Source organism: Bythopirellula superficialaquae (genome assembly GCF_059632245.1).
On sequence record NZ_CP197426.1, the window covers coordinates 115,343 to 230,163 of the forward strand.

Here is a 114,821-nt window from a genome sequence, read left to right on the forward strand (position 1 = left end):
GAATGCCTTGAGCGTGCTGTCAGCTCATCGGTTGGTTATTACGACCGAGGCTCTCGATCAAATCAAGCAGCGTGCCAGTGCCGCCGGAACCAAAGCCAGTGCCGCCGAGGCCTGATGAAATTGCTTGAGCCGCCGCGGTGGTTCAGCTAGTTAAGAGTACAAAGCCATGCCACGACATATTCCTCAAACATCAAGCATTATCCTTGAGCCGCACCAGGTGATTTTGAAGCCATTGGTGACGGAAAAGGGTATGCACCGTTCGACTCGCAACAATGCGTACGCCTTCGAAATTAATCGATTGGCTACCAAGTCCGACGTGAAGCGAGCGGTCGAAGAATTGTTTAGCGTGAAAGTGTTAAGCGTGCATACGCAGAATCGCAAGGGCAAACCTCGCCGCACGAAGATGCAGCTTGGTTATACCCAGGATTGGAAGAAAGCCGTTGTGACGCTCGATGCCGAGCATCGTATTGAATTGTTTTAAGAAAGGTGCGAGCTGTAAGTCGCTGGCCGTTTAGGCTCGTAACTCGAACCGCAAAACTCGCAACTAACTATGGGTATACGCAAATACAATCCGACCAGTGCCGGCCGTCGCGGCGCATCTGTGAGTGACTTTAAGGATCTCACGCCAGGTGCCAAGCCCGAGAAAAGCCTGTTGCGCCCGAAGCCGAAGAAGGGTGGACGCAATTTCCAGGGAAAGATTACTGCTCGGCACCGTGGTGGCGGACATAAGCAGCGTTATCGTTTGATCGACTTCCGTCGCAATAAGGATGGGGTGGCCGCACAAGTGGATTCGATTCAATATGATCCGAATCGCTCGGCCCGCATTGCTTTGTTGCACTACATCGATGGCGAAAAGCGCTACATCATCGCTCCGGATGGTTTGAAGCAGGGCGACAAGGTGATGAGTGGTGCTGAGGCGCCGGCCAAGGTGGGTAATTGCTTGCCGCTGGCCAAGATGCCGCTCGGGACCGAGATTCACAACGTCGAGTTGCGTGAGGGTCGTGGCGGCGTGCTTTGCCGCAGTGCCGGAACGCATGCCACTTTGATGGCTCGTGAAGCAGATTGGGCCCAGATATCGCTGCCCAGTGGCGAAATCCGTCGTATTCCATCGGCATGCCGAGCGACTGTTGGCACAACCAGCAATGGTGACCACAGTGCAGTCGTATTGGGTAAAGCTGGCCGCAAACGTTGGATGGGTCGTCGTCCTCACGTTCGTGGTACCGCGATGAACCCAATCGACCATCCGCATGGTGGTGGTGAAGGTCGTACCAAGGGTGGTCGTCACCCCGTAAGTCCGACTGGCAAGAGTGCCAAGGGCGGGGCGACCCGTAACCGCCGTAAGGCATCGAACAAGTCGATCATTCGTCGCCGCAAGAGCCGACGTTATGGTCAGTTGAAGTTACCGAAAACCTGAAAAGGCTGAGAATTGAATCACTATGGGACGTTCACTTAAAAAAGGGCCGTTTGTTGATCCCAAGCTGTATGCGAAGGTCGATAAGCAGAATGATTCGGGCCGCAAAGAACCCATTACAACTTGGGCTCGCGCATGCACGATCATTCCCGAATTTGTGGGCCATACGTTCTTGGTTTACAACGGCAAGCAGCACTTGAAAGTGTTTGTCACTGAAGACATGGTCGGTCACAAGTTAGGCGAGTTTTCGCCGACTCGCAGTTTCCGTGGCCACGGTGGTAAGGGTAAGAAGTAGATGAGCCGTTAGCGATTAGCCGCTGCCGAGTCGCAGCAATCTGGCTAAAAGCTAAAAGCTAAGAGCTGAAAGCTTAACAATGGCATACACCGCAACACATATGCACGCCCGTATCAGTGCCAGCAAGGTTCGTCCCTTGGCGACGTTGATTCGTGGAAAAAAAGTTGACGACGCACTCGCCATTCTGCGGTATCAACCGCAGCGTGGGGCGCGGATGTTGGAGAAGGTTCTCAAAAGCGCGTTAGGTAACGCCGAGGACTTGCGGGCACCGAATCTCGGTGGCTTGCGAGTGATCGATGCCCGCGTTGATGGAGGGCCGATGTTCAAACGAGTTCGCCCGCGTGCTCGTGGCATGGCTCACATCATTAAGAAGCGGTTTTCGCACATTAAGGTATCCATCGAATAGGAAGCTGTCAGCCGTTGGCTGATCACTGCAACAGAAGCTGAGAGCTTAAAACATGGGTCAAAAAGTCAATCCAATTGGTTTTCGCACGGGTATCATGCTGGGCTGGAAAAGCCGCTGGTATGCGTCGAAAAAAGAGTATTCGGAATTGCTGGTCGAGGATTTCAAGATCCGCAAGTACGTTCACTCGAAATATAAGTTTGCTGGTATCCCCAAGGTCGAGATTGAGCGGACCCGCGACGAAGTCAAAGTGATTTTGTTTGCCGCTCGACCCGGTGTGATCATCGGCCGCAAGGGTGAGTCGGTCGAGGCTTTGCAGGACGAATTGCAAAAGCTGGTCGGTCGCCGAATCAACATCAAGATCGAAGAAGTGTCGCGTCCTGAGTTGCAAGCCCAGCTTGTGGCCGAGGATATCGCTGAGCAGTTGAGTAAGCGTGCCAGCTTCCGCCGGACGATGAAGCGTTCGATCGAGCAAACAATGGAGGCGGGTGCCAAAGGCATTAAGGTGCAATTGGCTGGCCGTTTAGGTGGTGCCGAAATGGCCCGCCGTGAAAAGCAGATAGCCGGCTCGATTCCGCTCAGCACATTGCGGGCAAAGATCGATTACGGTTTTGTGGAAGCCATGACGGCCCAAGGCCACATTGGCGTTCAGGTTTGGATCAATCAAGGTATGTACGAGGACGAGACCGATGGCGTTGATGCCCAAGAGGGTCAAGCACCGAAAAAGCCAAAGAGGTCGTATAAGAGGTAACGCCACTCGCGGTAACCGAGTCGTCTTTGGCGAGTTCGGTCTGCAGGCTATGGAGCCTGGGTGGATTAGTGCTCAAACGATCGAAGCTGGTCGTATTGCCGCGCAGCAGTATGTGCGTGGTGAGGGACGGCTTTATATTCGCGTGTTTCCCCACAAGTCGATTACTTCGATCCCGCTCGAAACTCGCATGGGTAAAGGCAAGGGCGAGCCTGAGTTTTGGGCAGCAGTCGTGAAGCCAGGCACAATTTTGTACGAAGTTGCCGGTGTGAGCGAAGCTGCGGCACGCATTTGCCTGGCGCGCCTAGCGCACAAGATGCCTATCCGCGTCCGCATGGTAAAGAGAACTTAAGATAGTCATTAGGCTGTTAACCGATTAGCTGTTGGCGAGATTGCCGGCAGTGTGAGCTAACAACTAGTAGTTGAGAGTAATAGCTGAGAGCTTTAACAATGACCAAAGCCAAAGAACTACGCGACATGAGTGATGAACAATTGGGTCTCACGCTCAAAGAGTCGATGGATAGCTTGTTCCGCTTCCGCGTGCAAGCTCAGACCGATCGCTTGGATGCCCCCAGCGAATTGCGTAAGCAACGTCGGTTGATCGCCCGCATTAAGACTATTCAAACCGAAAAAGCAGCCAGTAAGTGATTTATTAGCCCCGTCGGTTGCGGCGGGTGAATGAAACCGAGAACACACATGCCTAAGAGACAGTTAATCGGCATCGTCACCAGCGACAAGATGAATAAGAGCCGCCGCGTGGAAATTGGCCGTTTGGTCAAGCACCCCAAGTACGGCAAATTCATCCATCGCCGGACCGTGTGCCACGTGCATGACGAGAATAATGAATCGAACATCGGTGACACGGTCGAGATCATCGAATGTCCGCCAAAGTCAAAGCTCAAGCGTTGGGACTTGGTGCGAATCGTTGCCAAGAATCAGCAAGTGGACATCGCCGCGATGCGTGCCGCCGCTAAGTTGCAACAGGCCGCAGCTGCTGAAGGTTCTGACGCTTAATTGATTTATCCAATACAGATTTGAATTACGTAAGAAGTCGTTGAGGCTGAAGCCATGATCCAGATGCAAACCCGCCTTGCCGTTGCCGACAACACGGGCGCCAAGGAAGTGATGTGCGTCAAAGTGTTGGGGGGAAGCCGTCGGCGGTTTGCCCAGTTGGGCGACGTGATTATTTGCAGCGTGAAGAGCGTGATCCCCGGCAGCGACGTCAAGAAAAAGGCTGTCGTGCGTGGGGTGATCGTGCGAGCCAAATATCCGACTCGCCGTAGCGACGGTAGCTATGTGCGATTCGACGCGAACGCCGTGGTATTGATCGACAAAGACAATAACCCCCGTGGAACTCGTATTTTCGGTGCCGTCGCCCGTGAGCTGCGTGAGCGCAAGTTCATGAAGATTGTTAGCCTGGCTAGTGAGGTGGTGTAACGATGTTGATTCGCACTGGAGATACCGTTGAAGTGATTAGCGGCTCTGACAAGGGGACGCAAAACCGCGTAATTCAAATCGATCGCGAGGCCGGCAAGGCTTTGGTCGAAGGTGTGAACCGTGTTTACAAGCACGTCCGCCGCAGTCAAAAACATCCCCAAGGTGGTCGGCTCAGCAAAGAGATGCCGATTCAGCTTTCCAACGTGATGTATGTCTGTGGTTCGTGCAACGCCAAGACCCGCTTGGGTGCTCGCTTTAGCAAAGAGGGTGCAAAGGAACGGTTCTGCAAGAAGTGTGGTGCCGCCGCGGGCGAGATCGCGCCGCCTCACAAGTCGCATAAGAGCAAGTCGTAAACTAATAAATCAAATCGGCGATCCTCAGGATCACGGCTATGGCAACTGATAAGAAAAAAACTGAAACTGAAAGCTCCGCAACGGCTCCCCGTTTGCAGGAGCGATATACAAAAGAGATTTTGCCGAACTTGGCCAAGAGCCTGGGCCGGACCAATCCCCATTCCTTGCCCAAGTTGCAAAAGATTGTAGTGAGCATGGGCGTGGGGAGTGCGATCTCCGACAAGAAGCACATGGAAGACGCCGTCTCGGCGATGACCGACATCACCGGCCAAAAGCCGTTGGTGTGCAAGGCACGCAAGTCGGTGGCGACTTTCCGTCTTCGCGAGGGTCAAGCGATTGGCTGCAAAGTGACTTTGCGTGGCCGGCGGATGTATGAGTTTTTGGACCGCTTGGTTTCGATTGCTCTACCGCGCGTGCGTGACTTCCGGGGCCTGAACCCAAACGCATTCGATGGGCGAGGTAATTACAGCTTGGGTCTCAACGAGCAGCTCGTGTTTCCTGAGTTGAATCCCGACAAATACACCCGTCCGCAAGGCATGAACATCGCGATGTGTTGTTCAACTGATTCGGACGACGAATCCCGCGAATTGCTCGTCGGTTTTGGCGTGCCGTTCCGCAACGAAAATTCAGACAAGTAAGCATTCCCGTAAGAGAATTATCGAAAGGATACCAACCCCGTGGCGAGCAAATCGAAAATCGCGAAGGCTGAACGCAAGCCGAAATTTTCGACGCGGAGCGAGTCGCGCTGCAAGCTTTGCGGCCGGCCCCGTGCCGTTTATCGCAAGTTTGGCATCTGCCGAATTTGTTTTCGCAAGTTGGCGGATCGTGGATTGATTCCAGGCGTCAAGAAGGCCAGTTGGTAATAAGCAATATTCAGACGGTAAGTTTTCCGTCGTAAGCAAATATTTTTGAGACACCCTGTTGAGGGATTAGAAGACTATGATGACCGACCCGATTGCCGACATGCTCACACGCATTCGCAATGCCGTCCGCATTGAACGGCCTGTCGTCGAGATGCCTCACTCCAAGGTCAAGCGCGGCGTAGCCGAAGTGCTGAAGCGTGAAGGTTACATTTGGGACTGGCGCGAAGAGGAGGCCAAGGATACTCCTGGCACGCAGTTGCTGATCGACCTGAAATATGGTCCGAACGGTGAGCGCGTGATCCGCCACATCAAACGCGTAAGCAAACCAGGGCGTCGTGTTTACAGTGGCGCCAAGGAGTTGCGTCCGATCCTCAATGGTTTGGGTATTTCCATCATCAGCACGAGCCGGGGTGTGGTCAGCGACCGCGAAGCCCGCCAGAAAAATCTGGGTGGCGAAGTGTTGTGCGAGTTGTGGTAATCGAACGGATTACTGAAAGCTGAGAACTGAAAGATGTCGCGAATCGGAAAAAAACCTGTGACCGTCCCCTCCGGCGTGAAAGTCGCCGTTTCTTCGCGGGAAATCTCCGTGGAAGGAAAGCTTGGTAAGCTGGTCTGGTCGCATCGCCCTGAAGTGCAAGTGGAAGTGGTCGATGACGGTAAGACCGTCAACGTATCGAGTCCTGGCGAAACCCGCGAGGAGCGTGCTTTGCACGGCTTAACTCGGGCGCTCATTCAGAACATGGTTGTGGGCGTGGCGACGGGTTACGAAAAGAAGCTTGAAATCCACGGCGTGGGTTACTTGGCTGCAATTCAGAATGGCGTGTTGCAACTCCGGGTTGGATTTGCTAACGAAATTCAAAAGAAAATTCCCGCGGGATTGGATGTTACGTGTCCCGATCAGACGCACGTCGTCATTAAGGGAATCGATAAGCAAAAGGTCGGCCAGTTTGCCGCCGAAGTGCGTGCCGTACGGAAGCCGGAGCCCTACAAGGGCAAGGGCATTCGCTATGATGGCGAGCAAGTCCGTCGTAAGGCTGGTAAGACCGCGAAGTAAGCATTGAAGTAAAGCGAGTAGAAGAGACATGGACCATCATAAAGCAATCGGCAAACAACGGCAGCGTCGTGCGTTTCGTGTGCGGAAGCGCACTCGGGGCACTGCCGAGCGTCCGCGGTTGTGCGTCACGCGCACATTGCGGAACATCTCTGCCCAGGTGATTGACGACATTGCGGGCGTGACGCTCGCCAGTGCGTCGACTGCGGATAAGGGATTGGCCAAGAGCATTAAATACGGTGGCAATGTTGCCGCCGCGGAAATGATTGGCAAGGCGATTGCCGAGAAGGCCGCCGCCAAGGGCGTGACCGAAGTTTGTTTCGATCGTGGTGCTTGCAAGTATCACGGTCGCGTGGCGGCACTTGCAAATGCTGCTCGTGAAGGTGGTTTGCAGTTCTAGATGATTTCACCGCGGGAAGTTATCCCGTGGTTCCCGTGCAATTGTTGGAGATAACCAAGCGTGGCTAATCCACCTCGTGGCAAGCAGAGAAAAGAACAAGACGATTCCCCTCGCCAAGGCGAGTTGATGGAGAAGGTCGTTAAGATCAAGCGGTGTTCCGCAGTGGTCAAAGGCGGTCGTCGCTTCAGCTTTGCCGCGATGGTCGTTGTCGGCGATGGCAAGGGAAAGGTTGGTTGGGGCTACGGTAAGGCCAATGAAGTTCCTCCCAGCGTGGAAAAGGCTGTGAAGGAAGGGATGCGGAGCATGAAGGCCGTCGCCCGCTTCGAGTCAACGATTCCCCACATCGTGAAAGGTCACTACGGCGCAGCAGAAGTGATTCTTGTGCCGGCTTCCCCTGGTACGGGCGTTATCGCTGGTGCCGCCGTGCGTGCCGTTTGCGAAGCCGCCGGTATTCACGACATCCTCACCAAATGCTATGGCTCGACCAATCCCGTGACGTTGGTCAAAGCCACCATGGCCGCACTCGAACAATTGCGGCCCAAGTATGAAATTGAACGTCTACGCGGAGTGACCCTGTAATGATTCTTAACGACGTCCATCGCGGCATTCAAAAGAACAAGAAGCGCAAGCGTCTTGGTCGTGGTCCTGGATCGGGCCACGGCAAGACATCTGGCCGTGGTTATAACGGTCAAGGTTCGCGTAGCGGCGTGTCGAAGTTGTCGATCTTCGTCGGCGGCATGACTCCGCTCGTGCGGCGGATTCCCAAGCGAGGTTTCCATAACCAATTTGCTTCGGAAGTGGTCGTTGTGAACGTTGGCCAACTCGACAAGGCATTCAATGCCGGTGAAGAAGTAACTCTTGAAGCGCTGGCGGCAAAGAATTTGGCCAAAGGTCGTTTCGACGAGCTTAAGATTTTGGGCAACGGCGAGCTCACCAAGAAGCTTAAGATCAACGCTCATCAATTCAGCAAGTCAGCGGTCGAAAAGATCGAAAAAGCAGGATGCGAGATGGTTGTACTGCCCGGTAAAACTCCCGTTGCAGTGAAACAGCGTGCTAAAAGGCAAGCCAAGAAGGGCTAGAATTGCAGCTTGAGAAATCATTCTGCAGTTCCATTTCCATAGGATCGAGCCATGTGGGAAAAAATTCGGGTCGTTTGGCAAATCCCTGAGCTGCGACAGAAAATTCTGCTCACGCTTGGTTTGTTGGCGATCTACCGACTCGGCTTTCAGATCCCGCTTCCGATCGTCGATCCTCAAAAAGTGCAAGCCGCGGCCACAAGTGGCCAAACCGGTGGCATGACCGACGTTCTGCAACAAGTGGCCGTGTTCAGCGCGAGCCAGTTAACCCAAGTCACAATCTTTGGCCTGGGCATCATGCCGTACATTTCGGCGTCGATCATCTTCCAACTCTTGGGTAGCGTTTATCCTCCGCTGGAAGCCTTGCAAAAAGAAGGCGAGGCGGGGCGAAAGAAGATCAATGAATATACACGCTATGCAACGGTGCTTATCTGCATCATTCAAAGCTGGGTCTACGTCAACGCGTATATTGTTCCGCAAGGGTTGGTCGATGTCGCGTTTTTGGATCCCGACACGGAGTCATTGGCTTTCAGTTGGAAAGTCGTAGCCGTCTTGACCATGACCGCGGGTACCGTGTTTCTGATGTGGATCGGCGAGCAGATCGACGAGTTCGGCATCGGCAACGGTATCAGCTTATTGATCATGGCGGGCATCTTGGCCGCCATGCCGAATGCTGGTATCGAGTTATTGCGGTTATCGTCTTTTGAATTGGGTGGCGGCCCCGGCGGCAAGTTGGGAGTGGAACAACTCTTAATGCTAGCGGCAATGTTTGTTGCCGTGGTGGTGGGTGTGGTCTACATCACGCTTGGCCAGCGCCGGATTCCCATGCAAAGTGCGAAACATGTGCGTGGTCGCCGGGTCTATGGCGGCACTCGCCAGTATTTGCCACTCAAGGTGAATCAGTCGGGCGTGATGCCGATTATTTTCGCCAGCAGCTTGTTGATGCTCCCCGCGTTGATTTTCACTCAACTCAATAACATTGCCTGGAAGAACGGTAGTTTTTGGGACAATTTCTTCTCCTGGGCTGCGGATGCGTTCTCTCGAGATTCCTTTGCCTATGTGCTGCTGTACGTTGGCTTGATTTACTTCTTCTGCTATTTCTGGACCGCGATCACCTTCAATCCGAAAGATGTTTCGGAAAATCTGAAAAACTACGGGTCATTCATCCCAGGATATCGACCGGGTAAACGTACCGCCGACTACCTCGAAAAAGTCATGTACCGCATCACCTACGTGGGCGCTGGATTTTTAGCTTTGGTTGCGGTTATTCCCACGGTGATTTCGAACTGGATGGGTGTACCTTATGGGGTAGCCAGTTTCTATGGTGGAACAGGTCTGTTGATTGCTGTGAGCGTTGCCTTTGATTTGGTGCAAAAGATCGACAGTCATTTGGTGATGAGAAACTACTCGGGCTTGCTGGAAAAATCATAGGGAGTGCCGGCGAGACTGATCTACTACAACCCTTGGGCAGGCGAGCGGGGTAGGGAACAAGGTTGTCATGCGGATCGTTTTCATGGGGCCTCCGGGCGCGGGCAAAGGTACGCAGTCGCTGCGCTTAGCGGAACAACTTCAAATCCCCAAACTCTCCACCGGCGACATGCTGCGTGCGGTTGTGGCTCAGAAAACCGAAGTCGGTTTGCGAGCCGACGAATATATGGTTCAAGGCCATCTTGTTCCCGACGAGTTGGTCGAACGCATTGTTTTCGAGCGGCTCAGTGAACCAGACTGCGAAAACGGCAGCATCATCGATGGCTTCCCGCGGACGGTCCCCCAGGCGGTCGCCTTGGATGAATGGCTGGGCGAGCATCAAGAGCCGCTTGGCGTGGTTATCCAGATCTTCGTGCCGCTGGATGAATTGCTCCGTCGGCTGGCTGGCCGCGGCCGCGAGGATGACCATCGTGCGATCGTGGCAGAGCGGCTCAAGCAGTTCGACGAGCTCACCCGCCCGTTGCTGGAATATTATCGCGAGCGGGGCATCCTGCATAAAATTGATGGCGTTGGGAAAACAGACGAAGTGTTCGATAGAATTATGGCGGCGGTTGAAGCGGCCGGAACAGCGGCAAGTAGAAAGAGAGCGTGAATTTTCCAAGCGTAGCGAAGGGCTCGTCTGAAAAGTTTGCCATCCACCACAGATGATTCAGTTAAAATCACCACGCGAAATAGGACTGATGCGTCAGGCGGGATTAGCCGTCTGGCGGGCGCATCAGATCGTGGGTGAGATGATCCGACCCGGCGCGACCACCGCCGAGATCGACCGTGCGGTTGAGCAGCATTTCGATAGTTTGGGCGCGGTGCCGCTCTTTAAAAACTATCCGAATTCGGCCAAGAAAAAGCGGCCTTTTCCAGCCGTCACGTGCATGTCGATCAACGAGGCGGTGGTGCATGGAATCCCCAGTAACAAACCGCTCGAAGAGGGTGATATTGTCAGCGTCGACACGGGGTGTCGGTTGAATGGCTGGTGCGGTGACGCGGCCTACACCTACAAAGTGGGTCGGGTGAGCCCCGAGGTGCAAAAGCTGCTAGACGTTACCGAGCAAACCCTTGAGCTGGCGATTGAACTCCTGAACGTCAAGAATTATTGGAGCCAGATTGCCGAGCAGATGGCCCAGTTCGTGTCGGACAATGGCTTTTCCTCGGTTGAGAATTTCGTGGGTCACGGAATTGGCCGGGAAATGCACGAGGATCCGCAGGTACCGAACTACGCCAGCCGGAGTTTGCGTGGCAGTGCCGATTTTCGGATCGAGCCGGGCCTAGTGATCGCCGTCGAGCCGATGGTGAATATGGGCACTAAGCGGGTCAAGATGCTCTCAGATGACTGGACGCAAGTGACTGCCGATGGCAAATTCAGCGCGCATTTCGAGCATACGATTGCCATCACGGCCGATGGCCCGACGCTGCTAACGATTGCCCCTACGCCTGCTGAGATGGGGGAAATTGCGGTTTAGGGGAGCGTGTCGGTTGAGAAAATTTCGATCTCGGCGAAAAGTCCGCGAAAAATCGCGATTTTGCCCGCCGGGAAGGCCTTGAATGCTAGGGCCGAAAAGGTCTATATTCATATGTTTCGCGAGTATCCATTGCTCGCAAGCTAGGGAGCTTAGAGATGAAAGTTCGAGCCAGCGTGAAAGCCATGTGCGATAAGTGCAAGGTCGTGCGCCGCCGCGGCGTAGTATACGTCGTGTGTTCCAATCCTCGCCATAAGCAGCGTCAGGGTTAATGCGAAAGGACGGCGTTACAAAATGCCGTCTTCGAATCTCGCATCGTTTTTGAATGAATAACCGGCAATCGTGCTGAACGATTGCGATTTTTTTTGGAGTGAGTGACAGATGCCGCGTTTGTTAGGTGTCGATATTCCGACCGATCGTCCGACCGTGATCTCGTTGACCTATCTCTATGGAGTGGGGCCGAAGATCGCACGCGAGTTGTGCAATAAGGCAGGCATCGATCCTCACGGACGTGCTCGCGATCTGGGTGAAGACGAAGTCGCTCGTCTCGCGGCACTACTCGACAAGGATTACGTCGTTGAAGGTCAGCTGCGCCGCCAGGTGAGCCAGAATATTTCTCGCTTGCGTGATATCGCCTGTTACCGCGGTATTCGCCACCGTCGTGGTCTTCCCGTGCGTGGTCAACGCACCAAGACGAACGCTCGTACGCGTAAGGGTCCGAAGAAGACCGTCGCCGGCAAGAAGGGCGTTAAAGACCTGCGATAGTCGTCAGCTTTTCGTCAAAACAATACCCCGTTCAAATAATCAAGATTTGGAGTACGGCTTACAGTGGCCAAGCAAGTTAAACCAACCAAGGTGAAGAAGAAAACCGTGCGTCGCAACGTGACCGTTGTGATCGCGCACATCAAGTCGACCTTCAATAACACCACCGTGACGATCACCGACACGAAGGGTGATACGTTGTGTTGGGCCAGCGCGGGCACGAGTGGTTTCAAGGGAAGCCGCAAGAGCACTCCGTTTGCCGGTCAGAGTGCCGCTCAGCAGGCCGCGGAAAAGGCCAAGAAGTTTGGCGTCAAGGACGTCGAAGTGAAAGTCAAAGGTCCGGGCAGCGGTCGTGAAAGTGCGATCACCGCGCTTGAGGCTGCCGGACTAAAAGTGAAATCGATTGAGGATGTGACCCCGCTGCCGCATAACGGTTGCCGTCCTCGCAAGAAGCGCCGTGTCTAAGGGCGTTATCGCAAGTTTATTCACAGAACATTTGTAAAGATTGATTTATGGCTAGATATACCGGACCTGTTTGCCGTTTGTGTCGTCGCGACGGCCTGAAGTTATTTTTGAAGGGCGTTCGCTGCGATAGCTCCAAGTGTGCGATCGACCGCCGCCCCGTGCCGCCGGGCCAGCAGCAAGCCAAGCGTGGCAAGCTGACCGATTACGGCCTGCACTTGCGCGAGAAGCAAAAGGTCAAGCATTACTACGGTGTCTTGGAACGTCAGTTCCGCCGCTATTTTGAAAAAGCGGAGCACAGCAAAGGCAACACGGGCGATGCCCTGATGGGTTTGCTTGAGCGTCGCCTGGATAACGTCGTGCATCGGATGGGCTTTGGTGCCAGCCGTGCTGCCGCTCGCCAGTTGGTCAATCATGGTCACGTGACCGTCAATGGCCGTCGCTGCGATATTTCCAGCTACATGGTGAATGTGGGCGACGTCATTCGCGTGAAGAATCGGGCTAAGAGTCTTGATTTGGTACGCGGCGTGTTGGCCGACCATACCAGCGATGTACCAGATTTTCTTTCGGTTTCCGGTGGAGATATCCCCGAAGGAATCGTGAGCCGTCTGCCGGTGGCCGAAGACACTTCGTTGCCGGTGCAAACACAGTTGATCGTCGAGCTTTGTTCTCGTTAATGCTGGCTGAATTTTGAGCCGCAGGCGATTTTGAATCAAAAGAACAGATCCGCTACTTGAAGGGTGGAGGTATCCGATGCATATCCGTTGGCGTGGGCTTGAATTGCCGAGCAAAGTGATTTGTGAGGCCGAAACTTTATCTGCTACTTACGGTAAGTTCATCGCCGAGCCGTTCGAGCGCGGTTTTGGTTCGACCATTGGTAACGGCTTGCGTCGCGTGTTGCTTTCGAGCTTGGAAGGCAGCGCGGTCACGCAGATCAAAGTTCACAATGCCCAGCACGAATTCACCACGATTCCAGGTGTATTGGAAGACGTGACCGATATCGTTCTTAATATCAAGTCGCTTGTTGTGAAGAACTACAGCGACTCGACAAAGGTTTTGCGTGTCGAGCGGAACACCCCTGGTGTTGTTACCGCCGCCGATATCGAAACCGATGAATCCGTGGAAGTTATCAATAAAGATTTGGTGATCGCCAATCTGACCGACAACGTGCCGTTCGTCGTCGAAATGGTTGTCGAGAATGGCCGAGGTTATGTGCCGTCCACCGAGCATAGCGCGAATAGCCAAGAAATCGGTATCATTCCCATCGATGCGATTTTTAGCCCCGTCACCCGGGTGCGTTACGCAATTGAAGAAACTCGCGTTGGTCAAAAGACCAACTACGATAAGTTGGTGCTCGAAGTGCAAACCGATGGCTCGGTGAATCCGGAAATGGCAATGGTCGAAGCTGCCAAGATTCTGCGTAAGCATCTTACTCCGTTTGTGCAATACACCGAGTTGGGCCCACAAGTTCATGCTCCTTCACGCAGTGGCATCCCGCTGACGATGGACTCTGCTTTGGAATCCAAGCTCAACATGAGTATTTCCGAATTGAATCTTTCGGTGCGAGCTAGCAACTGTTTGGAAGCCGAGCACATTATGTTCGTGCGTGATCTCGTATCGAAGACCGAAGACCAACTGCTCGAAGTGCGAAACTTTGGCGAAACCACGTTGGCTGAAGTTCGTCAAAAGCTGCGTGACTTGAACTTGCATTTGGGTATGCGTATTCCAACTTCCGCAGCGGCTCACTAAAAAAACTGAAATTAACCACTAACACCTACCCGTGTTAGCATTTTCCTGATTGGCGACTGAACATGAGACATCGCAATAAAGGCCGCAAGCTCGGCCGCAATCCGAAACACCAACGAGCCTTGCTGCGTAACTTGGCCAGCGCGCTGATCCTTACCGAGCGCGATGCCGAATTCGATGAAAACAAGCCCAAGGTGAAGGGTCGTATCATCACGACAATCGCCAAGGCAAAGGAAGTTCGCCCCTTGGTCGAGAAGTGCGTTACGATTGCCCGCCGTTCGCTGTCGGCTCAGGAAGCTGCCCGTGAACATGGCACGTCGGCCGAACGTGGCAGCCAGGAATGGAAGAAGTGGCGTGAAAGCGATCAATGGACCGCGTGGGCCCAAGCGGTGGCACCGGCCGTGGCTGCTCGCCGTCGTTGTATTCAGCTTCTCGGTGATAAGCAAGCGGTCAGCATCTTGTTTGCTGAAATTGCTCCTCGGTTTGCAGAGCGTCCCGGTGGTTATACACGCATCGTGCGTTTGGCCCAACCACGTCTTGGCGATGCCGGCGTGCAGGCGATTCTGGAATTTGTCGGCGTTCGTGACCGCGTAGTCCAACGCAGCCAGAAGCCAGCGTTCGAAGATGCCGAGCCCGCAACTGCCGCAAAGTCCGAACCAGCTGCTGAGACAAGCGTAGCTCCCGCCGCGGAGTGATTTGAGATTTCCTCCTGTTCGATTGTGGAGCGGCTATGGAGAGCCCGCGTCACGCTTTCGATTTCACGCATTCCATGCGTCGGCTCTGCGCGGATATTGCCGCGCGATCGCCTGAGTTCAGTTATGTCGATGTAAGTCGCGTCGCGTTCAATATCAGCCAAACGCGCCGCGACGTTTCCCACGGCATGTATGCATCGCTGACTCCGCTCCGATTTGCTCACGGTGCCGAGCAAAAGGTCGTCCGCGGTGTGAGCTGGACGGTTGAACCCTTAAAAGACGAGCTCGGCCGGGATTATCTGTATCTCCTGAGCTTCTACTTGCCGCGATTTCAAAACACGTCGCTGGAAGAAAAGCTTATCACGGTCTTTCACGAACTGTGGCACATCGCGCCGGAGTTTAATGGAGATCTCCGCCGTCATGCGGGGCGTTGTTACGCTCATGGCCCTTCCCGGGAAAGCTATGATGTCCAGATGAAGCGTCTGGCGCAATCCTGGTTAGCCCTCGATCCGCCAAGCCATTTGTACGAGTTCTTATCGCTATCATTTTCGGAACTCGTTGCCGAATATGGTTCGATTCGTGGCCAACGTTGGCGGGCACCGCGGCTTGTGCGGCAGTAGCGTCCGCTAGCACTGCCAGTTTCAATTGACGAATCATGGGCAGATTCGTACAGTCGCCGCCTCTTTCGTCTGTTTTGCTCGACCAATCGCGTGGGGAACTACCCCTCGGCACGGTAACGCTATGTCTGGCCAGAAACCCTATCAACGCTGGTTCACGCACTGTGTGCTGCTCGGTTTGATGAGTTGCCTGGCGCTGTTCACAGGATGCGGTGCCGTGCTCACCACGGCGGCTGTCAGTACGCCCCAATCGATTCTCAAAGCCGTGCGTACAGGGTCCGATCGGGTGACGCTCGAAATCTTTCAGGTTCGCGTGCCAGCCGATGATAAGCAATTGAACAAGGAGCTCTGGCAAGCGGCCGATGAGCAGCGGCTTGATCTCGATGTACGTAATAGGTTGGTAAGCAACGGCTTTCGCGCCGGGGTAATTGCCGGGACATTGCCCGATGCCTTGGCCAAATCGCTGAATCTGCAAAGCGAAATGCCCGAGGAAACGAAAGAACGCGTGATCGACGAACATTCGGCGACGCCCAAAGTGACCCGCCGTGTTTTGCAACTCAAACGGGGTGAGCCCGCCACGATTCAAACTTCCGAAGTCCAACCCTTGCTTAATGTCTTGCTTAACACCGAAAGTGGCTTGCAAGGCAAGAGCTACCAAGAAGTGCAGGGGGTCTATTCGCTGCGCGCCCAGACTCTGCCGGCTCAGCGTGTGAAAGTCGAGCTTGTGCCCGAGCTTCAGCACGGCGAGATGCGCAATCGCTACGCTGGCAGTGACCAGGGGATTCTGGTGGTCACACCGTCGCGTGAACGGAAAGTCTTCGACCAGATGAAAATGAGCGTGCCACTTGCCGCCGGTGAATTGCTGATCGTGTCCGGAATTCCTGACGCGCCGGCCAGTTTGGGGAGTGCCTTCCACGCCGAAGAGCGGGCTGGCGTAGCCGAGCAAAAATTGGTGCTCATCCGCCTGTTGCAAGTCCCCGACAGCGAAATTCTGGCCGACGTTTCTGCGGCCGCCAAATGAGTTGGCAGGCAGAGGACAGGCCCTGCGTGGCCCCCTCCGCGAGCCGTCTTGAACTTGGTATAATCCGGGTTCGTTTATAGACCAGCCAGACACGTAAGTGAGTTTTAGACCAAGGAGTTTCCTATGCCACTGGTACCCATGCGATTGTTGTTGGATCACGCCGCCGAAAATGACTACGGCTTGGCCGCGTTCAATGTGAACAACATGGAGCAAATCCAAGCGATTATGGAAGCCGCCAAGGAGACGAACTCTCCCGTGATCGTGCAAGCGAGCCGTGGCGCCCGCTCTTACTCGCAGGACAATTACCTGCGTCACCTCATGCTTGCCGCTGCTGAGTTGTATCCCGAGATTCCTATCGTCATGCACCAGGACCACGGCAATAGTCCCGAAACCTGCAAGAGCGCGATCGAGAATGGCTTTACCAGCGTGATGATGGACGGTTCGCTCGAAGCCGACGGCAAAACCCCCGCGAGCTACGACTACAACGTGAAGGTCACCAAGGACGTCGTAAAATCGGCTCATGCTCAGGGCGTGTCGGTCGAAGGCGAACTCGGCTGCCTGGGTTCGTTGGTTTCCGGCGAAGGCGAGCAGGAAGATGGCCACGGAGCTACCGGCGCGTTGTCGCACGATCAATTGCTGACCGATCCCGACGAGGCCGAACGCTTTGTCTCGGAAACCGGCGTCGACGCCTTGGCGGTTGCGATTGGCACGAGCCACGGAGCTTACAAATTCACCGCCAAGCCAACCGGCGAAGTGCTGGCCATGGACCGCATCGAAGAGATTCACCGCCGCTTGCCGAATTGCCACTTGGTGATGCACGGTTCGAGCAGCGTGCCGCAAGACTTGCAGGACATCATCAACAAGTTCGGCGGCCAGCTCAAGCAAACCTGGGGCGTGCCGGTCGAGGAAATCCAACGTGGCATCAAGCACGGCGTGCGCAAGATCAACGTCGATACCGACAATCGGTTGGCCATCACCGGTGCGATTCGCAAGGTGTTCATGGAAACCCCCGAGAAATTCGATCCTCGCGACTATCTCAAGCCTGCCCGCGACGCGATGAAAAAGGTCTGCATCGACCGCATGGTCGCGTTTGGTCAGGCTGGCCAAGCTTCGAAGATCAAACCAGTTTCGATCGGTAAGTTCGCCAGCTACTACGCCGCGGTGTAGTCGATAGACGTCGATCAGCGTAATCATAATGCCGGGGGCGTAACCACCCCCGGCATTTTTTATGTTCAGGAGCCAGCCATGATTCGCCGGGAGCTTCGATTTGCCGATGGCCAACCCCAGTGGCTGCTGATTTCGCAAGTAGAACACGCCCGGCTGAGCGGCGAGTTGGCATGCCGCTGCATCGATCGGTTTGGTCCGTCCAGCGCGGAGTCGTCTTCCGTACGACGGGAACTCCTCGACGCGATCACGCATCACGACGACGGTTGGCTTGAATGGGAACACGATCCGCGGCTCGATGCTGAGCATGGCTGGCCGTTATCGTTTTTGGAACTTCCCACCGAGGAAGCATTTTCGATTTGGGATCGGTCGATTCAAGTGGCAAAGTCCCTCGGCGATCTGGCGGCTTGGGTTGTGGCGGGTCATTTCAGTGCGCTACTTTGTACGGTCGGTCAGCATGCCAATGAACCGATCGCCCGCGATTGGCTGCACCGCTTGGCGGTCCAGCGAAGCGAGTGGTTCGCCCGTTGGCATGCCCGCGACGAAGCGCTGCACACGGCCGAACTCGCTGGCGAAGCGCTCAAGTGGCTGCAACTGTTCGACGTCCTGAGCTTGTGGCCCTGTTCGCAGTATCCGGTTCCAGGGGAACAAACACGCCGTTATCCGCAGCCGTTTTCCTTCGCGGAAAATTGGACGCTCATCCACGAGATCCGCCCGGCGAGCGAGCAACCGCCCGGTGGCCCTTGCCGGATTGTTTTCGATCCTTGGCCGTTTCGTGAAACGGAATTTCTCATCCATGCGGAGGCCGACTTGGTGCCGGTGCGTCGCTACACAAGTCCGCGAGAACTCCGCGCCAGCCGTGCCCCGTTCGTGGCGGAGTGGACGCTGACTTCGCGGACAGTTTGACCACTATATGTTGTGGTCGCTTCAGTTTGCCTACTACCTATAGTGGTTTCGTCCAAGCAAACGCGCGTTTTTTTAATTTGAGTCCGAATTTGGTGCTGGGGGCGTCTGCACTGGAAGTTGTGGCCCGGTGATTTTCGCGACTCGCACCGAGCGCGCAGCAAGAAACGGCCAAACGACAAAGTCGTCGTCGGCTCGAAGGGTTTCTGATTCAACATGACCTGCTGCATGTTTCTAGAGCGTGGGCGCCCACGTTTCAAAGAACGTGTTCTTCGCGCACAAATCCGCGAGATCACCCGGGGTTTGAACCGTCGCTGACGTTTCGTTACCTGACGGCGCCTCTCGAGACCGTTTCCCAGCTTGCAGCAAGTGCCAGCCGAGATTCGTTTGACAAATCAAACGCGCCGGATAACGTACCCGCGACTCCTAGGGTTTTTCTTAGGATTCTTCGCTTGGAACAAGAGTGAACATAGCAGATTGCGCGGCCAAATTCGACAAAAATCGGGGAGGAGATTTTCACGCAGAGGCGCGGAGGACGCGGGGGATTTTTCGCCGGAGTGGAAGATTTTTGAACCACAGAGGTCATGGAGGGAAGGCAACCACGAATCAAACGAATAGCACGAATAAGGAAGAGATGTCGGAGGAGGGGGAGTAAGAATTTATGAGCCCAAACGCGCTAGCGTGGGGTTCTTATCCCCCTCCCGCTGTACTCAGTGGGAGGGCTTGATCATAATCTCCCTCCCTCCGGGAGGGGCTAGGGGAGGGTTTCTTCTCTCCCGTGGCTGACGTCTTCTTCGTAACGGTGGCTTCCAGCCGCTGAGCTTCCTTTGTGCCTCGCCTCTGTCCTTTGTTCCCTCGCCCCCTTGTCATCAAATAACGCGGCTCAGGGAGAGGGCTAGGGTGAGGGTTTCTTCTCTCCTGTGGCTGGCCTCTGAGAGGCCGGGTTTTCCGTCATTCCCGTGTGCGCAGCACAAACGGTGATCGACGCCCATCACGTCTTGTTGCAAGTGGCACTGATCCGCCGCAGCGGATTCTGCGTTGTCTTTACGAATTCGGCGCATCTTCAGGACGAAGTGTCAGTGCTATGTAGCTTTTTGATTTGAGTACTTGGCTAGCAATTGAAGAATAAATTATGATGCCAACGCACAGGTGCGTGCTTATCAAACAAGTAAAGTCGCCAGGACCTGTTATTCAAGGGCAATTTAATGGCTTTTCTGAAGTGGGTAAAAAACTGTTTTGATAACGTTGTTGATCCGGAAAATGACATTGAAGTTAAAGAGTTGACTCACTTGCTCGACCAAGGAATCAACCAGCGAAAGCGAGCCTTTGTGCTGTCTGAGGTGCTGGGAGACCGTCCTTGTAAAGAGAAGCACTTGAGTCAGGCAAAAATCAACGTCTATCAAAAGTTGCTAACGAAGGCTTGGGCTGATGGTCGTGTACAAAAATCGGAACGAGATATTTTAGCCTGGGTGGCCAATTGCCTTGAGATTCCTGATTCGACTTTGCGAGCAGTGAATTTGGAAAACGCCCGGCCACGGTTTGCAAAAGCGTTAGCAAGGTTCATGGACGATGGAGAAATCTCGAATGAGGAGGCTGATTATCTCGAAGAAGTTGCCAAAGCAGGAGGGATGCCGCTCAATCAGTTCGTGCAGGAATTTTTCCGCACCGAAGGCGAGCAGTTTTTACGTGGGATCTTTGCAGCTTCGGTGGCAGACAATCAGCCTGTGCATGATGCTTTAGATAAGATGGTCATGTCGGCCACAAAGCTTGGCTTGACACGAGAAGTTGTCCTCAAAGCAATTCAATCTCAGGCAGTGCGATATGTTGAACATGCTCTAGCTGATGCCAAAGAAGATGACGTTTTGACGGCTGAAGAAGAGGATTCGCTCAGGCAGCTTGTCAAACTTTTTGATCTTCCCTCTGATGTGGAAGCCTATATTTTGACGGAGTTGCAACAATTACGGTTACTTACCAACATTAGAACTGGGAAGTTGCCGACGCGCAATGCGCCAACCGGGGTCAACATTAAAGCTGGAGAATTGGTGCATTATCATGGACAAGCTTTATGGAGATGTTTGCGTTTACTAAAAAGCGGTCCCAAGACAGATACACATGATGGTTTCCTGACAGTCACTGATTCTCGCATACTATTCAATTCTCCTACAAAATCTGAAACTTATGGTTATGCAAAAATTATCAGTCACGATATTTCACGTGGAGTAATTTCCGTTCAGCTTAAGAATGCGCCAATTCAACAGTTTGTTTGCCTTGAAGGGGGCCGGGTCCCGGCAGCGATTTTCGAGGGGGCGTTGCGTATGGCAAATCAAACGCTGGTGAATCAGGATGAAAATCGTCGTTCACGACACATTCCACGAGAGGTGCGGCAACGAGTTTGGCAGCGATATAGCGGTCGTTGTGCTGAATGCGGTGCGAGTGACTATTTGGAATTCGATCACATCGTGCCTGTGGCCAAGGGTGGTAGCAATTCCGACGCGAACGTGCAGCTCTTGTGTCGGCGGTGCAATCTCAAGAAGTCGGACACAATTTGAGTTGACGTTTAACGAACTCCCTCTCTCGCCAAGAAGCTCGCTACCTCACAGTTAATGTCGGTTCGTCCTTGGTCTCAAACGTAGGTCTGAACGCGCTGCCCGGCGTAGTCGGAGTGACCGCGCCTCGCCACTGCCGGAAGTGCGGTCGGAGCGAAAGACCATTGCGAATTGGTACGGTCGGCAAGGTGTAGCGGCTGATGCGTCCGCCGGCAGATGAGCCGCCCCGCCGATGCATTTTTGTGAAAACGCCCCCTGCTGGGGCAGAACTGCTTTTTGAATTGATTGCTGAGGGTGCTAGTCGCCGCTAAACTGTTGCCGGGACAGAACCGTGAATCGAAGGGTCCACGGCGGAGGCGTAATATACGGCCGAGCGCCGTATAAGTCCGTTTTTCGAGCACTATGCGGCGCTACCCCTTAGAATTCTTGTTAGACGGCGGCACACTCCCTAAAAATGTCATGCCAAAAATACTTCGAACCAAGGAAGCTCGAACAATGGCGCGGACGATCCATATACGAGTTCTTGGGTGTGAGATTCTTCAAAAGATATCTCCTGCCTACTGAGTTGTTGCTCTTCCGTCTGCGCGGAACGAGGGCGATTCAGGGAGGTCGAGGGGTCCTAAAGGCAGAACTGAAGCGGCTCGAGTGGGAAACAAGGAGGAACGAAACAATTCATGTGCTGGCCTTGCTTCTTATCGGTTGCATTTTGGTATTTAGATTTCCACGATTGTCCGTAGAACAGTTTCTTATGATCTTCGCCATCAACCTGTATGTAAATGTCTATCCCATTTTTTTGCAGCGATACAATCGCTTTCGAATAGTGAGGTTATTGGGAGAGGCAAGGCTATGAAAGGCCTAGTCACAACGTCGCCTAACCATGGCGCTGCAGCGCACCGCCGGGCAGGTGGACGGTTCAGGTAATTTGGCCGCGACTGTTGCAGCCGACCGGGCGTTTCCGGCGGCGGTCGCTGTGTTTGATCGTTATCTTCCCCAGGAGGGCTTGTCATGCGTTCTTGGAATTACTTAGCGCTACAAGATACCGATGCAGTCTTGGAAACGATTTGGTACGCGCTCAACGCGAATGTTTTTTCCGAGAAGCCCGCACCCTAACCCTCTCCCGGAGGGAGAGGGGACTGGAAGAATCCGCGGCTAGCCGACCGTCGCTGCGCGACGGTGTTGCGCGGCTCATTGGGACGAAGGATTAGTAGACGGAAAAATTTAACAAATGCCTATGCACCCCAGTCCTCGTTTGTTGCCTGGCAATGCTTTTTGGCTAGGCGAATATTTGAGCTTCCCGAGTTCTTTCGCCATAATGACTCGCTATTAAACAGCTAACGTCGGTTCGTCATTACGCACTCTCTCGGGACGCACCGGCGACCCGCAGTTTGCTAGTGAATTGCAGTTCCTGTTGGCAGATTCATTGGAATTCGGTTCAATGAATTAGTGTCTAACGGCTGGGCTTCGTTATCTGTCGAGGCAATTGCGATGTATGCGACAAATCATTGGATGGGCCAACTTCGGCGTATGACTGCACTGGCCATCGTCGCAATCATGCTTTTGCCGACGGCCAGGCTCGCCGCGGAAGAGCAGGCCACGCCGGTAAGCCAGCTGATCTCGCCCGATCGCCGACACATCGCCTATGGCCAGACCGCTGTCGGCCCGAAAGGCGAGCAGAAGGTGCGAATTATTGTGGGCGATGCTGAGGGCTCTCATCGGCGTGCGTTGCCGCTCGGAGCCGAAGCCGTCGACGAAGTGCAGTGGTACGGCAACGACCACGTCGCGTACGTTACGAAACACGGCGAAGATGGCTTTGAGCTGATCGACTTGGAGGGCAAGCCGGCCGGTGAGCTGCGGATGCCGCCGGGCTGCGACTCGTACTTTCATCAATGCCTGTCGCCCGATGGCAAGACCATCTCATTTTGCGGCAACTATGCCGAGATCGATCGAAAGTTCGAAAGTGATGAGGAACGCCGGCGGTACTTCAAGGCTCATCCTGACATCAATCAAGTACACGGGCTGTTTCTAGTGGACTTGGCGACGCAGTCGGTGAGGCATGTTGTCGATGGGACAGTCGCAAACTTACCGTCCTGGTCGCCCGATTCTGAGTACCTAGCCTGCGGCATCGGCCACTATGTGAAGGACTATACGCTGGTCATTGTCGAACGGGAGACCGGCAAGATGCATCGGCCCGTGGTAAAGGGTACGGCTGCCGATTGGTCGCCGGACTGCAATCGCTTAGCGATCGTCACCGACATCGTGCAAGGCGGCAGCTGGCTGGACGGCACACCGATGGACGGCGCCATCGGCGTACTGGACGTGGGGAAGTTTATTAAAAGCGGCGAGACACAGATCACACGCGTCACGGACCCACCGGCCAATGTGTCGACAAAAGAGCCCTATTCATGGTCAATGAGCGGGTCGTATGGCGCCGTGTGGTCGCCGGACGGAAAATGGCTCGCCTACAGTCATTGCACGTCGTCGCGAAACGAAGAAAAGGAAAAAGGTAGTCGCGACGATGTGTGGATCGTGCATCCTGACGGCAGCGGCTTACGAAAGGTGCTCAACCACGGGGCGGCGGAATTGGCCTGGGCGGACGAGCGCACGCTCCTGTGGGTGAATCAAGGGCAGTTTGGAAGAATCGACATCGAGCTGGATGGTGAGGCGTCGATCGGGCCGACGCCCGAAGCGCCCGACAACCAGTTTATCGTCTCGGGCCTCGTCACTGACGGCGAGGGGCGTCCAATGGAAGGCGTTGAAGTTCGCGCGGCTACCGGCATTGGCACGTTGCGAACAAGTACGCCGGTGAAAACTGACGCCGCGGGGCGCTATGAGCTTCACTTCGGTCCTGGGATGTTAAGCCTTGATGGTGGACCGAATCTTCAAGCAGCGACGATTTACGCCAGTAAACCTGGATTCTATGAACGTGACTTGTGTCAAAACGGAAATCTCGGCATGGCGAATTATCGGCCGAAGGATTTCGACGAGGGTGGTTGGCACTTCGAGGCCATCGTTTATCGTGGTCAGCCGTACAAGTTAGACTTCGTTATGTTGCGCGCGGCACAGGTTATCGTTGAGCTGATTAAACCGAACGGCCAGCCATTGGCTGATTATAAGCTCGAACTGTGCGGCGCAGAGCTTTATCCATCAAGCAACATACTGGAGTCGAAAAAGACAAATGGCGAAGGCAAAGCTGAATTTGACGATGTGCCGCTGAAAACGTTTTCGTTTTCACTCGGACGGCGGGATGAACTTCGGACGGAGCCGATCGAGTTCCGTCAGCCCGGCGAAGTCCGCTGGCGGCTAACGTACGACGATATCGAGGGCACGCTGACCGCGAAAAGCTACTAGTCTGCTCTCTTTTGCGGTTTGGTTGCGCCCTTGCCGCAGGCCGAGTGGCTGAACATGAGTTTATATGCCAACCGACCAGCTTGCATAAGGTGGGCGTGCCATGCGTTTTTGGAACTATGTAGTGCTTCAAGATACCGATGCAGTCTTGGAAGCGATTTGGTACGCACTCAAGGCGAATGTTTTTTTCATGACGCCCTCACCGTAGCCCTCTCCCGGAGGGAGAGGGGACTGGAAGAATCCGCGGGGCTCAGTTGGTTGTCGCCTGCTACGGCGTTACCTTGTCTTGTGGGGCGTTGCGGGGAAATTACAATTGGCTTCTGCCGATCGGCTGGCTAGGCGATTCCGGCGTGATCTCGATTTCATGTCTCTGTAACTCTGGAGTTTGCGACATCATGACCAACACAATTCAAGGTCGTTTCGTCGGCATCGGTGTGCGCAGCACGCGAGGTGATCGACGGATAACACTTTTTGTTGCAAGCGACACCTATCCACCGCGGCGGGCGTCTCGGTAACTGGTGCAGCGTGAGTTCTCGAGTAGATTGTGGGGTTATCGAGAGTCCTCCCAACCTCGAACTACGCGCCCGCTGGAGGCCCGTCATCATGCTTGCTGAAAGATGCTGGGCTGACTGATCAACTTCCTGTCTAATAACAAGTTAGCAAGCTCTGGCTGCGGCCATAACCAATATCAAATCTGTGAGAAGCTCATGAAACACAACTTCAACAAATACGTTCTCGCGGTAGCCCTGCCTTGCCTCTTATGGGCAACAGGCAGCTACGCTCAGGACTCGCAGCAAATGAAGATGACCACACCCATCGCACCGGGCGTTGCCGTACCGGACAAAATTGAGAGTTCCATTGGCACGCTTAATCTAAGCTATGGCTACCCTTCGGCCGATACCGTCGAGAAGATTTATGACAACCTCGACCGTTCCCGCGCCTTGCAGGCCTACCTCATGGCCATCCCGATCGTGAATCAGGCCGGCATGCGTGATTCGATCCGCCAGTTCGGCCCGGACAACCAGACCGACGTGATCTGGGAAAACCTCGTTGATCCGCGCACAGTCGAACTCACGGCCAACGACAACACGATCTACAACTTCATGTGGATCGACACCAAGAAAGGCCCGCTGGTCATCGAAGCGCCCCCGGAAGTGCTTGGATTAGTGAACGACTTCTGGTATCGCTGGGTCGGCGATGTCGGTATCACCGGAGAAGACCGTGGCAAAGGGGGCAAGTATTTGGTCCTGCCGCCCGGCTACAAGGGCGAGGTACCCGCGGGATATTTTGTCCTGCGGCCGAACACCTACGGCAATTGGTTCGTGTTTCGCGCCTTCGTCGTTAATGGCTCGACCAAGCCTAGCGTTGAATCGGTCAAGAAGCACCTCAAGATTTATCAGCTCTCCGACGCCGACAATCCCCCGGCAATGAAGTTCGTCAACGCCTCTGGCGTGCCGGCCAACTTCGTCGCACCGGGTGACTATTCGTTCTGGAACATGCTCAACCAAGTGATTCAGGAAGAGCCGCCGCAGGGCTCCGATCCCACCACACTCGGGCTGTTCGCTTCGATCGGCATTGTGAAAGGACAGCCGTTCGCACCCGACGAGCGCATGAAAGAGATCCTTACCGATGCCGCGAATATCGGAGCCGTCACCGCCCGAACCATCGCCTTCAAAATCCGCTCACCGGAAGCCTACTTTTACCCGAATAGCCCGTGGCGTCTGCCCTTCTTTGGGGGTTACAAGTTCGAGAGCGCGCCTGGCGTGACGAACATGGACGGCTACATCTTCTATTACTACTTCGCCACCGGCGTCACCCCGGCGATGGAGATGAAGATGGTCGGCAAAGGCTCGCAATATCCGTGGTCTGTGCAAGACTCGAACGGCGACCCCTTCGACGGCGAGAAGACTTATAAGATGCACCTTCCGCCGAACGTGCCGGTGAAAGACTTCTGGTCCGTGATCGTTTACGACAATCAGACGCGCTCCATGATCCAGACCGACCAGAAAGCGCCAAGCGTAAGCAGCCAGAATAAGAACCTGAAGAAAAGCGCCGACGGCTCGGTGGACGTGTTCTTCGGCCCGAAAGCTCCGGAAGGCTATGAGAACAACTGGGTGCAGACCCTGCCCGGCAAAGGCTGGTTCATGATCCTGCGCCTCTACGGCCCGCTCGAACCTTGGTTCGACAAGACCTGGAAGCCGGGTGAGATTGAGTTGATGAAATAGGAGCCGCCTGCTAACAACCGGTTGCAGCGGATGGGGTTCAGGCGCCGCAGCTAAACTGGGCGTTAGGCAAAATACCATCTGGAGCCCATCCGAAGAAGTGCTTCAATAACCTCTCAGTAGCAATCTCGATTCAATCTTTCTTTAACTCTGGAGTTTGCGACATCATGACCAACATCATTCAACGTGGTTTCGTCGGCATCGTCTGTGGTGCGTTGTTGACTTGCACTCTTACGGCGGTCGCTGTCGCGGCGGACGACTTCACGGTCAAGTCGGCAACCGATGACTCGACGTTTCAGCTTTCCAAGCATCGTGGCAAAGTCGTCGTGCTGCATTTTTTGTTGAAGACGGAATGCCCGTTTTGCCTGAGATATACGCACGACTACTCTGTTTTGGCCGAGCAGAATCCTGAGGTCGTGCATGTGTTTCTCAAACCGGACAGCGAATCGGAGATCAAGTCGTGGGCCGAGAAACTCGACAAGAACGACCTAAAAAATCTGCCCCAGGTTTACCGCGATCCTGATGCCAAGCTGGCTGAGGAGTTCAAGATTCCCAACGGCTATAAGTTTCACGGTCAGACCGTGCATTACCCCGCGCTCGTCGCGTTGGATGGGAAGGGCAAGGAACTCTTTCGTTACGTCGGCAAGAGCAACTCCGATCGAATGAAAGTTGAGGATTTCACGGCGAAGCTCAATGAGTCGACTGGGAAGCCGTCCAAGTAAGCGACCTGTATTGCGTTGCCTAACAAGGCGGGCATCGCTATGGGAAGGAATTTCTGCGCTGGCGGGCCCGACCTTGAGAGCCTTCACTCACGATCATTGCACTGTCGTCTGGGCAGCCTTGAGCTTGGCTTCAAGATCGGCAATCCGGCCTTGCAATTGCTCAATGACTGGAGCGACCTGCTTCTGCGAGAACCGTTTGTGGATGTGCTGCGGGCAATTGACATCCCATGCTTCGATCTCGAACAGCATCGCCCGCTCAACCTTCCCCGGATAGGAGGGATCGCGAAGTTGATCGATTAGCGATTGATCTCCTTCGACAACGCGCAGTGATCCCCAGAGCTTAATGCGTCGGCTGAGAGCGTAGTCCATCAGAAAGATAAACGCTTTCGGGTTTTCGGAAATGTTTCCGAGCGTAATGTACTGACGATTGCCACCGAAGTCGGCAAAGCCCAGGGTTTTGTCATTGACGACCTTGAGAAATCCCGGTGGGCCGCCACGGTACTGGATGTAGGGCTGGCCTGCGGCGTTGGCTGTTCCCAAATAGAACATGTCAAGTTCGGAGAGGAACGCTGCGAGTCCCGGAGTGACCGTTGTCTGCCAACTTCCCCCGTCCTCCATGCGAGCGTATCCGGAGCGAGAGCCTTTCTCGGACTGAATCGACTTCACTGTCGGCGTGAAAGCAACATCGCTGGAATATTGACGCATGGCACGAATCCTGTGTTCTTCGCGTTAGGGAGAAAAACTCCGCCGTGACTTCGCTGGTGGCAAGTTGTTGTTATCGGACGGCTGGAATCCCTGCGTCCTCCGGAGGTCGCGGACCGGATAGAGGCCAATGGAATTTTCGTTCTGAATCTTGGATGGGAACCTCATTGATACTCGCTTCCCGACGACCCATGAGACCTTCTTCATCAAACTCCCAGAGTTCGTTGCCGTAAGCCCGAAACCACTGCCCGGAGGCGTTGTGATATTCGTACTGAAAACGAACGGCAATCCGATTGTCGGTGAAGCTCCACAGCGCCTTGATGAGGCGATAGTCGAGTTCTCGTTCCCACTTGCCTGTCAGGAATGCTCGAATCTGGTCCCGGCCTTGAAGGAACTGATCCCGATTTCGCCACTCCGAGTTTTCGGTGTAAGCGAGGGAGACTCGCTGCGGATCACGGCTGTTCCACGCATCTTCAGCGGCCCGGACTTTAGCGGTCGCAGTTTCTAATGTGAATGGTGGTCGAAGATTTGTCATTGTGTGATTCCTCTATCCGTCTGATCCAAAAAACTCTGTTTTTTGGATCAGACAAAGAGTTACTGGGATTACTTTTTCACGTTCTTGTCAAGGAAGTTTCGCATCAGAGTGGCAATTGCCGCTCCCTCTTCTTCCAGGGCGAAGTGGCCGGTATCGAGCAGGTGGAATTCCAGGTTCTCTAGGTCACGCTTGTAGGGGTGTGCCCCGGCGGCCGGGAAGATCGCGTCGTTCTGACCCCAGACGATCAGAGTCGGCGGCTGGTATTTGCGAAGGTATTGCTGCCATTGTGGATACAGCGGCGGGTTGCTTCCATAGCTGTAGAACAGAGCCAGCTGAACCTCCTGATTTCCTGGACGATCCAGGAGCGGCTGCACATGGCCCCAGGTGTCGGGACTAATCGTTTCGACGTTGCGAACCCCGTTGGTGTATTGCCATTTGGTGGCATCAAGTGTCAGCAGTGACCGCAGGTCATTGCCCTGTGCGTCGGTGCGATCTTTCCAATAGGCCTTGATGGGCTTCCAGAAGTCGTTGTCGAGTCCTTCATCGTAAGCGTTGCCGTTTTGTACGATCAGCGTTTCCACACGCTCCGGATGTTTCGCGGCCAGACGAAATCCGACGGGAGCACCGTAGTCCATGAGATAGATCGAATACTTCGTCAGGCCGACCTTCTCTGTAAACTTGTCGATGACGTTCGCCAGATTGTCGAACGTATAGTCGAATTCACTGACAGACGGCGCCGAACTGTTGCCGTAGCCGGGATAGTCCGGGGCAACGACATGGTACTTGTCGGCCAAAGCCGGGATCAGATTACGAAACATGTGCGAGGACGTCGGAAACCCATGCAATAACAGGAGAGTTGGTGCGTCTTTCGGCCCAGCTTCCCGGTAAAAGACGTCGACTCCATCGATTTTTACCGTGCGATGCAGAACCTGCGCGGCTGGGGCAGCGGACTCAGCCGCGCCGGCTGTTGGATTGGGCAAAACGAGCATGATGAGCGCCAAGGCAGTGACGGTTTTTTTCAACGTAACCATGGTTCTGTTTTCCTTATGACAATGTGACAATTTAGGTTGAGCACGACTGAAAATGAGTAGCGACTGCATCAACGAGTTTCATCGCAACCGGGGATCGAAGCACACACTTCGTGATGGTCGACGATCGGTTCGGCTTTGGGGAAATCGATGTCAGTTTCAGCCACATGATTGAAATAGTTGGTGAAGATGTTCAATGCGACATTGGCGACAACTTCGGCAATGTCCCCGTCGTTCAATCCGGCAGCACGAACTTCGGCGATGTCAGAGTCGCTGACCTGTCCGCGTTCTTCAACGATTTTGCGAGCGAACCGAATGACAGCATCACTCTTTGGATCAACGGCGGTTCCGCGCCGGCTGTCGAGGATCTGATCCTGGGTCAAGCCAACCATCTTGCCGATCGTTGAATGTGCCGCGAGGCAATAATCACAATGGTTGGCCTGCCCGACAGCCAAGGCGATCTGCTCGCGGTTCTTTGCTGACAGGCTGCCCTTGCTCAGCGCACCGCTTAGGCCCAGATATCCTTCCAGCACAGCAGGGGAGTTAACCATCGCCCGAGTCATGTTGGGGACGAGACCGAGTTTCCCGTTGACGGCATCAAGTAGTTCTTTGGCTTTTCCAGCAGCGGCTTCAGGGGCGAGTTGATGAATGCGAGACATTGCTACGACCTTTCTTAGAGTTCTTAGAGTTATGGCAGTTACCGGACGAAGGATTCGTTGGCGACGACTGAGTGAATACACGTCCCGTGCCATTTAGTTGGAGGATATGTAAGTCACATTCAGGAAATGACTTAGGTAATAAGAGCACCCATCAAATCGTCAACGAAATTTCGTTGTGTCACGATATTTCGTTGACATACAACGAGATTTCGCCATGCTTGAATCATGACGATCTCCTCCCCATCCACCGGGCTCATTGGCGACCCCAAGCAACTTTTGCTGGACCTGGCCGGGCATCATCACGTGTCCGAATTGCTGCCACTGGCCGTGCAACGACTTGCCGAAGGACCTGCGATCGCGCTCGTTCGCATTTGGCTCGCGCAACCGCCGCTGCCGGGTGACTGCACGAACTGCCGTTTGGCCGCCGAGTGCCCGAACCAGGATTGTTGTCTGCATCTGGTGGCCAGTGCTGGTCAGTCAGTCGACAGTACTCACGTAGCATGGGATAGACTGGACGGAGATTTTCGACGCTTTCCCATCGGGATCAGAAAAGTTGGACAGATTGCCAAAACAGGGCAATCGCTGGAAGTCACTGATGTGGTAAGCGATCAGTCCTGGGTCGCTGATCCGGCATGGATTCGTGATGAACGGATTGTCTCGTTTGCCGGCCACCCGCTGGTTCACCGCGGTGACATACTCGGAGTACTGGGGTTGTTCGCCCGGGAAGCGCCAAGTGAATCCTGCTTCGAATGGCTGCGAATGATTGCCGATCACCTTGCTGCTGCGATTGCCAATGCCCGCGCGCGGGACGAGATTGAATCGCTCAAAAAGCGACTTGAGCAAGAGAACGAGTACCTTCGCGAAGAAGTTCAGCAGTCAGCGGCTTTTGGCGATCTGATCGGTCAGGCTCCTGCGTTACAGGCTGTTACTCGACAAATCGAATTGGTCGCACCGACAAACTCCGCCGTGTTAATTCTCGGTGAAAGTGGTACAGGCAAGGAAGTTGTCGCTCGTGAGATTCACCGTCACAGTCACCGCGCAGATCGCCCGCTGATCAAGGTCAACTGCGCTGCAGTTCCGCGTGAACTCTACGAAAGTGAGTTCTTTGGTCACGTCAAAGGTGCCTTCACCGGCGCACTACGTGATCGCGCCGGGCGATTCGAACTCGCGGATGGTGGTACTTTATTCCTCGACGAAATCGGCGAAATCCCGCTGGATCTGCAAGCCAAGCTGCTGCGGGTCCTACAGGAAGGAGAGATCGAACGGATTGGTGAAGAGCGAACTCGACGAATTGACGTGCGGGTGATTGTGGCAACGAATCGAAATCTTCGTGCCGAAGCCGAAGCAGGTCGGTTTCGACAGGATTTGTACTACCGACTGAGCGTATTCCCGATGGAACTTCCTCCTCTGCGGAAGCGAATCGAAGATATCCCGTTGCTCGCCGAGCACTTTCTGAGCCGTTTGTCGAGACAACTGGGACGACCACGGCTTCGGCTGACGTTGGCCAACGTGCAGGAGCTGCAAGGCTACGACTGGCCGGGCAACGTCCGCGAACTGCAACATGCTCTGGAACGAGCATGCATCGTTTCTGCCGACGGCCGCCTGCGATTCGATTTTCCGGAGGTCACTTCTAAGCAACGAGCAAAGCCACTGGAGTCAAACTCCATCAAAACCATCCTAACCGACACGGAAGTGCGCGCCTTCGAGGCCAAGAACATCAAAGCCGCCCTGGCCGAATGCAACGGCAAAGTCTACGGCTCGAATGGCGCAGCAGCATTACTTGGCATGAAACCCACTACACTCAATTCTCGAATCAAGGCTCTTGGGATCAAAGACTGACCTTGGGGTTCGACAGTTCCAGCCCTCACGCTAGCCCTCTCCCGGAGGGAGAGGGGACAGGAAGAATGCGGCGATTGCCGATTCGACTTCGCTCATTTAGACTTCTCGCTGTCGATACTTCGGCCTTAGGCCCCCTCCGCTGAGATCCCGCCGTGCATAATCTTGAAGCCAGCCAGCTGACGGTGATGCTGTTGTCGCTAGGGTTGTTGATCGGCATGGCGCGGCTGTTGGGTGAGTTGGCCCGTGTGCTGCATCAGCCCGCGGTGTTGGGGGAGTTGCTGGCCGGGGTGATTCTGGGACCCACGGTGTTTGGGCAGATTTCGCCCGAATGGCAAGCGATTCTCTTTCCCTCGGATGGCCCCAATTCGATTGTGTTGCACGGGATCAGCACGCTGGCCATCGTGCTGTTCTTGTTGGTCGCTGGCTTGGAAGTCGATCTGTCGACGGTGTGGGAACAAGGCCGGTCGGCGATCAAGGTGGGTGTGCTGGGGACGCTCGTGCCGTTTGCCCTGGGCTTGATCGGGGCGTGGGTGATTCCCGACATGCTAGGACGACCCCCCGGCGGCGACCCGCTGATCTTTGCGCTGTTCCTGGCCACGGCGATGTCGATTTCGGCGCTGCCGGTGATTGCCAAGACGCTGATGGACTTGAATCTGTACCGGACCGATTTGGGGATGGTTGTCGTCAGCGCGGCGATCTTCAACGACCTGATTGGCTTCACGCTCTTTGCGATCATCCTGGGGATGATTGGCGCGCACGGCACGGGTCTCACGATTTTTAGCACGATTATGCTCACGCTCTTGTTTGCGGGGTTGGTGCTGACCGTGGGGCGATGGTTCATACATTGGACTTTGCCGGTGCTGCAGGCTTACACCCATTGGCCCGCAGGGGTGTTGGGATTCATTGTGACGCTGGGGTTGTTCGGCGCGGCGTTCACGGAGTTCATCGGCATCCATGCGATCTTCGGTTCGTTCATCGTCGGCGTGGCCGTGGGGGCGTCGGATCATTTGCATGAACGCACGCGGGTGATGCTCGAAGAGTTCGTGTCGTTCATTTTCGCGCCCGTGTTTTTTGCCAGCATCGGTTTGCGAGTGAATTTCGTCACGCGGTTTGATCTCTCGCTGGTGGTCTTGCTGCTGGTGTTGGCGTGCGTAGGTAAACTCGCTGGCGCGGTGGTTGGCGCGCGGTGGGGAGGAATGCCTTCGCGACAGGCTTGGGCCGTGGGCTTCGCGATGAATGCTCGTGGAGCGATGGAGATCGTGTTGGGCTTGCTGGCCCTCGAAGCGGGGGTGATTCGTCAACGATTGTTCGTGGCACTGGTGGTGATGGCGATTGTCACCAGCGCGATGAGCGGACCCTTGATGCGGTGGGTCTTGCGTCAGAAGCAACCGCATAAGTTGCAGCGAGTGCTGTCGCCCAAGCTATTTCAGCAAGACATGCGGGCGACTTCGAGCCGGGAAGCGATTCACGAATTGGCTGGCTTAGCCCATCAGTATTACGATCTCGACTTGGAAACCGTGGAAGATTTGGCCTGGCAGCGGGAAGAGATCGCGGCCACGGGCATCGGCAACGGCGTGGCAATTCCGCACGCGAGAATTTCGGGATTGAAAGAAGCCATTGTGGCGGTGGGAATCTCTGAGCCCGGGATCAATTTCGATGCTCCCGACGGTCAACTGGCGCACGTGATCTTTTTGCTGCTCACGCCGCGCGATGATCCGAGCGTGCAATTGGGATTGTCGGCGAACATTGCCAAGATGTTTCGCAATCCCGAGTCGTTGCAATATGTGCTGTTGAGCAAGAACTTCACGGAACTGTTGGCGAAGTTCAAAGTCTTGGATTCGCGCTAAGCGGTCGCTGTCATCGGAGGTGGATCCACGAGCGCGATAATCTTATGGCCGGCGCGGGGCGGTGTTTCGACGTCCGTGGTCGCGACAACGAGACGGTGTTTCTCCTCGATGCGAAACATCACGAGCGCGGTGTCGCCGTAGCGATTGCGAAAGTCGTCGAAAGTGAAATCGGCGCTGAGCGTGGTGACTTTCACTTGCTGACCCGCTTCGATTCGTTCTTCAAGTTGGTCGAAGGTCGTGGGTTTATCAAACAGGATGCGGCCCCGACGATAGGTGGCGGCTCGTTCACTCCGCACGGAGGAAGAATCGTGCTTGGCAAGCTGATAGACTTCTGAGCGGTCAAAGCGTTCCGCCAAGCTGATGGCGGCCAGCGTGTTCACTTCGTCGTTGGGAGTCATCGCCAGCAGTCGGCCAATCCCCGAGAGATCGATCGTCTCGCGGACGAATTCGCTGCCGATGCTCGCCAGGTTCACCGGCAGTCCGGCGAGGCGCGCGCTGGAAATGTTGCGCGGATTGGTATCGACCAGCATCACGTTGTAACCTTCTTTGCGAATGGCGGAGGCGATTTCGCGGACCGCTTGCGAGGCCCCCGCGAAGAGAATGCCTTGGGGATCTTGGCGGGCGAGGCCGAGCTTTCGCGCAAGCGGTGCGAGGCTCATGCCATAGACCGTGACCGTGCCGACAATCACTAGAAATGTCGTGAGGACAAAACGATTCGATTCCATGGCCAGGGGATCATTCTCGCCGAGTACGTTGACGATTTCCAAGGCAAACAACGAACTGACCGCAGCGGCCACGATGCCGCGGGGATGAATCCAGGCGAGGCAAATCCGCTCGTTCCAGTTCAGCGGGCTGCCGACGGTTGAGAAGAAGACCGCAACGGGTCGAACAACGAGAATCAACAAAGCCACAAAGGCCAAACTCCGCCAACCGAGGGTCGCCATCGCCTGGGCATCGAATTTCAATCGAGCGGCAAGCACAATGAAGAGCGTCGAAATCAACAGTGTGCGCAAGTTTTCTTTGAACTCAATGATATGGCGAATGGGGACGGTGCGTTGATTCGCGAGAATGATCCCCAGCAACGTGATCGTGACGAGCCCCGATTCGCTGTTGAGTTGATTGGAAAGCGCGAACACAAACACGACGAGCGCTAGCACCACCGGATTTTGCAGCGAGTCGGGAATCCAATAGCGACGCAGCATTTGCAACAAGACAAACGCGCTGATGGCGCTGAGCAGGATCGCGGTGAGGAGGGTCAAGCTGAGTCGGTAGGCCGATTCGCTGACGATATCGCCGCCGCTGTGATGCAAGATGATTTCGAAGACCAAGGCCGCAAGTACGGCACCGATGGGATCGTTGACGATTCCTTCCCACTTAATGAGCGAACCGATGCGTTTCTCAGGCTGCACATGATTCAAGAGCGGCATGATGACCGTGGGGCCACTTACGGTGAGCAACGCGCCGAGCAGGATCGACATTTGGGTCGAGAAGCCGGCGACGTAATGGGCGAAGCAGGCAGTCAAGAGCCAAGTGATCACCAAGCCGACGCTGACCAAGCGGAAGACAACGCCGCGGACCCCTTTGATTTCGCGGAAATCGAGATTCAGTCCACCTTCGAAGAGGATGATGCCCACGGAGAGTGACACGACCGCGAAAAAAAGTTGCTGATGGGGGCCCGGCTCTTGCGGTGAAATTCGGCCCAGCACGAAACCCGACACGAGCAGCAATACGATGCTCGGCAAGCGCAGTCGCCAGGAAAGCCATTGGACGGCAATTCCTAAGGCCAAGATGCCGGCGAGATAGAGCGGATAGTTCATGACGGATTTTTGTTGGCAAAAGTCGCGGGTGGAAGCCACATTCTGCAAGAATAAGCCGAACGATGCGATAGCAGACGGAATTTCAGCATTGGTGGAATTTCGCGAAACTGTGGGGCAGTCGCGGAGTTGAATTCATTGAGGCAGAACATTTTCCGCCGCCGGCTTCTCAATATTTCAATGGCGGCGGGAATCAACAAATGAGGAGAACATTCCATGAAACGGGTTTTATTTTTATTGGCGCTTGGTTTGCCAATGTTGCTCACCGCCAGAGCATGGGCACAAGACGAAGAAAAACCACCCAAGCGCGACGGCGAAATGCGCGCGAAAATGATTGAAGAATTTGACGCCGATGGCGACGGGGAATTGAATGACGAAGAGCGTCAAACGGCGCGTGAAACGATGCGCGAACGTCGTGGTGGTCGTGGCCGTGGAGAGGGACAAGGCCGTGGACCGGGACGTGGGGAAGGACAGGGTGGTGGACGAGGCCGCGGAGAGGGACAGGGGCGTGGCGAAGGTCGGCCCGCACCTCCGGATCCGAATGAATTGTTTGATCGGTTTGATGCAGATCAAGACGGACAACTCAGCCGCGATGAGTTTATGAAATTGACCGAAGAAACTCGTGGGCCGCGTGGACCACGCCCGCCGCGGGAAGGTCGGCCTGATCGCCCGCCGCGTCCCGATGGGGACGATCGTCCGGGACCACCACCGGGAGAACGCGAATTTAGCCGTCGTCCACCGCTGCAAAATCAGATTGATGGACCTCCGGGGCCACCGCGCGGTGGTGAGGCGGGTGCACCGAGAGGACCACGTGGACCAGAAGGGCGAGGACCGCGCGGGCCGGAAGGTCGTGGACCTCGTGGTCCTGAAGGTGCGGGCGGCCCGGGAGGCTGGGGTGGTCCTGATCCAAATCGAATCTTTGATCGCTTTGATGAGAATGGCGACGATCAACTCAGTCGCGAAGAGTTTCAAGCTCTGACCGAGCGGATGCGTGAAATGCGCGATCGCTTTGGCGGTGGAGGACCGGGGCCACGTGGGCCTGGAATCGAGGGTCGACCAGGACGTGGCCGGCCTGATCGCGGTGGACCGCCGCGGCCGCAGCGACCTGCTGGGGAATCGGAAGATGAGAAACCGGCCGACGAAAACACAACGTGATTTTGCGTTGCCCGTAAACATGAATGAACAACGCCCTTGGGTTGCAACCCAAGGGCGTTAGCGTTTAAGGCTAGGAACAATATTGTCGAATGGCTTCGACAAAGGCATCGCCGAAGTCGCGCTGTTTTTGCTGACCGACGCCGCGGACTTCAAGAAAGTCGGCCGTGTTGGTGGGTTTGATGCGGGCCATGTCGCGGAGTGCTGCATCGCCGAAAACGAGATAGGGCGGCACACCCCGTTCGGTGGCGATGGCCGTTCTCAGCGTGCGTAGTTCTTCGAAGAGTTCGCGATCGACGCCTTCCCAATCGGCGTCAGAGGACTCGCGCGAAGATCGAGATGAAGCCGCGCGTTTCGTCGATTTGGTGAGTTGCGGCGTGGCATTCCCGCGGAGCAATTCTCGGCCCATCGCTGTAATGCCCAGGGTGTTGTATTCGCCTTCTTTGGCGAGAAATTCTTGGCTCACAAGTTGGTCGATCCAGGTGCGCACGGCCGAGACGCTCGTCTCTTTGAGCAAGCCATAGGTGCTGAGCGAATTGTGCCCGAGCTGAAGAATGCGTTCTTCTTGTGAGCCAACGAGGACTTTGGCGGTGTAATCCATGCCGAAGCGTCCTTGTAAGCGGGCCACGCAGGAGACAATTTTCTGGGCGATGATGAGTGGTTCGTCCACGAGTTCGAGACCACCGAGACAGACGTCGCAGGCGCCGCAGTTTTGTCGGTCCAAGGTTTGGCCGAAGTGCCCGACAAGTGCTTGATGACGACAGCCCACGCCATTGCAGAATTGTGTCATCGCTTGGAGAGCGGCGAGTGCTCCGTCGTTGGGTCCTGATTCGCTGTTCTCGATAATCATCCGCCAGACTTGATAATCGCGACCGCTATGAATGAGCAGACAATCGGCGTGCAAGCCATCGCGGCCCGCGCGACCGCTTTCTTGCACGTAGTGTTCCAGCGACTTGGGCATGCCGGCGTGAATGACGTAACGCACATTAGATTTGTCGATCCCCATGCCGAAGGCGACCGTGGCCACGATGATGTCGACGCGTTCCTGGAGAAACGCTTCTTGATTGCGCTGACGTGCTAGATCGGCCAGGCCGGCGTGGTAGGGAGCTGTGCGATAGCCGCGTTTTTTGAGATCAGCCGCCATTTGGTCGACTTCTTTACGGCTGATGCAGTAAACAATCCCCGCTTCGCCGGGATGCTTGTCGATGAGCTCACAAATTTGCTCCAACTTTTTGGAGGCGCGCTTCACCTGGTAAATCAAATTCGGACGGTCGAAAGAACCGACCAGAATTCGCGGGTCACGCAAACCCAATTGCGTAACGATATCTTGGCGAACGCCTTCGGCCGCGGTGGCTGTGTAGGCGTGAACTCCGACTCCGGGAAAGGCCTGCTTGAGAATCGCCAGCCCGCGATACTCGGGCCGGAAATCGTGACCCCATTGGCTGATGCAATGGGCTTCGTCGATGGCGATCAGTTCGAGGGGGACGCTTTGGAAGAATTCGAGTGAATGCGAACCAAGCAATCGTTCGGGGGCGATGTAGACAATTTTCAATTCGCCCGAGCGAATTTGCTCGGCGACCTTGCGACGTTCGGCGGGGGTGAGCGTGCTGTTTAGCGTTGCCGCGGGAATCCCGCAGGTTCGCAAGGCGTCGACTTGATCTTTCATGAGCGAGATCAGGGGCGAGACCACGAGGGTCAGTCCCTCGCGACAGACGGCCGGTACTTGAAAGCAGAGCGACTTGCCACCACCGGTGGGGAGCACCACCAACGAATCGTGATTGCCCATGACCGCTTCCATGGCCTCGGCTTGCAGCGGGCGAAAGGAGTCGTAGCCCCAATAGCGCTGCATGGTGGCCAGGAGTTGGGGGGTGAAGGTCATAAGAAGCTAGCAGGCAAGTGGCGAACAGCAGTTAATTTTACAGTCAATCGTTAGGATTGCCGAACTAGGTTGCCCCCATCGGCAGGCGAAATCATAATAGTATTTATAAGAGGTTACGCATAAGAGCGCAGGAATACCATGGAACTCACAGCCGTCTTCATGTCCGTGCCCGAGGGGTTTATCGCGTTCGTCGAGGAACTCCCGGGTGCGAATACGCAGGGTGCCACTCTTGAGGAAGCACGAGCGAATTTGCAGGAAGCCGTTTCGCTGGTACTCGAAGCCAATCGTGAGTTGGCCGAGCAAGATTTGGGCGATCAAAAGGTGACTAAGGAACCTTTTGTGTTGGCCGCGCCATGAAGCGAGTGGATTTGATTCGGCATCTCGAAGCCCACGATTGCCGTCTCCTACGGGAAGGTGGCAATCACAGCGTTTATGTGAATTCGCTGAGTAAGCGGACGTCGGCGGTTCCCCGCCATCGGGAAATCAACGACTATCTGGCACGCAAGATCTGCCGTGATCTGGAGATCCCGGAGCCATAGTCGGGACGGTTTTGTGGATTTTGCGGGCAATGGCACGGCATCGGGACGATGCCGGCTAACGGCGGGAAAAGTTTGCTGGGGTGAGGGGCGGCATTTATACTGGAAATAGGCGGCCGTGGACGGGCGGCGTCTGATTTCGATCCCTTAGCGAACAGAGATTCCATGCGCGGCGTTCCTACTTTGTTTCTTTCGTGGCGAGCTGGGTTTTGCCTACGGCGAGCTTTGGCTTGTGCCCTTGTATGTCTTGCCGTTAGCGAAGTTCGCGCTCAAGCGGCCGACGTGGCGAACACGGGGCCTCAATTCGCGCCGGGCGTGCTGACCACGATCCCTCCACAGCTCGATCCCGCCGACACGGTGAGCAAACATGATGTCGTGGAACTGCGTGCTCAGTTGGATTTGGAACGCACTCCGAAATTGCTGTCTGATACGCGCACTCTGTTTGAGATGGCCAAAGACACTGAGTTCCGTCGCGACGTTTGGTGCTTGGAGTTTTCGTTCAAGCCGCTGCGGATGATGGAAGTTGATATCCCACAACCTTCGGGCAAGATGCAACGCAAACTTGTGTGGTACATGGTCTACCGCGTGCGCAACACCGGCGCGGGCTTGGTTCCCAAGCAGAAAGACGACGACACGTTCACCACGGTTGAGCAATCGTTGGGCCCGCAACGTTTTGTTCCGCAGTTCATGCTGACTAGTTTGGATCGTGATCAACAGGGGAATCCCATTCGCAAGTCGTATATGGATCGCATCATGCCGACGGCGGTGGAAGCGATCAAGCGCCGCGAACTTCCCAAGGGTGAGTTGCTTAATAATGTGCAAATTAGCAATCAACTCTTGAACCCCGAGAAGGGGCGTGGCGTGGGTGGTTTGTGGGGCGTGGCGACTTGGGAAGATGTTGATCCTGCGATGGACTTCTTTGCCATTTATGTGAGCGGGCTCACCAATGCCTACCACTGGGAAGACCCAGCGGACTTTCCGAAGGGGGCTGCCCCTGGCACGGGCCGTACGTTTACCCGCAAGGTTTTGCAGCTGAATTTCTGGCGTCCTGGCGATTCCTACAAGGAAAATGAGACGGAAATTCGCTATGGTTCGGCCCCGGGCATGGCGGGGGTTTACGGGGTCCGCGAAGGCATTGCCTATCAGTGGGTTTACCGCTAAAATCGACAGGCTCTGAGTGACCCAAAAGCGAGGCGTGGTGCTTCGGATTTTCGGTTGCCGCAACCTGCAATTCTCTCTACTGCCATGGCACATAAAAAAGGACAAGGCTCCAGCCGCAACGGTCGTGATTCGAACGGCCAGCGTCGGGGTGTGAAGCGTTTCGGCGGCGAAAAAGTGATCGCCGGCAATATTCTCGTGCGTCAGCTGGGCAACAAGTTCCATCCCGGCAAGGGTGTCGGCCAGGGTAAAGATTTTACTCTGTTCGCCCTGATCGACGGCGAAGTGAAGTTCGACCGCGAAGGTCGTCGGATCAATGTGTTGCCCTTGGCAAGCTGAACGCTGCGATTGAGTTTTAGATACAGCAAGGGATGCGCCCCCGTGGTGCATCCCTTTTTTATTGAGGCGATGGGACAATTGGACCAGAGGACAATAGGACGAAGGAATTTAGTACAACGGAGTTGTTCGCACATCTCGAGGGTATTCAGCGATGGCGAGGAATTACAAGAATATTGTTGCATGGCAACGCAGTCACGAATTTGTTCTGGTTGTGTATAGCCTCACGGCCAAATTCCCGGACATAGAGCGATACGGGTTAACGAGCCAATTGCGGAGGGCAGCTGCTAGTGTCCCCGCTAATATTGCTGAAGGAGCAGTCAGAGATTCTCAGGCCGATTATCTAAGGTTTCTCACGATTGCGCTCGGATCGTTGAGCGAGGTCGACTACTTTCTGTTCCTATCCAAGGATCTAGGCTATATCTCGGAACAAAGATACTTAGAATTACAAGAACAAATCACACGAACTTTTGCCGCAATACATGGGCTTATCAAGGCTGTTCGAAACGATAAACAGCGAACCTAATAGAGTCCCTCAGTCCTATCGTCCCTTAGACCTGTAGTCCTATCTCCTATGTTTGTCGATCGTGTCACTGTTGATGTTGAAGCCGGTAAAGGGGGTGACGGGTGCGTCAGCTTCCGGCGTGAGAAATATGTTCCGCGGGGCGGACCGGATGGGGGTGATGGTGGACGCGGCGGCAGCATCATCGTGGTGGCCGAGCCGGGGGTTGATAGTTTGCAAATGCTCGTGCACCGCAAACATTGGCGGGCTCGATCGGGCACGCCGGGCATGGGGAGCAATTGCCACGGCGCGAATTCTGAGGACATGATCATCCGCGTGCCGCCGGGGACGGTGGTTATTGATGCCCAGCATGATTTTGTGCTCAAGGATTTGGCCGAAGCGGGGGATCAGGTGATCGCCGCGCGTGGTGGAGCAGGGGGCAAAGGAAATACACGCTTCAAGACGGCGACCAACCAAGTGCCGCGCGAGCACACTCGCGGGGGCGAAGGGGAAGTTCGCCGGATTACGTTTGAGTTGAAAGTGATTGCGGACGTGGGACTGCTAGGCAAGCCGAACGCCGGGAAAAGCACCCTGTTGAGCCGGGTTTCGCGAGCGAAGCCGGAGATTGCCGACTATCCATTCACGACCAAGATTCCGAATCTGGGGATCGTGCAGGTCGATGCCGATCATTCGTTCGCGATGGCCGACATTCCCGGCCTCATCGAAGGGGCCAGTGAAGGGGCCGGTTTGGGCTATGAATTCCTGCGGCACGTGGAACGTACGCGGGTGTTGATTCATTTGGTCGAGCCCTCGCCGATGGATGGCAGCGACCCCATTGAGAACTACCACACGATCCGCGCGGAGCTCGAGCAGTACGACATCGATCTCGCCTCGCGACCAGAGTTAATCACTGTCAGCAAAGCGGAACTCCCCGGTGCGGCGGAAGTGCGTGATCAGCTGGCCGCGGAGATTGGTAAGCCCGTGTTGTTATTTTCCGCCGTCACGGGGCAGGGGCTCAATGAAGTCGTGCGGAGTGCTTACACATTGCTCACAAAAGAGCGGCAAGCAAAATGAGCGCGGCAATTCAGCCAGGTTTGTTGGCCATCGACATCGGCACAAGCCGCGTGAAGCTTGGTTGGTTTCCCGACACCGCGGCTTGTGAATCTGAGAAGCCCAGCCAATTGCCAATCGCCGCCCCGCGATTGCCAGAACCGATGGAAACCTTTGATTGCGCGCATCGCGATCAATCGAAGTTGCAGTTTGCCGAAGAGTTGGCTTCGTGGCTGGGGCAGTTTGTGGATCACAAACCTCAAGCCGTTGTCGCGTCGGTGAGCCCGGAAGTGACAACAACGGTTGCCAACACCCTGAAGCTCAGCGGTTTTGCTGCGCCACGGATCCTCAAAACATCGGAATTGCCGATTCAGCTGGCGGTGAACGAGCCGGAGAAGTTGGGCATCGATCGGGCGCTCGCTGCCGTGGCGGTGAATCGCCTGCGTTCCGCGAACACTCCGGCGATTGTGATTAGTCTGGGGACAGCCTGCACGGTGAATCTGATTTCGGCGGAAGGTGTGTTTGAAGGGGGGGCCATTCTGCCGGGGCTGACGATGGCGGCCAGTGCGTTGCACACGGGGACAGCATCGTTGCCGCTCATTTCGCCGGAGAGTTGGCAGCTTCCACAGCACGCGATCGGCAAGAATACGAACGAAGCGATGTCGGCGGGGATTTATTGGGGGCTCATCGGTGCCCTTGAGAAATTGATTCGCGAGCAGAGTCAATCCGTCGGCAGCCAGCCAGAACTTTTTCTAAATGGTGGCGACGCACCGCACGTTGTTGATGCACTCAAGACAAGCGGACTCACAGTGCGATTGATCCCGCATTTGGTTCTCGCGGGAATCGCCATTTCGTGCGAGGCCAAGCCGTGAGCGCGGTTTTTAGCGTGCTCACGCCGACGGGCCGTGGCGCGGTGGCGGTCGTGGCGGTCGCTGGCTCTCGGGCTGCTGATGCCGTTGCCTATTACTTCCGTGCGAATAACGGGCGCAGTCTGGCTGAACAGAGAATCGCGTCTATTGTTTACGGACGTTGGAGTTCTGATGGCGAAGACCTCGTTGTTTGTCGTCACGCCGCAGAACTCCTGGAGATTCATTGCCACGGAGGATCACAATCGGTGGCGGCGATTTCTGCTGATCTCACAGCGCAAGGTTGTGAACAGATCCCTTGGCAAGATTGGCTCGCACGGCAAGACGATGATGCCTTCAAAGTCGAAGCACAAATTGCCTTGGCGCAAGCCGCTTCCCCGCGGACTGCGTTAATTTTGCTGGAGCAATATCATGGTGCGTTGAGGTTGGAACTCGAAACGATTCACGATTTGCTCGTGAAGGGCGCTTCGACAGCGGAACAACGAATCGCTGCCTTGTTGGCAACCGCGGAATTGGGAAGGCATCTCACGCGCCCCTGGCAGGTGGTGATTGCTGGTCGGCCGAATGTGGGGAAGAGCAGCCTCATCAATGCGCTGGTGGGTTATCGCCGGGCGATTGTGTTTGACCAGCCGGGAACCACGCGCGACGTGGTGACGGCTGCCACGGTGATCGAGGGTTGGCCCGTCGTGCTGAGCGACACCGCAGGTCTGCATGAAGCTAGCGATGCAATCGAAACCGCGGGGATTGAACTCGCCAAGCAGCGGCTCAAGGATGCTGATCTTGTGGTCTGGGTGATTGATGCTTCTGACTGCTCAGCATCAACTTATGAAGAATTGATTGCCCAGGAAGTAAACAGTCTTGGCTTGCAACTTCCTGAGAAGCAGCTCTTAGTAGTCAACAAGATTGATCGCATCAGCGGCCCGAATCTTCCTGGCGACTTGATCGCAACAAGTGCCACGACCGGCGCAGGAATCGATACGTTATTGGCCGCGATCGCGACTGCATTAGTGCCAGAAGTTCCCGCTTCAGCAGCGGCCGTATTGTTTAACGAACGGCAGCAGCAGGGCGTACATTCTGCACTTGAGTTTTGCCAGACAGGAGCAGCCGCGCGGGCGGCGGAGGTTCTGGATGAGTTGCTCTAAATAGGCCCTTCGGTGCCTGGATGGCATTAACTCCACGGCAGCGGGACGCTGCCGGCTAACGCTAGCATGGCTTTCTCCTCGCGTAATTTTTTCTTATTCGCAACATTTGTTGCAGGCCAGACATTCGTCAAGGTCGATAACAAAAATGATGGTTGCGTAGAAGGCGCCGCCAGGAGGCTTTTCACAAATCTTTGGCAGGACGGTTATGCAAACCGTAAGCAGGGAAGAAACCTACCGACGAATGAGGAGTCGGAGGGATCGACGCTGAGGAGGGGCGTTCATGCAAGGGGGGAATTCGAAACACACAATCGTCAGCGGAGCTACGCGTATCGCGGAAGTTGCGCTGTCGGCACTGTTGATGGCGAGCTCCAGCTACGCCGATCTGGACTTCCCCGCGTCAGGGGAAGCTGAGCAGCCCGCCGTCGTCGCGGTCGCGCAAAAGCCCAAGGGCGAGCGCTCGATTCTCGTCGCCAAGGGAACGATCAGCGAAGAGCCCGCGAAAGCGCCTGTCAAACCGCGCACACGCCGTCGACTCGAGCCGATTTCGAAAATCTCGGAATACGAGCCCGAACTGGCTGAACCCACCATGGCTCCTGCTCAACCGCCACGCATGGAAAGTGCGCCCGTCGCGATTGAAGTTGCAGCACCACCCGTCGTGGAAGAACCGATTGCTGAAGTCGAGGCCGAACCGGTCGTCGAGCCCGTGATTGAAGCGACCGAGCAACCGAACGAGCCACTTGTGGCTGAGCATTCGACTTTGGAAGCGGTTACGTTTCACGGGATTACGCCGGGAATCTCGACGCGCAGCGAAGTGCTTTCCGATTGGACAGCACCAACCAATGGCGACACGAATGCCAAAATTCTCAGCTTTCAATTCGAAGGCTTGAAATCGGTCGACGTGAACTTTGCCGGTGAGCGCGTGAAATCCATCACGATTACGCTCGACAAACCGACGCCGATCAGCGAAATGATCACCAGCATGCAACTCGAAGGTATTCGCCCCGTGATTGTGAGCGATGCCGCGAAAACACATTTCAATCAAGCCTATCCCGAACGGGGCGTGATTCTTACGCTCTCTGATTCCGCCGGGATGGTGATGGCCAGCGACGGCGAATCCACCGACGTCCAAGAACAAGTGAGCGGCGTGCTGCTCGAATCGATTAGCTCGCGGTTGTTCTTGCTACGAGCCAAAGAGAGTGCCAAGAGTAATCTCACACAGACAATTGCTGACCTCGAACAAGTGGTGACGCTTGAACGGAAATCGGCCGAGGCCAAATACTTGCTCTCGTGCCATAATTTGGCCGTGGGTAAGGCCGTGACCGCCGAGCGTTATGCCGCCGAGGCCGTTGAAATCGCGCCGAATGATCACGAATATCGCTTGCAGTGGGCCAAATGTCTTGGCCAGTTGGCTCGCTACGATCGGGCCGTTGCCGAAGCACGCAAAGTTCTCGAACTGCCAGGCGTTGAGCCGCTCCAACGCGCCGAAGCCCTGGAAGAAATGGGCCAACTCGCGTCGCTCGGTTCGTCGGAAGTTGCCGAGCGATCGATTCAACTTCATAGCAAAGCGATTGAGATTGCTGATGGCCTGGCCAACAGCGAAGACGTGGCCATGCGACATGCAGCTCAGTGTGTGTTGATTGATGCTCACTTGGCGATTGCCACGCAAATTGCCCAAGGCAATTTCCAAGATAAGAACCAAGCCGTGCCACAATGGATCGAACGGGCGTCGGCTTTGGCCGAAGCGTTGATCGACGAAGACGCGAGCTTCTTGCCACGTCGCTTGCAGGTGGCCGTGAGTGCCTTGGCTGCGGCGACGAATCTCGCCAAACCGATCAATCCCAAACTGTGGGTTGAAGAAGCGGAAGAAACGGTCAAAGTCTTGCTCGAAGAAACGCCCGACGTGCTTACTTGCAGCCAGTACGACTGGGAATTGGGTTTGGCTTATCTGCACGCCGCGGATATTGAACATCTGCGAAGTGATGCTGAATCGGCCAAGAAGTTCGGCAAGCTTGCCGAGGAAAAACTCAGCGAACTCTCGCGTCAACGCGATGAACTGCCCGACACGGGTTACACCATGGGCCGCCTCTACTTCCAAATCGGTGCGGTCTTTGCCGTACACGAAGAAGATCACAGCACGGCTTGCAAGTGGTACGACCAGGCTGTCGATCTGTTGCTGAATCCCGTTCCCGTGACGACTTTGGCCGTGCCACAACAGCATGGCGATGCGTTGGTGAGCATGGGCGTGTCGTACTGGCGGACCAATGACCGCGAGCGCGCCGTGGAACTCACGCTCGCTGGCGTGGAGTTGATCGAAGAAGCGGTGGACGCGGGGCTGTTGGGTTCGACATCATTGTCGGTGCCTTATGAAAACCTGTCGGCTATGTACCAAGCCCTGGGCAAAACCGAACCAGCGGCCCGCTATCAAGTGCTGGCTCGCAAAGTGAACGGCAGCCTGAGCGATTCGACGCAGTAGCATTCTTGTCGTGATGCGCTTACGATTGAGCGGATTGGACCCGCGAAACCGCAAGCGAGAGACAATGTGAGCGCATTTGATCCAGCCAGTTATGGTCGAGAATTTGCTGCGTTGATTCCCGCGGAGCGGTTGATGCCGCTTGATGTAGGTGTTCCTCTTGAGGGATCGCGTCAAGCGTTGAGCGCTCTCACGGTCGATCAAGCATTCTCGGGAATCAACATCGCGGACATGGACATGGCCCGCTGCGCGTTGGCGGGAATCTGGCTGCTGCACGACTTTCTCGATGAGTCGCACACCATCAGTCAGGGCATTAATACTCCCTCGGGCAGCTATTGGCATGGAATCATGCATCGCCGCGAAGGGGATTTCTCGAACGCCAAATATTGGTTCGACCGCGTGGGAGATCACCCCGTCTACGCGAAGCTGACCAGCCTCGATGGTTCCGGCTGGGACCCGCATCAATTCGTCGACCAGTGTCAGCGAGCGCTGCGTAGCAACGATGCCCAGCAAATTGCGGCACTCCGCCAATTGCAGCAGCGCGAATGGCTGGCGCTGTTCGATTTCTGTTATCGCGCAGCCCAAGGCGAGCGGGAGGCGTAAGCCTCGCGCAATCTCAATCAATCTCGCGCAGTGAAGCCCTCGCGCCAGTATTTAACAAACGGCGATATGCGAGAAAAATGCATTGGTATGTGAGAATTTGCAGGGGACTTACGTCCCCCGCTCGCCTTTGGTGGGCCTTGAATCTGCCCTGCAAAACCTGATACTAAAGGGCTGAGAAACTTCGCAAATTTGCACACATTCATACACAGGAAGGGTTCGATCATGTCGCGCGCTGGAGCAGTTACTTTTAAGGGTAATCCGATGACGTTGGCCGGTAAGGCCGTCGAGGTGGGTAAGCCCGCCCCCGATTTCACCGTCCACTATTTTGAGGGTGGCTTGAAGAAGCTTTGCCTCGCCGATCTGAAGGGCAAGCCGACGATCTTGAGCGTTGTGCCTTCGCTCGACACGCCCGTCTGTGCGATGCAAACCAAGAAGTTCAACGAGCAGTTGTCGTCCCTTGGCGACAAAGTGAATGCCATCACGATTAGCCTCGACTTGCCGTTCGCGATGAATCGCTTCTGCGGTGCTGAAGAAATCAAGAACATGAAAGTCGGCAGCGACTATCAAGATCGCAACTTTGGCAACAACTGGGGAACGCTCATCGAAGAACTCAAAATTTTGAGCCGGGCGATCTTCGTGCTCGACAAGGACTGCAACGTGGCCTACGCCGAATACGTTCCTGAAGTCGCGAGCGAACCGAACTATGAGGAAGCGATGGCTGCCCTAAAAGGCCAGCTGTAAACAATCAACACACGAGCCGTCGCCACGACCGGCGGCGGCTCGTGATTTCTGATGATGCACAATCAACTTGTAAGAGAAAGCAAGAACAATGGGCAGGTTTCTGGCAATTGTCGTAGCGCTTGTGGCACTTGCGCTGGTGATCAATACCATGCAAAAGGATAAGCCGGTCGGTGAGAACGACCAACCGAAGCTTATTGCACCTGAGAAGCCAGACACACCCGCCGAGGAACCTAAGGAAGTCGCCGCCGCGGGTGAGAAGGCCGTCGCAGTCGAATTAGCAGCAGTTGATCCGGCGGTTATTGAAGCGGCTCCCTCGGCCACCACGGAAGCTAAACCAGCTGCGACAGAATCGGCACCTGCGCCATCGACCGAAGAAGCGTCGCCATCTCCCAAAGCTCAAGCCGAGAAGGCCGCTAAGGATGAAGCGGTTGAAAAAGCCAACGAAGCGATCGAAGAAGTTGAAGCTGATCGCGAGATCGACGACAAATTCAAAGGCATTGCCACCCCCAACAAGGAAAAGACCGAGCAGTTCATGCTCGGGGGCAATGAGTTGCTCATGGGCATTCCCGGCGAAGGGGATCTCACCGATGAGCAGATCGAAAAATGGCTGCAAGACCCGGTGAATCGTGCGGTGCTGTTGCCGGAATTGCCTTTGGGTCTTGCGGCTGGGGCGGGACAGATTCAAGGCGTGGAAGAGAATCCACTCACCCGTGCCAAGATCGAACTCGGTCGACAGTTGTATTTCGATACACGGCTGTCGGGCGATAACACGATTAGTTGTGCCACCTGCCACGATCCGGCCTTCGGTTATGCCAAGGACACGCAGTTCGGCGTGGGCATGAAATCGCAAATGGGGAATCGCAACTCCCCCACGGCCTACAACCGAATTTTGAGCGGGCCACAATTTTGGGATGGCCGAGCGACGTCGCTTGAAGACCAGGCGATCGGTCCGATTGCCAATCCCATCGAGATGGGCAACACGCACGAAGTGGCCGTGAAAGTGATTGCCAAAATCCCCGGCTATCAAAAACAGTTTGATGCGATTTTTGAAGACGGCTTGAGCATCGAAAACATCGGCAAAGCGATTGCGAGTTTTGAACGCACGCTGGTGACCGGCCCCGCGCCTTGGGATTACTACCAGCAGCTGGCCACGTTTGAAAAAGCCTATGAAGCTGACCTCGAAGATTTGGAATTGCTCAAGGAAGAGGACGAAGAGTTCTACAACGAATACATGGAGTTGAAGAAAGTCAGTGAAGCCCATCCGATCAGCGAGTCGGCGATTCGCGGCGGGGAGTTGTTCTTTAGCGACAGGGCGGCTTGCACGACCTGCCACGTGGGGGCCAACTTCACCGACGAGTTGTATCACAATCTGGGTGTCGGCATGGATGCGGAAAAGCCCGACCTCGGTCGCTTCGAGCAAACGGGCGAAGAGAAGGACAAAGGGGCGTTCAAAACTCCGACTGTGCGCAATATCTCTCTGACCGGGCCGTACATGCACGACGGCACGCAGAAGACTTTGGAAGAGGTCGTCGAATGGTATGCCAAGGGTGGGCATCCCAACCCGTACTTGAGCGACAAGATCAAGAAGCTGGATCTCACGGATCAAGATAAAGCCGATCTCGTGGCCTTTATGAAAGAGGGGCTGCAAGGCTCACTGCCGGAACCGGAGCAAGGGCGGTTGCCGAAGTAGGTGCGCAAATTGTGCTCTAGCCGGAGGCACACTTGCCTCCGAGAAAACCCCGGAGGCAGGTGTGCCTCCGGCTAGTTACGTTTACTCTTTCACGACATGCGATTCGATCACTTTCGCGTCGACGATTGTCGACGAGCCGCGCACGGTGTCGTCGCCGGGAAGCTTGCCGCTACCGGCTGGCCAGAAGGCGGTGGTTTGCACGCGCACGTTCTTGCTGAACCAGTTGCGAATGCCAAACATCGCCAAGTGGCGGATCGGCGGAATCAGCAGAGCAATCCCCAGGACGTCGGAGATCACGCCGGGCAGCAGTAGCAGGATTCCCGCCACGAGGATCAGTGCGCCATCGCCGATGGTGCGGGTGGGGACGACACCTTGTCGCAGTTCGTTCTGCACGCGCAAGATAGCGTGCAAACCCTGCCACTTGGCAATCCAAGCACCGATAATCCCCGCGCCGAGCACGAGCAGTATCGTCGGCAGAATCCCAAACGTGGATCCCAGTTTCACGAGAATCCACAGCTCAAGGACAATGAGTCCAAGGAATGTCAAAGGAATGGCTAAAAGTGGCATGACGTAATCGTATGCGGATTCGGGCGCAAGTTGTAGTGGTCATAAACGAGTCACCGGTAATCGTAAAATGCTCTTGACCGCTTTATTGTGAACATATGTATACTCAGTTGTTGTTTTTGAACGCTAATTCCCACTAATCAACGCTAATGAATTTTATTAGTGAAGATTAGCGTCGATTAGTGTTCTCTAATTCTTCTGAACGCGCGCGTTGGGTGACATGGCGGATCGAAATTTTCCGATGCCGAGGGGCAGGGGTGCGGGTTCGCAGCCGGCTAATCCCTATCTGCACGTGCTTGAGGAGATCGATCTGGAGCACGTGGCCGACGACGAGGACTATCTCGCAGGGCTCGAACGGCCGCGGACGACTTATTTGGTCGACGCGTCGCAATCGATTGTCAGCGAGAACGACAGCCCCGACGTGGGCTTTCGCTACAGCGTCAATCCTTATCGAGGCTGCTCGCACGGTTGCAGCTACTGCTATGCCAGGCCGTCGCACGAATATCTGGGGATGAGCGCCGGAATCGATTTTGAAACCAAAGTGCTGGTGAAGCTGCGCGCCGCAGAGTTGTTTCGCGATTGGCTTGTGCGGCCGAAATGGCAGCCCGAGCCGATTGCTTTTTCCGGCGTGACCGATTGCTATCAACCCGCGGAAAAGGAGTTTCGCCTCACGCGCGCGTGTTTGGAAGTGGCCCTCGAAGCTCGGCAGCCGATGACGCTGATTACAAAGAACGCGCTGGTGACGCGCGATCTCGACCTGCTACGCGAAATGGCGGCGATGAACTTGGTGCGGGTCGCGCTGAGTGTTACGAGCTTGCGACAAGAACTGACTCGTATTATGGAGCCACGCACGAGCGCGCCGCAGGCACGGATCGCAGCAATCAAAACGCTTAACGATGCTGGTGTGCCGACGTTTTTGATGACGGCACCGATCATTCCCGGGCTGAACGACAGCGAGATCCCAGCCATCTTGCAGGCTGGCAGTGAAGCGGGGGCCGAAGGAGCGTCTTATGTCTTGCTGCGCTTGCCGACGACCGTGCGTGAAGTTTTTTTTGAATGGCTCGAACGGCAACTCCCCGACGAGGCCGAGAAAGTGAAAGGAAGGGTTCGCTCGACGCGCGAAGGACGCGACAACAGCGCAGAGTTCGGCAAACGGATGCGCGGCACGGGATTAATCGCTGATCAGATCGCGCAGACGTTCAAAGTGTTTGCCGCGAAGTATGGATTGGATAACAGCAAGCTCACACCACTGGATTGTTCGCAGTTTCGACCACCGAAAAGTGCGAGCGGGCAGTTGTCGTTGTTTTGAATCGTACATAGAACGCAGATGAACACGGATTGGACTGATTATCGCGGGAAGAGTTTTACAGGAGATAGCGGAGGAAGCAGAGATAAGAAGGGAATTCGAACACTTATGGCCGCTAATCTTCGCTAATTAGAATTAATTCGTATTGATTGGTGTTTGTAAGTCTTCTGAATTCATATTCTCTGCTCGCTCTGCTTTCTCCTGTAATAAATCCGCGAGTATCCGCCTAATCAGCGTTCATCCGCGTTCTATTCTTCTGTAGCAAAGACATTCGCAGCCAGGGCGGAGGTGAGTAGTTCGGTTACAAAGGCTGCGATTTCCGGTTCTTGCGAGCCGCGGGGGCCTGCGATGTTGAGTCGTTCGATGTGATGCTCGGCGATAAACTCGGCGATTTGTTCACCTGCATCACTTATGGAAGCGATGGTCTCGCGGGCAATATGCAAGTAATGTTTGCCTTGCTGGCGCGCGGCGGCCAATGTCAGAGCGGTGCCGCCGGTGGGGGTGGCTTGCATTGTGATAACTAGCGTGGCATCGCTGTCGCGGACGTTCCAGCGGGTTCGCTGATCGTATTTGAACGACGGAGTTTCCGTGAGTTGATAGCGATCATCCAAGGGCCCATCTTCGGCGAGTCGGCCACGAGGGCACCAGCCACCGTGCGGAATGCCAAAGCGAAGGGCGAAATCGAGAGCGGCGCGGTCCGCGCCCGTCTGTCCGCCTGACACAATCGTGAAGTCGCGTGGCAAATCCATTGCTATTTACGCAAATTGTCGGGCACGCCGCTGGGGAAGTATTTTTCGATAGCCCGTTCGATAAACTCGACGCGGTTGGCGGGCTTGGGATGCGTGCTGAAAAACTCGGGTGGGGCTTGTCCGCCGCCGGCTTCTTCGAGGACCTTCATCACGCCGATCATCGCGCGGGGATCGTAACCGGCTTGATAGCAAAGCCGCACGCCCCAGTCGTCGGATTCGAGTTCCGCTTCGCGACCGTACTTCATGCTGAGCGTGGCGGAGATCATCTGGGCGGCTTGAGCCGATTCTTGAGTCCCACCGAGTACGCCAATCGCACCGGCGAGCCCTTGAAACATTCCTTGCCGGGCCATTTGTTTGTTGCCATGGCGGGAGAGGACATGGCCGATTTCGTGGCCCAACACACCGGCGAGTTGCCCTTCGGTTTCGAGGGCGGCATACAGGGCTTCGGTGATGAAGACTTGCCCGCCGGGCAGGGCGAACGCGTTCACCGTTTTGGGATCGGAGAGCAGCGTGAACTGAAACGCTTCTTCATAAGGGTTGCGACGATTCGCACCCGGATTCTCGCGATTGAATTTTGCGAGCTCCTTATCGAGCGCTTCCAAGAGTCGCCAGCCGACCGTTTGCACTTGTTGCTGTGCGGCGATGTTCCGGGATGGTCCGCCGTGCATGCCGATCATTTCCGGCTTGGCCTGCAAACCAAGTTGGATCTCTTCGGCTTCGTCGGTGAGGGCGACCCGCTCGGGTTCACCCGTGACTTCGTTGATATCCTTGGACTTGGCGTAATAGCTCAAGAAGGCGAAGGCCGCGATCGCGAGCGCGATCAGGAGCCGCGCTTTCAGCGCGCTCCCCGCACCCGAGCCGCCGAACATTTGTCGGCGCTGGCCAGAATTGCCGCGGGATTGAGGAAAGGGAAAGCGGAGGGTCGACGTACGTGCCATATCGCCGTTCCAGGATCGAGTGGTTAACGAGCGTCCACTATAGCAGGAAACGGGGAAAAGAAAAGTTGGGGCGTGTGCGCGGGGCCGCTAAGCCGCAAGCGGCTATTGGTCGGTGCAATGGGAGAGGGCGACGACGGCTAGCGCTGTGGCTAGTAGCGGATCGTCTTCTTTCATGAGGGGGCTCTCGGCATTCGCGAAGCTGCCGTCGGGGTGCTCGAGGGCGGCGACCTTTTTGGCGAGGGCCCGCTTCTCTGCGGTGGGGAAGTCGAGTGCAGCGTACACTTCGGCACGGACGGCGAAGTGATAGTACTTGAGGGCATCGCCCCAAGGTTCGGGATATTCGGTCGGAATCCCTTGGGGGTAGTCAAGATTGGTGTGTTGTTTAAGCCACTGCACCGCGGTAGTCACACGCTCGTCGTCCTTGGGAACTCCCGCCGCTAAGAGCGCGAGGATTCCATCACACGTGGCCGTGGCATAGCTCCGCCAGTAGTTGCCATCTTTATCGAGACGGCCTTTGTTCGCTTGTAACACGACGGGGGAGAAATAGAATCCGCCGTCGAAGGGAATTTTTTGCGGTCGTTCGACGTCTTCGGGGACAGGTTGCACATTGTGTGTGTCAGGTCGCTTTTGTACGACGGCGAGGAAACGCTGTGTTTTTGCACGAACATCACCGCCGTTGTTGGTAAAATGAACACCAAGTGCGAAGGCAGCGTCGATCGCCCTTCGTGTATGTGCCAAATCCATGTGTCCTGGGTCGCCGGGCTGCTGAGCCTTATCGAACCCCCAGCCACCATAGGCAGGCATTTCTGTGGTGAAGCCGCTTTTCTCGTCGAACTGAGAGGAGATCAGAAAACGGTTCAACCTAATCAAAATTTTTGATGCCTTTAGACGATGCTCCGCACTCGCTTCCTGATCAAGCTTGCGAAGACGATCAATGGCCAAGATGGCGTAGGCCGTACTGTAAACGGGGTACTCCAAAATATCGGGATCAGCCTTGCCGATCGCCCCATCGTCATCGAGTTGCGAGACAATGAACGCGATCGCTTTTTTGGTTTTTTCGATTTCTGTGGGTGTGAGCGAATCGGTACTGGCTAGCAAAGTGTGCAGCACAAACGGCGTGAGCGCTTGGCCAGAACGCATGACGGCATACTGTTCGCTTCGCCAGGAACCGTCGTCATGCTGTTGGCTCCAGAGATATTCTTTGGCCTTGGCGAGTGCTTCGGCGGGAGTTCGTTGCTCGGCGGCATAGGACGGCACTCCGCAAAGGATCAGCACTAGAATGAAAATGATGCGATACATGTGGTGATGATTTCGAGTGAGATAACGCCCAGGGATTGCAATCCCTGGGCGTTGGTTAATGCTATTATTTACTTCGCGGTGGCCAGTTGCTCGGCATTCGTGCGTTTGGCCATCGCGTTGAGAAACTCGGCATCGTTTTCGGCGGTTAGGCACTGCACCGCGGCCGCCGTGCAAAACACGGGGCTCGTGATGCAATGATGGCCGCTCCAGCTGCCATCGCCATTTTGCACTTTTTCGAGCCGCTCGGCCATCTTGCCGTTCCAATCGTTGAACTTCTTGCCGCCGGCGATCACGAGCGTTTCACTGGTCATCATGTAGCTGAGATATTCTTCGCCGCCGTTGTTGCCGAAGCCAGCCAGTAATTTTTCGTCGTCGAGGCGAGCAATCTGGGCCAAGTTTTGCTGAGCGGCAGCAGCCAACTTGCGAGCGGCTTTGTCGCCCACGCCGGCGATCTTGAGCGAATCTTCGCTCATCGCAGCCGTCGCTGGCAGTCGGCCTTCTTCTTTGGCAAGTTCAAAACGATCTTCCGCTTCCTTGGCGTCAGCGGCGTTTGCGCGGAACGAACCATTGAACGAATACAATTCCACTCCTGCAGCTGAGGTTGCACTTACACGACCTGAAGCTTGATCGAAGTTCCCTTTTTGATAGTCGCGGGCTTTGTCGAGAATCGCCTTATCAACTTTATTGCCGTTGGCAGCGGCGATTTCCAAAGCGGAGCAGGACAACGAGGATTGCAACACCGGTGCCCAGCCACCCCCTTGGCTCCAACTGCCATCGGCTTGCTGCGAGAGTTGCAACTTAACAAGGCACTTATCAATCGCGGCGTTCACCCGTTTGTGCAAAACTTCGTCCTCTTTCACGAGTGGCAAAATGCGCGACAGATATTGCGACGTCATAGCTGTATCGACGTAGCGGCCCAACTTGGCTTGTGGCTGAGTCCCTTCGATGTTGGTGATCAGCGGGCCTTCGGTCGGCGCTTGCTCGACGGTGGTGAGCAGATATTCCAAACCTTTCTTGATTTGCGATTGGTATTCACCAGCAAAGGGCGTGTGGCCGGCACGCATGAGTGAAAGCAGAGTGAAGGCTGTCGTGGCGGGATCGGTCTGTACGGCCTGGGGATCACGAACGCCTTGTTGCGCGTGCGATCCGCCACCCCAACCACCGTCCGTGTGCTGCGCGGCGATCAACCAAGTGATTCCCTTTTTCACGAATTCGGGGAATGCTCCGGGTGCGATAGGTTGTGGGGCCGGTTCTGGCTTTTTAACAACGGTGAATTGTTCGAGAACTTGCCGTGTTGCAGCTTGTTCAGGATTGGCGGAAATCGGCTCCGCTGTGAGGAGTTTGGAGAGACTCACAGTCGCTAGCAGTGTGAGCGCAAGGCAAGACAATCGGCGCGAAGTCATGGTTTGACTCCTTGTGAGGGGGCATGGGAGGGATAAGGGCCGCGGTAAATCGGCCTGCCAGAGCCTTCGACGCCAGGGGCGGGGAAAGAGTTCCCAAGAATTTATTGCGAGCGCCGACGGCGTCCTTTGGGGGCGAACATCGCTTGCACGGCGATGACCCCTTCGATCAAACGGTCGACATCTTCGGGGCGGTTGTAAAGGTAGAAGCTCGCCCGGGTGCTGGCGGAAATTCCTAGCGAGTTATGCAAGGGCTGGGTGCAATGATGCCCCGCGCGCACGGCCACGCCGAAGCGGTCGTTGAGCACTTGCGCGAATTCATGGGCATGAACCCGCTCGAAGGCAAAGCTGATCAGTCCCGCTCGGAATTCCGGCGGTGGGCCCAGGATGTGTAGGCCTTCGATTTGATTGAGCTGCTCGTAAGCGTATTGCGTGAGCACGTCCTCGTGGCGATGAATCGCGTCGAGACCGATGTTCTCCAGGTATTCAATCGCCGCCGACATCGCAATCGCTGGAGCGATTGGGGGAGTGCCCGCTTCAAACTTGGCGGGCAGCTCGGCGGGAGTAAAGCTATCGAGCCGCACTTCGTTGATCATGCTGCCCCCCCCGAGGAACGGCGGCATTGCGTCCAGCAGTTTTTCCTTGCCGTACAAAATGCCCACCCCTGACGGGCCAAGCATTTTGTGTCCGCTGAAGGCCAGGAAATCGACGTCGAGCTTGGTCACATCGGTGTGTAGATGCGGCACGCTTTGCGCGGCGTCGACCAACACCAATGCACCCACGGCATGAGCGGCGGTCACGATTTCGGCAATCGGATTGATCGTGCCCAGTGTATTGGAGACGCTCGCCACGGCCACGAGCTTGGTTCGCTCGCTGAGCAGTTTTTTGAACTCCTCCATGTTGAGTCGACCATCGAGGGTGAGCGGCACGTGTCGCATCACCGCGCCCGTCTTGGCAGCGACTTGCTGCCACGGAACGAGATTGGAATGATGCTCCATCACCGTGCTAATAATCTCATCGCCGGGCTTTAAGTTGGCTTCGCCCCAACTTCGTGCCACGAGATTGATCGATCCCGTGGTGCCTTGCGTGAAAATGATTTCACGGGCGTTGGTGGCTCCGATAAATGCCGCGACTTTCTCGCGGGCTTGTTCGTATTGTTCGGTGCTGCGTTCGCTGAGTGTGTGAATCCCGCGATGAACGTTGGCATAGTCGTGCTCATAGATGCGCGTGATCGCGTCAATCACTTGCCGGGGGCGCTGAGTACTGGCAGCGTTGTCGAGAAACACGAGCGGGTGGCCGTCGAGCACGTCGCTGGTGAGGATCGGAAAGTCTTCGCGCAAGGAAGCCGGCAGCAAAGCCGCTTCGTCGAGTGTGGCGAGATTGCTCATGATTGGCCCGAACTTTCCACCGGCGAATGCACGGCCGATTGCAGAACCTTCCACGAAAGCAAGCAGCACTTCTGGCGGTTGGGCGTGAGCCGTGGGCCGTAGAGTTCCAGCATGTCCTCAGCGGAAAAGTCTTTGATCTCGTCGACCGTTTTGCCTTGCAGCATTTCGAGCAGCATCGAAGCCGAAGCCTGGCTGATCACGCAGCCTTCGCCATTGAAATACGCGTCGACGATCTTACCTGCATCATCGAGTTCGAGCTCGATCCGCACGACATCGCCGCATAACGGGTTCTTGTCCTGGTGGGCATGGGTGGCCGTCGGGAGCGTTCCCCGATGAAAGGGGTCTTCGTAGTGATCGAGGATGTGATCCTGGTAAAGTTCTTCTTCGGAGGGCATGGGGAAATGTCAGATATATGATGTGAGATGGCAGATGTCAGAGACACATTATACGCAATTTGCGTTCGTTTTTCTTACATTTGGATGATCACATCCAGCATTTCACATTGACCCAACTACCATGGCTTATCCCGCAGGATTTCGCGGGCGGCGTTGCGGCCGCAGGCTCCCATGACGCCGCCGCCGGGATGGCTCGCCGCACCGCATAAATAGAGCCCCGGTACGGGCGTGCGGTGATCGGCCCAGCCTGCCACGGGGCGGAAGCAATAAAGCTGATGCAGCGGCATGGCCCCCTGCATGATGTTGCCCCCGGTGATGCCGAAGGTCCGCTCCAAATCGAGCGGACTCAAAAATTGGCGATGCTCGATGGCATTGGGGATATTAGGGGCATATTGAGCCAGCACTTCGACGCAGCGATCCGCGAACGATTCCTTGATTTCGTCCCAATTTCCCGAAGCCAGTTTGTACGGCGCGTACTGCACGAAGATCGACAGGATATGTTTGCCCGGCGGGGCGATCGTAGAGTCGACACTTGTGGCCATCGTGCATTCGAGAATGGGATTCTCGCTCGGTTTGCCATACTTGGCGTCGTCGTAGGCACGTTCCAAATAATCGAGCGACGGACCAATGTGCATCGTGCCGTGATGATGCGGGCCAACTCCCTCGCCGGGGACGCACGTGAATTTCGGTGGCTCGCTAAGTGCAAGATTCAACTTCGCCGACGCTGACGAGTAATCGATGCGTGCAACCGCTTCGCGAAACTCAGCGGGCAAGACTTCAGGGGAAAGAAGTCGTTCAAAAGTGAGATGGGCGTCAACGCTCGAAGCCACGACCCGCGCTTCCAATTGCGAACCGTCTTCAAGCCCCACACCACTTGTGCCATGCTTGTCGGTGTGAATCGCATGTACGGGCGCTTCGCGGCGTATTTCCACGCCGAGATCGACACACGCTTTTTCCAGAGCATCCGACAAACCCCCCATGCCTCCTTGCACGTAGCCCCACACGCCGCGCGAGCCGCCAGCTTCGCCCATCACGTGATGCAGCAGTACATAGGCACTGCCGGGCGAACTGATAGAAGCGAACGCGCCGATGATGGCATCAGTTGCCAACGTCGCGCGCAGCACGTCGGATTCAAACCAACGTTCTAAGATTGGCCGTGCAGCGCCGGTGAGTAGTTCCACGGCTTCGGGCAAATCCGCCCCGAGGGCTTTTGTGGCGCTCAGCAAATTAAGAATCTTCTTGCCATCGCGGAGCTTTTTCCCCATGCCGATCTTCCGCCAGTCTGATGGCAAGGGGAGGGGGTCGGGGGCGGCTTCGCTCAGCACGGGTTCTAACGTTGCAGCCACCCGTTCCAGTAAGGCTTCGTAGCGTGGATAGGCCGCGGCATCGCGCATGCTGAACTTGCCGATTTCGCGCTGATTGAGCGCGGGGTCGGGGCCCATCAACAAGCTGCGGCCATCGGGCAGGGGCGTGAATGATGATGGACTGCGCGGCAAGATCCGCAGGCCATATTCCTTGAGCGCGAGTTCCTGAATGATCTGCGTTTGAAACAGGCTGATCACATACGCGGCGGTCGAAACTTTGTAGCCGGGCCAGATCTCTTCGGTTGTGGCACACCCACCCAAGACGTGGCGGCGTTCTAAAACGCACACTTTGCGGCCAGCTTTGGCCAAGTAAGCCGCCGCGACCAAGCCATTATGTCCTCCGCCGATGATGACTACGTCGTATTTGCCGTGGTTGGCCATCGTGTTTCACTTCCTTGCCGATGTCGTTGGGCTCGAAACACGAAATTGTAGCTGAATCCGACGAATTTGCCACTTCTCTATAGGCCACTGATGAACGCGGATTTAACAGATGAGCACTGATTTTCAAGGAGGCGGCCGAGCAAGCAGGAATGGGTGAGGCCAATTCTAAATTTTTGCATTGATCGCTTTGCATTTAACATTTTCTTCTTCCCGCGAGAATCCGCCCAATCCGTGTTCGTCGGCGGCCTATTCTTCGATCTGATTAAGCTTTACCACATTTGCCTAATCTCACACGCCGAGCATCTTGGCCGTGGCGAGCCACATGAGTTCTCCTTGGGCGAAATCGATTTCGCCGTGCATGCGAACCGCGGCGATCGAGCCTTTGGCGAAACGCAAATTCGCACGGCGATCACCCACCAACGTTGCCGTGAGCCACGACACATCGGGCACGTGTCCCACCCAACAGACCGACTTCGCGTCGCAGGAGCGGGTCCACTCGGCAAGACTTTCAAAATCGCTGCCCGGCTCGAGTGCGGTTTGATCGACGATCTCGGGTTTAAGGGGTGTGTTGGCGGCAATGAGTTGAGCCGTCTGTCGGCAACGGACGAAAGGACTCGTCGCGATGATTTCGGGTGCAAAGTCCCGCTCGGCCAAGAGCGCGATCATTTTTTGATAGCGCTCGACCCCCTCGGGTTCGAGTTCGCGCTGCGAGTCATCCGGCCAACGCGGATCGCCATAGTCATAAGCCCAAGCATGCCGGGCGATGTAAATCATCTTGGTGCTCATGTGTGATTCTCCCGTCGTCAAACGTCATTCCCGCGCAGGCGGGAATCCATGTCTTCGTCTTGTCCTGGATCCCCGACTGCGCGGGGATGACATCGTGCCATCACCGCCACCGCCACAAGCAATCGTCTTCGATTTTCAACTTGCGTTGCAACGGCTCAATCGCTGCCTTGTATCGCTTCGCATCCAGCGGATAACCGGCCGTCGGGCGCAGCTCAGGAATTCGCGAACACCAAAAGTGATTGAACGCCCGCATGGCCAGCTCGCGATGATACTTGGCAGTCATCGACGCGAGCGCGACGGGGAGTTCCGTTTCTCCTTTGACGCGAAAACAAATTTCGACGCGGTTGTCGGTTGGTCCCCAAGCATAACGACTCGCGGGGCCACTTTCGGCCAGCGTGTCGATCCACTGTTCGGGAAAGTGATGCTGCAAAAGGGCCGCGTAGCGATTCCGTCCGCCATGCTTATCGCAAACGATTCGCGTGAGCCTCCCGCGTAAGTGGGGGGAGTTATCCGAGATCGAATCCATGACTTCGCGCACCAGGCCGATGGAAATATGCGAGAGTGCGGCGCCTTTGGTACCGAAGCGATTCGTGAGTTCATTGAACTCGCGGGGATACACGAGCCGCACGCGTAGATCGACGAGCTTTGTGGCCGCTAAGCCGCAAGCGGTATTGAAGCGCTGTGTGAGCTTTTCCACTTCATCATGCGTGGTATCTACCGGTAGATCGCAATCGTACTCGGCATAACACGCCAGCGCCGGCGCATGGCGCGCCATCAAACAACTCCATTTAGCCGGCAGCGTCCCGCTGCCGTGTGTGGATGAACACGTTCGCCAGCCCACCAGTACCCCACGTTCGAGTTGCCTTAATCCCAGCCCTGGTTTATAGAGTTGCTTGGAATCGGCAATCGCCAGTTTGCGTTCCGATGCCGCGCGGGAAACGATCTTCGAGAGTCGTTTGTAGAGACATGTGTTGGTCGGCCGCTGCCTGCCGGCTGCGGCTAGCACGGCGATATTTGAATCCGCCCTCCGCCCTCCGCCTTCTCCCTTTTCTTCATCCACCCACCACGCGCTGGCCGCGACCGCGAGCGGCCCGAGATTGGGTCCGTAACCAGCTTCGTCGATACCGATCATCCACGCCATAAGGGGCAGTATATCGGCGATTGATCATTCCGGCGAGCGTCCGCAAGTTAGCCGCGAGGCCAAGCGCGTCGGCGACGAGCGCTCTGGCCAACCCCGTGAGTCAGCGACGGAACAAACCACGAATCGACACGAATAGCACGAATAAATCCATTCTGGGCATTCGCAAGATTCGGGGTTCAAAACATTCCACCACCACCACCACCACCCATACCGCCACCCATGCCCATGGGGTTTTGCTGGGCCTCTAGATCTTCGGCTTTCTGTGCGGCTTCGTCCAATTGCCGGCGACGCTCTGCAGTAATTTCGTCTCCAAGATTCTCAATGAGGAGTTCGACGGATTGCGCTCCTAGCTTCGATCTGGTTAGCAATGTTGCCGGAAGTAACTCGACATTACCATCGATGAGCAGTTGGGTTAGCTTGTCCACAACTTCGGGTTGACGCTTTTGCATGTCGGCGTTGTTGTTGAAGTGACTACTTAACAAACCCAATGCTTCGATTGCGTGGGCATGATCCTCTTTGCGAGTTGGGTCATCGATCACCTTGAGAAACAATTCCATAAAAGGGACGCCCTGCGCGGGGTTGAAACCGCGACGGAACTGGCCCCATGCGGCATTGCGAATCTGATCGTTCTTGTGAATAAACAACTCGGCCTGCTCGGGAAACAGGTCGAGTCGAGTGAAATTCAAGTTGCTGATCAGGGCGGGAATCATCTTGGGGTCATCACCGGTCAAAACTTCACGCACCATCGTCATGGACTCGGCATCGTCGGCAATGTCCTGCTGAGACGCCAAGCCGGCAATGGCACCGGCCCGCGCATAAACTGATAAGCTGGGATCCCGGGCTAACTGCTTGAGGTAAGGGGCAACATTCTTACCCCGGGCATCTTCAAGCACCCACTCGGCGAACGAACTCCATTTTGCAGGATCCGCTTTCAGCCGTTCCATGAGTTGCGGCAACCAGTACTGTCCCTCAATGCCTTCGACACCAGCCAGAACTTGCGTGATCGCCTGTTTGAGGTCTTGAGCAGAGCTGCCTTCAAAGTTCCCGAAGTCAAATTCCGCCGCCACCTCAAGAATCGCTTCGGACGCCTCCTTACCACGCCCCGCCCGACCGAACGCCGCGAGGGCTTTGATGCATTCGACGCGCCTTTCGGTTTTGAGTTCGGTGGTCCAGAGATCACGCCAATCGTCGAAAGTTTTGCCGTCGTAGAGAAGGGGAGTTGCGCTCGTGTTGTCGGTAGTTAATCTGGGCTCTTGTGCTTTGGTTTCTCCGCGCATGGTCCGCCAGGCATCGAGATCGACCTGAATGCGGCCGGTGACCAATTCATCTGGTCCCGTTGGAGGCGCACCTGCGAAGCCACCACCACGGCCACTAGTTCGTGCACGTCGTAAGACATAGAACTTCAGAGGAGAGAGTTGATCGAGGTCGTCGCGTTGAAGAATCTCTTGCACTTGATCGAGCGATTCCGTCGGCCAGACGTGCAGGCCCACCAAAAGGTCGCCAGGAGCTAAGGGGCCACCAAACCCCCCATCGCTTCCTCTATTCACTATCAGACCACCTTTGTATCCCTTGGCTTTCACGCGCTCGAGATCTTCCTCACTGAGTTTTTCCAACTCCACGCCGAGCAACTTGTAAGCAAAGTCCGCCGCGCGTTGTTCTTCGAGGGTTGGGAAGAGGGACGCATGTTTGGCCATTCGATCGAAAAGAGGACGAAACCATTTGTCGTTGGCCTGTTGGGGTGCTTCAATTGAGATTACTTTTCCTTCCTCCAGCCATTTCCACTGAAAGCTTGCACGTGGGCCATAGGGATCACTCTGGAGGCCCTTAAACGCAGCTTCCACCTCGCTGGCGTAACCCGCGGGAACCGCATATTCCACGCGTTGCGGGGGATTAGAATTGCTTGCCTTGAACCAGCTTTGCATAGTCCCGACATCATTAAAGTTCTCCGGTTCCTCCATGGTTAAATCCGCTGTGTTCTCCGGGCGCTCACGCTTACGGTTCGCCGGATTCGTGGTTTCTTCCGCCGAGCGCTCGTTGCCGACGCGCTCTGCCTCGCGGCTAACTTGTTCACTCTCCCCCCGCTCACGCGGGAGGCTCGCCTCTTCGGCTTCGCTGGCGGGGAGCGCGAACGCGAGGAGCACTGTCGCTAGTACGATGCCGACGCCGAGCGTGAGTCCTTTGCGTGAGATCAGCATCGGTTCGTCTTCGATCTTGAGAATCCGCCGGATGCGCGACGCGATGGGATGTTGTGCCATGGCCACTGAAGTGGCCAGGCCAGGCGTATGCGAGGCGAGAGTTAATAATAATTCCGCATACGCTTGCGGTTTCGCGGTCTGACTGACCACGATCGCGTCGCAGCAATCCTCGCGGTCGCGGCGAACCCAGTTGCTCATGATCCACGTGGCGGGATGAAAGAAGAGCAGCGACTCGACCATCCGCTGCACGAGATTCACGCCATTGTCCCACCGACGCACGTGGGCCAGTTCGTGCAGCAGCACCATTTCCAGTTCCTCGGTGGTCCAGCCGGTGAGCGCCGCGGGGGGTAGCAGGATGAGCGGTTTGACAATGCCAATTAACAGGGGTGAACTTACAGAATGACAAATCGCGATTCCCACGTGCCGCGCGATCGCGAGTTGAGTTCGCACACGTTCGCACGCTGCGAGAATCGGACCGTCGGTGAGTGTCTGACAAGATTTGCGCAGGCGTTCGGCCCCGATCAATCCCGTGGCGAGCAACAAAAATGTCAGCGGCGTACCAACGAGCCAGAGCCAAGGAAGATAAGAAACAATTGCATTCAAAATTGAATTCAACATAGCCCGGTTGTCCCAACCGGGAATTGCGGTTTCGGTGTTTTCTGAGCGCTCGTCGCCGACGCGCTCCCCCCGCTCACGCGGGAGGCTCGTCATGGAATCGGTTTGATTCTTGGTTTCAAAGTTGGGATTGAGTTCGATGAAGTTCGTGGTTTCATCCAAACCTGGCCGGGACGACCGGGTTATATCACGCGGGAGGCTCGTTGTGAGATAACCTGCGATGGCGATTGGCAGCAAGGCGAGCACTGCGAAACCGGCAAGCGACGTAGCGTAACGCACTTGAGAGTTTGCTCGCTTAATTACAATTCTCACCGCCGCGCTTACGATGAGTACGACAGTTCCTGATGCCAGGAACCAGAGCATCGTCCAGCCGACCAGCGGCCACGCTTGTTGCCATGTTGCCGCGAGGCAGAGAAAAGAAGCATTCATCGCACGGCCCTTTGTGAATTTTGTCATTCCCTGGCGAGTTTCGCGAGTCCAGGGAATCCAGGCTGTTGATGGCGCTCTGGATTCCTGGCCGTCGTAGAACTCCACCAGGAATGACGGACGTGAGTCATTGGATAGCTATTTGGTTTTCTGTTCGATCAGTTGTTTCAATTCCGCCAACTGCTTTCCCGTGAGTTGGCCCCCTTCGACGAGGTGCGCGGCCAGACGATGGGCCGAGCCGTCGAAAACTCCCTCGACGAGTTTGCGAACCATGCCTCGCGCCGCGGACTTTTGGGTGACGACGGCCGACCACATGGCACCCCGGCCGCTGCCGGCACGCTTCACGAGCTTTTTGTCGAGCATGACCTTGAGCATCGTGGCGACCGTGGTCGTGGCGACGTCGCGTTCGCTGCGGAGCGATTCGCAGATCGTGCTAAGCGACGACGGTCCGGCAGCCCAGAGAACCCGCAGGATTTCGAGTTCGCCGTCCGTGGGGTGGAGAGAAGCGGGCCGTGGCATGTGCAAGTTCCTTGAAAGAGTTCCACGCCCAAGGATTGCCATCCCGGGGCGTTGCTAATTCTAAAGAATTAGAATTGACGGTGTCAAGCAGAATTTTTCAAACAGCCGGAGAGCAACGCGGTCCGGGGGAGGTGTTGTGCGTAGCCAAGAAATCCCGGACCGTGTGACGGTCCGGCTAGAGGAACTCGCACTACTTAAAGATCAGTACTCGAAAGTCTTGGGGTCCAAGAGTTTGCGATGCCGCATTGGGTAAGATTCGCTGGCTGCTGACGGTCCACGCATCGCCGGCTTTCGGGGCGGTTGGGGTTAATTCTTTCCAGGGGATTGCCGCCTCGGCGGACCAATTCGAGTCATCACTGCTGGCCGCAACAAACCATTTGGGATTCCACGAGGCATCGTGCCAACAGGCATCGTGCGTCCAACCACGGTGATCGACGGCGAGCGAAAAATAGGTGGTGTAATCGCGGTCTACGTCTAAGAAAAGTCTCACATGATCGTGATCCGTGAGTTCGGCATCGTATGTCCTTCGTCGCTGTTCCATGGGATAAGCATGCTCTGGAGATTTCGCGCATTGCAGGGCGAGATACAAATACTCTTCATCCCAAGCCAAGCGAATCCCCGCGGAAGGTTCTTGATTGTTCGACGGCGTAAGTGCCGACGACTTTTCCCAGAAGGGTTCATCGAGCTTGCCGTCGAGTTGTGGCTTGGTGATGGTGAACCGGCAAATCACACGCTCCTTCTTGGGAGGCGGTTTACTAGGATCGGCTAGCCAACGCTCGACTTCGCCGCATGCTTGCCACGCTTCACCGGGAAAGCGAATACCTAAAGATTCCAAATAACGTTCGGCAGTGTCGGGAATGCCGCGCTTGCGCTCGGCGATGGCCCAGGGGACGCGGACTTGCGGTTCGCTATAGAGCAGCGGTCGCGTGTGAGCAATATGTTCAGCGACTTGCGCGGCACGGGTAAAACGTTGCTGGGCAACCGCACTCGATTGCGGGGCTTCTTTAGCTTCCATCAAAGCCGTGGCAGGTTGCACGTTATTTATTGCCGTCGGTAGTTCATGAGTACTGGCGAGCGAATTTGTGACTTCAGTCGTGACCGGTCGATAAGCATGTGCTGTCTCGCTGCTCGCGTAGTACTGCACCAACCACACGAGAGCCTGATCGGCGAGCGGATCGCTTGGGCAACGGCGAGTGAGCAACTCTTGGCAAGCAACCGCCAACTCCATTTGATTGTTTTGCTGAAAGTGGGTAGCTAATTCCAACAACAACGCTGCCGCGGCGCTTTCGTCGAGGTCGCCGATCATTTGTCCGACTTGACCCAGCAGCGCGGGGTTGCCGGCGCTCATGCGCATGATGCTGCCGACGTTCCGCCGTTTTTCGGCGAGCCGACGTTGCACTTGCGGATCGAACGGCGTATCCGAAGTTGCCAATGGCCGACGGCAATCACTTCCCGGTGCGATATCAAGCCCCGCGGCCAAGTCTTCGACCGATTGCATGGGCTCTCCGTCGTAGCTTGCTTTGAGCAGGAATTCCTCGGTTTCGGTAAGTGGCTCGAAATCAGATCGCAACCAACTTCTCGCAACCGTGGCCAGATCGGCGAGCGATTGCCCCGTGAGCGGAATGACTGCCGCTGATTGAACGCGATGGGTTCCGCGTTCCGTACCTGCTAACAAAGTGAACACACGCTTGACTTGCCAGGCACCGAGTGCGAGTTGCTGCGCAAGTTCGGGATGCTCGCTCTCGTCTGCGGCTTTTGTGATGGCGGTTTCAATCGATGAATCTTCTAGAGTTTCATCCGGAACGATCACCACATCAGGACGCCATAGTCGCAACTCGCGCACTAAATTGATTAGCAATTCATCTTTCGTGAGTTCTGATGAAGATCGCGTGACGGCGGTGCCGTCCAGCGCGGTGATGGCCGCTTGCAGGCGAGCTTCCGCGGCAGGATCGGTTCGTCCTGTTCGTGAGCCGGTGATGTGAACAACCGTCCGATAGCCGTCGCTGTTGGCCAATTTGGCGAGCGTGGCGAATGGAATCTGACTTTCATCACGAACGATCATTAATACCGCAGCCCGTTCACCGCCACGGCGTTGAGTCTGCCATGTCTGCCCGCCGTCGTTGGTGGCGAGAATTGTTCCCATCTCGCCGACGGCCCAGCCGTGGGTGTCGTCGACAAAGGCAACATCGCGGAGTTGTATGTGTTGGCCCGTGGCATGACCTTGCCACGTTTGGCCGGCATCGGGTGAATGCAATACGACCGTACCCGGAGTGCCGACGATCCACACATGACTGCCATGCGTGGCGATCGCTTGCCACTCGACGGCACTGGCGATATCGCTGGGCAAGACTTCGTTGGGAATCCACGTCACGCCCCCATCGCTGGTCCGCATGATCAGGCCGCCATCTCCGACCAGCCAACCCGTGCCGTTGGTTTCCAGCTTCACCGCACGGATGTTACATCTATTGCCATTGAGATTGAGCGGAATCGCATCGCCCGCCGTGATTCGCGCGGCTTGACCTGCGGAACCAACGACCACGCCGGTGTGTTGATTGAGAAAATCACCACCCCACCAGGCCGACGTTGGGCCCACAGCCAAGTTGCGCCAATTGAGTCCTCCGTCGTCGGACGCAAACACTCCGAGCGGATCGCCCCCCGAGCCACGTCCCCAGGCGACACCACGCTGCTCATCAAAAAACTTCACGCGCTCGAGTGCCGGCAAGAGAGCTAATTGTGGTTCCCAAGTTTGCCCGCCGTCGGTTGTTCGCAAGACCGTGGCTTGGCTGGTCCAGAGATAAGGTTTCGTCGTGCCCCCCACGGCCCAACCCAAATCGCGACTGGCAAACCACACGCCGTGGAGATCAACATTCACGGAAGAATTTTGAGGAAGCCAATTCCGGCCGCCATCGGTTGTGTGCCAGATCGTGCCATGATCGCCGACGGCCCAACCCTGTTCGCGATCCACGAAAGCCACATCGTGGAGTGCCGCATCTTCGATCCGTGGGGCGAGTAGTGCTTGAGCGGCGGTTTGAGTGACCAACGCGGGTGATTCGCTTTGTGCGCGAAGCTCCACATTGGGCCAGCACGCCCCCAGCACACAACACAACAGAATGGACCAACGTTCCATCTAGGCCTTCCATGGCTTCAGCGGGTTCGAGAGGCGTGGATTGTAAAGGATTTTTGGGGAATGTGTCATCCCGAGAGAGGATGTGTGTTTCACATGCCCACGAGTACGAGGGCATGCCACCCACTACGCATTTTTCAGTTTGTAGCGACTGTGCTAGCGGTACGTTTCGCGGGGTAAACATGACCTATATTTCCTTAATCCCTCCGCCGCGAGTCAGGCTCGCGCTGTCTCCCTCCTGCGAGTCTCGCCGCCATGCTCACCACTACCGGGCTTTCACCCCTCGAAGGACAACACGCCACGCCAGCGATGGAGGAAATGGTCGCTCGGGCGAAGTTGTTGTACACGCTCCCCTCGGTCGCGGCGGAAGTCCTTCAATTAACAAGCGATACGAGCGTCACCCCCCAAGCGATCAAAGAATGCATTCTGCGCGACCCCGCGCTGACGGCCAAAGTTTTGCGAGTTGTGAACAGTTCGCTGTTTGGTTTGCCGGGTGAGGTGAGTGATCTCAATCAAGCGATCGCTCTTTTGGGAATCAAACCGCTCAAGATTTTGGTGTTGGGCTTTAGTTTGCCTGACAACTTGTTTGCGAACATCGGTCGCGAACCGCTCAAATGGTATTGGACGACCACGCTCGCCCGTGCCGTAGCGGCGCGTGAAATCAGCGAACAACTTTTCGACACACCCGGCGACGAAGCCTTTCTGGCAGGGCTGCTGCAAGGCCTAGGTATTCTGGTGTTCGCCAAGCAATTGGGTGCTTCTTATGCCGTGATGCTGATTCGGGCCACCGAAACAGGGGCTGACCTCCGACAGATCGAAACCGATGCGTTTGGCTTTGATCACATCCAACTTACCGCGGCAATGCTCAAAGAATGGAACATGCCTCGGCCGCTGGTCGAAGCGATTGCCGGCCAGCATGATCCGCGCACTCTCGCCAAAGAGCATCGACTCAATAGCCCGCTCGCGCGTGTCCTGCATATGGCCAATCTCACCGGAGAGCTGGTCGGCCAGCATCGCCTCAGTGTGTTGCCCGACTTGTTGGAAGCGGGTGAAGAATATTGCGACCTCACCAAGGCCGAACTGCATGAATTGATCGTGAGCCTGCAACCCAAGGTGGGGCATCTGGCTGAAATCTTGTCGCTGGACGTTTGTCATGCCCTCGACTTTGTCGACGTACTGATCGCGGCCCACGAGCAGATGTCGGAGCTCACGGAAACAGCATTTGGTGCGCATTCAAACAAACCCACTGATGGGCTGCATACGACCGAATCATTGCTGCTCGAGGCAGTGCAATTGCGAGCAGCGATGGATAGTTTTCTCAATCGAGCGCCGAACTCACCGGAAGCTTTTCCCGCACTTCAACCCACTTCTTTGGAAAAAGCTCTTAAGCCTGTTGTCAAACGAGCTACGAACCAGCCGTGGAAGAGTCAATTCGTTCATTGGATAACGTTGATTGCAGGCACGTGCCGCACTCGTCGGCAGCCGCTGAGTGTTTTGATGCTGGAAGTCTGTGGACCCACGCTTGAACAGCAAGAAGATTTGGTGACCCCGCTGCTCGAGGCTGCCTGCCGGGCGGAGTTACCCACCAATACGCTCACAGAACGTAGTGCTTCTTTGCAAAGAACGATGGTTCTACCGACTTGCGACCGACAAGACGCCATCGATTTGGCCCACACCTTGATTCGCAATGTCGAAGCTTCGCTGGAACGGCTCATGGAAGCAGGGCACCCGGTGCAGGGGGTCGTCAGCGCGGGTGTCGCATCGGTGACGCTCCCCTCGAAGAATTTCCAGCCGTTAGATTTGCTCAGCACGGCCCTACGCTGCCTATCGGCGGCCAAGGCCAGCGAGACCAGCGTCGTAAAAAGTCTCGAAATTTACTAAGATCGGCAAGCTTTTTGCGAACTCCTGGTAGCTAGGCAGGATCGGCCCGCCCTAGGCTCAGGCAAGCGACTCCGGTAAGATTCTTCGATGGAAGCAGAGGCCCCCACGACTGAAACACAGACTCCCGCAGTTCCGCCCGCGACGGGCACTCCGCAACGGGTGGGCACTTCTCAAGAGTTTGATCGCTCGGTGCCTCCGCAACTCGACATTGAGGATTCGTTTAACGATCCGGCGGTGTCGCATCTGCCCGAGCTGACAGTTTCGGACCTGCATTTTCGTCCGCAGCGGCGCACGCTGTTGCCAATCCTGTTGTTTCTCGCCACGTGTGCGTCGACATTTTGGGTCGGCGTGACCAATTGGGAGCCGCTTGAACCACGGTTCCTCGGCACCTATGCCGCCATGGGTCGCATCATCGAAGCGAACTGGCTCAACGGCGTGCAATATATGGCCGCGGTGCTAGCGATTCTGCTGACCCACGAGATGGGCCACTTCCTGCAAACGGTGAGATACCACATCCCGGCGAGCTATCCGCTCTGCATTCCCGTGCCGTTCAATGCCATCGGCACGATGGGGGCTGTCATCGGCATGGACGGCATGCGCGCCGATCGCCGCCAGATCTTTGATATCGGCATTGCCGGACCGTTGGCGGGGCTCGTTGTGGCGATCCCCGTTTTCTGGTGGGGGATTCACGAGCTCGATCTGACGCGCCTTCCCCAGAACGGCGAGTTCCAACTCTACATGCCCCCCCTCGGCCAGTGGATGCTCAAGCTGGTCCACCAAGAAGCTCATCCCCAGTGGATCAACCGCGAGTGGATTGGCATCTCGCAGCTCAATCCCTACTTCATGGCGGGTTGGGTGGGCATGCTCATCACCGGCCTGAACATGATGCCCATCAGCCAACTCGACGGCGGGCACACGATCTACGCCCTGTTTCTCGACCGGGCTCACACGCTCGCCAAGTGGTTTGTTTGCGTGGCTATTTTTTACGTGGTGGCCAATCTCAATCAAGCGGTGATGTGGACCCCGATGCTGGTCCTGGTCATCTTCATGGGAATTCACCATCCCCCCACGGCCAACGACAAAGTCGAACTCGGCCCCATCCGCTGGGCCATCGGCCTGGCATCGCTCACAATCCCAGTGCTGTGCTTCCCGATTCAGGGATTCCGGATGTAAGTTGGGTTAACCACGAATAGCACGAATAGGCCATGATTCGTGCCTTCGACGCATAATTGTTGTCGGATTCCATTCGCTGTAAGATGATGGTGCGTTGGGGTAGAATACCAAGACATTTTCATCGGGATTCTCATGAAACTCGTTGCTTTTCTTATTGTTGGACTGTTTGCCATGACCGCTTTTGCCGAGGAGTGGACTCCACCGGAGAAGCCAGACGTTCAGGCGATACTTAATGAAGCTCAGGATGACGCACGCAAGGGAAAATATGAGTTGGCTCTTGCGAAACACGTGTGGTTTCATGAGAACGCGCTAAAATTCGAGCCGGCAATGACAGGTGTGCGATTGTCGTTCGCGCTTGGTTATTGGCACGAGCTTGGCAAGAAGTATCCTCCCGCGCTTGAAAAGTTGAATGAAATTCGGATCAAGACAAGAGATAAGATCACAGCTGATGACGGCAAAGACATTTCCTTCGAGGACGTGCATGATATCGCTTCGCTGAATCGTGAACTTGGTGAAGAATCTGATACCGTGGAATTGTTTAAATTTGTTGACGAGCGAAACCCCAAAGCGGCGGGGCTCATGTATGGCATTGCTGAGCCAGCGCTTATTAGTGCCAAGGAATACACTCTGTGTGGAAAGTATCTGCGCCCCGATGTATCCGTACGTCGCGATCTCGAAATGTTCAAACTCGACCGTCGGTTCAAGGCTAATCCTGAACATGCAGAAATGATGAAGGAGTACCGGAACAAACGGTTTATCGAGGATGCCTCGACTTTAGTAGCGCTCCTTGTGATCAACGATCGCAAGGATGAAGCAGAAAGCGCCGCAGAGAAGTACAAAGCGGTTGAAGCCGATGCGGATTTTCATGACAAATTGGCAAAGGCTCTTGATCAAGCACTCGAAGGAAAATTGCCCGAAGCTCGGTAACGCACAGAATTTATTTATTCGTGCAATTCGTTTGATTCGTGGTTTCAAATCCACTGCCGCAACCCGCTTTCGCTGGCATTCTCGCTGACTTAGAATCACGGCAAAGTCTTTGTTTCTTTTCTGGAGTCAGCAATGCGACGGGTTTTTCTGTTTGTGTGTCTGTGTTGTGCTGGGTTAGTCGTTCACGCTCAGAACCCCGACCAGTACTACAAGTTGGGTCCCGATTCGCGCCCTCATGAAGGCGTGCCGCAAGGCGAGCTCACGGGGCCGTTCGTGTTGCCGTCGGAAGTCTTTCCCGGCACGCAGCACACGTATTGGGTTTATGTGCCTGCGCAGTACGATCCCAAGACGCCAGCGAGCTTGATGATTTTTCAAGATGGCCAAGCGTTTGTGAAAGAAGATGGACCTTTGCGCGCCCGGCACGTGCTCGACAATCTCATTTATCGCCGTGAGATTCCCGTGATGATCGCCGTGTTTATTAATCCCGGCCGCACGCCCGAGCAACCCGAACCGACGATGAATGATTGGGGCGACAAGCACACCAATCGGCCCGAAGAATATAACTCGCTCGATGATCGCTACGCTCGCGTGATCATCGACGAGCTCCTCCCCGTGTTAAAAGAAAAATACAACATCTCGCCCAAGGCTAAAGACCACGGCATCGGCGGCGTGAGTTCCGGCGCGATTGCTGCGTTTACGGTCGCTTGGCAGCGGCCCGATCAATTCAGCAAGGTGCTTTCCATCGTCGGCAGCTACACCAACATCCGCGGCGGGCACAAATATCCCGACATCATCCGGGCGAGCGAGAAAAAACCGATTCGTATCTTTCTGCAAAGCGGCCGTAACGACAATCGTGGCATGCGCGATGGTAAGTATGATCCCGAGTGGGATTGGTTCCTTCAGAACAACCGCATGGCCCGTGCCTTGGAAGAAAAAGATTACGACATGACTTACACCTGGGGCATCGGTAACCACGGCTCGCAACAGGGCGGGGCGATCCTGCCCGAGATGATGCGCTGGCTATGGCGCGACCACGGCGCGTCGACCGACCCCGAGGATAAAGTCGAACGCGGCTTTCATGAACCGGAGTGATTGCTCAGCCGTTGACCATCATTTTCGCACCACGGTAGTGCATTTCGTAGCATTGCTTGGTGGTGGCCGTCAGCATGGGAAAATACTCTCCGCGTGAGAGCACGAATAAGACATCTCCCGCCTTAACCGTGTGTTCCAAAGGGGGATCAATCACCATGTCGCCGGCGTGAGTTTGCACCGCCACGATCAAAAATTTGTGATCTTTGGCAGAGACGATCTCGCTCACTTGACGGCCATCGATTTCGCCGCCGGGTGCCACTTTGATTTCGTACATTTGCAGACCGATCAGCGACAACTCGTGTTGCAACTGTTCGTGCTTCTGGGGATCGGCAAGGAGGTCTTCGCTTTTCGGATGAGTGATCAGCTGCGCCATCCGCTTGCCGCCAATTGCGGCGGGAAGCACGACGCGCGTGGCGCCACTCCGCAGCAGCTTGGACTCCGTGGCCGGGTTCTCCGCCCGGGCAATGATTTCGATGTTCGGATTGAGCACCCGTGCCGTGAGCGTGATAAACACGTTGGCTGCGTCGTCGGGCACTACCGTAGCCAGCACGCGGGCATGCTGCACCGCAGCCTGCAACAGCGTGTCATCTTCACTCGCATTGCCTTGTAAAATCAGATATTTGAGCTGTTCGGCCTGAGCAAGCTTGACTTCGTCTTGATCGACGACCACGAAGGGCATGCCCGCCGTATGAAGCTCTTTGGCCAAGATACTTCCCGCACGGCCAAAGCCACAGATGATCGCGTGGTCGCGCAGTTCCTCAATTCCTTTGGTCATCCGACGATTGGTGAGCGCCCGATTGAGTTCTCCTTCGAGTAGCATCTGCACGAGACCTCCCCCTGTGTAAATGGCCGAGCCGTAACCGAACACGATCAACATGATAGTCATCACGCGCAGTTGCGGTGAGACGATAGGGTTCACCTCGCCGTAGCCGACGCCGAAGATCGTGATGACCACCATGTAGATGGCGTCCATCGCGTTCCAGCCAGCGAGCATGTATCCCAACGTGGCCAGCAAACAGGTCAGCGCAAAGAAAGACGTTCCGATTACCAGTCGCCGAAAGGGTGGTGACACGCTGTCTCACCGCGGACGGTGACTCCGAACGGTTTCAAGTTTCCCTCGCCGGCACGCCGGGAGGGAAACTCGTAACCGACATTGTTCTGATCGGAACGTCGACACACTGACGCTATTTGATGAACAGCATCTCTTGATAGGTTGGCAGTGGCCACAAATCGTCGGCCACCCAACCTTCCAGCAAGTCGGCGTATTTCCGCACCTCGGCCATCGCGGGGAGGACTTCCTCGCAATAGTAACGAGCATGCTCCAGGACACTTCCTTCGTTCGGATCTGCGAGAATCTTTTCCAGCGAGGCCGTGCTGTCCTGTAGGCCTTTGACCATTTCAGTGATCTTTTCGAGCGTGTCCATATCGAATTCAATGCCGACCGCGGCCAAGTTGGCACACGCCGAGGCCAGTTGAGTTTGATAACGCACGGCCGCGGGGAAGATCAGCGTCTTGGCCATTTCGACCGTGAGCTTGGCTTCGACCGAGACGGTTTTGCAGTATTGCTCCAGATAGATGTCGAGCCGACTTTCGAGTTCCCGCTCGGAAAGAACGTTGTACTTCGAGAACAATTCTTTCACGCCAGGGCCATCAAGTTCTGGCAGGGCGTCGGTCGTGGTCTTGAGATTCAACAAGCCGCGCTTATGGGCTTCTTCATGCCAAGCGGCCGAATAACCGTCGCCGTTGAAGATGATCGGCTCGCATTCGGCCATCAACTCGGTCAGCAAGGTTTGCACGGATTCGTTCAGTTTCGCGGGGTCGCCACCAATGGCCTTTTCCAACTTCGTCGCACAGAAGTCGAGCGATTCGGCCACAATCGTATTCATCACCACCAACGGTCCGGCAATCGATTGATTGGAACCGACTGCACGGAACTCGAAGCGATTGCCCGTAAAGGCAAACGGGCTCGTGCGGTTGCGGTCGCCGGCATCCTTGGGGAGCGGCGGCAATACGTCGACGCCCACGGTGAGCGTTCCCTTGGCGATGGACGACTTCGCGCCGCCAGCCTTGATTTGTTGGAACACGTCGGCGAGTTGATCGCCTAGGAAGACCGAAATAATCGCTGGCGGGGCTTCATTCGCACCGAGGCGATGATCATTACCCGCGGTGGCGACCGACGCCCGCAGCAGGCCTTGATTTAGATAGACGGCTCGCATGACCGCGGCGCAGAACACAAGGAATTGGGCGTTTTCATGCGGGGTCTCACCGGGATCGAGCAAGTTGCCTTGCGTGGCACTACCGAGCGACCAGTTGACATGCTTACCCGAACCGTTGACGCCTGCGAAGGGCTTTTCGTGAGTTAAGCACGCCATGCCGTACTTTTCGGCCACGCGCTTGAGCGTGATCATCACAAGTTGTTGGTGATCGTTGGCCAAGTTCGCCGATTCGAACACGGGGGCGATCTCGTACTGGCCCGGGGCCACTTCGTTGTGGCGGGTCTTGACGGGAATGCCCAGCTTGAACAATTCGCGTTCGGCTTCAAGCATGAAGGCCAACACGCGTTCGGGAATGGCGCCGAAGTAATGATCTTCGAACTCTTGACCCTTGGGAGGAGTCGCACCAAACAGCGTACGACCGGCGGTGAATAAGTCAGGGCGAGCAAAATAGAAATGCCGATCCACCAAAAAGTATTCTTGCTCGGGACCCGCCGTCGAGGCGACGAATGCTCCGTCTTCGTGGCCGAAGATTTTCAGAATCCGCTGAGCCTGTCCGTTGAGCGCCTGCATCGAACGCAAGAGGGGCGTCTTTTTATCAAGCGCTTCGCCGGTCCACGACACGAAGGCGGTGGGGATGCAGAGCGTCGTGCCGTTGGGATTTTCGAGAATGTAGGCAGGGCTCGTGACGTCCCAGATCGTATAGCCGCGGGCTTCAAACGTCGCGCGGATACCGCCCGAGGGGAAGCTCGAACCGTCGGGCTCACCTTGAATCAGTTGCTTGCCTGAAAACTCGGTGACCGCGCCGCCGTTGCCGTCGGGCGAGAGAAAGCTGTCGTGCTTCTCGGCCGTGAGTCCGGTCAAAGGATAGAACACATGGGCATAGGCCGTGGCGCCCTTTTCGATGGCCCAATCTTTCATCGCCGAGGCGACGATGTCGGCAATCTCCGGATCGAGCTTCTCGCCCGCTTCGATGGTTTTCATGACCGACTTGAAGATCGGCTTTGGCAAGCGATCTTTCATGACCGACTTGCTGAACACGTTGGTCGCAAACAGTTGTTGCGCGGGGGTCTTGGTGAAATCCAAAGGAGGCGAGAGCGGTTGATAGTTCGTGACCGCTGAGATCGCGGCCATGCGTGGGCTTAAGCCCATGTTCGAGGCCCCTCCGCCGCCGGCTGCCGCGCCAAACTTGCGAGTCTCGGTCGACGACGAATCACTGTAACTCATGGTGCTCATGGCACACCCTTTCCTAAGGTTTTGGATTGTCTGGAAAGACTGGGGACCCCCTGCCATGGGGCAGGGGACCCAGCCTGTCTGTGCCAACCGTGGCGCCTCAGGACGAGCGAGCTCCATGCTCGTCTATTCGTGATCAAACAGAAAACGGCTGGTCAGGACCAACCAATTGCTGGCGACTTGGCAAAATGGGGCCTCGGGGAAAAGTGTTTCTCAGTGTGACTGCGTCGCGTGGTACGCCAAGCAATGCGCTTTAACTAGGCACGCTCTGCGCTGAGAATAGACATCCACCAGCCTAGAGAGCCACCAGCAGAAACCTGCGAAAGGTTTCGCGCCGAGAAGGCATCTCCGCTCAGCAAATGACAATACGCGGCAGAAAATCACGAAAAACAAGCTTCGCCGGACCAGTAATGGAGTGGTAAGGAACGAAATCAAGAAACGCTTCGAGTGGCAGAATCAAAGAATGCTAATGCGTTGCGATTTCGTCTAAGGCAAAGCGTGTGCCGTGGCGTGAAGAGATAAATAGCCGGGCTGCTACGCAGGCCGAAATCGTGCTTTGCAACACGGCGTGCGTAGCACCCCGGCTATTGTGGAATTAAGAGCCGTGCTTTGCCTTACGGTGCCAGCAGCAAGCGGCCGGGGTTTGCCAGGTATCGCTTTACGTCGTTCAGGAAGCGTGCCGCCGCGGCGCCGTCGACGATGCGATGGTCGTAGCTGATCGACAGTGGCATTATCAGCCGCGGTTGCAATTGGTCATTAATATACTGTGGCAGAATCCGGCTGCGGCCAGCGAGCAGAATAGCTACTTCGGGGGGATTAATAATCGGCGTGGAGTAAGTTCCCCCCACTGCGCCGAGGTTACTGATGGTAAACGTCCCGCCGCGCAGGTCTTCAACCTTGAAGTTGCCCGAACGCGCGGCGTCGGCCATTTCGGCGAGTTCCCGCGCGATCTGCGGAATGCTCTTGCGATCCGCGTCACGCAATACGGGCACGATCAACCCGCGCTCGGTGTCGACCGCGATGCCGATGTTCACATATTCCTTGTAGATGATCTCGTCGCCCGAATGGCTGATCGAAGCATTGACGATCGGATGCTGACGCAACGCCGTCGCCACGGCTTTCACCAGGAACGGCATCGCCGTGAGCTTCACGCCCTGGGTGTCATAGTCGGCCTTGCTGTCGTTGCGAATCCGCTCGAGTTCGGTCACGTCGACGTCGTCGAAATTCGTGAGCTGCGGAATCGTGGTGTACGAATTCAGCATGTTGCGAGCGATTGTTTGCCGCAGGCGCGACATCTTTTCACGTCGCACCGCGCCGTGGTTATCGGAATCGAGCGAACCGGGAGGCGTTACGCCCTTGGGTGCTTGCGAAGCCGCTTGCTGATTGTTCGCGCGAACGTGAGCACGCACGTCTTCCTCGCTGAGGCGGCTACCACTTGATGGCCGCACGCGACGGAGATCAACACCCAACTCGCGGGCCAACCGCCGCACGGCAGGACCTGCCGCCGCTGCCGATTGGCCATCACCAGCTTCCTCACTCGACGCGCTGGATTTAGCTGGTGCGCTTGTTTTCGGTGCCGCAGCGCTCGACTTCTTCGGTGCGGGCTGTTCGGCTTCAACTTCATCTTCCGCTTCGTCGTCTTCGACAACGGCGACTTCATCTTCGCCCGGGGGCGGGGGAATATCTTCTTCGTCGGCGGGTTTCTTTTTCGGTGCGCTCTTTGCCTTGGGAGCCTCCTCCTTAGATTCAGCAGGCTTAGGTTCAGCAGCCTTGGGCTCGGCGGCCTTTTCCTTGGCGGCCGGTTTCTCTTTCGCGGCCGTGCCGTTGCTGCTGGCTTCGATCTCAAGGATCGCCGCGCCGATTTTGATTGTGTCTCCCTCGGAGACGAGCACCTTCACGACCTTGCCCGCCTGCGGGCTGGGGATCGGCATCGTGGCCTTGTCGGTTTCGACTTCGATGATGTCCTGATCGGCTTTGATCGTGTCGCCTTCAGAAACTAGAATCGAAAGCACGTCGCCCGATTCGATATTTTCGCCCAAGTTGGGAAGTGTGATTTGTGTTGCCATGATATATCTTCAGTTCTTAAATCAAGTATTAACCACAGAGGACACTGAGTATCACAGAGGTAAGTCAGTTGTTGACAACTCGCGTGATACCGTCCTTAAGGTGCAGCACGTTGAAATTCAAAAGTAATCCAACGCGGGTGTTACTTAATTTCAAGTAGGAAAGTAATTGAGCCTTGTGTATTGGAAGAATTCTTTCAACAGCCTTCAGTTCAACAATAACTCGATCTTCAATCAATAAGTCGATGCGATAGCCAGCATCGATTCTCAAATTTTCATAAACAATAGGTAGTTCAACTTGAAACAGAGCCTTAAGACCACTTCGATGCAATTCAAATAATAAACACTTTTCATAAGCGGATTCGAGCAATCCGGGACCGAGCACAGAATGGACCTTGATAGCAGCTCCAAGAATCTTCTCGGTCAACTCATCTTGCATTGACAGTCTTTCCTCTGTGTTCCTCCGTGTCCTCTGTGGTAAAAAATTCTTATGCGTACAACGCCGAGGGTTTGTCGGGGTTGATGTTCAACTCTTTCACTACGCCGGCCAATTTGGCCTGTTCGAACTTGCCGCGCTTGGCCAACTGCGTGAGCGTCGCCAGCACCACGCACTCGGCGTCGACTTCAAAATGCCGTCGCAACGCTTCGCGCGACTCGCTGCGGCCCATGCCGTCGGTTCCGAGCGCGAACAATCCGCCGGGGACCCACGCGCTCACTTGCTCGGCGAGGATCCGCATGTAATCGCTCGACGCAATTACGGGGCCTTCCACGCCGGCCAGTTGTTCTTCGATATACGACTTCCGCGGCGCCTTCTCGGGGTTGAGCATGTTCCAGCGCTCGCACTCCTGGGCATCGCGCCGCAGTTGCGTGTAGCTGGTGATGCTCCACACGTCGCTCGCCACGTCGTATTTCTCGGCCAGGATGTCGGCGGCTCGCAGTGTTTCACGCAAAATTGCTCCACTACCAAACAACTGCACCCGAGATCCCTTAGCGTCAACACTCTTGACCTTGTACATGCCGCGGATGATGCCTTCCTCGCAACCGGCGGGCATCTCGGGCATCATGTAGTTTTCGTTCTCGAGGGTGATGTAGTAGATCGCCGTCTCGTTGTCCTCGTACATCCGTTTGAGGCCGTCGAAAATAATGACGGCCGTCTCGTAAGCGAACGCGGGGTCATAAGCACGGACAGTCGGAAACGCCATCGCGTTCACCAGGCTGTGTCCATCTTGATGCTGCAAGCCCTCGCCGTTGAGCGTGGTGCGACCCGCCGTGCCACCCAGCAGGAAGCCCTTGGCTCGCATGTCGGCCGCGGCCCAAATCAGATCACCGATCCGTTGGAAGCCGAACATCGAGTAGTAGATGAACATGGGGATCATGTTCACGCCATGCGACGAATAGGCCGTGCCTGCCGCGTTGAACGACGACATGCTGCCCGCTTCGGTGATGCCTTCTTCGAGGAGTTGGCCGTCTTTGGCTTCCTTGTAAAAAGCGAGTTGATCCGAATCGACCGGCTGATAAAGCTGGCCGTGATGCGAGTAAATGCCGATCTGGCGGAACAAGCCTTCCATGCCGAAGGTCCGCGATTCGTCGGGGACGATCGGCACGATGTATTTGCCAATCTTCTTGTCGCGCAACAGATCACCCAGCAGACGGACGAATCCGTTGGTGGTTGAAAACTCCTTGCCGGGACCAGCACTTACGAGCTTGGCCATCGTCTTTTCGTAATCGGCTAGGCGCGGCACTTCCAGCTTCACGGGATTGGAATTTCGCATCGGCGCGAAACCACCCAGCGCTTCGCGGCGCTCGCGCAGATACTTCATTTCCGGGCTGTCGGCGGGCGGCTTGTAGAATGGTGCCTCGGCCACGCGCTCGTCGGAAATGGGAATGCCAAACCGCGTGCGGAATTCGCGCAGCTCGTCTTCGTTGAGCTTCTTTTGATTATGCGTGACGTTGCGGCCTTCGCCTCCTTCGCCCAGGCCATAGCCCTTGATCGTCTTGGCAATGACGACGGTTGGCTTGCCGTTGCGTTGGCAGGCTTTCTGATAGGCAGCGAACACCTTTTCGGGGTCATGACCGCCGCGGCGCATTTTGCGGAGCTTGTCGTCGGAATACTTCTTCACCAATTCCAGCAACTCGGGATACTTGCCGAAGAAATCTTCGCGGATGAAATCACCCCCCGAGACGACGTACTTTTGATACTGGCCATCGACGACTTCCATCATGCGTTGCATCAAGAGGCCCGTGTCATCGTCTTCCAAGAGCGGGTCCCAGTCACCGCCCCACACGACTTTGATGACGTTCCAACCAGCGCCGCGGAACGCCCCTTCGAGTTCTTGAATGATCTTGCCGTTGCCGCGCACAGGTCCGTCGAGCCGCTGCAAATTGCAGTTGATGACGAACACGAGATTGTCGAGATACTCCCGCGAGGCGAGCGTGATCGCGCCCAAGCTTTCCGGCTCGTCGCATTCGCCGTCACCCATGAAGCACCAGACCCGCTTTTTCGAGCAGTCGATGATGCCGCGGTCGGTGAGATATTTGTTGAACCGCGCCTGATAGATCGCCATGATCGGTCCGAGGCCCATCGACACGGTGGGGAATTCCCAGAAGTCGGGCATCAACCAAGGATGGGGATACGAGGACAAACCGCCCCCTTGGCTCAACTCGCGACGGAAGTTCACCAAGTTTTGCTCGGTGAGTCTGCCTTCCAAAAACGCGCGGGAGTACATGCCCGGGGCCGCGTGGCCTTGGTAATAAACTTGGTCGCCGTCGTAGCCGCTTTGCCCACGCCCACGGATGAAATGATTGAGCGCGACTTCGTACAACGTCGCCGACGAAGCGAACGTTGAAATGTGACCGCCGGGAGAAGCGGGGTCGCGGTTGGCGCGGGTGACCATCGCCATCGCGTTCCAACGAACGAAGCTTTTGATGCGGCGTTCGAGTTCGCGGTTGCCAGGGTAGGGGGGCTGCTTATCGCGCGGAATCGTGTTGATGTAGGGGGTTGTCGCCGTGAACGGCAATTCCACACCGTAGCGATTGGCGGTCTCCTCGAGCGCGGAGATCAACTGCTGCACCCGTTCGGGGCCTTTGCTCTCCAGCACGTAATCGAGTGACTCGAGCCATTCGGCGGTTTCCGCCGGATCGACGTCATTGAGAATCGGCGTCTTAATCGGCTCGGCTTTGGTATTGGCCATAATAAATCCCTAGCTAAAGCGATAACCACTAAGGCACAAAGATCACAAAGAAAGGCGAAATCAGAAATCGCGTTGATAATTGTATCTTCGTGTCCTTTGTGTCTTGGTGGTCTTAGTCTTCTTTCTTACGTTTTGGTTTATAAACTTCGGTCGCCGTGCCCAGTTGGACTTCCGCGGCGAAGGCGACAGTTTCGCTGAGTGTCGGGTGGGGATGGATCGACTCGGCCACGTCAAGGGCGGTGCAGCCCATCTCGATCGCGAGCACCGCTTCGGCGATCAATTCTCCCGCGCCGCTGCCGACAATGCCACAACCCAGCAAACGATTCGTGCCGGGTTCGACCAGCCATTTGGTCAGGCCGTCGGTCTTGCCCATCGCAATGGCCCGGCCGCTGGCTTGCCAGGGGTATTGGGCGATTTGAACTTCGATGTTCTTGCGCTTCGCCTCGTCAGCCGTCAGACCGGCCCAGGCAATTTCCGGTTCAGTGAACACCACCGCGGGGATCGCTAACTTGTCGAAGGCCGCGGGTTCACCGGCCAGCACTTCCGCGGCGACTTTACCCTCGTGCGAGGCTTTGTGGGCGAGCATCGGATCACCCGCCACGTCGCCGATCGCGAGGATATGCGGGTCGGAGGTTTCCTGACGTTCGTTGACTTCGATAAAGCCCCGTTCGGTGACCGTGACTTTCGTGTTTTCCAGGCCCATGCCGTTGGTGACCGGTCGCCGGCCAATCGAAATCAGCACGCGGTCGAACTGCAAAGTCTTCTTGCCGTCGGCCCCTTCAACTTCCACGTCGACGTGATCGCCGGCGTCTTTGATCGCCACCACTTTCGTGCCGAGCATGATCTTGTCGAACAGCTTTTCCAGCCGTTTGTGCAGCGGTTTCACGAGGTCACGATCCGCTCCGGGGAGCAGGCCGTCGGTGAGTTCCACGACTGAGACTTTTGAGCCGAGTTCGGCGTAGACGGTCCCCATTTCCAGGCCGATGTAGCCGCCGCCGATCACGAGCAGCGTTTTGGGGATTTCTTCGAGTTTTAGGGCGCCGGTCGAGTCCATCACCCGCGGCGAACCGATTTGAAACGGCTTGGGGACGGCGGGGACGCTTCCCGAGGCGACGATGCAGTGGTCGAACGTGATCCGCTCGCTTTCGTAAGTAGCGGGGTTGCCCCCTTCGAGTTGCAGCGTTTGCGAATCAACAAAGATCCCGCGGGCGTTGATGACTTTCACATTCCGCCGCTTGGCTAGCTGGGCAAGTCCCCCGGCCAGTGTGTCGAGGACTTTTTCCTTACGGGCCCGCAGGGTATCGACGTTGAGCTTGGGTGGCTCAAATTTGACCCCCCATTCTTCCATTTCCCGGGCTTCCGCGATCACTTTGGCCACATGCAGCAGGGCCTTTGACGGGATGCAGCCCCGCAGCATGCAGGTTCCCCCCAGCCGCGGATCGGCTTCGACAATGGCGACTTCGAGCCCCAGATCGGCAGCCATAAACGCTGCGGCATATCCGCCGGGACCGCCACCCAATACGACAACTTGAGAATGCATCAAAACCGTTGTTCCCCAAAGACTGAATTGTAGGCTGCGAGATAGTAACTGGCGGGGGCGGACTGTGAAGAAACCCCTAGTTTAACTGATTGGCAAGTTCTCACAATGCCTACAGAAGTGCCCCAGAGTGCCGCAAAACGGCCAAAAACCGCAAGATTTCGGGGTTAGGAGAATCCGCGCTCGCGAAACCGCAAGCGAGTTGGAAAGTTGCAGAACGCTCCCCTAGCCGGGCCGTCACGCGGGCCGGGCGGATTGAGGAGCTAGACTTTAGAATTCGACGAGATTGCCACCACCTTGCGCAATCCATTGTTGACCTAGCCGCTGGAGGGACCAGGCTTCGTACCCGGAGGAATCGGGAAGGACTTCAAGAATACATCCGCCATCGAAATGGATACGAAGATCGAGAATTGATTCTCGCAACTCTACTTCATCAATTGTGTGACCTGATATTCGTGCTTTCGTGAAGTCAACGACGTCTAGAGGAGCTGGCAGACCGAATTGTTGTCCTTCATCGACACTTGTTATGCATATCCGACCGTTATCGATGAGCCGCCAAAGACTCGATACCACTAGATTGCAGTCGATATCAAACTCGAATACCCAATCATGCTCACGGCGAGTGAGTGATACGAATCGATGCTTTTTGAGCCAATCGAAAGAAAGCATGATAGCGCTCTGGCATGATGATACGAAACTTGGATCGAACTGAATACTTTGAGCATAACACTCCTCCGCGATCCCTGCGCCTCAGCGTGAAAAAACTCCGCAGAACTGCCGGGGGCTTACGCCTCACGGCTCGCCGAGTATTCGTGCAATTCGTTGGATTCGTGGTCCCTAATCTTCACGCATGCGCGGCGATCCACTCCTGCAGATCGTGCGGCGTGTCATCGGCGCGTGAAATCATCGGCGGGAAAATTTCCTCGAGCTCGCGCGTGCGGTCGGCGAGCTCTGCCACGCTGTCGAGCACCATGCCGGGGCAATACGCGAAGTTCGCCAGATCGCTGCGCCGCGTGCCGCCGGACAGCACGAGCACCGTCTGGTAGCCCATTTGCACGCCGCCGAGGATGTCGGTTTCCATCGTGTCGCCGATCATCACGGTTTGCGACGTGCTGAGCATCAATTCCTTGCGAGCCATCCGCAGCATCACGGGACTTGGCTTCCCCAGGCTGAACGCTTTTTTGCCCGTGGCGGCTTCCAGGTAAGCGAGCGTTGCCCCACAGCCGGGCCGTGTGCCATGTTGCGTCGGGCAGTTGGGATCGAGATTCGTACCGATCAACTTCGCGCCACCGAGCACCAAGTCGACGGCCCGTTCGAGCATCTCCAGCGTGATGGTCCGGCACTCGCCCACCACGACATAGTCGGGCGAGCGATCCACGACCGCGTAACCATTTTCATGCAAGGCTTGCAGCAAGCCCCCTTCGCCGATGACATAGGCCGTGCCGTGGGGCTTTTGCTTGGCGAGGAATCGGGCGGTGGCCATCGCGCAGGTAAACACATGACGCTCAGCGACTTCGATTCCCATGCGATTGAGCTTGGTGGCCACGTCGCGACGGGTGCGCTGGCTGTTGTTGGTGAGAAACAAAAACGGAACATGCTCTTCGAGTAAGCGGTCGATAAAATCCTTCGCGCCGGGAATCAATTCCGAACCGCGATAGATCACGCCATCCATGTCGACCAAAAAACCTAATGCGCTACGCATTATCAAAATCCATCCATTGGGGCTATGTTATTAGATTGCAGCCACGTGAAAGATCGCGGGCTTTTGCAAGTTGAGCATGTCATCCCGAGGGAGGCTTGCCGACAGAGGGATCTGGATTCCAGCTGTACTCGTCATCAATACGAGAAATGGCTGAACGCAGATTCCTCAAGTCGTAGAACTCCTTTCGGAATGACATTGCTGACACGCCAACAAAGGGCGAGTGTCATAATTTCGTTCGGGGTACCGAAATACGGTGGGTTATCCAGGCGGGATCAGAAGAGAGAAGCAAAAGCCATACCGCGCACGGCTAATTCGCGAGTTCGCTGGAATTTAACGAGCTTGCAGCAGGGAATCCCGTGCCATGCAACGGAAAGCCGAGAGCGCTAGCGTGCTAGCCACCGCTGAAACTTAGGCACGCCGTGTCGACATGCGCGGCAATGATTTGCGAGCCAGCGGGTCAATCCCGCCGGCTCGCGTTTGTTTGCTCAGTAGTCGATTCGCTTGTTTAGCGTCGTCGTTTTATCGCCCAGGTCCCCAACGCCAAACCGAGCAACAGGCCGGATGCGGGTTCGGGAATATCGAGCGTCATGAACTGGAGAGACGAACTGGCGGGGAGCCAGCTTCCTCCTCCATCGAGGCTCATCTCGATCCAGACGTCGAAATAGCCAGCAATCACGAATTTGCCATCGGGCCTGTCGCGACGCAAGAACTGTGCGCTCGATTCAAGCGATGGCGATTCCCTGAGAAAAATGTTGTTGCCTGGATCAGCAACGTCGAAGGCATCGACCGCCACGTCGAATTGGTGAATGGGACCGTTGACAGCCGTCAAGAGAGCATCGTCCAGATCAACGTCGCCATCTCCATCCCAGTCGGAGTTGGTGACCCCCGCACCGACCATGTGTCCCTGCCCCGTGCCAACAAAGGGGACGATGTTTCCGCCGCCAAAGTCGAACTCAATCTCGTAGAACACGTCGAAGAACGAATCGACCAACCAATCTCCATTCCCTTGGTCAAGCGGAGGAGTTCCACCCCCGACCTGCAAGCCCCCTTTGGTGTTGCTCCGCGTGGTGCTGATCGTCGCATTCGCGGGGCGGGGAATCTCCGTATCGTTGAGTTGATCAAGCTCCCCCGCCGGGATTCCGGCTTCTACGAAAGTCACCTTGTTACCTCCTGGTGTTTTTTTAACGATAATGTCTACGCCGGGAATCGTCTGGGCAGCCTGGACTGCTGGAAGCAACGCAAAAGCCAACGAGAGACAACACATCGCGCGCACGCTCTGCCACAATTTTTGAGTAGCCATGATCAGCCTTTCGGATATGAGACGATGTTGGAAAAGAAGTGATGAGTAACTACAACCGGAGACGCCGCCGCCCGACAGCCCAGGCCCCCACAGCCAAACCGAGCAACAGGCCGGTTGTGGGTTCGGGCACGCCCACGCCGGGGGCCCAAGTCTGGCCACCGTCGAGGCTGAGTTCGGTGAAGACGTCGAAGAAGCTATCGATTTGGTAATCGCCGTTGGGCAGCAGCGTGAGCGTCGTTTGACCCGGCGATGGCAAGGTCGGTGACTCGCGAATCTCGAAGGGCGTGGCCGGATCGAGCATGCCGTTCATCTGTAGCGAGAGGACTTCCATGTCGAAGACGCGCGGTTCCTGTCCGCCAGGCGCCGTCCCGGCAATGTGCATGCTGCCCGTGCCCGTGTATTCGGTGACCGGGCCTCCATCGACTTCCAGGAAGATTTCAAACGTGATATCAAAGAACGAGTCGACAGCCCAATCGCCCCCAGGTAACAAGACGGGGGACGTGCCTTGTAAAACAGTAAGCTGGACACCGTTTTCTCTGATGGCTTTGCCGGGTGGGTACCATTCGACCCGACTCGAGCCGACATACCACTCACCCGGTGGAGGCACCAAGTCTTGCTGAACTTGTACAAGACCAGTGGGCTTTTTGATAACACCGACGCCGATTCCTTTTAGTGGATCACCAGGCCCCGCGTAGGTGGCTGAATCCAGCAGGCCAAGGGCAGAAAACACTAAGACAGCTGGAAAAAGTCTGCGTGCGATATAAGAAATCATGAGCAATACCTCCAGAAAAGAGAACAGTCGGATTCAAGTGGCGTTGAATAGGCCGCTGTGATGAGCTGAATATCTCACAAACTTCATCGGAGAACTTGCCGCCGCCGCCCGGCAGCCCACGCCCCCACAGCCAAACCAAGCATCAGGCCGGTTGTGGGTTCGGGAATGGGAACCGTTATTAAACTCGAGATGGCATAGATCGAGAGCGCTTGGCCGGTGTTCGCGAGCGTTGCACCACGGATCCAAGACGGGCCAGATTGTGTAACATAGCCGGCCGTTACAGTGCCAAGACCAAGGCCGAGGGTGTTGAAATCTTCTTGACCGAAGATTCCCGTGCCGGTCCAGACATCTGTGGTCGTTGGATTGGCGAACTCGTCCACGGCAACGGGATTCTGTAAGAAGGCGTCCCACAGATCGGCGTAGTCATTTGCCAGCTGGCTCCCGGCCAAGTTGTAGATAGGCACACCAGCGCCATCGACAAAAGGATTCGTATTAGTGTTGTCTCGCGCATCCACATTAGGTGTTGATGCGATCGCAGTCCACGAGATGCCATTGAGTTGCACATTGCCAGCCGCGACGGCATTCACGAACGTGTTGTAAGTGGCAATGTTGGTTGAAGCCGCTTGAATCGTTGTCGAAGTTGAAAAGACAAGGCGATACTGGGATCCAGCATTGAGCGATGGAGGGGTGAGCACCAAGCTGGCTTTGACGAACGTTTGCGAGCCAAGAACCAGCAACGCCCCCGCGATGAATAGTCTCGCAGTACCTAGTACTCGCATTCTGATAGTACAGAAGCGGAATCTCTTCACTGGGTCACCAGAACTCGCAGAGCAAGGTGACACGTGAAAACACGCGGCAGAGATCGCTCCCGTGAGTAGAGAAAGTCTACTCGAGATGTAAGAAATCATTAGCGGCACCTCCCGAAAAGAAAAGAACGGTTCACACCTGGCTGCTGGATCGCCAAGAAGATGAGTCCCGTGCCGCTTCCTGTTCCCGGCTTGAGTCTATCTGCCAACAGAGAGGAGAGCAAGACTTTCGCAGGCCAAGAGGGGTACAAACCCGGCTAGAACGTCACAGCGACCGGTTTGCTAGAGGGTTGGTGCTAATTCACGATAAAAAACACCGAAGAACTTCCATCGCCGACAGAGTGCTATGCAACGGTAAGCCGAGAGCGATAGCGTGCTAGCCACCGCTGAAAGTTAGGCACACCGTGTCGACATGCGCGGCAATTGAGAATGGGTGGCAGCGACGCATGACCGGCGATACTTGTCTGTTCATGCGATTGAGTACACGATGCTTTTTGCAGACGAAGTATCGGTGTTGCCCCTCCGGGAAGAAGAACAGAAAAGCAAGGTTACTATTTGCCACGGGGAGAACGTGGTAAATAACGATCAGCGAAACTTGCAAGCAATACGGCAGCTGTGATTGCAAGTGCTAAAATCAGGAAAAAGATTAATGGTATTCGCTTGTCAAACAAGAGCAGCATGAGCGGTATATAAACCAAAACATAACCAACTGCCGCTGCTATACCGAGCAGGAGTATTCTCAGAACTGCGTAGCCAAATTGTAAAGTCATATCGAGGTCATTCCGACAAGATTTAGCTACGAGTTATCTCATCAAACTCATTATAGCAAAATTTCCCGCTCCGCGACCACTGCGCCTCTGCGTGAAAAAACTCCGGGCACTGACGTTTACGGCTCGCCCGGGATTTTTTCGTGTCGTTCGTGTCTTACGTGGTATCAAAAATTACACCACGGCATCGGTTTTCTTCCCGCGGAGTTTTGAGCCCCATTCGCTCATGCCGCAGAATACCACGAAGAACGTCGGCACAAACAGTAACGAGAAGATTGTCGCGGCGCTCATGCCTCCCACGACCGCATTGCCCACGGCTTGACGACTTGCTGCTCCCGCTCCGGTTGAAGTCACGAGTGGAATGAAGCCAAGGATCGCGGCAATGGAAGTCATCAAGATCGCACGGAAACGAAGTTTCGCGGCTTCGGTGGCGGCTTCGGCAACGCTCTTACCATGTTTACGCAGTTCCATCGCGAATTCGACGATGAGAATCGCGTTCTTGCTGGCGAGTGCGATCAGCAGCACGACGCCGATCTGCGTGTACACATTATTATCCGCGCCGCGGAACATCAGCGCGACCACCACGCCCAAGATGGCCAGCGGCACCACGGCAATCACCGCGGCAGGACTGGTCCAACTTTCATACTGCGCGGCCAGCACCAGAAACACCAAAATCACTGCCAAGGCGAAAATCAAATACTGCTCGTTGCCGACACTCTTTTCCTGGAACGACATGCCGGTCCATTCAAAGCCCATTGTGGTGGGTAATGTCTTATCGGCCATCTTTTCCATCAGCGAGATGGCCTGACCGGAACTAAAACCGGGCGCCGCTTCGCCGTTGATCTGTGCCGTCGGATAAAGATTGTAGCGCTGCACGATTTGCGGCCCCAGCGTGTCGGAGACCGTGGCGAATGTGCCGATGGGGAGCATATCGCCATTGGCATTTCGGACGTCGAGGCTCTTGATCGCATCGGCATTCAGGCGATATTGCTGATCCGCTTGCACACGCACTTGATAGGTGCGGCCGAACTCGTTGAAGTCGTTCACGTAGGTCGAACCGAGATACGCTTGCAGCGTGTTGAACACCGTGTTCAGCGGCACGCCGAGTGTTTTCACTTTCGTGCGGTCGATATCGACAAACACCTGCGGCACGGCGGCGCGGAAGGTTGTGTTGAGCGCTTGCAGGCCTGTTTGAGCGTTCCCGGCGGTGACCATTTCGTTGGCCACGGCTTGCAGTTGTTCAAGCCCCGCGTTGCCACGGTCTTGCAATTGCATCTGAAAGCCGCTCGCGTTGCCCAAGCCGTCGATGGCTGGCGGCGGAAACACAATCGCAACTGCTTCTTCAACTTTGCTGAACTCGCGGCGCAAGTGGCCGATAATCGCTTGTTGGCTTTCCTCAAGCGACATACGGTCGTCCCACGGTTCATACACAATCGCCATGAAGCCATTGTTCGAGCCGCTCACGCCGGTGAGGATCGAGAAGCCGGTGATCGAAATGCGATTGGCCACGCCGGGGGTCTTGGCCGCGATACGATCGATTTCTTCGATCACGGCTTGGGTCCGCGACACCGAAGCGGCGTCGGGAAGCTGCACGTTCACAAACGCGTAGCCCTGATCTTCTACGGGCAAAAAGCCGGTCGGTAAGCGGCCAAAGCCCATCGCCGTGAGGGCCAACAATCCGCCAAAGATCACTAGCACGATCAGCACCCGGCGGACCATGATCCGACCCAAGCCGTCGTAGGCGTTTGAAAACTTATCGAAGCCGTGATTGAAACCGCGGAACAGAATATTGCGTTTCTCGGGAGCAGGCCGCAGCAGCATCGCGCTCAGCGCGGGGCTGAGTGTTAATGCGCAGATCGCACTGATCGTCACCGAGGCGGAAATCGTGAGTGCGAATTGCCGGTAGAGTTGCCCCGTGATGCCCCCCATGAAGGCCGTCGGCAAAAACACGGCGAGCAGTACCAATGTGGTGGCAATGATCGGTCCGGTGATTTCATCCATCGCGGCGATGGCTGCCGGCTTGGGTGCCAGGCCATTTTCGATCTTGGTCATCGTGTTTTCGACCACCACGATCGCGTCGTCGACTACAATGCCGATGGCCAGCACGATACCGAAGAGCGTGAGCATGTTGATCGAGAAGCCCAAGCCCGCCATGACTGCGAATGTGCCGATGAGCGATACGGGAATCGCCGCGCACGGGATCAACGTCGCCCGCCAGTCTTGCAGGAACAGGAAGATCACCAGGATCACAAGCACGATCGCTTCGCCGAGCGTTTTGTAAACTTCATGAATCGACGCGTCGACGAACATTGTCGTATCAAACGGAATCGAATATTTCATCGCCGCGGGGAAGGCTTTGCTGAGGCGTTCCATGGTCGCCTTGAGCTGATCGGCCACGTCGAGGGCATTGGCCCCTGGCAACTGATACACAGCGAGCGACGCGCACGGCTGGCCGTTGAATTGCGACGAACGGTTGTAGTTTTTCGCGCCCCGTTCGACGCGAGCCACATCGCGTACCCGCGTGATCCGGCCACCCTTGGCGGATTTGACGATCAGATCTTCGAACTGCTCGACTTCCTTCAAGCGTCCTTGCGTGTTGACCACCAATTGAAACGCCGTGTCCGCCGGGGTAGGGGGTTCACCCAACCGGCCGGCCGCGACTTGCACGTTCTGCTCGCGGATCGCGTTGACGACGTCTTCGGTCGTGAGTTGCCGGGCTTTGAGTTTCGCCGGGTCGAGCCACACCCGCATGCTGTATTCTTCGGCCCCGAACAACACAACCGCCCCCACGCCCTTGATGCGACTGAGCTCGTCTTTGACGTTGATGAGCGCGTAATTGCTCAGGAACAACGCATCGAGTTTGGGATTCGACGACGACAACACGATGAATTGCAAAATCGCGGTCGATTGCTTTTTGGTCGTGATCCCCTGGCGGCGAACTTCTTCGGGCAGTTTGGGCTGGGCAATCGAAACACGGTTCTGGACGAGCACGGTCGCCATATCCATGTTCGTGCCGATTTCGAACGTCACGTTCAGCACATACGAACCGTCGTCCGCCGATGTGCTCGACATGTAGAGCATGTCTTCAACGCCGTTGACTTCTTGTTCGATCGGCGCGGCAACTGTTTCGGCGACCACCTTCGCATTCGCGCCAGGATAGTAGCAGGTCACCTGCACCGTGGGGGGCGTGATCTCAGGAAACTTCGCGATGGGCAGGCCCAATTGCGAAATCGCCCCCGCGATCACGATGATGATCGAGATGACGCTGGCGAAAATCGGTCGTTCAATAAAGAAGTGCGAAATCATGATGCGGCCGGTTCTCCCGCGGGAGCTTTTGCTTCTTCAGCCGCTTCCTGGGCCAAGTGGGGCGTGACTTTCAAACCGGGACGCACGAACTGAATCCCTTTCACGACCACGCGGTCGGTCGGTTGGAGGTCGCCATCGGCAACGATTTGCATGCCCTTGTATTCGTGACCCAAGGTGACTCGCCGCATCTCGATGGTGTCTTCGTCGTTAACAACCATCAAATAGGCACCTGCTTGATCGCGGCCCACGGCCGTGGGATTGACGAGCAGCGCTTCTTTTTGACCGAGCGGCACTTCGATCCGCACAAACGCTCCCGGCGGAATCAAAGCCTGGGGGTTGTCGAATCGTCCCCGGACCATGAACGTGCCGGTGCTTTCGTCGATCGACGTGTCTGTGTAATCGCAATAACCTTCGTGGGTGAAGTCGTCTTCATCGCTCAACGCCAAGAACAGGGGATAAACGTTTTTGCTAGGATTGCCACCCGCCGCCCGGCCTTCGGCGATTCGTTGACGGTTGAATTCCAGAAAATCGTTTTCGCTCAGTGTGAAGTAAGCGTAAATTGGATCCGATTGGGTGATCGTCGTGAGCAGCGACGAATCGGACCGCCCCACGAGGCTCCCCACGTCGAAGTTCTTAGCGCTCGCGCGGCCTGCGATGGGGGAATGGACTTGTGTGTAATCGAGATTCAACTGAGCCTTCAGAACCTCCGCTTCCCCGGCGGCGATTTCGGCTTGGGCCGATTCAATGTCGGCCTGCGAGGCTTCGACCATCGCCTGAGCCGTCATGACGTTCGTGCGACGCAAATCGACTTCAGATTCGGTGATTGCCCCCGGCGAACGTGCGACGACGGCTTCAGCGCGTTTGAGTTCCATTTGCGCGTTGGCGAGCTCCGCTTTTTTCTGGCTTAACCCCGCGCGGGCACTTTCCAAGCGAGCTTTGGCCAGTGCTACGCTCGCCTCGGCTTGAGCGAGTGCCGCCTTGAAGGGGCGGTCATCGATCTTTGCCAGTAGTTGCCCCGCTTTGACTTCTTCGCCATCGCGAAAATTGATTTCTTCCAAGAAGCCTTCCACGCGAGCGCGGATTTCGACTTCCTCAAACGCCCGCGTCGTGCCGGTGTAATCTTTGGTTTCGGTGATCTCTTCCTGCACGGGAAGTTCGACCGTCACGCTGGGTGGCGGCGGCGGGACGTAATCGTTTTTCACGGCGCTGCCGCAACCCAAAACGGATGCCAAGAGAACGCAGCACCACCAATGTAGCGCGGGGAAGGAGCGGAGACTGGCCATGAGTTTTGCCTTAAGGTGAACCGGCACAATTGCTTGTAGCTCCTGTAATATAGGCCGCTGCTGATCAACAAGCAGCCATTGCCCATGTCCTTAAAAAACGCAAAATCGATTCTTTTGCTCCGCAAAGCCTACGTTTCGTGAGATCATGATGGCCTTCGCTAGCTTATATTCGCTCCAGTTGGGTTTGCCGCGCGAAGTGCAGCCGACCGGCGAACACGACCTTTCCGACAAGCCATGGACTACGGGCTTCATCAAACAACCGGTGAGCGAGCCGGCATTTGCGCGTGTGAATGGCATCGACGGCGATGGGCAGGCAGATCTCGCGGTGCATGGCGGACCAGATAAGGCGATCTGCGTTTATTCGTTAGATCACTATCCGTTTTGGCAAGATGAGCTCGCGATTCATCCCTTGCCGACGGGCGCATTTGGCGAGAACTTTACCATCGCTGGTTTAACGGAAGAGCAAGTTTGCATCGGCGATGTTTGGCAAGTGGGTGATTCGGTTGTCGTGCAAGTCTCACAGCCGCGGCAACCATGCTGGAAACTCGCGCGGCGTTGGCAGCGCAAAACTCTGGCGCACGAAGTGCAAGAGAACGGCAAAACAGGTTGGTATTTCCGTGTGCTCAAAGAAGGTTTGGTCGAGACGGGGATGCCGCTCACGCTGAGCGAACGACCGCATGACGATTGGACCGTCGCACGTGCAAACCAAGTGATGCACCATGACAAACACAAGGCTGCTGCTGCGGCCGAACTCGCGGCGTTGGCTGAGTTGTCGGCAAGCTGGAAACAGACGCTCGCAAAGCGCACGAACAACGCGGTTGTTCAAACATCAGAAGAACGTCGCTTAAACGGTTAGATTGATAGCCGGATCGCTACGCGAGCCAGGGAATCTCGCTCACTTCAACGCATGCCGCAGCGCGGGTTCCAACTCTGGATAAGCGAATGAAAACCCCGCACGCTCCAATTCCTTAGGCAGCACGCGCGTGCTGGCGAGCAACAATTCGTCGGCCATTTCACCCAAAGCCAGCCGCGCAGCGAACGCGGGCATTGGTAAGATCGTGGGCCGCCCCAGCACTTTGCCCAAAGTCTTGGTGTACTCGCGATTCGTAACAGGATGAGGCGCGACCAGATTCACAGGGCCTTTGAGCGAATCGTTCGAGAGAATGAACTGCATCGCCGACACGATGTCGTCGAGTTCGATCCAGCTGAAGTATTGCTTGCCGTTTCCGAGTATGCCGCCTGCCCCAAGCTTGAAGGGGAGCAACATGCTTTTGAGCGCACCCCCTTCGGGGCTCAACACGACACCGGTGCGCATCAACACCGTGCGAATCCCTGCGTCGACCGCCGCTTTGGTCGAGTTCTCCCAATCAACACACACATCGGGCAAAAAACCTTCGCCAGGTGCGCTCGATTCATCAAGCACGGCCTCACCGCGATCGCCGTAGTAACCGATGGCCGATGAGCTAGCAAACACGCGCGGCTTGGGATCGAGCGCTGCAATTGTGGCGGCGATCAGCCGTGTCCCTTTGACGCGGCTTTCGCGGATTTCTTGCTTATAGGAATCCGACCACCGCTGCCCGGCGATGTTGGCACCGGCGAGATGCACCACGCCGTCGAGATTCGTGAGCTTCGATTTGTCGATCTCACCCCGCTCGGGCACCCAAAAAACCTCGCGGTCATTCTTCGGGGCACGCCGCACAGCTTTCAGCACAGTATGGCCCGAGGCCTCGAGGGCACGAGTCAACGGCGTGCCAATCAACCCACTCGCGCCGGTGATGAGAATTTTTTGTGAATCCGCCATGGGTATCTCCTGTGATTCGGATAATAGATGCTAACCGATTTTCGTCGCTTGGATAAACACAGCAGCGAATTTGAGGATTATGGGCCGCGGATTCGCGCGGATTTGACGGATTAACGCAGATTCTTAAATAGATATTTCAATCCGCGTAGAGCAGCTCAATCGGCGTTAATCCGCGTTCTATTTTTCTCTTGCACAGCGGAAACCAATACAACTCGACGTTTCCGACGGCACGGCATGATCGCGGTCCCCCACATGGAGGCCGTCACCTTTCTCGGCGGTGGAAGCCCAACTGCCCCCCCGCAGTACGCGCTCGGTGCCCGTTTGTGGGCCTGTCGTGTTGCCGACGGTGCTTTGTCCGTAAGCATCGGCCGCGTACCAATCGCCGCACCAGCAGGCGACATTCCCCGCCATGTCGTAGAGACCATAAGGATTGGCAGCGAAGCTTTTGGTCGGGGCGACTTCAAAATAGCCGTCTTGCGTGAGATTCGTGAGTGGAAATTTCCCTTGCCAGTAGTTCGCCTGGAATTCGCGCTCGGGACTTAACTCACGGCCCCAAGGAAACTGCGCATCGCTCAAACCGCCACGCGCGGCGAACTCATATTCGGCTTCGGTCGGCAATCGCTTCTGCGCCCAATTCGCAAAGGCGACCGCGTCATGCCAACTCACATGCACGACGGGAAAATCGTCTTTCCCAGCCAGCGAACTATCGGGCCCCGTGGGATGCCGCCAGGAAACATTCGCCACCTGCTGCCAGTTTCCCTTTTCACGATTGAACAGCAGCGACCAACCACGCTCTTCGGAGGTCGTGCGATAGTTCGTGTCGGCGACGAACGCGGCAAACTCGCGATTCGTGACGTGAGCTGTGTCGATCCAGAAAGGTTTCACCACCACGCGATGCACGGGGCGTTGATCGTCGGGGCTGGGCCGCGGTGTTCCCATCAGAAACGTGCCACCAGCCAAGTGAACCATGCCATGGGTCGTTGAAGAATTTTGCTGTTCAGCCGTGGCTGCCTGGGCGACTTCGCGCAAGTTCAGCACAAGACTCACCGCCACGAGGGCCGCGAGTCCCCTGATCCATCGGCGTCGGCCTCCTGCCATCGTAAACTCCTAATTGATTCGAGCCGGCTCGCCGACAATTACTTCCGCCGGTTCTGATATTCCCGGCTTGCTCGTTCCAAGGTGCGCCGTTCGGACCAGCTGAGACTATCCTGCCCTTCGGCTTGAATCTTCTGCAAAATGCGGTCGAGTTCTTGCTCAGTGGCACTTTCCACTTCCTCTTCGTGATCGACGACGCGCAGTTTGGGTTTTCGCGATCTTGGGCCTCCGCCAAGCTTGTTGAACAAGCGTTCCGGGGTCCAACCGGTTTGATAGAAAATCCAACCAAACAGCGCCCCACCCAAGTGAGCCGTAAAGGCCACGCCTCCGGCACGAGTGATCGCGCCCGAGAAGTCCATCAACACAATTCCCGTAGCCAAGACCCACATCGGAATCGGGAAGGGAATCGGAAAGACCATCCCCTTGGCATGTGGAAAGTTGAGCGCGAACAAGATCACAACCGCGACCACGCCCCCCGACGCACCCACCGCCGCGCCACCACCACCAGGAGCAGCCATCTCGGAGAGCGACCACACGAGTCCGGAAAAGACTATCGCCGAGAGATAAAACCAACCGAACGTGGCCCGGCCGTAGGTTTCTTCCACCGGTTTGCCGAAGGTGTACAACCCGAACATGTTAAACACGATGTGCAACATTGACCCCGGGTCGTGCAAAAAGCCATAGGTCAGCAATCGATAGACATTCCACGGCGCGCGATACCAGTCGGCCGTCAATTCCAATCGGTCGGTGAATTGCGGCCCGGCAAACATTTGCAGCACATACACGGCCACCGTCACGAGCACTAACTGCGTGGTGATCGATTGCGGCGCATTGAAGTGATAGCCCGGTTCACGTTCGGTAGCATAATCTCGGTCGTAGAGTCCCATGCGGAAATAGTAGCTCACAGGGCACCGCGAGACTACGGCAAGAATCCAGGCGAGCGGGGGACGTAAGTCCCCTGCAATCTCGCGCAAGGGAATAAACCGCCGCTTACCGGCTGCGGCTAAAAGCATAAAGACAACTACGGCAAAGAAACCGCCGTGGCGGGGGCGGGGGCCGTGGCATCGATCATTTGCTTGAGCGACGCTTCGCGCTGGGCCAATTCGTTGGCCAGATCGGTGTTCGTGGCTAGCAATTCGTCGATCAGCTTTTTGGCATTGTCCAGTTGTCGTTTCACCATTTGCAGATGCGTTTCGATGGCTTGGCGATCCGCTTGCATGCCAGCCAGATCGCTGGACATGAGTGTCTTTTCTTCTTCGCGGAAGGTGCCCAGCTTTTTCGCGCTGGCAATCGCCGCTTCCAGTTTCACGTTGTCTTCACGAACCGCATCGACCTTGGCCATCAGCTCGACTTTCTTCCGCGTCAGATCGGCAAACAAGAAAGCGTAGTCGATCAGCGGCCGGCGATACACTTTTCGGGCGGCGTTGCCCATGTCTTCCGGCTTGAGGATTTGCCCGTTCTCGTCCACACCCACGACATCGCGTGGATTGTCTTTGTCGGTCGCTTCTTGGTCGTGGTGCAGGTATTCCGCAACCATCGCATCGGGGAGAAGCTTGCGAATTTCTTCTTCGCTCAACCCGGCAAATGTCTTGTAACGATCGATCGGCATAGTTTCGTACAAGCTCCAAGGAGCCGCGCTGCGGGCGATCCGTTCCCCCGTGCGTTGATCGAGCAGGTTGATTGACTCAAGCACCGCGCCATTTTCATTGACTTCGATGACGCGGAATTCACCCAGATACTGCTTGCCGCCAGCGGGATCGGCCGGATTACTCGGTCCCGCTTCAAAGCCATACACAATCGTGTCGACGGCCAAACCGTGCGGTTTGGGATTTTCAATCGTAACGGGGAAGCGACCCTGAGCATCGGGGGCCCCCGCGGGAGCAACTTGCCGCCAGGCCCGACCCCGTTCGCGGGTGAGCATTTGCAATTGATGCTTGATCTGCACAATGCCGGGAGTGTCAGTGCCCGCCCCGCGCTGTAGGACGATGTTTTGTTGTTCGAGAGTGGTGATTTGTTGTTCGAGCCGAGCGAGGTTCGTCCGCAAGTTGCGATGGATGCGCATCGTCTCGGTGGCGAGGATCAAATAGCCAAGCGAACTGAGCAGGATGAAGGCGACAATGGTCACCCAACTCCAATGCCAATTCTTCGTGGCGAGAAAGATCGACACCAAGCCCATCAAGAGGACTATGGCCAACACAATTTGCAAAACGAGCGCCAAGAGAAACTCCCGTGGGCGATAAGCACAACTTCACTGTTAAACCGGGTAGAAGAGGCAATCTCTCCTAGTTTCGATGGTAAGTGGCCCAACCGCGAGCGTCAAGTTTTTACTGGACGGTAACTTACGTTCGCTCGGCCAATCCCGAAAACCGTCACAATAGTCACATAATTTAGTGTTAGCCGCAGGCAGCAGACCGCGGTCGTGTAGCTTTCAACCCATCGGCTTGCGCCGACGGCTATTGCCTTACAGTTTCGAGCCCTGAGAGCAATTTTTCGACCATTTCGTCGTTGTGACTCGCGGTAAAACCGAGTCGCAGCAGTGATTCCCCGTCCGGCACCGACGGAGGCCGAATCCCGGGGGCCCAAATTCCCCGTTCTCGCAGGGCTTGGGAAACTCGCATCGTTCGCTCCGCCGAGCCGATCACCACGGGAATAATCTGGCTCGTCGAACGGCCCGTGTCCCAGCCTTGGTCGTTGAGCCGGATACGCAACTCCGCCGCACGGGCGAGAAGTCCCTGCCGTCGTTCGGGTTCGCGATCGACGAGATCAAGGGCCACTAATCCCGCAGCACTGATCCCGGCCGGATGGGCGGTGGAGAATACATAGGTCCGCGCCCGATTGGCGAGCCAGCGAATGAGCGCCGCGCTGCCACACGCAAAGCCACCCGCCCCGCCAAGCGCTTTGCCAAAGGAACCGACGCGAAGCGAAATATGCTTCTCTAAGCCGGGGTCTTCCTTCGCGAAATGCTCGACGACTCCCCGGCCAGTCGCGCCGAAGACTCCCACGGCATGAGCTTCGTCGACCATCAACATCGCGTCATACTCAGCGGCGAGTTTCGTCAGTTGCCCCAGCGGCGCCAAATCACCGTCCATGCTGAAGAGCGTATCGGTCACAATCAATCGCCGCCGATAATGTTTGCCCTGCGACAGCATCGTCGCCAGTGCTTCCATATCGATATGTGGATAGATATGCCGCTCCGCGCGCGACAGTCGGCAACCGTCGATGATGCTGGCGTGGTTTTTGGCGTCGCCGTAGATTGCGTCCCCTTCATCCGCAAGCGCGGGAATGATCCCTGCATTGGCGGCGAAGCTGGTGGGGAAGAGCAGGGCGGCTTCGGTGTTAAAGAATTGGGCGAGCCGTTGTTCCAACTGCTCGTGAATCGACGAACGTCCACAAACGAGCGGGCTGGCCCCTCGGCCGACGCCTTGCTGGAGAAAGGCCTCCGCGGCGGCACTGGCCAGGCGTGAGTCCGCTGCGAGACCGAGATAATCGTTCGACGCGAAATTGATGATTTCCTGGCCGTCGATCTGAACCAGGGCTCCCGCCGTAGTTAACCCCGGCGGCAGGCTGCGTAGCAGATCGCTCCGTTCGAGCAGCGCGAGTTCTTCGTCTATCCAGCTGAGTGGGTCCATGGTCCAATGGTAGCACGAATAGCCCCCGGCGCGAGCCGGTGGGACGGTTGGACCACCAGCTTGCGCTGGCGGCTATCCGCGATTTATGGAACTTCGATTGGTTTGCCCGCGTCAAAACCTCAAACAAAGAAAAGCGTGACCGACAAACTGCCCAACGCCGCCGCCGGGCTTCGTGCCGAGCTACGTACCGATACGTACTTGGTCGAAGCCACGTTGTCGGGCAACCGGCAGGCATTTGGTGCGCTGGTGGAGCGTTATCAGGATCGCTTGTTCAACACATTGGTGCGTGTGCTGGGCTCGCCAGACGATGCCAGCGAGGTTTTGCAAGATGCGTTCGTGCAAGCTTACACCAAGCTGGAGTCGTTTCGCGGTTCGTCGCAGTTTTACACGTGGATGTACCGCGTGGCGCTGAATATGGCGTGTTCGTATCGACGGCGGAACAAACGTCGTTACGACGAACAATCGGTCGAACAGATTCGAGAACTCAGCGGAGCCGAACCGGTGGAGCAGAGCTTGCCGCCCGAACAGCTGGCCATGCGCGTCGAGCAAGCAGAACTCGTGCAGGCGGCGTTGCTGGAGATCAGCGAAGAGCACCGCCAGATTTTGGTGCTTCGCGAAATGGAGGATTGCAGCTACGAAGCGATTGCCGAGATTTTGGATTTACCCGTGGGAACCGTCCGCAGCCGGCTCTTCCGCGCAAGGCTGCAACTCAAGGAGCGATTGGAAAATAAGATAAGTAATTAAATAATGAGAACGCAGATGAACGCTGATTTTACGGATCTCCACGGATCTGTGTTGATCAGTTTAATCCGTGTTCATCCGCGTTCTATGAATTGATGCATTCGAGTGAATAATTAACTGGTATGGCTGAACCAACCAACAATTTGAACTTCGACGACGAACTGTTGAGCGCCTATGTCGATGGCGAGCTCACTGACGCGGAGCGCGCCGTTGTTGAAGAACGCTTGCAGAACGACCCCGCCGCGCGGGAGTTGGTTGCCGAAATGCGCTCGCTCGCGGGCACGCTTCGTTCGTTGCCTAAGCTACGCGTGGCCGAGGACGTTCGGTCCGCCGTGCTCGCCCAAGTGCGGGACAAGCCCAAAGTCGAGTTAGCTGAATATCGCAGGGGCCCGTTGCGGCGATTGATGTGGCCAGCGATTGCGATCGCTGCCGCATTGCTGCTGATGTTCACACAGGATGATCGCGTCAAAGATCGCGACGTGGCGAAGATCGAAGCCCATGATGGTGAAGCTCGCGAAGAGGCTCGCGAACGGGATGTGGCAGCGTTTGATGTTCCCGAAGAAATGCGCGAGGCAGCGACTGCTCCTGAGCGTGAATTGGCCGCCAGCTCGGCTACACCGGCGCCGGCGACCGCTGCGGCACCTACGGAAGACTTTGTTCTGGATGCGGGGCGTTCCGCAGGCGTGGCCTTGCGGGCGGAAACTCCTCGAATGCAGCCCGCCATGCCAACTCGGGTGACCGACGCACTTGCCAGCAGCAACGAAGAACTTGGCATCGTGCATTTAACGCTCGCCGATTTGCGCACCGGCACCGAGGCCTTTGATCGTCTGCTGGTTTCCAACGGTGTGCAGGTTGTCGATGAAACGTCGACTGCTGACCGCGCGGGTGCCGTTGCCCCCGGACAAGCATCAAGCGGGGACACCTTTACCGCGGAAAGTGTGCCAAGAGCTCGCACGTTGTCGACACCATCGCCCGCCGGAGGTGGTTACGGTGGTGGCATGGGAACAGCGCCGGCAGGTGATATGAAAGCCGACGCCGAAAGTGCCGAGCCTGAGATGGTGTTGGTCGAAGCCCCGCCCAAGCAGATCGAAGCGATTCTCTTCACCTGCGCGAACGACACCACAGCCATTGAAGCGGTCGAGGTCGATCCGTCGGCCAGCGGCACGAATCTTCAACCCGAGAAGCAGCGCCTTTCTAGTTATCAGCAGTATTCCCGCGCGGCGACTAACAAGGCCGAGCGTTCGGCTTACACGATCACACCCGAACAGCAGGGAATGATCACGGCGCTCAATTCGTTGCCCGCCGTCGAGAATCAAACGGCCAACGCAACCGCGGAGGTCAATCAACAAGGTTGGGCCACGAGGTTCCGCGCCGATCAACCCCCCGAGCAAATGCAACAGTTGCAGGACGAAGTCAACACCCGCCGCAATCAGTTCTACGGCTACGCCCAGCAACAACAGGCCGCGCAAATTGGTGACAAGGTGGCAAAAAAACTTGAAGCACCCGCCGAACAGCCGATCCGCGTATTGTTTTTGTTGCACCCAAGCGAACAAGCCAAAGCCAAAAAGTAAGTCATTATGTCCGAAGTCAGAATTCGCTTACGGCCCGACGGCCCACTGGTCATCGAAGGCGCATTCACGCTCGCCGATTCCGCGGGCAATCTGTTTTCGTTGTCGACCGACAAACCAGCGATCGCGCTCTGCCGCTGCGGCCAATCGGCGAACAAACCATTCTGCGACGGCGCTCACAAAACATGTGGGTTCGTTTCCGACGAACGTGCGTTTAAGCAATGATCAATGTCCAATGACCGCATGACCATGGGATTGGTTTTGAATTGGTCATTTCTTTGTCGACAAGTTATCCCCAGCGCGGATCGTAGTGATTGCGAAGTCTTGTGGAGCAGTACCCGTCTCGTACCTGTAAAAATCTACGAGCAATAACGGTTCCAACGGATGATCGTCTGTTGGGTTTGTGAATTCTTGTCGCACTGCGGCCATCGGCCAGTGGTTGTGTGAGTGCTAGCCATGCTAGAATCCGCCCCCCAGGATTGCTTGAGGGCAATTCTGGCTTCTCACATTTAGGAATCTTTGCCGCACAAGGAACCGTCCATTCATGGGTAAGGGCACACAAAACGTCGCTGATACTTCCGTTGTCGAAACCGATCTCGCCCAATCGAGCGAGCCATTTGTCGGCCAATGGAATCGGCTCGTCAGTACGACCAATTGGGAAAAAGGCCGCATCATTTGCGAATGGCGCGAAGCGCTGCTCACCTCGGGTTCTCCTGTCACCGATTATTCCGACGAAGCCTGGGCCCAGCTTGTCGGCGGTGTGACCAGCCAACACGTGGGCCGTCTGCGGCGAGTGTTCCAGCGTTTTGGTGCGGAGTTCGAGCAATACCCGGGGCTCTTTTGGAGCCATTTCCAGGCCACGCTCGATTGGGACGACGCACCCATGTGGCTCGAAGGGGCCATTCAGAACGAGTGGTCCGTTTCGCAAATGCGCGGCAAGCGTTGGGAAACGATGGGCACCCCCCCCGCCGAGCAACGTGCGGAGTTGGAGCAGGATAACGAATTCCAAGAACCGCTGGCGGCGCCCGCTTCAGCGGGCTTGCAAGAGTCAGTAAGCGAACCTGCTTCTGCCAAAACCACCAACGTAAAACCACTCACCGCCGAAGAAGCCACCCGCGAACGCAAGCATTCCGAGAGTGCGGAAGACGATTCCGAAGACGCACCCTTCGACGATGCGGAAACCGCAGCCGCCACACCAGCCGTGGCCAAGCGCACGCCGCTCAATGTGAATGTGGAACTGCTTACCGATGATCTGGCCGATGCGTTCGAGCAGTTCAAACTCGCGATCATCGCCCAGCGCCGCGAAGGCTGGCGCGACACGACTCGCGAAACAGTGATCGAATGCCTCGAAGCGCTCAAGCAGTTGGCGATGGCCGAAGCGTAAGACGCTCACTCCCCCGCGTATTGCTCGGCGTATTGCAACACCCATTGCTCGATCAATTGTTTGAAGCCGTCGAGATCGGCGTCTTTGAGCGAATGATAATGATTGCGGGTGAAGATTTCTTTGTTGCGAATTGTCCCCCGCGCGTCCATCGCCAATACGTGGTATTGATTGTGGGGAGCGACGGTAATTACGAACCGGCTTAAGAGATTCTCGCGGCGGCCTCCTTGCAGCGATAAATCATCGCGCTGCACGGTCGAGCCCCAACCCTTTTCGTCGGCGACCTCGCTACAGCGAAAGCCCGGAAAGTTGTCGGCCAACTGTTCGAGACACGATTGAATGTACTCGGTGAGCTCGAGGCGATATTTGCTATGGAGCCGTCGGCATTCTTCTTCGCTGAGCGCGCGGGCCGCTTCCTCGCGAGCCTTGGCATCGCGGGCATTTTGGCCACGCTCGGTGGCACGCTGAAGTCGTTCTTTGAAGTCCATGGGAAATTAGTACGTTGCTAGCAAGTGTAGGTTCGCCGATCTTCGCTTCGATCTGCCTGTGGTGCAAGCCCTTATGTTGTTTAGCCGCAAACTTCCCGCCAGCGTGCTAGCAGTCGTTCACGGAAAAATCTGCTTTTTCTTTAATTTGGATGCAAGTCGGCTCCTGAGGTCGCCGATTTTAGCTGAGACGGACCGGGGGGCGCCGCGGAAACGCGCGCCAGACAAGGATGTCTGGGCCCTTTCAAGTCCACACGCGATGGGAAGGAACCCTCGAATGCATACACATCTGAAGATTTATCGTGGTCCCGTGGAAGTCGAATCGCGGGTCATCTCCAAGAGCGAAGATACCGTGACGGTTTCGTTCGGTGAAATTCTTCCCTTGATCGTCGATGCCGTCGAAAGCCAACGGACTTGGCTGGGCGATTTTGAAGTCGACGACGTGACCATCTCGCGCGACTTGTACGAAGTCCTGTCGGCCTATCAATACTTCCGTCGCCCCACTGGCGCTTAGTTCGGAAGTCGAAACGCACATTGTTCTCTCAGCCTGGCGCACACGTTGCGCCGGGCTGTTTTTGTGCGCGCGTTCTGCGGCAATTGCGAGCGAACCCTTGGGGCGGATTGCGACTCCTGGGCCAAAGTGAATAATGACCCAACCGGGTCGGAACGACCCCGGCTAACCTGCTTTGCCCTGAGGATCGCACCCATGTCCCGAGCTCGTCTCGATGCTGCTGCCAATCGCATTCAATTCGCCCGCCTGTACACCAGCCAGTTCCTCGACGACCTAAGCGAGACTGACTGGTTTTGGACGCCCCCGGGCTTCACGACCCACATCGCCTGGCAAGTCGCGCACATCGCAGCATCGCAATATGGGCTATGCCTATTTCGGCTCCGTGGACGCACTCCCGAAGATGAAGCACTGATCCCGCAAACCTTATGGGATAACTTCAAGATCGGTTCGACTCCCGTTGCCGGTGCTGAGAACAATCCGTCGGTCGCCACGATCAAAGGAATCTTCGACGGCGTGCAAGCTCAGGTGCTGACCGAACTCGCTAGTAAGACGGATGAGGAAGTCGACGTGCCGCTGGAAAAACCACACCCCGCGTTTACGACCGTTTTGGGTGGCATCGAGTACAGCCCGATGCACGAGCTGATCCACGTGGGGCAGATTACGCTCCTGCGACGATTGATGGGCAAACCGTCCAAACGGTGAACCCGATTGTCGGTGAAATTGTCGTTGGTGTTAGCCGGCATCGTTCCGATGCCGTTCATTATTGAGACACTGTCATGCACCAAACTCTCCACCTGACACTTCCCGAATTAGAAGCCGAGTTAGACACGATTCGCCAAGCGCCGCGGGATCATGGCGTGTTGGAAATGATCGTCTGCCGCCCGGCGGTGAACGAACGCAAAATGTTGTTCGAGGCCGAGCTGAACGTCGCCGAAGGTTTGATCGGCGACAGTTGGCTCTCGCGCGGGAACTATCGTGGTGGGCTGGCCGATCCCGATTGCCAGATCAACATCATGAACAGCCGCGTGGCATCGCTCGTGGCTCAAGATCGGGAGCGCTGGCCGCTCGCTGGCGATCAACTTTACGTGGATCTCGATCTGAGCGACGAGAATCTGCCGCCGGGTTCACAGATAGCCATCGGCACGGCCATTTTGGAAGTCACCGCCGAACCGCATACCGGTTGCAAGAAATTTACGAGCCGTTACGGCAGCGACGCCACGAAGTTTGTGAACTCGCCCGAGGGAAAAAAGCTCCATCTGCGTGGTATCAACGCGCGCGTGGTGCAAGCGGGGCTCATTCGCACGGGCGACACAATTACGAAAGTTTGTTAGCCGCATCGCAACGCGATGCATGGCACAGTAGTACGACCATGTCCAACCCACTCGAAAAAGTTCAGACAGGCTACGACGGTTGGGCGGCGGTTTACGATCACGACGCCAACCCACTCATTGCCCTGGAAGAACCAGTGGTTCGCGCGGCGCTTGGCCAAGTTAGCGGCCTCGCCGTGCTCGACATGGGCTGCGGTACGGGGCGGCATGCGTTGCGACTGGCCCAGCAAGGGGCCAATGTCACAGCCGTTGATTTCTCAGCAGGCATGCTGGCCGAGGCCCAGCAAAAATCATTCGCCGAGTGCGTGAACTTCTCGCAGCACGATCTGCACGAGCCTTTGCCGTTTAACGATGCGGAATTCGACGCCGTGGTAAGCGGCCTGGTGCTCGAACATATCCGTGACCTGGCGATGTTCTTTGGCGAAGCACGACGTGTATTGAAGCCGTCAGGTCAGGCGGTGATTTCCGCCATGCACCCGGCGATGTTTTTGCGTGGCAGTCAGGCCCGCTACACCGACCCTGATTCCGGCGAGATCGTTCACGTGGGAAGCATCAACCATTCGATCAGCGATTTCGTGATGGCGGCAGTTCAAGCCAGATTTCAAATCGTGAGCATCACGGAGCATGCCCCCGACGTGGCGTTTGCACAGAAATATCCACGCGCCGAAAAATACATCGATTGGCCGATGCTGGTGGTGCTGACGCTCCAGCCGCTCGCGGCTTAGCGGCACACCTTTCACACTTCCTTGACCACAAACTCATTGCGCCCAGGCGTGCGCAAGAATTTATTCGCCACGTCGGCGTGCTCGCCAGTAAACTTTTCGCTGGCAGAATCAAACGTCAGCACCGGCCCGAGTTGCAGCGAGTTAGCCACATCATCGCCATCATGCACCACGATGAGCTTACGCAGGTCATCGAGAATGGCCGTTGATTCAGGCGCCATGGAAGTTGCCGAGGGCTGGCTTGTGGTTTGCGAGTCATGCCCCACGCGCTGCGCGTAGTTGGCAAAGTTGCACCATGCCGTCGAATGATGACCGATTTGCACGGGGGCATTAAGCGTTTGCGGCGAACTGTCGCGGATCGCATCGATAAAATTCTTTTGATGAACCACCATGCCGTCGGTTCCTTCGATTTCCTTAACGACCTTGCCGTCCTTATCAAAAAGCTTCGCGCGGCCTCGTTGGCCTTCCAGTCGGCCACCCTCGCAGAAAACGATGTAGCCGCTTCCCGGGCCAGGGCAGGGGGGCTGCTTTTTGTTCTCGGCATCCGCGGCGATGTTCGAAAGCGCGATCACTACGGGAATGCTGCCGGTATCAAGAATCGCGAAATGCACGTTGGGGGTGTTGCCCGCGTCGTGCCATGCGAAGCGTCCTCCCGCGGCGGCGACTCGTTTGGGAAACGCGACTTGATCACGAAACACGTTGTTGCGCACGTCGTCGACAATATGCACGCCCCAGTTGCCCATTTCACCGGAACCGGTGTTCCAATCCCAGTGCCAATCGTAATGGAACTTGTCGCGATAGATCGGCTGATCCGTGGCGGGGCCAAGCCACAAGTTGTAGTCAACCGTCTTGGGTGGTTCGAGCGGTGTTTCGCGTTTGCCGATGCTGGGCCGTATGCCATAGCGATTCACGCGGACCCATTCGATGGGGCCGAGCATTTTTTCATCGTGCAACAAATTCTTGATTTCGGCCTGCATGGGAGCCGAACGCTGCTGCGTGCCGATTTGGCAAATTTTGTTGTGCTTCCGCGCCGCCTTAACAACTTGCTGGCCTTCCCAATGAGCATTGCATAACGGCTTTTCGACGTAGACATGCTTGCCCGCCTCCATAGCCCACAGGGCCGCGAGGCAATGCCAGTGATTGCACGTGGCGATTGCGACCGCATCGATATTGGCATCGTCTAGCAGTTGACGCTAATCACCATACTGTTTGGCGTTGGGATATGCTTTGCCTTTTTCTGCCAGCAGCGCGCTGTCGGCATCGCAGATTGCACCGATGTTCACGCCGGGCACTTCCTTAAAGGCTTTAAGCAAATCGCCCCCCCGCCAGCCGAGGCCGATGACCCCCAGATTCACCTGCGAATTAGTATTCGCCGCGGCCAATGCGCGAGAACCGAGTGCCAAAGCACCACCGGCAAGAAAACTTTGTTGCAAAAAATAACGGCGGGTCGAGCGCGACATGAGAAATTCCTGAATAGGCGAGAAGTCTGGTCCTCCATTTTACCAAATATTTAGCCGCGGTGCTTGCACCGTGCTCGAAAAAAAGCTCGGCGCACTTCCAAAACCCGCCGCAAGCGGCGGGGCTAATTAAGTGCTGTAACACTATCCCCCGGCTTGCGCTTAGACAGTGGGCCAATGGTTAAAGGAGGCCAACCCTCATGTTCCGACAAACCCGCCAACTCGCAACGCGCCATCTTTCCCGTACGACAGCCGTGATCTGCGATTCACCCTGGTTCCGGCTCACGGTCGTTGTCCTACTGACATTCTTGCTATTGCCCGTGCCGCGTTTGCGGGCTTGTGATGCTGAACAGTTGCACCAACAAAAAAAGCCCGGGGAAACTTTCCCCGGGCTTTGTGTTATTCATAGCAGTTAGTACATGAACTCCACACCGGTTTGAATGCCGTGCAGGAACAGCGAACCATCGCAGTTGATGTAAGGCATGTCAGTCGGCGAAGCGTACTGATTGTAGTTCAACGCCACGCCTGTCACGCCCAAGGCACGGTAACCGCCGTACACGCGGCAGTTGCAGGTGCATTGATAGCTCGCACCCAGCCGCAATTCACCCAAGAAGGAGATGTTATCGTCCTCGGCCATCACATTGTAATCCAGGCCTGTACCAGCATCGCGGACCTCACCACTAAACCATTGGTTCATTTCGATGTAGTTGCCATAGATACCGGCGTTGGCACCAAAGTGCAGAGCCACGCGGCCGCAGCATCCCAGGTGATAACAACCGCTGCCGCCATATTGGAAACCGACGAGTTGGTTTTCAACGCTGGTCGAGTAGGCGAGCGAATACATATCGCCTGTCCACGACGAATTGCCGTAGTCGTACATTTCGCCCTCGGCTTGGAACATATAGTCGTCGTCGAAGCGGAAGTAACGCACGCCGACTTGCGACGAGCATTGCCAACGAGGACCACAGTAGCAGTAGGCGCCACAGCGTCCGCCCAAGCGGCCACAGCCACCCGCACCACAGCTACCACCTGCACAGGAATCGCACCCACCGCCAGCACACGAATCACACGCAGGACCACACGATCCACCGCTTATGGTGGGGAGGCACACGAGATTCCATTCGATGTTCTGGGCATCGAAACTGCTGCGGGTATAAACCGACGTTAATCGCGGAGCGATGTTGCCCCAGCCGGTCCAGTAATCTTGCGTGGGAACGCCGTAAGCAAAGAAGTGATTCACGGGCCGCCATACACCATCGTAGTAGTATTGGAGGCGATCGAAACGCTTCATCGTGTACATGTAATCGCCTGGCATAACGTCGACGTAGGCGCTCGTGGATTCTTCGTCGATGGCCCAGTAGCCAACTTCCCAGCCAAGCGTGCCACCACAGCAGCTCGAGCCACAGGGATCGCAGCAACCACCGTAGCCACCAGGACCACCACAGCAGGCGAACGTCGCACCGAAGCGAATTTCATAACCGGGTTGCATGTCACCATCGAGATCGCCGTAGTTCATCACCACTTCGTCGGAAGTGGGATAATGACCGGCACCCGGCATCGAGGTTTCATAAGCAATCGGACCATTGCCGCAGTCAACCCGTTCCATGAACAAGCCATATACGCCGCCAAACCAATGCCGGCGTGGTGCACAGCATGAGGTATCGCAGCAGCCGTAACCCACGTTGCCGTCGCCATAGTTAGGTTGGCAATAGCTGCCGTAGTTTTCACAACCGACGGCACCAGCACCGGCGGAATAGTTTTCGTATCCGCCAGCACCACCTTGCGAGTAATCAGCAGTGGGGGTTGTTGGTGCGCCTTGTGGAGCATAACCAGTGCTGGGTTGTTGCATCGCCGGCCCCGTGGGAATGGTTTCCACGGGTTGGGGAATGGCCGGCACGCTATTGGGTGCCGGTTGATGGGCCATCGCCACGTATTGCGGCTGAAATTGTTGCGGTTGATATTGCTGAGGCCGCGGAGCGTATTGTTGCTGGTTCGCGTATTGGGTTTGCGGGTATTGAGCCTGCATATTCTGCATCGGCTGATAACCGGGCTGTTGGACCTGAGGCCCCGGCACAAACGGCCGTTGTGCGACGTTGCCCATCTGGCCCGCGTTGTATTGCGGTTGGTAAGCCGGATGAGGTTGTTGATATGACGGCTGAGGGCGATAAGCCGCTTGATAGGAATTGACGTAGGAACCGTTGTTCTGGGCCAAAACTGAGTTGGCCGAGAAGAAGGTCGTGGCTTGCGTGACGACGGCAATCCAGACACACAGCCCTCGCGTGGTGCACGAGAGTTTCATGCGCATACTCCTTTTGCGATTTATCGATCCCACATCCTTGTGGAACCGCGCCGCGCGAGCTTTCGGCATCCTGCCAAAAGCAGCTGACGGGGCGTCAGCCAGCGGCGTCAAACGGGTGGGTCATATTCAAAGCGGCTAAGAGCGGAATTGAAGATTTCGCTCACAATTCCCATCGGCCAGAAAGAGGGCCGCGGATTGCCGTCGGTTACGACTGTTGCAGATGTTTTTCTGGGTCGAACAGATACGACCCGTGCAACCCGCAATCTTCAACAGGCAGGGTTTGCCGCCGCGGAAGAACCGCTACAGATTAACAGCCTGTCAGAATAGCCGGGCCGCAACGCGGGCCCGGGTACTGGAGAGGCGTTGCTCTCCGGCGATTGTCATCACGCTGCGGCGCGAAGCTCACTGGCACTGTAAAGTGTCACGACCTCGTCACATAAAGCCCGATAATCTTCCGCCCCGGCGGATTGGGGCGAGTATTGGAAGATCGATTGCCCGAAGCTGGGTGACTCTGCGAGGCGAATATTCCGGCGAATTCGCGTGGCGAACAGATGCACGTCCTGCCAAACGCCCTTCTTACCTCGGGCATCCTGAAAGAACGCCGCGACGTCGCTGGTGACTTCCGAGGCGAGCTTAGTCCCGGAGTCGAACAAACAGAACATCACCCCCGCCAACCGCAGGCGGTCGTTGAGACGCTGGGCTACAAGATTGATTGTCTGAAGCAATTTGCTCAAGCCATGCAGAGCCAAAAAGTGTGGCTGTAGCGGAAGAAACACGTCGTCCACAGCCGAGAGCGCATTGATCGTCAAAATACCCAGCGACGGTGGACAATCGATCAATACATAATCAAACTGATTCGCCACCGCGGCGAGCTTGTCGCGCAAGATCAACTCTCGGCCCACTACGCCGGCAAGTTCCACTTCCGCGGCAGCCAAATCGATGTGCGATGGCGCGACCAGCAAGTTGTCTCCCGCCGCATGCCAAACGTCGGCCAGCGTGGCGTCGCTTGTGAGCAAGTCATAAACGCTTAGCATATCGGGCTCGTGGCCAACACCCAGATGCAACGAGGCATGGGCTTGCGGATCCATGTCGATCAAGCCCACGCGATAGCCTTGGGCAGCCAGCGCAGCACTTAAGTTGACGGCGGTTGTGGTTTTACCCACGCCCCCTTTTTGATTAATGATGGCAATCGAGCGCATGGCGTCCTCTTTCAATCTCAAGCGAGCCGTAGGACTTGTCCCCACGGACCTACGGCGGAATTGGCCGCGAAGTATAGAAAAGCGCCGCGACGGTTCCCAGGTCAGTCCGCCTCTTTGCTAGCATCTAAATTCGAGTGAAAAGCCTTAATGCTCGCAAAATATTCCCGCAGAGTTTCCGCCATCGGCTGGCAATCGACGCCGCGCAAGTTGTCGCTCCGTTGGTTCAGTCGACCGAGCATGCTGAAGTCTTCATTGAAGAGCAACGTCGCCGTGCGGCCATCACCAGTGAATTGCAAGCAGTAGCGCCACCCTTCGCCATTCTTTAAAGACTCGCTCACCGGTTCCTCCCAGCGGTAGTTGCGGTCGCTGAGAATGGAGTTTCGCAAGTGAACCATGCCCGGTGCTTGAGTCACATTCTTAGGTAGGACCCGATAAAAAGTTTGACCCAAAATGGCCAACTCACGATCGCCCGTTTCTTTCGACATTTTGTCAGCAAGTTTAAATGCACTCACGTCCGATGGCCGCGCAATCAGTTCCGCGAAGTTGGGCCCCCAAAACGTCGTCGAGCGGTGGGCCGTTTCGTAGCGATACCACCACGAGAGAACCCCCGCGAGGAGCGCGAGGCCGAAAATCCCGAGAACAAGTTTGGTGCCGGATTGCATGTGATGATTTCGCCAAAATGTTTGCTGGTCCGCCGCGGCGGATTACGCTGCCGTGGGTTTGGGCCGTCTTTTTGATCCTGCCCAGCGCGAGTATACTGGCAGTTTACCCGATTCTCCCCGGACCCTACCAGGAAGCCGAGCCCTCCATGGCCGACACGTTTGATTCCTATCGCGAAGCATTGGTTGTTGAAACTGCCACGATTTGGCCCGAGGGGACAGAGCTCGATCCTCGCGAGCGTTATCAACTGGAAGCCGTCCTCCATGCCCACCCACAAGAGGCCGCCCAATTGGAATACGTTCGCATGCACACGGGCTTTTGCCGCAAGATCATCGTGACCGACGAAGACCTCGCACGGGTGACTGCCGCCAAGTGAATTTCATAAAGTCATCCCGAGGGGAGTTCTGCGACCCGTGGGATCTGGCCTCAGCATGGATACGCCCTCAATCCGAGTTGGTGCTGCGAACCAGATTCCTCAGTCGGCAAGCCTCCTTCGGAATGACAAGTACAATCCTCTCTTAAATCCGAAAGTTTTTAGTGTCTCAGCCGCTCATTACTACGCGCGTCGATCTTGCCGAGCGGAGCTACGATATTCAAATCGGTAGCGGCAACCTTGAGCAGTTGTCTCCCTTCTTGCGTGAGCGCTGCCAGGCCTCGCACGCGGTGATCATCACCGACGATGCGGTCGACGAACTCTACGCCGACAAGTTGGGCGATCAACTCACCGACGACGAGTGGGAAGTTCATTTGCTGACGGTCGACGTCGGTGAGCTCAGCAAAAGCGGCGACGTTGCTCAAGAACTTTGGGAAACGATGCTTGCCGAGGGGACGGATCGCAAATCAATCGTGATCGCTATCGGCGGCGGCGTGGTTGGCGACTTGGCGGGGTTTGTCGCCGCGACGTTCGCGCGCGGGTTGCAATTCTTTCAGGTCCCCACAACGTTACTCGCCCAAGTGGACAGTTCCGTCGGTGGCAAAGTGGGGATCAATCTCCCCGGCGCGAAGAACATGGTCGGCGCTTTCTGGCAGCCCCGTGGCGTGCTGATCGACGTCGACGTACTCACTACGCTTCCCGACCGCGAGTATCGCGCGGGGCTGGCGGAAGTCGTGAAGTATGGCGTGATCCTCGATGCGGAATTCTTCAGCTATTTGGAGCATCACGTCGACGCGATCAACGCCCACGATCCCGCCGTGCTCACCCGCGTGATCGAGCGTTGTTGCCGGCTCAAGGCCGACGTTGTGGAACAAGATGAATGCGAACTGACCGGCTTGCGGGCGATTCTCAACTACGGCCATACGTTTGCCCATGCCTTTGAAGCGGCGGGTGAATATGGCTTGCTACTTCACGGCGAAGCCGTCGCCATCGGCATGGAATGCGCGGCTCGGTTGGCCTATCGCATGCAGCGAATCGACGCCGAATTCTTAGCCCGGCAAACGGCGCTGCTTGAAGCGTTGCAACTTCCTACGAAGGTCCCCGATTTCGACGGCGAGGAACTCGTGCGTATCATGCGTCGCGATAAAAAAGTCGACGAAGGCCGGCTGCGGTTCGTGCTGCCGACAAAGCTAGGGCACGTCGAATTGGTGAAGGATGTCCGGGTGGATGATGTGCTGGCGGCGCTGGAAGACAGTTAACTACTCATATTTAAGCGAATGTCGGCTAATTCAGCTCCAACGGCAAACTATCTTCTCGCTCTGGACAAGCGAGGGCGCACTAATTAGCCTTTTAAGAGGCCCTGAGAACGTCGCGCTTGGGGTAATACTCGTATAACTAACAGCTCATATTATTCGAACGAACGTGCAATCACCCATTGTCGTTCAGAGCTTGGTGACTACGTATTTATTCTGACAATCCTACCCTTAGGCTGAGCAGACCGTGGATTTAGATAGAGTTTCATGTTACCTCTGTGGCGGCACTCAACAAGACCCTTGGGGCGTCGAAAAAGGCTACACGATGGGCAAGTGCCGCGGTTGCGGGCTGGTCTATCTCAATCCGCGGCCGGTCCTTGATCAGATTACGGAAGCTGCGCGAACTGGACTTCACGAGTCAGAATCGAATGATCTCGTCGTTATAGGCAAATACTCGACAGAACGTGTGAACAGATATCGAACCAGATTACAAAACCTGTTCGCTGGGGATGAACTCGCAAAAAAGCCTTGCCGTTGGCTCGACATTGGCGCCGGTTTTGGTGAGTTGCTACAAGCGCTCAGAGAACTGTGTGCCGATGGTAGCGAATTGCTGGGAATCGAACCCTGTGAGCCTAAGGTCAACAAAGCAAGAGAGTTGGGTTTGCCAGTAGAAAATAGACTTTTAAGCGATGTCGTTGGGTCGTTCACGCACATATCTCTGGTCAACGTTTTTTCGCATTTGCCCGACCCGAT

Annotated in this window: 113 protein-coding genes (2 of these 113 running past the window's edge); 69 read left to right on the plus strand and 44 right to left on the minus strand. The window is 56.2% G+C overall.

Going from position 1 to position 114,821, the window contains the following annotated elements; genetic code table 11:
• The 36 genes from rplD to SH678x_RS00625 form a co-directional block, all read left to right on the plus strand.
• Window positions 1–115, plus strand: the end of a protein-coding gene (gene rplD / locus SH678x_RS00450) for a 50S ribosomal protein L4 (RefSeq protein WP_496920910.1). 545 nt of this gene lie to the left of the window's left edge; 115 of the gene's 660 nt are visible here — the last part of the coding sequence; its start codon lies off the left edge, out of view; its stop codon occupies window positions 113–115.
• A gap of 51 nt (window positions 116–166) precedes the next feature.
• Entirely contained in the window at window positions 167–481 is a 315-nt protein-coding gene (gene rplW / locus SH678x_RS00455) for a 50S ribosomal protein L23 (protein ID WP_496920911.1), read from the plus strand.
• Between the two features lie 69 nt (window positions 482–550).
• Window positions 551–1,414: a 50S ribosomal protein L2 gene (rplB, locus tag SH678x_RS00460; protein ID WP_496920912.1), complete on the plus strand. Its 864-nt coding sequence runs from the start codon at window positions 551–553 to the stop codon at window positions 1,412–1,414.
• A gap of 22 nt (window positions 1,415–1,436) precedes the next feature.
• Complete coding sequence (rpsS, locus tag SH678x_RS00465) at window positions 1,437–1,706, plus strand: 30S ribosomal protein S19 (protein ID WP_496920913.1); 270 nt, start codon at window positions 1,437–1,439, stop codon at window positions 1,704–1,706.
• Window positions 1,707–1,785: 79 nt separating this feature from the next.
• The gene (rplV, locus tag SH678x_RS00470; protein ID WP_496920914.1) at window positions 1,786–2,112 is read left to right on the plus strand and encodes a 50S ribosomal protein L22; all 327 of its coding nucleotides are present in this window, start codon (window positions 1,786–1,788) and stop codon (window positions 2,110–2,112) included.
• 52 nt (window positions 2,113–2,164) lie between these two features.
• Window positions 2,165–2,860, plus strand: a complete 696-nt coding sequence (gene rpsC / locus SH678x_RS00475; RefSeq protein WP_496920915.1) for a 30S ribosomal protein S3 — start codon at window positions 2,165–2,167, stop codon at window positions 2,858–2,860.
• Window positions 2,808–3,209 carry a 50S ribosomal protein L16 gene (gene rplP / locus SH678x_RS00480; protein WP_496920916.1) on the plus strand — a complete coding sequence of 134 codons (402 nt, stop codon included), beginning with the start codon at window positions 2,808–2,810 and terminating at the stop codon, window positions 3,207–3,209. The genes rpsC and rplP overlap by 53 nt, the downstream gene beginning before the upstream one ends.
• Window positions 3,210–3,307: 98 nt before the next feature.
• Window positions 3,308–3,505: a 50S ribosomal protein L29 gene (rpmC, locus tag SH678x_RS00485; RefSeq protein ID WP_496920917.1), complete on the plus strand. Its 198-nt coding sequence runs from the start codon at window positions 3,308–3,310 to the stop codon at window positions 3,503–3,505.
• 48 nt (window positions 3,506–3,553) lie between these two features.
• Window positions 3,554–3,871: a 30S ribosomal protein S17 gene (rpsQ, locus tag SH678x_RS00490; RefSeq protein WP_496920918.1), complete on the plus strand. Its 318-nt coding sequence runs from the start codon at window positions 3,554–3,556 to the stop codon at window positions 3,869–3,871.
• Between the two features lie 54 nt (window positions 3,872–3,925).
• Window positions 3,926–4,294, plus strand: coding sequence for a 50S ribosomal protein L14 (rplN, locus tag SH678x_RS00495; RefSeq protein WP_496920919.1), 369 nt, complete (start codon window positions 3,926–3,928; stop codon window positions 4,292–4,294).
• A 2-nt stretch (window positions 4,295–4,296) separates the two neighbouring features.
• On the plus strand, window positions 4,297–4,647 hold the full coding sequence (gene rplX, locus SH678x_RS00500; RefSeq protein WP_496920920.1) for a 50S ribosomal protein L24: 351 nt from the start codon (window positions 4,297–4,299) through the stop codon (window positions 4,645–4,647).
• Between the two features lie 38 nt (window positions 4,648–4,685).
• A complete protein-coding gene (gene rplE / locus SH678x_RS00505) occupies window positions 4,686–5,285 on the plus strand; it encodes a 50S ribosomal protein L5 (RefSeq protein ID WP_496920921.1) in 600 nt (199 codons plus the stop codon).
• 39 nt (window positions 5,286–5,324) lie between these two features.
• Window positions 5,325–5,510: a type Z 30S ribosomal protein S14 gene (locus SH678x_RS00510; RefSeq protein WP_496920922.1), complete on the plus strand. Its 186-nt coding sequence runs from the start codon at window positions 5,325–5,327 to the stop codon at window positions 5,508–5,510.
• 76 nt (window positions 5,511–5,586) lie between these two features.
• A complete protein-coding gene (rpsH, locus tag SH678x_RS00515; protein WP_496920923.1) occupies window positions 5,587–5,988 on the plus strand; it encodes a 30S ribosomal protein S8 in 402 nt (133 codons plus the stop codon).
• A gap of 33 nt (window positions 5,989–6,021) precedes the next feature.
• A complete protein-coding gene (rplF, locus tag SH678x_RS00520) occupies window positions 6,022–6,564 on the plus strand; it encodes a 50S ribosomal protein L6 (protein WP_496920924.1) in 543 nt (180 codons plus the stop codon).
• 28 nt (window positions 6,565–6,592) lie between these two features.
• A complete protein-coding gene (rplR, locus tag SH678x_RS00525; RefSeq protein ID WP_496920925.1) occupies window positions 6,593–6,961 on the plus strand; it encodes a 50S ribosomal protein L18 in 369 nt (122 codons plus the stop codon).
• A 126-nt stretch (window positions 6,962–7,087) separates the two neighbouring features.
• Window positions 7,088–7,540, plus strand: a complete 453-nt coding sequence (gene rpsE / locus SH678x_RS00530) for a 30S ribosomal protein S5 (protein ID WP_496923099.1) — start codon at window positions 7,088–7,090, stop codon at window positions 7,538–7,540.
• Window positions 7,540–8,040 carry a 50S ribosomal protein L15 gene (gene rplO / locus SH678x_RS00535; protein ID WP_496920926.1) on the plus strand — a complete coding sequence of 167 codons (501 nt, stop codon included), beginning with the start codon at window positions 7,540–7,542 and terminating at the stop codon, window positions 8,038–8,040. The genes rpsE and rplO overlap by 1 nt, the downstream gene beginning before the upstream one ends.
• Before the next feature lie 51 nt (window positions 8,041–8,091).
• Complete coding sequence (gene secY, locus SH678x_RS00540) at window positions 8,092–9,468, plus strand: preprotein translocase subunit SecY (protein ID WP_496920927.1); 1,377 nt, start codon at window positions 8,092–8,094, stop codon at window positions 9,466–9,468.
• 67 nt (window positions 9,469–9,535) lie between these two features.
• Complete coding sequence (locus SH678x_RS00545) at window positions 9,536–10,117, plus strand: adenylate kinase (RefSeq protein ID WP_496920928.1); 582 nt, start codon at window positions 9,536–9,538, stop codon at window positions 10,115–10,117.
• Window positions 10,118–10,169: 52 nt separating this feature from the next.
• Window positions 10,170–10,982, plus strand: coding sequence for a type I methionyl aminopeptidase (gene map, locus SH678x_RS00550; RefSeq protein ID WP_496920929.1), 813 nt, complete (start codon window positions 10,170–10,172; stop codon window positions 10,980–10,982).
• Window positions 10,983–11,137: 155 nt separating this feature from the next.
• Window positions 11,138–11,251 carry a 50S ribosomal protein L36 gene (gene rpmJ, locus SH678x_RS00555; protein ID WP_496920930.1) on the plus strand — a complete coding sequence of 38 codons (114 nt, stop codon included), beginning with the start codon at window positions 11,138–11,140 and terminating at the stop codon, window positions 11,249–11,251.
• Between the two features lie 109 nt (window positions 11,252–11,360).
• Window positions 11,361–11,744 carry a 30S ribosomal protein S13 gene (rpsM, locus tag SH678x_RS00560; RefSeq protein ID WP_496920931.1) on the plus strand — a complete coding sequence of 128 codons (384 nt, stop codon included), beginning with the start codon at window positions 11,361–11,363 and terminating at the stop codon, window positions 11,742–11,744.
• Window positions 11,745–11,807: 63 nt separating this feature from the next.
• Window positions 11,808–12,206, plus strand: coding sequence for a 30S ribosomal protein S11 (gene rpsK / locus SH678x_RS00565; RefSeq protein ID WP_496920932.1), 399 nt, complete (start codon window positions 11,808–11,810; stop codon window positions 12,204–12,206).
• Window positions 12,207–12,253: 47 nt separating this feature from the next.
• Window positions 12,254–12,880 carry a 30S ribosomal protein S4 gene (rpsD, locus tag SH678x_RS00570; protein WP_496920933.1) on the plus strand — a complete coding sequence of 209 codons (627 nt, stop codon included), beginning with the start codon at window positions 12,254–12,256 and terminating at the stop codon, window positions 12,878–12,880.
• A gap of 76 nt (window positions 12,881–12,956) precedes the next feature.
• Entirely contained in the window at window positions 12,957–13,952 is a 996-nt protein-coding gene (locus tag SH678x_RS00575; RefSeq protein WP_496920934.1) for a DNA-directed RNA polymerase subunit alpha, read from the plus strand.
• 62 nt (window positions 13,953–14,014) lie between these two features.
• Window positions 14,015–14,644 (plus strand): bL17 family ribosomal protein, encoded by a 630-nt coding sequence (locus SH678x_RS00580; protein WP_496920935.1) that lies wholly within the window; start codon window positions 14,015–14,017, stop codon window positions 14,642–14,644.
• A gap of 35 nt (window positions 14,645–14,679) precedes the next feature.
• On the plus strand, window positions 14,680–15,261 hold the full coding sequence (locus tag SH678x_RS00585) for a putative metallopeptidase (protein WP_496920936.1): 582 nt from the start codon (window positions 14,680–14,682) through the stop codon (window positions 15,259–15,261).
• A 121-nt stretch (window positions 15,262–15,382) separates the two neighbouring features.
• Window positions 15,383–16,279, plus strand: coding sequence for a hypothetical protein (locus SH678x_RS00590; protein ID WP_496920937.1), 897 nt, complete (start codon window positions 15,383–15,385; stop codon window positions 16,277–16,279).
• 123 nt (window positions 16,280–16,402) lie between these two features.
• On the plus strand, window positions 16,403–17,446 hold the full coding sequence (gene fba, locus SH678x_RS00595) for a class II fructose-bisphosphate aldolase (RefSeq protein WP_496920938.1): 1,044 nt from the start codon (window positions 16,403–16,405) through the stop codon (window positions 17,444–17,446).
• Between the two features lie 78 nt (window positions 17,447–17,524).
• Window positions 17,525–18,349 carry a DUF3891 family protein gene (locus tag SH678x_RS00600; protein WP_496920939.1) on the plus strand — a complete coding sequence of 275 codons (825 nt, stop codon included), beginning with the start codon at window positions 17,525–17,527 and terminating at the stop codon, window positions 18,347–18,349.
• 1,202 nt (window positions 18,350–19,551) lie between these two features.
• On the plus strand, window positions 19,552–20,895 hold the full coding sequence (locus tag SH678x_RS00605; RefSeq protein WP_496920940.1) for an HNH endonuclease: 1,344 nt from the start codon (window positions 19,552–19,554) through the stop codon (window positions 20,893–20,895).
• Between the two features lie 451 nt (window positions 20,896–21,346).
• Window positions 21,347–21,742, plus strand: coding sequence for a glycosyl-4,4'-diaponeurosporenoate acyltransferase CrtO family protein (locus SH678x_RS00610; protein WP_496920941.1), 396 nt, complete (start codon window positions 21,347–21,349; stop codon window positions 21,740–21,742).
• A 674-nt stretch (window positions 21,743–22,416) separates the two neighbouring features.
• Window positions 22,417–24,240 carry a carboxypeptidase-like regulatory domain-containing protein gene (locus tag SH678x_RS00615; RefSeq protein ID WP_496920942.1) on the plus strand — a complete coding sequence of 608 codons (1,824 nt, stop codon included), beginning with the start codon at window positions 22,417–22,419 and terminating at the stop codon, window positions 24,238–24,240.
• 704 nt (window positions 24,241–24,944) lie between these two features.
• The gene (locus tag SH678x_RS00620; protein ID WP_496920943.1) at window positions 24,945–26,462 is read left to right on the plus strand and encodes a DUF1254 domain-containing protein; all 1,518 of its coding nucleotides are present in this window, start codon (window positions 24,945–24,947) and stop codon (window positions 26,460–26,462) included.
• A gap of 164 nt (window positions 26,463–26,626) precedes the next feature.
• Entirely contained in the window at window positions 26,627–27,181 is a 555-nt protein-coding gene (locus SH678x_RS00625) for a TlpA family protein disulfide reductase (protein ID WP_496920944.1), read from the plus strand.
• Window positions 27,182–27,274: 93 nt separating this feature from the next.
• Here the strand turns inward: SH678x_RS00625 and SH678x_RS00630 are convergent, their stop codons facing one another.
• From SH678x_RS00630 to SH678x_RS00645, 4 genes are all read right to left on the minus strand, one after another.
• Entirely contained in the window at window positions 27,275–27,886 is a 612-nt protein-coding gene (locus SH678x_RS00630) for a pyridoxamine 5'-phosphate oxidase family protein (RefSeq protein ID WP_496920945.1), read from the minus strand.
• A gap of 70 nt (window positions 27,887–27,956) precedes the next feature.
• The gene (locus SH678x_RS00635) at window positions 27,957–28,418 is read right to left on the minus strand and encodes a nuclear transport factor 2 family protein (protein WP_496920946.1); all 462 of its coding nucleotides are present in this window, start codon (window positions 28,416–28,418) and stop codon (window positions 27,957–27,959) included.
• Window positions 28,419–28,486: 68 nt separating this feature from the next.
• On the minus strand, window positions 28,487–29,407 hold the full coding sequence (locus tag SH678x_RS00640; protein WP_496923100.1) for an alpha/beta fold hydrolase: 921 nt from the start codon (window positions 29,405–29,407) through the stop codon (window positions 28,487–28,489).
• 110 nt (window positions 29,408–29,517) lie between these two features.
• Window positions 29,518–30,105 (minus strand): carboxymuconolactone decarboxylase family protein, encoded by a 588-nt coding sequence (locus tag SH678x_RS00645; protein WP_496920947.1) that lies wholly within the window; start codon window positions 30,103–30,105, stop codon window positions 29,518–29,520.
• Window positions 30,106–30,330: 225 nt separating this feature from the next.
• Here SH678x_RS00645 and SH678x_RS00650 point away from each other — a divergent pair, with 225 nt between their 5' ends.
• On the plus strand, window positions 30,331–31,944 hold the full coding sequence (locus SH678x_RS00650; protein ID WP_496920948.1) for a sigma-54-dependent Fis family transcriptional regulator: 1,614 nt from the start codon (window positions 30,331–30,333) through the stop codon (window positions 31,942–31,944).
• Between the two features lie 152 nt (window positions 31,945–32,096).
• The gene (locus tag SH678x_RS00655; protein ID WP_496920949.1) at window positions 32,097–33,791 is read left to right on the plus strand and encodes a cation:proton antiporter domain-containing protein; all 1,695 of its coding nucleotides are present in this window, start codon (window positions 32,097–32,099) and stop codon (window positions 33,789–33,791) included.
• On the opposite strand, the gene SH678x_RS00660 is transcribed toward SH678x_RS00655, so the two are convergent.
• Window positions 33,788–35,608 carry a cation:proton antiporter gene (locus SH678x_RS00660; RefSeq protein ID WP_496920950.1) on the minus strand — a complete coding sequence of 607 codons (1,821 nt, stop codon included), beginning with the start codon at window positions 35,606–35,608 and terminating at the stop codon, window positions 33,788–33,790. The genes SH678x_RS00655 and SH678x_RS00660 overlap by 4 nt on opposite strands.
• 213 nt (window positions 35,609–35,821) lie before the next feature.
• Between SH678x_RS00660 and SH678x_RS00665 the strand changes: the two genes are divergently transcribed.
• A complete protein-coding gene (locus tag SH678x_RS00665; RefSeq protein WP_496920951.1) occupies window positions 35,822–36,760 on the plus strand; it encodes a hypothetical protein in 939 nt (312 codons plus the stop codon).
• A 70-nt stretch (window positions 36,761–36,830) separates the two neighbouring features.
• Here SH678x_RS00665 and recQ read toward each other — a convergent pair whose 3' ends face one another.
• On the minus strand, window positions 36,831–38,636 hold the full coding sequence (recQ, locus tag SH678x_RS00670) for a DNA helicase RecQ (RefSeq protein ID WP_496920952.1): 1,806 nt from the start codon (window positions 38,634–38,636) through the stop codon (window positions 36,831–36,833).
• Between the two features lie 138 nt (window positions 38,637–38,774).
• Here recQ and SH678x_RS00675 point away from each other — a divergent pair, with 138 nt between their 5' ends.
• The 12 genes from SH678x_RS00675 to SH678x_RS00730 all read left to right on the plus strand — a co-directional run bounded on the left by SH678x_RS00675 (window position 38,775) and on the right by SH678x_RS00730 (window position 49,730).
• Window positions 38,775–38,993, plus strand: coding sequence for a type II toxin-antitoxin system HicB family antitoxin (locus tag SH678x_RS00675; RefSeq protein ID WP_496920953.1), 219 nt, complete (start codon window positions 38,775–38,777; stop codon window positions 38,991–38,993).
• The gene (locus SH678x_RS00680; RefSeq protein ID WP_496920954.1) at window positions 38,990–39,175 is read left to right on the plus strand and encodes a type II toxin-antitoxin system HicA family toxin; all 186 of its coding nucleotides are present in this window, start codon (window positions 38,990–38,992) and stop codon (window positions 39,173–39,175) included. Before SH678x_RS00675 ends, SH678x_RS00680 begins: the two co-directional genes overlap by 4 nt.
• Before the next feature lie 162 nt (window positions 39,176–39,337).
• Complete coding sequence (locus SH678x_RS00685) at window positions 39,338–40,333, plus strand: hypothetical protein (RefSeq protein ID WP_496920955.1); 996 nt, start codon at window positions 39,338–39,340, stop codon at window positions 40,331–40,333.
• Between the two features lie 84 nt (window positions 40,334–40,417).
• Complete coding sequence (gene rpmA / locus SH678x_RS00690) at window positions 40,418–40,669, plus strand: 50S ribosomal protein L27 (RefSeq protein ID WP_496923101.1); 252 nt, start codon at window positions 40,418–40,420, stop codon at window positions 40,667–40,669.
• A 151-nt stretch (window positions 40,670–40,820) separates the two neighbouring features.
• Window positions 40,821–41,192 carry a four helix bundle protein gene (locus SH678x_RS00695; protein ID WP_496920956.1) on the plus strand — a complete coding sequence of 124 codons (372 nt, stop codon included), beginning with the start codon at window positions 40,821–40,823 and terminating at the stop codon, window positions 41,190–41,192.
• 48 nt (window positions 41,193–41,240) lie between these two features.
• Window positions 41,241–42,242, plus strand: coding sequence for a GTPase ObgE (gene obgE / locus SH678x_RS00700; protein ID WP_496920957.1), 1,002 nt, complete (start codon window positions 41,241–41,243; stop codon window positions 42,240–42,242).
• A complete protein-coding gene (locus tag SH678x_RS00705; protein WP_496920958.1) occupies window positions 42,239–43,090 on the plus strand; it encodes a type III pantothenate kinase in 852 nt (283 codons plus the stop codon). Before obgE ends, SH678x_RS00705 begins: the two co-directional genes overlap by 4 nt.
• Entirely contained in the window at window positions 43,087–44,226 is a 1,140-nt protein-coding gene (locus SH678x_RS00710) for a GTPase (RefSeq protein WP_496920959.1), read from the plus strand. Before SH678x_RS00705 ends, SH678x_RS00710 begins: the two co-directional genes overlap by 4 nt.
• 280 nt (window positions 44,227–44,506) lie before the next feature.
• Entirely contained in the window at window positions 44,507–46,699 is a 2,193-nt protein-coding gene (locus SH678x_RS00715; protein ID WP_496920960.1) for a tetratricopeptide repeat protein, read from the plus strand.
• A gap of 66 nt (window positions 46,700–46,765) precedes the next feature.
• Window positions 46,766–47,299, plus strand: coding sequence for a hypothetical protein (locus SH678x_RS00720; RefSeq protein ID WP_496920961.1), 534 nt, complete (start codon window positions 46,766–46,768; stop codon window positions 47,297–47,299).
• A 222-nt stretch (window positions 47,300–47,521) separates the two neighbouring features.
• Window positions 47,522–48,040, plus strand: a complete 519-nt coding sequence (gene tpx, locus SH678x_RS00725) for a thiol peroxidase (RefSeq protein WP_496920962.1) — start codon at window positions 47,522–47,524, stop codon at window positions 48,038–48,040.
• Window positions 48,041–48,128: 88 nt separating this feature from the next.
• Entirely contained in the window at window positions 48,129–49,730 is a 1,602-nt protein-coding gene (locus tag SH678x_RS00730) for a cytochrome-c peroxidase (RefSeq protein ID WP_496920963.1), read from the plus strand.
• A gap of 81 nt (window positions 49,731–49,811) precedes the next feature.
• Here the strand turns inward: SH678x_RS00730 and SH678x_RS00735 are convergent, their stop codons facing one another.
• Window positions 49,812–50,297: an FxsA family protein gene (locus SH678x_RS00735; protein WP_496920964.1), complete on the minus strand. Its 486-nt coding sequence runs from the start codon at window positions 50,295–50,297 to the stop codon at window positions 49,812–49,814.
• Window positions 50,298–50,535: 238 nt separating this feature from the next.
• Between SH678x_RS00735 and SH678x_RS00740 the strand changes: the two genes are divergently transcribed.
• Window positions 50,536–51,603, plus strand: coding sequence for a PA0069 family radical SAM protein (locus SH678x_RS00740; RefSeq protein ID WP_496920965.1), 1,068 nt, complete (start codon window positions 50,536–50,538; stop codon window positions 51,601–51,603).
• A gap of 245 nt (window positions 51,604–51,848) precedes the next feature.
• Here the strand turns inward: SH678x_RS00740 and SH678x_RS00745 are convergent, their stop codons facing one another.
• The 12 genes from SH678x_RS00745 to SH678x_RS00800 all read right to left on the minus strand — a co-directional run bounded on the left by SH678x_RS00745 (window position 51,849) and on the right by SH678x_RS00800 (window position 68,323).
• Window positions 51,849–52,349 (minus strand): putative molybdenum carrier protein, encoded by a 501-nt coding sequence (locus SH678x_RS00745; protein ID WP_496920966.1) that lies wholly within the window; start codon window positions 52,347–52,349, stop codon window positions 51,849–51,851.
• A gap of 2 nt (window positions 52,350–52,351) precedes the next feature.
• Window positions 52,352–53,287 (minus strand): M48 family metalloprotease, encoded by a 936-nt coding sequence (locus SH678x_RS00750; RefSeq protein ID WP_496920967.1) that lies wholly within the window; start codon window positions 53,285–53,287, stop codon window positions 52,352–52,354.
• Window positions 53,288–53,389: 102 nt separating this feature from the next.
• Complete coding sequence (locus tag SH678x_RS00755) at window positions 53,390–54,586, minus strand: prenyltransferase/squalene oxidase repeat-containing protein (protein ID WP_496920968.1); 1,197 nt, start codon at window positions 54,584–54,586, stop codon at window positions 53,390–53,392.
• 68 nt (window positions 54,587–54,654) lie between these two features.
• Window positions 54,655–55,989, minus strand: a complete 1,335-nt coding sequence (locus SH678x_RS00760; RefSeq protein ID WP_496920969.1) for a prenyltransferase/squalene oxidase repeat-containing protein — start codon at window positions 55,987–55,989, stop codon at window positions 54,655–54,657.
• Window positions 55,990–56,090: 101 nt separating this feature from the next.
• Window positions 56,091–57,374, minus strand: coding sequence for an aminotransferase class V-fold PLP-dependent enzyme (locus tag SH678x_RS00765; RefSeq protein WP_496920970.1), 1,284 nt, complete (start codon window positions 57,372–57,374; stop codon window positions 56,091–56,093).
• Complete coding sequence (gene sufU, locus SH678x_RS00770; protein ID WP_496920971.1) at window positions 57,371–57,769, minus strand: Fe-S cluster assembly sulfur transfer protein SufU; 399 nt, start codon at window positions 57,767–57,769, stop codon at window positions 57,371–57,373. The genes SH678x_RS00765 and sufU overlap by 4 nt, the downstream gene beginning before the upstream one ends.
• Window positions 57,770–57,885: 116 nt before the next feature.
• Window positions 57,886–59,514: a phytoene desaturase family protein gene (locus tag SH678x_RS00775; RefSeq protein WP_496920972.1), complete on the minus strand. Its 1,629-nt coding sequence runs from the start codon at window positions 59,512–59,514 to the stop codon at window positions 57,886–57,888.
• Window positions 59,515–59,802: 288 nt separating this feature from the next.
• Window positions 59,803–60,300: a SixA phosphatase family protein gene (locus SH678x_RS00780; protein ID WP_496920973.1), complete on the minus strand. Its 498-nt coding sequence runs from the start codon at window positions 60,298–60,300 to the stop codon at window positions 59,803–59,805.
• 100 nt (window positions 60,301–60,400) lie between these two features.
• Entirely contained in the window at window positions 60,401–61,441 is a 1,041-nt protein-coding gene (locus SH678x_RS00785; RefSeq protein WP_496920974.1) for a hypothetical protein, read from the minus strand.
• Window positions 61,442–61,617: 176 nt separating this feature from the next.
• Window positions 61,618–64,680, minus strand: a complete 3,063-nt coding sequence (locus SH678x_RS00790; protein WP_496920975.1) for a M56 family metallopeptidase — start codon at window positions 64,678–64,680, stop codon at window positions 61,618–61,620.
• A gap of 135 nt (window positions 64,681–64,815) precedes the next feature.
• Entirely contained in the window at window positions 64,816–65,196 is a 381-nt protein-coding gene (locus SH678x_RS00795; protein ID WP_496920976.1) for a BlaI/MecI/CopY family transcriptional regulator, read from the minus strand.
• Between the two features lie 190 nt (window positions 65,197–65,386).
• A complete protein-coding gene (locus tag SH678x_RS00800) occupies window positions 65,387–68,323 on the minus strand; it encodes a YCF48-related protein (protein WP_496920977.1) in 2,937 nt (978 codons plus the stop codon).
• A 252-nt stretch (window positions 68,324–68,575) separates the two neighbouring features.
• Here SH678x_RS00800 and SH678x_RS00805 point away from each other — a divergent pair, with 252 nt between their 5' ends.
• The 4 genes from SH678x_RS00805 to SH678x_RS00820 all read left to right on the plus strand — a co-directional run bounded on the left by SH678x_RS00805 (window position 68,576) and on the right by SH678x_RS00820 (window position 73,393).
• Window positions 68,576–70,201: an HDOD domain-containing protein gene (locus SH678x_RS00805; RefSeq protein WP_496920978.1), complete on the plus strand. Its 1,626-nt coding sequence runs from the start codon at window positions 68,576–68,578 to the stop codon at window positions 70,199–70,201.
• An 87-nt stretch (window positions 70,202–70,288) separates the two neighbouring features.
• Window positions 70,289–71,374 carry a site-2 protease family protein gene (locus tag SH678x_RS00810; protein ID WP_496920979.1) on the plus strand — a complete coding sequence of 362 codons (1,086 nt, stop codon included), beginning with the start codon at window positions 70,289–70,291 and terminating at the stop codon, window positions 71,372–71,374.
• Between the two features lie 132 nt (window positions 71,375–71,506).
• Entirely contained in the window at window positions 71,507–72,301 is a 795-nt protein-coding gene (locus SH678x_RS00815; protein WP_496920980.1) for a hypothetical protein, read from the plus strand.
• A gap of 132 nt (window positions 72,302–72,433) precedes the next feature.
• Entirely contained in the window at window positions 72,434–73,393 is a 960-nt protein-coding gene (locus SH678x_RS00820) for an alpha/beta hydrolase (RefSeq protein ID WP_496920981.1), read from the plus strand.
• Window positions 73,394–73,397: 4 nt separating this feature from the next.
• Here SH678x_RS00820 and SH678x_RS00825 read toward each other — a convergent pair whose 3' ends face one another.
• The 14 genes from SH678x_RS00825 to SH678x_RS00890 form a co-directional block, all read right to left on the minus strand.
• On the minus strand, window positions 73,398–74,465 hold the full coding sequence (locus tag SH678x_RS00825; protein ID WP_496920982.1) for a potassium channel family protein: 1,068 nt from the start codon (window positions 74,463–74,465) through the stop codon (window positions 73,398–73,400).
• A gap of 112 nt (window positions 74,466–74,577) precedes the next feature.
• On the minus strand, window positions 74,578–76,842 hold the full coding sequence (locus tag SH678x_RS00830; protein WP_496920983.1) for a glutamine synthetase III family protein: 2,265 nt from the start codon (window positions 76,840–76,842) through the stop codon (window positions 74,578–74,580).
• Between the two features lie 611 nt (window positions 76,843–77,453).
• Window positions 77,454–78,905 carry a 2-oxo acid dehydrogenase subunit E2 gene (locus tag SH678x_RS00835; RefSeq protein WP_496920984.1) on the minus strand — a complete coding sequence of 484 codons (1,452 nt, stop codon included), beginning with the start codon at window positions 78,903–78,905 and terminating at the stop codon, window positions 77,454–77,456.
• 64 nt (window positions 78,906–78,969) lie between these two features.
• On the minus strand, window positions 78,970–79,341 hold the full coding sequence (locus SH678x_RS00840) for a GxxExxY protein (RefSeq protein ID WP_496920985.1): 372 nt from the start codon (window positions 79,339–79,341) through the stop codon (window positions 78,970–78,972).
• Window positions 79,342–79,390: 49 nt separating this feature from the next.
• Window positions 79,391–82,093 (minus strand): pyruvate dehydrogenase (acetyl-transferring), homodimeric type, encoded by a 2,703-nt coding sequence (gene aceE / locus SH678x_RS00845; RefSeq protein ID WP_496920986.1) that lies wholly within the window; start codon window positions 82,091–82,093, stop codon window positions 79,391–79,393.
• Window positions 82,094–82,205: 112 nt separating this feature from the next.
• Window positions 82,206–83,633 carry a dihydrolipoyl dehydrogenase gene (lpdA, locus tag SH678x_RS00850; protein WP_496920987.1) on the minus strand — a complete coding sequence of 476 codons (1,428 nt, stop codon included), beginning with the start codon at window positions 83,631–83,633 and terminating at the stop codon, window positions 82,206–82,208.
• 267 nt (window positions 83,634–83,900) lie between these two features.
• Complete coding sequence (locus SH678x_RS00855) at window positions 83,901–84,299, minus strand: hypothetical protein (protein ID WP_496920988.1); 399 nt, start codon at window positions 84,297–84,299, stop codon at window positions 83,901–83,903.
• A 175-nt stretch (window positions 84,300–84,474) separates the two neighbouring features.
• Window positions 84,475–85,332 (minus strand): HAD-IIA family hydrolase, encoded by an 858-nt coding sequence (locus tag SH678x_RS00860; RefSeq protein ID WP_496920989.1) that lies wholly within the window; start codon window positions 85,330–85,332, stop codon window positions 84,475–84,477.
• A 505-nt stretch (window positions 85,333–85,837) separates the two neighbouring features.
• On the minus strand, window positions 85,838–86,632 hold the full coding sequence (locus SH678x_RS00865; RefSeq protein WP_496920990.1) for a PEP-CTERM sorting domain-containing protein: 795 nt from the start codon (window positions 86,630–86,632) through the stop codon (window positions 85,838–85,840).
• A 49-nt stretch (window positions 86,633–86,681) separates the two neighbouring features.
• Window positions 86,682–87,404, minus strand: coding sequence for a PEP-CTERM sorting domain-containing protein (locus SH678x_RS00870; RefSeq protein ID WP_496920991.1), 723 nt, complete (start codon window positions 87,402–87,404; stop codon window positions 86,682–86,684).
• A gap of 83 nt (window positions 87,405–87,487) precedes the next feature.
• Complete coding sequence (locus tag SH678x_RS00875; RefSeq protein WP_496920992.1) at window positions 87,488–88,183, minus strand: PEP-CTERM sorting domain-containing protein; 696 nt, start codon at window positions 88,181–88,183, stop codon at window positions 87,488–87,490.
• Between the two features lie 578 nt (window positions 88,184–88,761).
• Window positions 88,762–88,980 carry a hypothetical protein gene (locus SH678x_RS00880; RefSeq protein WP_496920993.1) on the minus strand — a complete coding sequence of 73 codons (219 nt, stop codon included), beginning with the start codon at window positions 88,978–88,980 and terminating at the stop codon, window positions 88,762–88,764.
• Between the two features lie 171 nt (window positions 88,981–89,151).
• Window positions 89,152–92,280, minus strand: a complete 3,129-nt coding sequence (locus SH678x_RS00885; RefSeq protein ID WP_496923102.1) for an efflux RND transporter permease subunit — start codon at window positions 92,278–92,280, stop codon at window positions 89,152–89,154.
• Window positions 92,280–93,566, minus strand: a complete 1,287-nt coding sequence (locus SH678x_RS00890) for an efflux RND transporter periplasmic adaptor subunit (RefSeq protein ID WP_496920994.1) — start codon at window positions 93,564–93,566, stop codon at window positions 92,280–92,282. Before SH678x_RS00890 ends, SH678x_RS00885 begins: the two co-directional genes overlap by 1 nt.
• Before the next feature lie 145 nt (window positions 93,567–93,711).
• On the opposite strand from SH678x_RS00890, the gene SH678x_RS00895 reads away from it, so the two are divergent.
• On the plus strand, window positions 93,712–94,422 hold the full coding sequence (locus tag SH678x_RS00895; protein ID WP_496920995.1) for an MOSC domain-containing protein: 711 nt from the start codon (window positions 93,712–93,714) through the stop codon (window positions 94,420–94,422).
• A gap of 39 nt (window positions 94,423–94,461) precedes the next feature.
• On the opposite strand, the gene SH678x_RS00900 is transcribed toward SH678x_RS00895, so the two are convergent.
• From SH678x_RS00900 to SH678x_RS00920, 5 genes are all read right to left on the minus strand, one after another.
• Window positions 94,462–95,367, minus strand: a complete 906-nt coding sequence (locus tag SH678x_RS00900; protein WP_496920996.1) for a TIGR01777 family oxidoreductase — start codon at window positions 95,365–95,367, stop codon at window positions 94,462–94,464.
• A 177-nt stretch (window positions 95,368–95,544) separates the two neighbouring features.
• On the minus strand, window positions 95,545–96,465 hold the full coding sequence (locus SH678x_RS00905) for a formylglycine-generating enzyme family protein (RefSeq protein ID WP_496920997.1): 921 nt from the start codon (window positions 96,463–96,465) through the stop codon (window positions 95,545–95,547).
• Between the two features lie 38 nt (window positions 96,466–96,503).
• Window positions 96,504–97,475 (minus strand): rhomboid family intramembrane serine protease, encoded by a 972-nt coding sequence (locus SH678x_RS00910; RefSeq protein WP_496920998.1) that lies wholly within the window; start codon window positions 97,473–97,475, stop codon window positions 96,504–96,506.
• Between the two features lie 8 nt (window positions 97,476–97,483).
• A complete protein-coding gene (locus tag SH678x_RS00915) occupies window positions 97,484–98,680 on the minus strand; it encodes a hypothetical protein (protein WP_496920999.1) in 1,197 nt (398 codons plus the stop codon).
• Window positions 98,681–98,915: 235 nt separating this feature from the next.
• Window positions 98,916–100,091, minus strand: a complete 1,176-nt coding sequence (locus SH678x_RS00920) for an aminotransferase class I/II-fold pyridoxal phosphate-dependent enzyme (protein WP_496921000.1) — start codon at window positions 100,089–100,091, stop codon at window positions 98,916–98,918.
• A gap of 6 nt (window positions 100,092–100,097) precedes the next feature.
• Here SH678x_RS00920 and SH678x_RS00925 point away from each other — a divergent pair, with 6 nt between their 5' ends.
• The 4 genes from SH678x_RS00925 to SH678x_RS00940 all read left to right on the plus strand — a co-directional run bounded on the left by SH678x_RS00925 (window position 100,098) and on the right by SH678x_RS00940 (window position 103,784).
• Window positions 100,098–100,835 (plus strand): RNA polymerase sigma factor, encoded by a 738-nt coding sequence (locus SH678x_RS00925; RefSeq protein ID WP_496921001.1) that lies wholly within the window; start codon window positions 100,098–100,100, stop codon window positions 100,833–100,835.
• 119 nt (window positions 100,836–100,954) lie between these two features.
• The gene (locus SH678x_RS00930) at window positions 100,955–102,403 is read left to right on the plus strand and encodes an anti-sigma factor family protein (RefSeq protein ID WP_496921002.1); all 1,449 of its coding nucleotides are present in this window, start codon (window positions 100,955–100,957) and stop codon (window positions 102,401–102,403) included.
• A 6-nt stretch (window positions 102,404–102,409) separates the two neighbouring features.
• Window positions 102,410–102,625 carry a CDGSH iron-sulfur domain-containing protein gene (locus tag SH678x_RS00935; protein ID WP_496921003.1) on the plus strand — a complete coding sequence of 72 codons (216 nt, stop codon included), beginning with the start codon at window positions 102,410–102,412 and terminating at the stop codon, window positions 102,623–102,625.
• Window positions 102,626–102,944: 319 nt separating this feature from the next.
• Window positions 102,945–103,784, plus strand: coding sequence for a hypothetical protein (locus SH678x_RS00940; RefSeq protein WP_496921004.1), 840 nt, complete (start codon window positions 102,945–102,947; stop codon window positions 103,782–103,784).
• Between the two features lie 5 nt (window positions 103,785–103,789).
• On the opposite strand, the gene SH678x_RS00945 is transcribed toward SH678x_RS00940, so the two are convergent.
• Window positions 103,790–104,269 carry a hypothetical protein gene (locus SH678x_RS00945; protein WP_496921005.1) on the minus strand — a complete coding sequence of 160 codons (480 nt, stop codon included), beginning with the start codon at window positions 104,267–104,269 and terminating at the stop codon, window positions 103,790–103,792.
• A 274-nt stretch (window positions 104,270–104,543) separates the two neighbouring features.
• On the opposite strand from SH678x_RS00945, the gene SH678x_RS00950 reads away from it, so the two are divergent.
• From SH678x_RS00950 to SH678x_RS00965, 4 genes are all read left to right on the plus strand, one after another.
• On the plus strand, window positions 104,544–104,780 hold the full coding sequence (locus tag SH678x_RS00950) for a hypothetical protein (protein WP_496921006.1): 237 nt from the start codon (window positions 104,544–104,546) through the stop codon (window positions 104,778–104,780).
• A 192-nt stretch (window positions 104,781–104,972) separates the two neighbouring features.
• Window positions 104,973–105,479, plus strand: coding sequence for a DinB family protein (locus SH678x_RS00955; protein WP_496921007.1), 507 nt, complete (start codon window positions 104,973–104,975; stop codon window positions 105,477–105,479).
• Window positions 105,480–105,553: 74 nt separating this feature from the next.
• Window positions 105,554–106,108 (plus strand): MOSC domain-containing protein, encoded by a 555-nt coding sequence (locus SH678x_RS00960; protein ID WP_496921008.1) that lies wholly within the window; start codon window positions 105,554–105,556, stop codon window positions 106,106–106,108.
• Between the two features lie 38 nt (window positions 106,109–106,146).
• A complete protein-coding gene (locus SH678x_RS00965) occupies window positions 106,147–106,830 on the plus strand; it encodes a class I SAM-dependent methyltransferase (RefSeq protein ID WP_496921009.1) in 684 nt (227 codons plus the stop codon).
• An 11-nt stretch (window positions 106,831–106,841) separates the two neighbouring features.
• On the opposite strand, the gene SH678x_RS00970 is transcribed toward SH678x_RS00965, so the two are convergent.
• The 3 genes from SH678x_RS00970 to SH678x_RS00980 form a co-directional block, all read right to left on the minus strand.
• Entirely contained in the window at window positions 106,842–108,014 is a 1,173-nt protein-coding gene (locus SH678x_RS00970) for a Gfo/Idh/MocA family protein (RefSeq protein ID WP_496923103.1), read from the minus strand.
• A gap of 6 nt (window positions 108,015–108,020) precedes the next feature.
• Window positions 108,021–108,287 carry a hypothetical protein gene (locus SH678x_RS00975; protein ID WP_496921010.1) on the minus strand — a complete coding sequence of 89 codons (267 nt, stop codon included), beginning with the start codon at window positions 108,285–108,287 and terminating at the stop codon, window positions 108,021–108,023.
• A gap of 409 nt (window positions 108,288–108,696) precedes the next feature.
• Window positions 108,697–110,583 (minus strand): hypothetical protein, encoded by a 1,887-nt coding sequence (locus SH678x_RS00980; RefSeq protein ID WP_496921011.1) that lies wholly within the window; start codon window positions 110,581–110,583, stop codon window positions 108,697–108,699.
• Between SH678x_RS00980 and SH678x_RS00985 the strand changes: the two genes are divergently transcribed.
• Window positions 110,582–110,722, plus strand: a complete 141-nt coding sequence (locus tag SH678x_RS00985) for a hypothetical protein (RefSeq protein ID WP_496921012.1) — start codon at window positions 110,582–110,584, stop codon at window positions 110,720–110,722. The genes SH678x_RS00980 and SH678x_RS00985 overlap by 2 nt on opposite strands.
• Window positions 110,723–110,966: 244 nt before the next feature.
• On the opposite strand, the gene SH678x_RS00990 is transcribed toward SH678x_RS00985, so the two are convergent.
• Both SH678x_RS00990 and SH678x_RS00995 read right to left on the minus strand, forming a co-directional pair.
• A complete protein-coding gene (locus SH678x_RS00990; protein WP_496921013.1) occupies window positions 110,967–111,782 on the minus strand; it encodes a ParA family protein in 816 nt (271 codons plus the stop codon).
• A 101-nt stretch (window positions 111,783–111,883) separates the two neighbouring features.
• Window positions 111,884–112,444 (minus strand): hypothetical protein, encoded by a 561-nt coding sequence (locus SH678x_RS00995; protein WP_496921014.1) that lies wholly within the window; start codon window positions 112,442–112,444, stop codon window positions 111,884–111,886.
• A 17-nt stretch (window positions 112,445–112,461) separates the two neighbouring features.
• Here SH678x_RS00995 and SH678x_RS01000 point away from each other — a divergent pair, with 17 nt between their 5' ends.
• From SH678x_RS01000 to SH678x_RS01010, 3 genes are all read left to right on the plus strand, one after another.
• Window positions 112,462–112,818: a hypothetical protein gene (locus tag SH678x_RS01000; protein ID WP_496921015.1), complete on the plus strand. Its 357-nt coding sequence runs from the start codon at window positions 112,462–112,464 to the stop codon at window positions 112,816–112,818.
• A gap of 161 nt (window positions 112,819–112,979) precedes the next feature.
• Window positions 112,980–114,074 (plus strand): 3-dehydroquinate synthase, encoded by a 1,095-nt coding sequence (gene aroB, locus SH678x_RS01005; protein WP_496921016.1) that lies wholly within the window; start codon window positions 112,980–112,982, stop codon window positions 114,072–114,074.
• A 319-nt stretch (window positions 114,075–114,393) separates the two neighbouring features.
• A protein-coding gene (locus tag SH678x_RS01010) for a class I SAM-dependent methyltransferase (RefSeq protein WP_496921017.1) crosses the window boundary here: on the plus strand, window positions 114,394–114,821 show its 5' portion. Its footprint extends 352 nt past the window's final position; only the first 428 of its 780 coding nucleotides appear in the window; its start codon is at window positions 114,394–114,396; its stop codon lies beyond the right edge, outside the window.

Coding starts and splice junctions, on each gene's coding strand:
- rplW (WP_496920911.1), top strand. CDS start 167: ATGCCACGACATATTCCTCAAACATCAAGCATTATCCTTGAGCCGCAC.
- rplB (WP_496920912.1), top strand. CDS start 551: ATGGGTATACGCAAATACAATCCGACCAGTGCCGGCCGTCGCGGCGCA.
- rpsS (WP_496920913.1), top strand. CDS start 1,437: ATGGGACGTTCACTTAAAAAAGGGCCGTTTGTTGATCCCAAGCTGTAT.
- rplV (WP_496920914.1), top strand. CDS start 1,786: ATGGCATACACCGCAACACATATGCACGCCCGTATCAGTGCCAGCAAG.
- rpsC (WP_496920915.1), top strand. CDS start 2,165: ATGGGTCAAAAAGTCAATCCAATTGGTTTTCGCACGGGTATCATGCTG.
- rplP (WP_496920916.1), top strand. CDS start 2,808: ATGCCCAAGAGGGTCAAGCACCGAAAAAGCCAAAGAGGTCGTATAAGA.
- rpmC (WP_496920917.1), top strand. CDS start 3,308: ATGACCAAAGCCAAAGAACTACGCGACATGAGTGATGAACAATTGGGT.
- rpsQ (WP_496920918.1), top strand. CDS start 3,554: ATGCCTAAGAGACAGTTAATCGGCATCGTCACCAGCGACAAGATGAAT.
- rplN (WP_496920919.1), top strand. CDS start 3,926: ATGATCCAGATGCAAACCCGCCTTGCCGTTGCCGACAACACGGGCGCC.
- rplX (WP_496920920.1), top strand. CDS start 4,297: ATGTTGATTCGCACTGGAGATACCGTTGAAGTGATTAGCGGCTCTGAC.
- rplE (WP_496920921.1), top strand. CDS start 4,686: ATGGCAACTGATAAGAAAAAAACTGAAACTGAAAGCTCCGCAACGGCT.
- rpsH (WP_496920923.1), top strand. CDS start 5,587: ATGATGACCGACCCGATTGCCGACATGCTCACACGCATTCGCAATGCC.
- rplF (WP_496920924.1), top strand. CDS start 6,022: ATGTCGCGAATCGGAAAAAAACCTGTGACCGTCCCCTCCGGCGTGAAA.
- rplR (WP_496920925.1), top strand. CDS start 6,593: ATGGACCATCATAAAGCAATCGGCAAACAACGGCAGCGTCGTGCGTTT.
- rpsE (WP_496923099.1), top strand. CDS start 7,088: ATGGAGAAGGTCGTTAAGATCAAGCGGTGTTCCGCAGTGGTCAAAGGC.
- rplO (WP_496920926.1), top strand. CDS start 7,540: ATGATTCTTAACGACGTCCATCGCGGCATTCAAAAGAACAAGAAGCGC.
- secY (WP_496920927.1), top strand. CDS start 8,092: ATGTGGGAAAAAATTCGGGTCGTTTGGCAAATCCCTGAGCTGCGACAG.
- SH678x_RS00545 (WP_496920928.1), top strand. CDS start 9,536: ATGCGGATCGTTTTCATGGGGCCTCCGGGCGCGGGCAAAGGTACGCAG.
- map (WP_496920929.1), top strand. CDS start 10,170: ATGATTCAGTTAAAATCACCACGCGAAATAGGACTGATGCGTCAGGCG.
- rpmJ (WP_496920930.1), top strand. CDS start 11,138: ATGAAAGTTCGAGCCAGCGTGAAAGCCATGTGCGATAAGTGCAAGGTC.
- rpsM (WP_496920931.1), top strand. CDS start 11,361: ATGCCGCGTTTGTTAGGTGTCGATATTCCGACCGATCGTCCGACCGTG.
- rpsD (WP_496920933.1), top strand. CDS start 12,254: ATGGCTAGATATACCGGACCTGTTTGCCGTTTGTGTCGTCGCGACGGC.
- SH678x_RS00575 (WP_496920934.1), top strand. CDS start 12,957: ATGCATATCCGTTGGCGTGGGCTTGAATTGCCGAGCAAAGTGATTTGT.
- SH678x_RS00580 (WP_496920935.1), top strand. CDS start 14,015: ATGAGACATCGCAATAAAGGCCGCAAGCTCGGCCGCAATCCGAAACAC.
- SH678x_RS00585 (WP_496920936.1), top strand. CDS start 14,680: ATGGAGAGCCCGCGTCACGCTTTCGATTTCACGCATTCCATGCGTCGG.
- SH678x_RS00590 (WP_496920937.1), top strand. CDS start 15,383: ATGTCTGGCCAGAAACCCTATCAACGCTGGTTCACGCACTGTGTGCTG.
- fba (WP_496920938.1), top strand. CDS start 16,403: ATGCCACTGGTACCCATGCGATTGTTGTTGGATCACGCCGCCGAAAAT.
- SH678x_RS00600 (WP_496920939.1), top strand. CDS start 17,525: ATGATTCGCCGGGAGCTTCGATTTGCCGATGGCCAACCCCAGTGGCTG.
- SH678x_RS00605 (WP_496920940.1), top strand. CDS start 19,552: ATGGCTTTTCTGAAGTGGGTAAAAAACTGTTTTGATAACGTTGTTGAT.
- SH678x_RS00610 (WP_496920941.1), top strand. CDS start 21,347: ATGTCATGCCAAAAATACTTCGAACCAAGGAAGCTCGAACAATGGCGC.
- SH678x_RS00615 (WP_496920942.1), top strand. CDS start 22,417: ATGACTGCACTGGCCATCGTCGCAATCATGCTTTTGCCGACGGCCAGG.
- SH678x_RS00620 (WP_496920943.1), top strand. CDS start 24,945: ATGAAACACAACTTCAACAAATACGTTCTCGCGGTAGCCCTGCCTTGC.
- SH678x_RS00625 (WP_496920944.1), top strand. CDS start 26,627: ATGACCAACATCATTCAACGTGGTTTCGTCGGCATCGTCTGTGGTGCG.
- SH678x_RS00630 (WP_496920945.1), bottom strand. CDS start 27,886: ATGCGTCAATATTCCAGCGATGTTGCTTTCACGCCGACAGTGAAGTCG.
- SH678x_RS00635 (WP_496920946.1), bottom strand. CDS start 28,418: ATGACAAATCTTCGACCACCATTCACATTAGAAACTGCGACCGCTAAA.
- SH678x_RS00640 (WP_496923100.1), bottom strand. CDS start 29,407: ATGCTCGTTTTGCCCAATCCAACAGCCGGCGCGGCTGAGTCCGCTGCC.
- SH678x_RS00645 (WP_496920947.1), bottom strand. CDS start 30,105: ATGTCTCGCATTCATCAACTCGCCCCTGAAGCCGCTGCTGGAAAAGCC.
- SH678x_RS00650 (WP_496920948.1), top strand. CDS start 30,331: ATGACGATCTCCTCCCCATCCACCGGGCTCATTGGCGACCCCAAGCAA.
- SH678x_RS00660 (WP_496920950.1), bottom strand. CDS start 35,608: ATGAACTATCCGCTCTATCTCGCCGGCATCTTGGCCTTAGGAATTGCC.
- SH678x_RS00665 (WP_496920951.1), top strand. CDS start 35,822: ATGAAACGGGTTTTATTTTTATTGGCGCTTGGTTTGCCAATGTTGCTC.
- recQ (WP_496920952.1), bottom strand. CDS start 38,636: ATGACCTTCACCCCCCAACTCCTGGCCACCATGCAGCGCTATTGGGGC.
- SH678x_RS00675 (WP_496920953.1), top strand. CDS start 38,775: ATGGAACTCACAGCCGTCTTCATGTCCGTGCCCGAGGGGTTTATCGCG.
- SH678x_RS00680 (WP_496920954.1), top strand. CDS start 38,990: ATGAAGCGAGTGGATTTGATTCGGCATCTCGAAGCCCACGATTGCCGT.
- SH678x_RS00685 (WP_496920955.1), top strand. CDS start 39,338: ATGCGCGGCGTTCCTACTTTGTTTCTTTCGTGGCGAGCTGGGTTTTGC.
- rpmA (WP_496923101.1), top strand. CDS start 40,418: ATGGCACATAAAAAAGGACAAGGCTCCAGCCGCAACGGTCGTGATTCG.
- SH678x_RS00695 (WP_496920956.1), top strand. CDS start 40,821: ATGGCGAGGAATTACAAGAATATTGTTGCATGGCAACGCAGTCACGAA.
- obgE (WP_496920957.1), top strand. CDS start 41,241: ATGTTTGTCGATCGTGTCACTGTTGATGTTGAAGCCGGTAAAGGGGGT.
- SH678x_RS00705 (WP_496920958.1), top strand. CDS start 42,239: ATGAGCGCGGCAATTCAGCCAGGTTTGTTGGCCATCGACATCGGCACA.
- SH678x_RS00715 (WP_496920960.1), top strand. CDS start 44,507: ATGCAAGGGGGGAATTCGAAACACACAATCGTCAGCGGAGCTACGCGT.
- tpx (WP_496920962.1), top strand. CDS start 47,522: ATGTCGCGCGCTGGAGCAGTTACTTTTAAGGGTAATCCGATGACGTTG.
- SH678x_RS00730 (WP_496920963.1), top strand. CDS start 48,129: ATGGGCAGGTTTCTGGCAATTGTCGTAGCGCTTGTGGCACTTGCGCTG.
- SH678x_RS00735 (WP_496920964.1), bottom strand. CDS start 50,297: ATGCCACTTTTAGCCATTCCTTTGACATTCCTTGGACTCATTGTCCTT.
- SH678x_RS00740 (WP_496920965.1), top strand. CDS start 50,536: ATGCCGAGGGGCAGGGGTGCGGGTTCGCAGCCGGCTAATCCCTATCTG.
- SH678x_RS00745 (WP_496920966.1), bottom strand. CDS start 52,349: ATGGATTTGCCACGCGACTTCACGATTGTGTCAGGCGGACAGACGGGC.
- SH678x_RS00750 (WP_496920967.1), bottom strand. CDS start 53,287: ATGGCACGTACGTCGACCCTCCGCTTTCCCTTTCCTCAATCCCGCGGC.
- SH678x_RS00755 (WP_496920968.1), bottom strand. CDS start 54,586: ATGTATCGCATCATTTTCATTCTAGTGCTGATCCTTTGCGGAGTGCCG.
- SH678x_RS00760 (WP_496920969.1), bottom strand. CDS start 55,989: ATGACTTCGCGCCGATTGTCTTGCCTTGCGCTCACACTGCTAGCGACT.
- SH678x_RS00765 (WP_496920970.1), bottom strand. CDS start 57,374: ATGAGCAATCTCGCCACACTCGACGAAGCGGCTTTGCTGCCGGCTTCC.
- sufU (WP_496920971.1), bottom strand. CDS start 57,769: ATGCCCTCCGAAGAAGAACTTTACCAGGATCACATCCTCGATCACTAC.
- SH678x_RS00775 (WP_496920972.1), bottom strand. CDS start 59,514: ATGGCCAACCACGGCAAATACGACGTAGTCATCATCGGCGGAGGACAT.
- SH678x_RS00780 (WP_496920973.1), bottom strand. CDS start 60,300: ATGAGCACCAAGATGATTTACATCGCCCGGCATGCTTGGGCTTATGAC.
- SH678x_RS00785 (WP_496920974.1), bottom strand. CDS start 61,441: ATGGCGTGGATGATCGGTATCGACGAAGCTGGTTACGGACCCAATCTC.
- SH678x_RS00790 (WP_496920975.1), bottom strand. CDS start 64,680: ATGAATGCTTCTTTTCTCTGCCTCGCGGCAACATGGCAACAAGCGTGG.
- SH678x_RS00795 (WP_496920976.1), bottom strand. CDS start 65,196: ATGCCACGGCCCGCTTCTCTCCACCCCACGGACGGCGAACTCGAAATC.
- SH678x_RS00800 (WP_496920977.1), bottom strand. CDS start 68,323: ATGGAACGTTGGTCCATTCTGTTGTGTTGTGTGCTGGGGGCGTGCTGG.
- SH678x_RS00805 (WP_496920978.1), top strand. CDS start 68,576: ATGCTCACCACTACCGGGCTTTCACCCCTCGAAGGACAACACGCCACG.
- SH678x_RS00810 (WP_496920979.1), top strand. CDS start 70,289: ATGGAAGCAGAGGCCCCCACGACTGAAACACAGACTCCCGCAGTTCCG.
- SH678x_RS00815 (WP_496920980.1), top strand. CDS start 71,507: ATGAAACTCGTTGCTTTTCTTATTGTTGGACTGTTTGCCATGACCGCT.
- SH678x_RS00820 (WP_496920981.1), top strand. CDS start 72,434: ATGCGACGGGTTTTTCTGTTTGTGTGTCTGTGTTGTGCTGGGTTAGTC.
- SH678x_RS00830 (WP_496920983.1), bottom strand. CDS start 76,842: ATGAGCACCATGAGTTACAGTGATTCGTCGTCGACCGAGACTCGCAAG.
- SH678x_RS00835 (WP_496920984.1), bottom strand. CDS start 78,905: ATGGCAACACAAATCACACTTCCCAACTTGGGCGAAAATATCGAATCG.
- SH678x_RS00840 (WP_496920985.1), bottom strand. CDS start 79,341: ATGCAAGATGAGTTGACCGAGAAGATTCTTGGAGCTGCTATCAAGGTC.
- aceE (WP_496920986.1), bottom strand. CDS start 82,093: ATGGCCAATACCAAAGCCGAGCCGATTAAGACGCCGATTCTCAATGAC.
- lpdA (WP_496920987.1), bottom strand. CDS start 83,633: ATGCATTCTCAAGTTGTCGTATTGGGTGGCGGTCCCGGCGGATATGCC.
- SH678x_RS00855 (WP_496920988.1), bottom strand. CDS start 84,299: ATGCTTTCTTTCGATTGGCTCAAAAAGCATCGATTCGTATCACTCACT.
- SH678x_RS00860 (WP_496920989.1), bottom strand. CDS start 85,332: ATGCGTAGCGCATTAGGTTTTTTGGTCGACATGGATGGCGTGATCTAT.
- SH678x_RS00865 (WP_496920990.1), bottom strand. CDS start 86,632: ATGGCTACTCAAAAATTGTGGCAGAGCGTGCGCGCGATGTGTTGTCTC.
- SH678x_RS00870 (WP_496920991.1), bottom strand. CDS start 87,404: ATGATTTCTTATATCGCACGCAGACTTTTTCCAGCTGTCTTAGTGTTT.
- SH678x_RS00875 (WP_496920992.1), bottom strand. CDS start 88,183: ATGCGAGTACTAGGTACTGCGAGACTATTCATCGCGGGGGCGTTGCTG.
- SH678x_RS00880 (WP_496920993.1), bottom strand. CDS start 88,980: ATGACTTTACAATTTGGCTACGCAGTTCTGAGAATACTCCTGCTCGGT.
- SH678x_RS00890 (WP_496920994.1), bottom strand. CDS start 93,566: ATGGCCAGTCTCCGCTCCTTCCCCGCGCTACATTGGTGGTGCTGCGTT.
- SH678x_RS00895 (WP_496920995.1), top strand. CDS start 93,712: ATGATGGCCTTCGCTAGCTTATATTCGCTCCAGTTGGGTTTGCCGCGC.
- SH678x_RS00900 (WP_496920996.1), bottom strand. CDS start 95,367: ATGGCGGATTCACAAAAAATTCTCATCACCGGCGCGAGTGGGTTGATT.
- SH678x_RS00905 (WP_496920997.1), bottom strand. CDS start 96,465: ATGGCAGGAGGCCGACGCCGATGGATCAGGGGACTCGCGGCCCTCGTG.
- SH678x_RS00910 (WP_496920998.1), bottom strand. CDS start 97,475: ATGCTTTTAGCCGCAGCCGGTAAGCGGCGGTTTATTCCCTTGCGCGAG.
- SH678x_RS00920 (WP_496921000.1), bottom strand. CDS start 100,091: ATGGACCCACTCAGCTGGATAGACGAAGAACTCGCGCTGCTCGAACGG.
- SH678x_RS00925 (WP_496921001.1), top strand. CDS start 100,098: ATGGTAGCACGAATAGCCCCCGGCGCGAGCCGGTGGGACGGTTGGACC.
- SH678x_RS00930 (WP_496921002.1), top strand. CDS start 100,955: ATGGCTGAACCAACCAACAATTTGAACTTCGACGACGAACTGTTGAGC.
- SH678x_RS00935 (WP_496921003.1), top strand. CDS start 102,410: ATGTCCGAAGTCAGAATTCGCTTACGGCCCGACGGCCCACTGGTCATC.
- SH678x_RS00940 (WP_496921004.1), top strand. CDS start 102,945: ATGGGTAAGGGCACACAAAACGTCGCTGATACTTCCGTTGTCGAAACC.
- SH678x_RS00945 (WP_496921005.1), bottom strand. CDS start 104,269: ATGGACTTCAAAGAACGACTTCAGCGTGCCACCGAGCGTGGCCAAAAT.
- SH678x_RS00950 (WP_496921006.1), top strand. CDS start 104,544: ATGCATACACATCTGAAGATTTATCGTGGTCCCGTGGAAGTCGAATCG.
- SH678x_RS00955 (WP_496921007.1), top strand. CDS start 104,973: ATGTCCCGAGCTCGTCTCGATGCTGCTGCCAATCGCATTCAATTCGCC.
- SH678x_RS00960 (WP_496921008.1), top strand. CDS start 105,554: ATGCACCAAACTCTCCACCTGACACTTCCCGAATTAGAAGCCGAGTTA.
- SH678x_RS00965 (WP_496921009.1), top strand. CDS start 106,147: ATGTCCAACCCACTCGAAAAAGTTCAGACAGGCTACGACGGTTGGGCG.
- SH678x_RS00975 (WP_496921010.1), bottom strand. CDS start 108,287: ATGTCGCGCTCGACCCGCCGTTATTTTTTGCAACAAAGTTTTCTTGCC.
- SH678x_RS00985 (WP_496921012.1), top strand. CDS start 110,582: ATGCGCATACTCCTTTTGCGATTTATCGATCCCACATCCTTGTGGAAC.
- SH678x_RS00980 (WP_496921011.1), bottom strand. CDS start 110,583: ATGAAACTCTCGTGCACCACGCGAGGGCTGTGTGTCTGGATTGCCGTC.
- SH678x_RS00990 (WP_496921013.1), bottom strand. CDS start 111,782: ATGCGCTCGATTGCCATCATTAATCAAAAAGGGGGCGTGGGTAAAACC.
- SH678x_RS00995 (WP_496921014.1), bottom strand. CDS start 112,444: ATGCAATCCGGCACCAAACTTGTTCTCGGGATTTTCGGCCTCGCGCTC.
- SH678x_RS01000 (WP_496921015.1), top strand. CDS start 112,462: ATGTTTGCTGGTCCGCCGCGGCGGATTACGCTGCCGTGGGTTTGGGCC.